Source organism: Microbulbifer sp. S227A (assembly GCF_049800935.1).
In genome coordinates this window covers 230,686-338,694 of the sequence record NZ_JBNAFZ010000007.1, presented here as the reverse complement: position 1 = coordinate 338,694, position 108,009 = coordinate 230,686, and the positions used below count along the sequence as shown (strand labels likewise).

91 protein-coding genes and 2 tRNA genes are annotated in these 108,009 nt (G+C 58.5%); 27 read left to right on the top strand and 66 right to left on the bottom strand.

The window, feature by feature from the left end; translation table 11 throughout:
- Positions 1-67 precede the first annotated feature (67 nt).
- The 9 genes from dnaB to rnr all read right to left on the bottom strand — a co-directional run bounded on the left by dnaB (position 68) and on the right by rnr (position 10,369).
- Positions 68-1,510 (bottom strand): replicative DNA helicase, encoded by a 1,443-nt coding sequence (gene dnaB, locus ACP15R_RS18005; RefSeq protein WP_224867658.1) that lies wholly within the window; start codon positions 1,508-1,510, stop codon positions 68-70.
- Between the two features lie 254 nt (positions 1,511-1,764).
- Entirely contained in the window at positions 1,765-2,211 is a 447-nt protein-coding gene (gene rplI / locus ACP15R_RS18000; RefSeq protein ID WP_222246106.1) for a 50S ribosomal protein L9, read from the bottom strand.
- Between the two features lie 34 nt (positions 2,212-2,245).
- A complete protein-coding gene (locus ACP15R_RS17995) occupies positions 2,246-3,094 on the bottom strand; it encodes a hypothetical protein (RefSeq protein ID WP_224867660.1) in 849 nt (282 codons plus the stop codon).
- A 43-nt stretch (positions 3,095-3,137) separates the two neighbouring features.
- The gene (gene rpsR / locus ACP15R_RS17990) at positions 3,138-3,368 is read right to left on the bottom strand and encodes a 30S ribosomal protein S18 (protein WP_010133305.1); all 231 of its coding nucleotides are present in this window, start codon (positions 3,366-3,368) and stop codon (positions 3,138-3,140) included.
- Positions 3,369-3,380: 12 nt separating this feature from the next.
- Positions 3,381-3,830 carry a 30S ribosomal protein S6 gene (gene rpsF, locus ACP15R_RS17985; protein ID WP_224867662.1) on the bottom strand — a complete coding sequence of 150 codons (450 nt, stop codon included), beginning with the start codon at positions 3,828-3,830 and terminating at the stop codon, positions 3,381-3,383.
- A gap of 551 nt (positions 3,831-4,381) precedes the next feature.
- Positions 4,382-5,695: a tetratricopeptide repeat protein gene (locus ACP15R_RS17980; protein WP_224867663.1), complete on the bottom strand. Its 1,314-nt coding sequence runs from the start codon at positions 5,693-5,695 to the stop codon at positions 4,382-4,384.
- Between the two features lie 47 nt (positions 5,696-5,742).
- A complete protein-coding gene (locus ACP15R_RS17975; RefSeq protein ID WP_224867665.1) occupies positions 5,743-6,435 on the bottom strand; it encodes a hypothetical protein in 693 nt (230 codons plus the stop codon).
- A 247-nt stretch (positions 6,436-6,682) separates the two neighbouring features.
- The gene (rlmB, locus tag ACP15R_RS17970) at positions 6,683-7,441 is read right to left on the bottom strand and encodes a 23S rRNA (guanosine(2251)-2'-O)-methyltransferase RlmB (protein WP_224867667.1); all 759 of its coding nucleotides are present in this window, start codon (positions 7,439-7,441) and stop codon (positions 6,683-6,685) included.
- Between the two features lie 3 nt (positions 7,442-7,444).
- The gene (gene rnr / locus ACP15R_RS17965) at positions 7,445-10,369 is read right to left on the bottom strand and encodes a ribonuclease R (RefSeq protein WP_224867669.1); all 2,925 of its coding nucleotides are present in this window, start codon (positions 10,367-10,369) and stop codon (positions 7,445-7,447) included.
- Positions 10,370-10,762: 393 nt separating this feature from the next.
- Between rnr and ACP15R_RS17960 the strand changes: the two genes are divergently transcribed.
- Positions 10,763-10,849, top strand: a tRNA-Leu gene (locus ACP15R_RS17960).
- A 131-nt stretch (positions 10,850-10,980) separates the two neighbouring features.
- Here the strand turns inward: ACP15R_RS17960 and ppc are convergent.
- Positions 10,981-13,638 (bottom strand): phosphoenolpyruvate carboxylase, encoded by a 2,658-nt coding sequence (gene ppc / locus ACP15R_RS17955; RefSeq protein WP_224867672.1) that lies wholly within the window; start codon positions 13,636-13,638, stop codon positions 10,981-10,983.
- Positions 13,639-13,858: 220 nt separating this feature from the next.
- On the opposite strand from ppc, the gene ACP15R_RS17950 reads away from it, so the two are divergent.
- A tRNA-Leu gene (locus ACP15R_RS17950) sits at positions 13,859-13,945 on the top strand.
- A gap of 131 nt (positions 13,946-14,076) precedes the next feature.
- Here ACP15R_RS17950 and ACP15R_RS17945 read toward each other — a convergent pair.
- The 19 genes from ACP15R_RS17945 to ACP15R_RS17855 all read right to left on the bottom strand — a co-directional run bounded on the left by ACP15R_RS17945 (position 14,077) and on the right by ACP15R_RS17855 (position 35,004).
- Positions 14,077-14,574, bottom strand: a complete 498-nt coding sequence (locus ACP15R_RS17945) for an HNH endonuclease (protein ID WP_224867674.1) — start codon at positions 14,572-14,574, stop codon at positions 14,077-14,079.
- A 328-nt stretch (positions 14,575-14,902) separates the two neighbouring features.
- The gene (locus tag ACP15R_RS17940) at positions 14,903-15,271 is read right to left on the bottom strand and encodes an NUDIX domain-containing protein (RefSeq protein ID WP_224868653.1); all 369 of its coding nucleotides are present in this window, start codon (positions 15,269-15,271) and stop codon (positions 14,903-14,905) included.
- A gap of 208 nt (positions 15,272-15,479) precedes the next feature.
- Entirely contained in the window at positions 15,480-16,676 is a 1,197-nt protein-coding gene (locus ACP15R_RS17935) for a multidrug effflux MFS transporter (protein ID WP_224867676.1), read from the bottom strand.
- A gap of 238 nt (positions 16,677-16,914) precedes the next feature.
- Positions 16,915-18,162 (bottom strand): lytic murein transglycosylase, encoded by a 1,248-nt coding sequence (locus ACP15R_RS17930; RefSeq protein WP_224867678.1) that lies wholly within the window; start codon positions 18,160-18,162, stop codon positions 16,915-16,917.
- Positions 18,163-18,315: 153 nt separating this feature from the next.
- Positions 18,316-18,975, bottom strand: a complete 660-nt coding sequence (gene trhA, locus ACP15R_RS17925; protein WP_224867680.1) for a PAQR family membrane homeostasis protein TrhA — start codon at positions 18,973-18,975, stop codon at positions 18,316-18,318.
- Between the two features lie 167 nt (positions 18,976-19,142).
- Complete coding sequence (locus ACP15R_RS17920) at positions 19,143-19,796, bottom strand: hypothetical protein (protein WP_224867682.1); 654 nt, start codon at positions 19,794-19,796, stop codon at positions 19,143-19,145.
- Positions 19,797-19,812: 16 nt separating this feature from the next.
- Positions 19,813-21,213, bottom strand: a complete 1,401-nt coding sequence (locus ACP15R_RS17915) for a selenium-binding family protein (protein ID WP_224867684.1) — start codon at positions 21,211-21,213, stop codon at positions 19,813-19,815.
- A 219-nt stretch (positions 21,214-21,432) separates the two neighbouring features.
- Complete coding sequence (locus tag ACP15R_RS17910; RefSeq protein ID WP_224867686.1) at positions 21,433-22,755, bottom strand: adenylosuccinate synthase; 1,323 nt, start codon at positions 22,753-22,755, stop codon at positions 21,433-21,435.
- A 119-nt stretch (positions 22,756-22,874) separates the two neighbouring features.
- Complete coding sequence (locus ACP15R_RS17905) at positions 22,875-24,065, bottom strand: ATP phosphoribosyltransferase regulatory subunit (RefSeq protein ID WP_224867688.1); 1,191 nt, start codon at positions 24,063-24,065, stop codon at positions 22,875-22,877.
- Positions 24,066-24,128: 63 nt separating this feature from the next.
- Positions 24,129-24,314 carry a DUF2065 domain-containing protein gene (locus ACP15R_RS17900; protein WP_222229372.1) on the bottom strand — a complete coding sequence of 62 codons (186 nt, stop codon included), beginning with the start codon at positions 24,312-24,314 and terminating at the stop codon, positions 24,129-24,131.
- Between the two features lie 163 nt (positions 24,315-24,477).
- On the bottom strand, positions 24,478-25,353 hold the full coding sequence (gene hflC / locus ACP15R_RS17895) for a protease modulator HflC (protein WP_224867692.1): 876 nt from the start codon (positions 25,351-25,353) through the stop codon (positions 24,478-24,480).
- Between the two features lie 11 nt (positions 25,354-25,364).
- Positions 25,365-26,519 (bottom strand): FtsH protease activity modulator HflK, encoded by a 1,155-nt coding sequence (gene hflK, locus ACP15R_RS17890; RefSeq protein ID WP_224867694.1) that lies wholly within the window; start codon positions 26,517-26,519, stop codon positions 25,365-25,367.
- Between the two features lie 90 nt (positions 26,520-26,609).
- Entirely contained in the window at positions 26,610-27,947 is a 1,338-nt protein-coding gene (hflX, locus tag ACP15R_RS17885) for a ribosome rescue GTPase HflX (protein WP_224867696.1), read from the bottom strand.
- A 176-nt stretch (positions 27,948-28,123) separates the two neighbouring features.
- On the bottom strand, positions 28,124-28,411 hold the full coding sequence (gene hfq, locus ACP15R_RS17880) for an RNA chaperone Hfq (protein WP_010132407.1): 288 nt from the start codon (positions 28,409-28,411) through the stop codon (positions 28,124-28,126).
- Positions 28,412-28,592: 181 nt separating this feature from the next.
- Positions 28,593-29,516: a tRNA (adenosine(37)-N6)-dimethylallyltransferase MiaA gene (miaA, locus tag ACP15R_RS17875; RefSeq protein ID WP_224868655.1), complete on the bottom strand. Its 924-nt coding sequence runs from the start codon at positions 29,514-29,516 to the stop codon at positions 28,593-28,595.
- A gap of 43 nt (positions 29,517-29,559) precedes the next feature.
- Positions 29,560-31,464: a DNA mismatch repair endonuclease MutL gene (mutL, locus tag ACP15R_RS17870; protein WP_224867698.1), complete on the bottom strand. Its 1,905-nt coding sequence runs from the start codon at positions 31,462-31,464 to the stop codon at positions 29,560-29,562.
- 98 nt (positions 31,465-31,562) lie between these two features.
- Positions 31,563-32,894, bottom strand: a complete 1,332-nt coding sequence (locus ACP15R_RS17865) for an N-acetylmuramoyl-L-alanine amidase (RefSeq protein ID WP_263600889.1) — start codon at positions 32,892-32,894, stop codon at positions 31,563-31,565.
- A 53-nt stretch (positions 32,895-32,947) separates the two neighbouring features.
- A complete protein-coding gene (tsaE, locus tag ACP15R_RS17860) occupies positions 32,948-33,445 on the bottom strand; it encodes a tRNA (adenosine(37)-N6)-threonylcarbamoyltransferase complex ATPase subunit type 1 TsaE (RefSeq protein WP_263600890.1) in 498 nt (165 codons plus the stop codon).
- Positions 33,446-33,480: 35 nt separating this feature from the next.
- Positions 33,481-35,004: an NAD(P)H-hydrate dehydratase gene (locus tag ACP15R_RS17855; protein WP_224868659.1), complete on the bottom strand. Its 1,524-nt coding sequence runs from the start codon at positions 35,002-35,004 to the stop codon at positions 33,481-33,483.
- Between the two features lie 121 nt (positions 35,005-35,125).
- Here ACP15R_RS17855 and queG point away from each other — a divergent pair, with 121 nt between their 5' ends.
- Positions 35,126-36,238, top strand: a complete 1,113-nt coding sequence (gene queG, locus ACP15R_RS17850; protein ID WP_224867702.1) for a tRNA epoxyqueuosine(34) reductase QueG — start codon at positions 35,126-35,128, stop codon at positions 36,236-36,238.
- A gap of 13 nt (positions 36,239-36,251) precedes the next feature.
- Here the strand turns inward: queG and orn are convergent, their stop codons facing one another.
- Positions 36,252-36,794 (bottom strand): oligoribonuclease, encoded by a 543-nt coding sequence (gene orn / locus ACP15R_RS17845; RefSeq protein ID WP_224867703.1) that lies wholly within the window; start codon positions 36,792-36,794, stop codon positions 36,252-36,254.
- Positions 36,795-36,918: 124 nt separating this feature from the next.
- On the opposite strand from orn, the gene rsgA reads away from it, so the two are divergent.
- The 4 genes from rsgA to ACP15R_RS17825 all read left to right on the top strand — a co-directional run bounded on the left by rsgA (position 36,919) and on the right by ACP15R_RS17825 (position 41,006).
- Positions 36,919-37,950, top strand: coding sequence for a small ribosomal subunit biogenesis GTPase RsgA (gene rsgA, locus ACP15R_RS17840; protein WP_224867705.1), 1,032 nt, complete (start codon positions 36,919-36,921; stop codon positions 37,948-37,950).
- A gap of 59 nt (positions 37,951-38,009) precedes the next feature.
- A complete protein-coding gene (locus ACP15R_RS17835; RefSeq protein WP_224867707.1) occupies positions 38,010-38,816 on the top strand; it encodes a sulfurtransferase in 807 nt (268 codons plus the stop codon).
- Between the two features lie 101 nt (positions 38,817-38,917).
- Positions 38,918-39,769 (top strand): archaetidylserine decarboxylase, encoded by an 852-nt coding sequence (gene asd, locus ACP15R_RS17830; RefSeq protein ID WP_224867709.1) that lies wholly within the window; start codon positions 38,918-38,920, stop codon positions 39,767-39,769.
- A 22-nt stretch (positions 39,770-39,791) separates the two neighbouring features.
- The gene (locus ACP15R_RS17825) at positions 39,792-41,006 is read left to right on the top strand and encodes an MFS transporter (RefSeq protein WP_224867711.1); all 1,215 of its coding nucleotides are present in this window, start codon (positions 39,792-39,794) and stop codon (positions 41,004-41,006) included.
- Between the two features lie 36 nt (positions 41,007-41,042).
- Here the strand turns inward: ACP15R_RS17825 and ACP15R_RS17820 are convergent, their stop codons facing one another.
- The 11 genes from ACP15R_RS17820 to ACP15R_RS17770 form a co-directional block, all read right to left on the bottom strand.
- A complete protein-coding gene (locus ACP15R_RS17820) occupies positions 41,043-42,419 on the bottom strand; it encodes an HD-GYP domain-containing protein (protein WP_224867713.1) in 1,377 nt (458 codons plus the stop codon).
- 292 nt (positions 42,420-42,711) lie between these two features.
- A complete protein-coding gene (gene hemE, locus ACP15R_RS17815) occupies positions 42,712-43,791 on the bottom strand; it encodes a uroporphyrinogen decarboxylase (RefSeq protein ID WP_224867715.1) in 1,080 nt (359 codons plus the stop codon).
- Positions 43,792-43,955: 164 nt separating this feature from the next.
- Complete coding sequence (locus ACP15R_RS17810) at positions 43,956-45,374, bottom strand: FAD-dependent oxidoreductase (protein WP_224867717.1); 1,419 nt, start codon at positions 45,372-45,374, stop codon at positions 43,956-43,958.
- Between the two features lie 15 nt (positions 45,375-45,389).
- Positions 45,390-49,841 carry a glutamate synthase large subunit gene (gene gltB, locus ACP15R_RS17805; RefSeq protein ID WP_224867719.1) on the bottom strand — a complete coding sequence of 1,484 codons (4,452 nt, stop codon included), beginning with the start codon at positions 49,839-49,841 and terminating at the stop codon, positions 45,390-45,392.
- Positions 49,842-50,239: 398 nt separating this feature from the next.
- Positions 50,240-51,325, bottom strand: a complete 1,086-nt coding sequence (gene aroB / locus ACP15R_RS17800) for a 3-dehydroquinate synthase (RefSeq protein WP_224867720.1) — start codon at positions 51,323-51,325, stop codon at positions 50,240-50,242.
- A 69-nt stretch (positions 51,326-51,394) separates the two neighbouring features.
- A complete protein-coding gene (locus tag ACP15R_RS17795) occupies positions 51,395-51,919 on the bottom strand; it encodes a shikimate kinase (protein ID WP_404804085.1) in 525 nt (174 codons plus the stop codon).
- Positions 51,916-54,144, bottom strand: coding sequence for a type IV pilus secretin PilQ family protein (gene pilQ / locus ACP15R_RS17790; protein WP_224867722.1), 2,229 nt, complete (start codon positions 54,142-54,144; stop codon positions 51,916-51,918). Before pilQ ends, ACP15R_RS17795 begins: the two co-directional genes overlap by 4 nt.
- A 2-nt stretch (positions 54,145-54,146) precedes the next feature.
- Entirely contained in the window at positions 54,147-54,674 is a 528-nt protein-coding gene (locus tag ACP15R_RS17785) for a pilus assembly protein PilP (RefSeq protein WP_222229334.1), read from the bottom strand.
- Positions 54,671-55,291 (bottom strand): type 4a pilus biogenesis protein PilO, encoded by a 621-nt coding sequence (locus tag ACP15R_RS17780; protein WP_222229332.1) that lies wholly within the window; start codon positions 55,289-55,291, stop codon positions 54,671-54,673. Before ACP15R_RS17780 ends, ACP15R_RS17785 begins: the two co-directional genes overlap by 4 nt.
- 2 nt (positions 55,292-55,293) lie before the next feature.
- Entirely contained in the window at positions 55,294-55,878 is a 585-nt protein-coding gene (locus tag ACP15R_RS17775) for a PilN domain-containing protein (protein ID WP_224867723.1), read from the bottom strand.
- 3 nt (positions 55,879-55,881) lie between these two features.
- Entirely contained in the window at positions 55,882-56,958 is a 1,077-nt protein-coding gene (locus ACP15R_RS17770; protein ID WP_224867725.1) for a pilus assembly protein PilM, read from the bottom strand.
- Positions 56,959-57,113: 155 nt separating this feature from the next.
- On the opposite strand from ACP15R_RS17770, the gene ACP15R_RS17765 reads away from it, so the two are divergent.
- Positions 57,114-59,804, top strand: a complete 2,691-nt coding sequence (locus ACP15R_RS17765; RefSeq protein WP_424987595.1) for a penicillin-binding protein 1A — start codon at positions 57,114-57,116, stop codon at positions 59,802-59,804.
- A gap of 132 nt (positions 59,805-59,936) precedes the next feature.
- On the opposite strand, the gene ACP15R_RS17760 is transcribed toward ACP15R_RS17765, so the two are convergent.
- The 6 genes from ACP15R_RS17760 to pilG form a co-directional block, all read right to left on the bottom strand.
- The gene (locus ACP15R_RS17760) at positions 59,937-60,428 is read right to left on the bottom strand and encodes a chemotaxis protein CheW (RefSeq protein WP_224867729.1); all 492 of its coding nucleotides are present in this window, start codon (positions 60,426-60,428) and stop codon (positions 59,937-59,939) included.
- 55 nt (positions 60,429-60,483) lie between these two features.
- Positions 60,484-67,098 (bottom strand): Hpt domain-containing protein, encoded by a 6,615-nt coding sequence (locus ACP15R_RS17755; RefSeq protein WP_224867731.1) that lies wholly within the window; start codon positions 67,096-67,098, stop codon positions 60,484-60,486.
- 133 nt (positions 67,099-67,231) lie between these two features.
- The gene (locus ACP15R_RS17750) at positions 67,232-69,409 is read right to left on the bottom strand and encodes a methyl-accepting chemotaxis protein (RefSeq protein WP_224867734.1); all 2,178 of its coding nucleotides are present in this window, start codon (positions 69,407-69,409) and stop codon (positions 67,232-67,234) included.
- Between the two features lie 269 nt (positions 69,410-69,678).
- The gene (locus tag ACP15R_RS17745) at positions 69,679-70,221 is read right to left on the bottom strand and encodes a chemotaxis protein CheW (protein WP_224867736.1); all 543 of its coding nucleotides are present in this window, start codon (positions 70,219-70,221) and stop codon (positions 69,679-69,681) included.
- Positions 70,222-70,239: 18 nt separating this feature from the next.
- Complete coding sequence (gene pilH / locus ACP15R_RS17740) at positions 70,240-70,602, bottom strand: twitching motility response regulator PilH (protein WP_077399693.1); 363 nt, start codon at positions 70,600-70,602, stop codon at positions 70,240-70,242.
- A 240-nt stretch (positions 70,603-70,842) separates the two neighbouring features.
- Entirely contained in the window at positions 70,843-71,238 is a 396-nt protein-coding gene (gene pilG / locus ACP15R_RS17735) for a twitching motility response regulator PilG (protein WP_010132439.1), read from the bottom strand.
- Positions 71,239-71,614: 376 nt separating this feature from the next.
- Here pilG and gshB point away from each other — a divergent pair, with 376 nt between their 5' ends.
- The 8 genes from gshB to ACP15R_RS17695 all read left to right on the top strand — a co-directional run bounded on the left by gshB (position 71,615) and on the right by ACP15R_RS17695 (position 79,469).
- Positions 71,615-72,571, top strand: a complete 957-nt coding sequence (gene gshB / locus ACP15R_RS17730; protein ID WP_224867738.1) for a glutathione synthase — start codon at positions 71,615-71,617, stop codon at positions 72,569-72,571.
- A 106-nt stretch (positions 72,572-72,677) separates the two neighbouring features.
- Positions 72,678-73,613 (top strand): energy transducer TonB, encoded by a 936-nt coding sequence (locus ACP15R_RS17725; protein WP_224867740.1) that lies wholly within the window; start codon positions 72,678-72,680, stop codon positions 73,611-73,613.
- 19 nt (positions 73,614-73,632) lie between these two features.
- Entirely contained in the window at positions 73,633-74,226 is a 594-nt protein-coding gene (locus ACP15R_RS17720) for a YqgE/AlgH family protein (protein ID WP_224867742.1), read from the top strand.
- A gap of 16 nt (positions 74,227-74,242) precedes the next feature.
- Positions 74,243-74,668, top strand: a complete 426-nt coding sequence (ruvX, locus tag ACP15R_RS17715; RefSeq protein WP_222229311.1) for a Holliday junction resolvase RuvX — start codon at positions 74,243-74,245, stop codon at positions 74,666-74,668.
- 71 nt (positions 74,669-74,739) lie between these two features.
- Positions 74,740-75,693 (top strand): hydroxymethylbilane synthase, encoded by a 954-nt coding sequence (gene hemC / locus ACP15R_RS17710; RefSeq protein ID WP_224867745.1) that lies wholly within the window; start codon positions 74,740-74,742, stop codon positions 75,691-75,693.
- Positions 75,694-75,717: 24 nt separating this feature from the next.
- Entirely contained in the window at positions 75,718-76,506 is a 789-nt protein-coding gene (locus ACP15R_RS17705) for a uroporphyrinogen-III synthase (RefSeq protein WP_224867747.1), read from the top strand.
- A 174-nt stretch (positions 76,507-76,680) separates the two neighbouring features.
- On the top strand, positions 76,681-78,219 hold the full coding sequence (locus ACP15R_RS17700; protein ID WP_224867749.1) for a uroporphyrinogen-III C-methyltransferase: 1,539 nt from the start codon (positions 76,681-76,683) through the stop codon (positions 78,217-78,219).
- Positions 78,216-79,469 carry a heme biosynthesis HemY N-terminal domain-containing protein gene (locus ACP15R_RS17695; protein ID WP_224867751.1) on the top strand — a complete coding sequence of 418 codons (1,254 nt, stop codon included), beginning with the start codon at positions 78,216-78,218 and terminating at the stop codon, positions 79,467-79,469. Before ACP15R_RS17700 ends, ACP15R_RS17695 begins: the two co-directional genes overlap by 4 nt.
- A gap of 191 nt (positions 79,470-79,660) precedes the next feature.
- On the opposite strand, the gene ACP15R_RS17690 is transcribed toward ACP15R_RS17695, so the two are convergent.
- The 16 genes from ACP15R_RS17690 to ACP15R_RS17615 form a co-directional block, all read right to left on the bottom strand.
- Positions 79,661-80,098, bottom strand: coding sequence for a DUF1294 domain-containing protein (locus ACP15R_RS17690; RefSeq protein WP_224867753.1), 438 nt, complete (start codon positions 80,096-80,098; stop codon positions 79,661-79,663).
- A 102-nt stretch (positions 80,099-80,200) separates the two neighbouring features.
- Entirely contained in the window at positions 80,201-80,638 is a 438-nt protein-coding gene (locus tag ACP15R_RS17685; RefSeq protein ID WP_224867754.1) for a YtoQ family protein, read from the bottom strand.
- Between the two features lie 136 nt (positions 80,639-80,774).
- Positions 80,775-81,152 (bottom strand): GFA family protein, encoded by a 378-nt coding sequence (locus ACP15R_RS17680; protein ID WP_424987597.1) that lies wholly within the window; start codon positions 81,150-81,152, stop codon positions 80,775-80,777.
- A gap of 104 nt (positions 81,153-81,256) precedes the next feature.
- Positions 81,257-82,720 carry a 4-hydroxy-3-polyprenylbenzoate decarboxylase gene (ubiD, locus tag ACP15R_RS17675; protein WP_224867758.1) on the bottom strand — a complete coding sequence of 488 codons (1,464 nt, stop codon included), beginning with the start codon at positions 82,718-82,720 and terminating at the stop codon, positions 81,257-81,259.
- Between the two features lie 154 nt (positions 82,721-82,874).
- Positions 82,875-83,144 (bottom strand): RNA recognition motif domain-containing protein, encoded by a 270-nt coding sequence (locus tag ACP15R_RS17670; RefSeq protein WP_010133764.1) that lies wholly within the window; start codon positions 83,142-83,144, stop codon positions 82,875-82,877.
- A gap of 296 nt (positions 83,145-83,440) precedes the next feature.
- Positions 83,441-84,700 carry a transcription termination factor Rho gene (gene rho, locus ACP15R_RS17665; protein ID WP_010133763.1) on the bottom strand — a complete coding sequence of 420 codons (1,260 nt, stop codon included), beginning with the start codon at positions 84,698-84,700 and terminating at the stop codon, positions 83,441-83,443.
- Positions 84,701-85,209: 509 nt separating this feature from the next.
- Positions 85,210-85,536, bottom strand: a complete 327-nt coding sequence (trxA, locus tag ACP15R_RS17660) for a thioredoxin TrxA (RefSeq protein WP_077399614.1) — start codon at positions 85,534-85,536, stop codon at positions 85,210-85,212.
- A 170-nt stretch (positions 85,537-85,706) separates the two neighbouring features.
- On the bottom strand, positions 85,707-86,948 hold the full coding sequence (gene hemW, locus ACP15R_RS17655; RefSeq protein WP_224867760.1) for a radical SAM family heme chaperone HemW: 1,242 nt from the start codon (positions 86,946-86,948) through the stop codon (positions 85,707-85,709).
- Complete coding sequence (gene rdgB, locus ACP15R_RS17650) at positions 86,949-87,593, bottom strand: RdgB/HAM1 family non-canonical purine NTP pyrophosphatase (protein WP_224867762.1); 645 nt, start codon at positions 87,591-87,593, stop codon at positions 86,949-86,951. It abuts the gene before it with no gap.
- An 81-nt stretch (positions 87,594-87,674) separates the two neighbouring features.
- On the bottom strand, positions 87,675-88,124 hold the full coding sequence (locus ACP15R_RS17645) for a DUF4426 domain-containing protein (protein WP_224867763.1): 450 nt from the start codon (positions 88,122-88,124) through the stop codon (positions 87,675-87,677).
- A gap of 86 nt (positions 88,125-88,210) precedes the next feature.
- Complete coding sequence (gene metW, locus ACP15R_RS17640) at positions 88,211-88,801, bottom strand: methionine biosynthesis protein MetW (protein WP_224868662.1); 591 nt, start codon at positions 88,799-88,801, stop codon at positions 88,211-88,213.
- A complete protein-coding gene (metX, locus tag ACP15R_RS17635) occupies positions 88,801-90,024 on the bottom strand; it encodes a homoserine O-succinyltransferase MetX (RefSeq protein WP_224867764.1) in 1,224 nt (407 codons plus the stop codon). The genes metW and metX overlap by 1 nt, the downstream gene beginning before the upstream one ends.
- Before the next feature lie 123 nt (positions 90,025-90,147).
- A complete protein-coding gene (locus tag ACP15R_RS17630; protein ID WP_224867765.1) occupies positions 90,148-92,124 on the bottom strand; it encodes a dynamin family protein in 1,977 nt (658 codons plus the stop codon).
- Between the two features lie 245 nt (positions 92,125-92,369).
- Entirely contained in the window at positions 92,370-92,975 is a 606-nt protein-coding gene (locus ACP15R_RS17625; RefSeq protein ID WP_224867766.1) for a YggT family protein, read from the bottom strand.
- A gap of 12 nt (positions 92,976-92,987) precedes the next feature.
- Positions 92,988-93,800, bottom strand: coding sequence for a pyrroline-5-carboxylate reductase (gene proC, locus ACP15R_RS17620; RefSeq protein WP_077399593.1), 813 nt, complete (start codon positions 93,798-93,800; stop codon positions 92,988-92,990).
- A gap of 62 nt (positions 93,801-93,862) precedes the next feature.
- Positions 93,863-94,558: a YggS family pyridoxal phosphate-dependent enzyme gene (locus tag ACP15R_RS17615; RefSeq protein WP_224867768.1), complete on the bottom strand. Its 696-nt coding sequence runs from the start codon at positions 94,556-94,558 to the stop codon at positions 93,863-93,865.
- 98 nt (positions 94,559-94,656) lie between these two features.
- On the opposite strand from ACP15R_RS17615, the gene ACP15R_RS17610 reads away from it, so the two are divergent.
- The 6 genes from ACP15R_RS17610 to ACP15R_RS17585 all read left to right on the top strand — a co-directional run bounded on the left by ACP15R_RS17610 (position 94,657) and on the right by ACP15R_RS17585 (position 100,486).
- Entirely contained in the window at positions 94,657-95,691 is a 1,035-nt protein-coding gene (locus tag ACP15R_RS17610) for a type IV pilus twitching motility protein PilT (RefSeq protein ID WP_224867770.1), read from the top strand.
- 229 nt (positions 95,692-95,920) lie between these two features.
- The gene (locus ACP15R_RS17605) at positions 95,921-97,069 is read left to right on the top strand and encodes a PilT/PilU family type 4a pilus ATPase (protein WP_224867772.1); all 1,149 of its coding nucleotides are present in this window, start codon (positions 95,921-95,923) and stop codon (positions 97,067-97,069) included.
- 65 nt (positions 97,070-97,134) lie between these two features.
- Positions 97,135-97,389, top strand: a complete 255-nt coding sequence (locus ACP15R_RS17600; RefSeq protein ID WP_224867773.1) for a hypothetical protein — start codon at positions 97,135-97,137, stop codon at positions 97,387-97,389.
- Positions 97,386-98,132: an SDR family oxidoreductase gene (locus tag ACP15R_RS17595; RefSeq protein WP_224867775.1), complete on the top strand. Its 747-nt coding sequence runs from the start codon at positions 97,386-97,388 to the stop codon at positions 98,130-98,132. The genes ACP15R_RS17600 and ACP15R_RS17595 overlap by 4 nt, the downstream gene beginning before the upstream one ends.
- A 15-nt stretch (positions 98,133-98,147) precedes the next feature.
- Positions 98,148-98,765, top strand: a complete 618-nt coding sequence (locus ACP15R_RS17590) for a LysE family translocator (protein WP_224867777.1) — start codon at positions 98,148-98,150, stop codon at positions 98,763-98,765.
- Between the two features lie 32 nt (positions 98,766-98,797).
- The gene (locus ACP15R_RS17585; RefSeq protein ID WP_224867779.1) at positions 98,798-100,486 is read left to right on the top strand and encodes an amidohydrolase; all 1,689 of its coding nucleotides are present in this window, start codon (positions 98,798-98,800) and stop codon (positions 100,484-100,486) included.
- Between the two features lie 53 nt (positions 100,487-100,539).
- On the opposite strand, the gene ACP15R_RS17580 is transcribed toward ACP15R_RS17585, so the two are convergent.
- Positions 100,540-101,298: a LytR/AlgR family response regulator transcription factor gene (locus ACP15R_RS17580; protein ID WP_224867781.1), complete on the bottom strand. Its 759-nt coding sequence runs from the start codon at positions 101,296-101,298 to the stop codon at positions 100,540-100,542.
- Positions 101,295-102,566, bottom strand: a complete 1,272-nt coding sequence (locus ACP15R_RS17575) for a sensor histidine kinase (RefSeq protein WP_224867783.1) — start codon at positions 102,564-102,566, stop codon at positions 101,295-101,297. The genes ACP15R_RS17580 and ACP15R_RS17575 overlap by 4 nt, the downstream gene beginning before the upstream one ends.
- A 100-nt stretch (positions 102,567-102,666) precedes the next feature.
- On the opposite strand from ACP15R_RS17575, the gene argH reads away from it, so the two are divergent.
- Complete coding sequence (gene argH / locus ACP15R_RS17570; protein ID WP_424987592.1) at positions 102,667-104,079, top strand: argininosuccinate lyase; 1,413 nt, start codon at positions 102,667-102,669, stop codon at positions 104,077-104,079.
- Between the two features lie 59 nt (positions 104,080-104,138).
- Here argH and cyaY read toward each other — a convergent pair whose 3' ends face one another.
- Complete coding sequence (cyaY, locus tag ACP15R_RS17565; RefSeq protein ID WP_224867785.1) at positions 104,139-104,471, bottom strand: iron donor protein CyaY; 333 nt, start codon at positions 104,469-104,471, stop codon at positions 104,139-104,141.
- Between the two features lie 101 nt (positions 104,472-104,572).
- Here cyaY and lptM point away from each other — a divergent pair, with 101 nt between their 5' ends.
- Genes lptM through ACP15R_RS17545 form a run of 4 tightly spaced genes read left to right on the top strand, consistent with a single transcriptional unit; the run spans position 104,573 to position 107,796 of the window.
- The gene (lptM, locus tag ACP15R_RS17560) at positions 104,573-104,842 is read left to right on the top strand and encodes an LPS translocon maturation chaperone LptM (protein WP_224867786.1); all 270 of its coding nucleotides are present in this window, start codon (positions 104,573-104,575) and stop codon (positions 104,840-104,842) included.
- Complete coding sequence (gene lysA / locus ACP15R_RS17555) at positions 104,839-106,098, top strand: diaminopimelate decarboxylase (protein WP_224867787.1); 1,260 nt, start codon at positions 104,839-104,841, stop codon at positions 106,096-106,098. The genes lptM and lysA overlap by 4 nt, the downstream gene beginning before the upstream one ends.
- 46 nt (positions 106,099-106,144) lie before the next feature.
- Positions 106,145-106,975 (top strand): diaminopimelate epimerase, encoded by an 831-nt coding sequence (gene dapF, locus ACP15R_RS17550; RefSeq protein WP_224867788.1) that lies wholly within the window; start codon positions 106,145-106,147, stop codon positions 106,973-106,975.
- Positions 106,976-107,034: 59 nt separating this feature from the next.
- Positions 107,035-107,796, top strand: coding sequence for a DUF484 family protein (locus ACP15R_RS17545; RefSeq protein WP_224867789.1), 762 nt, complete (start codon positions 107,035-107,037; stop codon positions 107,794-107,796).
- The last annotated feature ends 213 nt before the right edge of the window (positions 107,797-108,009 follow it).

Genomic DNA, 108,009 nt, shown 5'->3' with positions numbered 1-108,009 from the left:
CTCACAAACCTTTACCTGGCATCGTCACCTTATCTCTAAGCTTCTCAACCCGGTTCAACATCGGGGGCTAGTGCTCTTCCTGATAGTACTCAGGCGCCAGATCATCAAAGCGGGTGAATTTACCCACAAACGCCGCGCGGCAGGTACCGATCTCACCGTTACGCTGCTTACCGATAATCAACTCCGCCAGCCCCTTATCCGGGCTGTCTTCGTTGTAATACTCGTCCCGGTAGATAAACAGGATCACATCCGCATCCTGCTCGATCGCACCGGATTCCCGCAGGTCCGAGTTCATCGGGCGCTTGTTCGGGCGCTGTTCCACCCCCCGGTTTAACTGCGACAAAGCAATCACCGGGCATTCGTATTCTTTGGCCAGCGCCTTCAAGGAGCGGGAGATTTCCGAGATCTCCTGGGTACGCCCTTCGGTGCTGCCCTTCACCTGCATCAGCTGCAGGTAATCCACCATCACCATCGCCGGCAGCGCACGCTGTTCCGCATCTTCGCGGCTCAGTCTGGGGTCCGCCTGCATCAGCTTGTTGGTGTGATCGCGCACCGTGCGCTTCACACGCGCACGCACCTCTGACGGTGACAGGCCCGGGGTATCGTCGATATAGAGCCCCTTGCCCTTCATCTTCTGCACAGCACTGGAGAGCTTGGGCCAATCCTCCTCCTGCAACTTACCGTTACGGATACGCCCCTGGTCGATCTTGCCAATGGAAGACAGCATACGCATGACCAGGCTGTCCGACGGCATCTCCATACTGAAGACCAGAGTCGGCTTCTCCTGGCTGAGCATGGCGGCTTCGACGAAGTTCAGCGCCAGTGCGGTCTTACCCATGGAAGGACGGGCAGCGAGGATAATGAGTTCACCGGGCTGCCAGCCGGAAGTGCGCTCATCGAGCTCGGTGAGGCCGGTGCTGAGGCCGGTGAGGTCGCCCTCGGATTTGAACAGTTCGTCAATGCGCTCGACGGTTTTCTTCAGCAGCGAGTCGACACCGACAAAGCCGCCCTCTTTGGCGCGACCTTCGGCAATCTCTGCCACGCGGCGCTCGGCCATCTGCAGCAAGTCGACGGAGCCGAGCCCGCCGGGGTTGAAACTGGTACGGCTGATTTCGCCGGCGGCGGCGATCAACTGGCGCAACATGGAGCGCTCGCGCACGATTTTCGCGTAGGCGACGATGTTGGCGGCAGACGGGGTGTTTTCCGCGAGTTCAGCCAGGTACGCCGGGCCGCCAATATCAGCCAGCAGGTCGCGACTGGCGAGGCCTTCCGCGAGGGTAACGATATCCAGCGGCTGCTCGCCGCCGGACAACTCGAGCATGACGCCGAAAATAATCCGGTGATTGGCGACGAAGAAATCTTCTGCGCTCAACTGCTCTGCCACCGCATCCAGGCGGCTGGCGTCGAGCATCAGACCACCCAGCACCGACTGCTCGGCCTCGACCGAGTGCGGCAGCGGGGAGCTGGCGGTGGCTTCCTGAGCCTCTTCTTGCGGAGCGTATTCGTTCATGTTCGCTGCTATGTGTTACTACCGGTCGTTGCGGTCATTGGTTCCAGGCCTACCCCGCCGCTGACTCACAGGCCAGGTGCACCGGGGGCGGGAACCATTTGCCTGGCTCACAAACAAGTCAGGCGCTGCACCCTCCGACACCGGTAGAAAACCGGCAGGGAGAATCCAGCGCCTGATTGTAGCGCGGCTAGACGGAGAACGGGCAATTCCATTCTCCACAGGCCTCGCTGTGGCGATTCGGTAACTGCAGAAGCTTATTCGGCTTCTACAACAACCTTCACGCTGCTGATTACGTCGGCGTGCAGCTGTACGTCTACGTCGTACTCGCCCAGTTCACGCAGAGCGCCTTCCGGCAGCTTCACTTCAGCTTTGCTTACTGCAACACCGGCAGCGGTGATCGCTTCCGCGATATCGCGAGTGCCGATGGAGCCGAACAGCTTGCCTTCGTCGCCAGCGTTAGCAGCGATGGTAACAACCAATTCAACCAGCTGGGCAGCGCGGCCTTCAGCTTCGCTTACTTTTGCAGCGGCAGCTGCTTCCAGCTCAGCGCGCTTGGCTTCGAACTCAGCAACGTTTGCTGCGTTGGCCAGTACGGCTTTACCGGTAGGCAGCAGGAAGTTGCGGCCGTAACCGGCTTTTACTTCAACGCGGTCGCCCACGTTGCCCAGTTTGCCTACTTTGTCGAGCAGAATAACTTCCATCTCGGAACCCTCAGTTTCAGTTCTTGTGCGCCGCTCAGCGTTTGTCGCTGGCGCGTGCGCGAATATCAATCCAGCTATCGATCAGTGCCAGTCCGCACAGGAAACCAGCCAGCGGCAGTGCCGCAATTACCAGCATCACATACAGGGCAACCAGCGGACCGCGTCCCCAGCCCCTCTGGGCTACCAGCCAGTGGATCAGGCAGATACCTGCCACCATGATCGGGAAAGCGGCAACCGCACCCCAGAACACAAAGTGTTCACTGACCAGGCAGTAAATCCACAACAGCATGCCGGCAGCTGCGAGCGGCAACGGCATACGCAGGTTGTGCATTTCCTGCTGCAAACCACCGGGGTTGTACAACAGGGCCTGCCACCAGCGCCCCAGCAACAGTGCCAACATGGCGCTGATTACCGAGACCCAGGCCAGGTAACCGGTAGCCTGCGCTTCGCTGGTAAATGCCTTACCCAGCTGCTGCGCTTCCGGTGTGCTGGCACCGCCCGCGGCCTCATTGACCGCCTCGAGCAGGTTGCCCAGTACACCGCCAGTCACCTGCGAGGTCACTAGGATGCCCGCGGCGGTCACTGCGGTCAGCGTCACCAGTGTCCAACTCCAGGCGCGGGTTTCGCGCAGGACCAGGGCACTCGCCAACACCGCCACAAAGTGCGTGATCGCCATGCCAGCCATCAGCGGGGACATATAGCCCGCGCCGGCTGCGGCAACAATTGGCAGTAGACCCCAGACCAGCACAAACAGGCCGTCGCCACTGCCGCGGCGTAACCCCACCAGTGCAAGCACTGCGGGGCTGATCAGCGGGATTCCCACCATGGTGAGGATCACCGCGCGCACGCGCGATCGCATGGCAAATTCAGCGATAGCGCGCACTAGATAGCTTCTCTATAACAATCAATACGAAGCAAAGCGATGCTTAGGCTTCGTGGCTGTCCGTGTACGGCAGCAGCGCAATGTAACGCGCGCGCTTGACCGCGGTGGCCAGCTGACGCTGATACTTGGCTTTGGTGCCAGTGATACGGCTCGGTACGATTTTGCCAGTTTCAGAAACGTAGGCTTTCAGGGTATCGAGATCTTTGTAGTCGATACGCTTTACGCCTTCAGCGGTGAAACGGCAGAACTTACGACGACGGAAAAAACGTGCCATCTGACTATCCCCTTACTCTTCGTCTTCAGTGGTGTCGGAAGACTTAGCTTCCTCGGCGCCTTCGGAAGAAGATTCTTCACGTTCGGCGCGTTCGCGACGCTCAGAGCGTTCTGCGCGCGCAGCTTTGCGCTCGCGGGACTCTTTCTCAGCCTTCATGATCGGGCTTTCTTCGGTGATCGCTTCATCTTCGCGGATCACCAGGTTGCGCAGCACGGCGTCGTTGTACTTGAAGTTGGTGGTCAGTTCGGCCAGCGCTTCTTCAGTACACTCAACATTCATCAGAATGTAGTGAGCCTTGTGGATCTTGTTGATCGGGTAAGCCAGACGGCGGCGGCCCCAGTCTTCCAGACGGTGAACGTCGCCACCGCTTTCTTTGATGGTCGCAGTGTAACGCTCGACCATGCCGGCGACCTGCTCGCTCTGGTCCGGGTGAACCAGGAATACAATTTCGTAATGACGCATTTTCGCTCCTTACGGGTTAACACAGCCTCCCGGCTTGCCGCTGCCCTGTCTAATAAGTAGAAAGTGCAGCAACCGCCCAGTGAGGCAAGGAGTACGCAACAGCTCCCGGGATGGGGCTATTGCGGGCGGCGTATTCTATGCCTCTGTCGGAGTGGTTGCAAGTTGAACAATGGGTTGACCGCCGCAAATAGAAACACACCAGTCTGTAAGCACCCACTTACGCCGTGACGTGTATCTTATGCGCGCTGCCGCCAACCAGTGCACGGGCTCAGAGAGCCGCCTACATCCAGCAGCTCGTCCGGGCAGTCACATCCATAGCGGCAGCCGACCCTGAGCGAGATCAAGAGCCCAAGGCCGATTGCAGAAATAATTGAACAAAATAATTAAACGAGGGATTGAGGGGGTTGGCGCGCCAGACGTCATACAGGCATAGGTCGCGAAAATAATTCTAAACAATAACAATAACGTGCAAGGACCGAAGAATAACAAGCGGGATAACACCGTAGGGGGGCACTTGTGCCCCTTCATTTTTTACCCCTTATTGCTCCCCCTCAGAACACGTAACTAACGCCAAAGCTTAGCTCCGTCTTGTCGTAATCGTAGATTTCGCGGTTCTCCCGATTATCAATGTGCAGAAGCTTGCCATCGAGAGTCAAGCGCGGCGTCAGCCGGTAGCGGGTCGACACCCAGGATTTCACCCGATCCGACTCGCGCTCATATTCGAGCGACTCACCGCTGCTGTCACTGACCCGATTGGTTCCGTTGTACACACTGTAGCGATACTCCAGCCCACCACGCAGCTCCCAGCGGCTGAGAAAGCGCCAGCGCGCATCGCTGCCGAAAGCATGGCGCGCGGGTGAGTAGCTATAATAATCTCCCGCGGCCTGCTGCAAATCCTCGCGATCATTGGTGTCATACAGGTAGTAGATACCGAGGTCCGCGCCGAACGTATTGCGGCGCGCACGCGCCGAGAAGCGCTGCCGCCAGCCATCGAGATAGCGGTAACTCTCGCCACCCGAGTAGTAGGCGGGGATATAAGACAGCTGCACCCGTACTGCGCCGAACGCTCGCGCGGCCCGCGCGGTCAGCTGCAACTGCCGGCTCACCTGCTCACCGCCGAGGGAAACCTGCTCGGCACCTCCCCCGGTCTCCAGTTGCCACCCTCGCCAGCGTCTGTCGCGAATCAGCGAAGCGCTGAGACTTCCCAGGCTCAAACTGTCCAGCTCACTGTAGCGCCGGGTAAAACCGTAGCCCTGCAGTCGCCAGCCGTCGATGTCGCTGCCGGCAAGGCGGTACTGCCCCCAGGCAAACAGCTCGAGAAAATTGTCATCCCCGACCGCATCTTCACCCAGCAATTCGGCCTTCACCGCGTACGGGTTGTTGTCGAAGCCGCCGTTAACACTGGCCATGGCAAGCCAGGGACGCGGCGCTGATGCACGCTCCACGCCAGCTCCCAACTGCAGCGCAGCAAGACGTTGCAGCTTGGGCGAATCCGCGTGTTCACTCACCCGGCGAAAGTAGCGCGCAGCAAGCGCTGGATCGCCCTGCCTGCCCGCCAGCAGGCCAAGGTTATATTCCGCCAGATCACGCCACTTTGGCTCAGAGATCAATAACCAAAAATATTCGGAGGCCTCAGCGTAGCGCCCCAATTTGTAGAGGGTGACACCGAGATTGAACTTCAGCCGTGCACTTTTATCGCCGGCCTGCTCCATTTGCTGGAACAGGGCCAGCGCACGAGGATAATCACCACGTTTAAACGCGCCTGCAGCACTGGATAACTCCGCCGCGGCCAGCCGCGCGGGACCAAACACCGACACCAGCACCAACATGGTGATCAGCACAAACAACTTAATAAACTCGCGCATTCCTTGCCTCGTGAGCCTGCGGGGTTTTGTTCGAAGGAATAAGAGGCTCAGCTGCCGGTAGCGTCGCTCACATCAACCGGCTCAGTCGCCACATCCCCGCGCAAGGATTCCAGCAGTGCATCCACTTCACTCATGTCTACACCCGCGCCGGCGGGCAGACTGCCGAGAATGTCCTGCACCATCTGCTCGATCATGCCCTGCATCTCATCGCTGGTGAGGCCATTTTTCAATGCTTCCTCGACCGCCTCACGGGCTGACTCCACCGCCTGCTGCGCCTGTTCATTTGCGGCGAGCGCGGCATTCTGCGCGTTTGCCATCATCTCACCGCGTCGTTCGGCCATCTCGGCCAGCATGGCTTCCCTGCGCTCGGCAACGTCACTGGGCATCTCGTCCGAACTGGATGGAGACGCCTCACGCGCAGCCTTGAGCGCTGCAAGCGCCGCAGCGAGCCGCTGCTCCGCGAGCTCTCGCACCTCCTCTGGCAATTCAATGCTGTTGAGCAGGTCTTCGACGCTTTGCGCATCTTCGACCACCTGCAGGGTCACATCCGGGTCGACCACGTCAGTCTGCGCATCGAGTGCCGGACCGTCATCCGGCACAGCCACCTCTTGCTGGGCAACGGCAAAATTAGGCACAGACAGAGCGGCTATAGCCAAGCCAGCCAAACCGGCAGAAACGACATGACGTGTAAATACAGAAGGGATGTATTGAAAAAAACGGCGTGCTTGTTTTGCTGACATAATCCTTTACCTCGCGTCATCAAAAGCAATCAATGGAGCGGAAATACAAGGAAATTAAAGCAGGCTATTGGCGAAAGGAGTGGAAAAACTGCGCAAAGCAGGTCTCAAAACCTCAGGACGAAGCGCGAAGAAGCGACAGGTTACTGCCCGCAGGCGCGAGAGTACGCATCAGAAGTGATCAGAAGCAGGGAATAGCGAGGAGACCAAAGCAATAACCTCCCCGCCAATGAAAACGTCGGTGACAACCTTAATTGGCCCGACGCTGCCGAACGGCCTCAAACAGGCAAACACCTGTGGCAACGGAAACGTTCAGGCTGCTGACCTCACCCGCCATGGGGATTTTGATCAGGTGATCGCAGTTTTCCCGCGTCAAACGACGCAAACCTGGGCCTTCAGCACCCATCACCAGCGCCAGCGGCCCAGTCAGGGAAGACTGGTATACGTCCTGCTCCGCCTCACCGGCGGCGCCGTAGATCCACACTCCCGCCTGCTGCAGCATTTGCAGGGTGCGTGCCAGGTTGGTCACAGTAATAAACGGCAATACCTCGGCGGCACCACAGGCCACCTTGCGCGCAGTTGGCGTGAGTCCCGCAGCTTTATCCTTGGGCGCAATCACTGCGTGCACGCCGGCCGCATCCGCGGAGCGCAGGCAGGCGCCCAGGTTGTGCGGGTCGGTAACCCCATCGAGTATCAACAGGAAAGGCGCTTCGCCATTGGTGTCCAGGTCTTTCAGCAGAGACTTCAGGAACTGCTCATCGTAAATCTTGGTATCACCCACACAGATGGCCACCGCGCCCTGGTGATTACCTTCATCGGCAACTTTTTCATCCAGCGCACGGCGATCCACGAAGCGAATTACGATTTCGTTCTGTTCCGCCTGGCGAATGATTTTCTGCAGTTTTTGATCGCGGCGACCGCGCAACAGCAGTAGCTCCTGCACCTGCTGGGGCGAGCTTTTTAACAGGGCCTGCACCGCGTGCAGGCCATAAACCAATTGCTGAGCCACGATTTATTTCTTCCCGCCTGATTTCTTCGCCAGTTTTTTCTTCAGTTTCTTTTTCGCTGCTTTCTTGGCTGCACGCTGTGCTGACTCGGCCTTTTCCGCCTTCTGCGCAGCTTTGCGCGCGGCTACCGCCGGACGCTTGCCACCTTTACGAGGTGGCGTTTTCTTCGGGCGACGCTTCTTCGGTGCAGCCTCTTCACTGGTATCCGTTTCGGAAACGATTTCTTTTGATGGCGGCACCACCTCGGCGTCATCGCTGCCAACCTTGCGCTTGCGAATCGGGCGCGGCTCATCCTCAACGCTTTCGGTACGCTTGGATTTCAGCCCACCGCCCCAGGGGCTCGCCTTTTCCGCCTCTTTGCTAAAGTCGTGTTTGCCACGACGTTGGCGCTCGGCCTGAAACTCAACGGCCATTTCCATCGCGCGGCCACTGACCTGGGTGGACTCCTCTCCGGAACGGGACTTTTTCACCGCTTTCTTCGCCTTGCTTTTCGCATCTGGCGCCGATGTCGGCTCATCGGTAACACTGTACTTCACGGACTGCTTATCAACCTTACTGTCATCTTGCTTGCGGGATTTTTTGTCGGACTTTTTGTCCGCCTTCTTATCGGCCTTTTTATCGGCTTTAGGCTTGCGATACTTGGGCGTCTGGTAGCTGGGACGCGGATGCAATTCGACAAATGTGAAATCGACCTTGCGTTCCTCAAGATCCACCCGCGCCACCTGCACCGTGACCCCGTCACCCAGGTGGAAACGGGTACCGCTGCGCTCACCGACAAGGCGCTGTTGCGCTTGTTCGAAGTGGTAGTAGTCCTTTGGCAGTGCGGTGACATGGATCAGACCTTCCACATACAGGTCTTCCAGCTCCACAAACAAGCCAAAGCCGGTTACCGCGCTGATTACGCCGCGATACACCTCACCCACATGATCCTGTAAATATTCACACTTGAGCCAGCTGACCACGTCGCGGGTTGCGTCGTCGGCGCGGCGTTCGGTCATCGAGCAGTGCTCACCCAACTCCACCATGGCCACGGCGGTGTACGGCAAAATCTGGGCGCGCTCCATTACCTGGGCGCCCGGTGCCTGGCGCACCTTCTTGGCCACTGCCGCCGGATTGGCGCTGCCATTGCGAATCAGCCAGCGCAGCCCGCGGTGCAGCAGCAAATCCGGGTAACGACGAATCGGCGAGGTGAAATGTGCGTAAGCGCGATAATCGAGCCCGAAGTGACCGCGATTCTCTGGCTGATAAACCGCCTGGTTCATCGAGCGCAGCAACATGGTCTGGATAATGTGGAAATCCGGGCGACCATCTGCCTGGGAAAGCAGTTCCTGATAGTGGCTGGGCTGGGGTTCGCTCCCTCCTTCAAGACGCAAGCCCAGCTCGCCCAGGTACTCGCGCAGGTTTTCCAGCCGCTCCTGTTTGGGAATGTCGTGCACGCGGTACAGCGCTGGCAACTCCGCCAGCTCCATCAGCTCAGCGGCACACACATTGGCGGCAAGCATGCACTCTTCGATCATCTTGTGCGCGTCGTTGCGCTGCACCGGCACGATGCGCTCAATCTTGCGCGCTGCGTCGAACATGATCCGCGTTTCTGTGGTTTCGAAATCGATGGCACCACGGCGATCGCGTGCACCGCGCAGCGCACCGTAAAGGTCGTGCAGGTTGTCGATGTGTGGCGTGAGTGCGGCAAACTGCTTGCGAATACCACTGTCGCGGTTATCCCGCTCCTCAACCATTTCCCCAACCTGGGTATAGGTAAAGCGCGCGTGGCTGCGCATCAGGCCTTCGAAGAACTGGAAGTTGAGGATGTTGCCGGACGGATCGATGTGCATTTCACACACCATACACAGGCGATCGACATGCGGGTTCAGCGAGCACAAACCGTTGGAGAGCTTCTCCGGCAGCATCGGCACAACAAAGTCGGGGAAATACACCGAGTTGCCGCGCTGATGGGCTTCCTGATCCAGCGCAGTATTTACCTGCACATAATGGGAAACATCGGCGATGGCGACCAGCAGTTTCCAATTACCATCTGGCAGCACTTCACAGTAGACCGCATCGTCAAAATCCCGCGCGTCTTCACCGTCGATGGTGACCAGCGGCAGCTGGCGCAGATCGATACGCGCCGCCTTGTCTTCTTCCAGCACCTCGTCGGCGATGGTGTCGGTTTGCGTCAGCACCGCGGCGGGCCAGCTATGGGGAATACCGTAGTTACGGATGGCGACGTCGATTTCCATCCCCGGGGCAAGGTGGTCGCCAAGGATTTCAGCAACCTCACCCTGCGGCAAATTATTGCGGCCCGGCTGGGTGGTGATATTCACCACCACATACTGGCCACTTTGTGCATCGGCACACTTGCCTTCTGCCACCAGCACGTCGAGGGTCATGCGCGGGTTATCCGGGCGCACAAAGCAAACGCCGTCTTCGCGGTACAGGCGCCCGGCCAGCTGCTGGGTGTTGTGCTTGATTACCCGCACCACCGCGCCTTCGCGCTTGCCACGGAAACCTCCGGGGGTTTCCCGCGCCAGGACTTCGTCGCCATCAAATACCTTGCGCATCTGGCGATGGGACAGGAACAGGTCGTCGCTGCCGTCGCCCGCAGAGACAAAGCCGAAGCCGTCGCGGTGACCGATTACGCGACCGCGCACCAGGCTCATTTTATCGAGCACACCGAAGTCCCCAGCGCGGTTGCTGGCGATCTGTCCGTCGCGGCTCATGGCGATCAAACGGCGGCGCACACCCTCGCGGCGATCTTCATCGTCGATCGAGAGCAGGTCCGCGACCGTTTCCCAGGCTACCGGGCCCGGCTGCTGCTCCAGCACATCGAGCAGAAACTCGCGGCTGGGAACGGGTTTTTCGTATTTCTCCGCCTCGCGCTCGGCATGAGGATCATCCGAGATGGCAGAGGGGTTGGTTTTGTCTTGATTCAAATCTGCTTCCAATGTTCTGCGTTTAAGCACGCGCTCTGCGCGGCCCCGGAATCGTCCGGCGCAGGAAGGTAAGTGGGTGCAACTGCCAGGTCTCGGTGGAGGCCTGCCGGGGATTTACTCCCAGGCATGAGGTTCACGGGCAAGAATCCAAGGTGAGCATTTGGAGTGGCGAATGCCGAAAGCGGCACAGGGCCACTGAAATCGTTGCACATTGCCGCGATTATAAGCGATTTGCGAACCAATTCCCCCGTTGATTTGGAATATCCATCCGGATGTGTGTCCAGAGAGAGACTGAGTGGACAAAAAAGGGCACAAACCGCGCCGCAAAAAGCGTTGACACCCCCAGGGCAAATCACTATAGTGCGCGTCCTCAACGGAGCACACCGTTGAATTGCCCAGGTGGCGGAATTGGTAGACGCGCTAGCTTCAGGTGCTAGTGACCGCAAGGTCGTGGAAGTTCAAGTCTTCTCCTGGGCACCATCTTTAAAAAAGGGGCCAACTCGCAAGAGTTGGCCCCTTTTTGTTTTCCACCACTTCGAAATCACATCACTGTCGACTCGAAGACCAGTGGAGTTGCCGCTAGCGGCAGCAACTCCACAACAGCCACACAATTAACCGGTATTACGCATACCTGCCGCAATACCCGCAATCGTCACCATCAGTGCGCTTTCCAACACCGGGTCTTCCTCACGGGTGCGCAGACGCGCCATCAATTCTGCCTGCAGCAGGTGCAGCGGGTCGGTATAAGGGTCGCGCACGCGGATGGACCAGCGCATCACCGGGTTGTTATCCAGCAGACTTTCGCGACCAGTTAATTCACTCAGAGCCACGACGGTGCGCGCCAGACGGCTGCGCAGCTCGACGCCGAGACGCTGCAGCTCCGGGTCGTCGGTTAGGCGCTCTTCGTACCACAGGGCCACGCGGGTGTCGGACTTGGCCAGTACCATTTCCAGCATATCCACCACGGTCTGGAAGAAGGGCCACTGCTCGCTCATGGTACGCAAGGTATCCGGCGCATTTTCCAGGCCGGTTTCCAGTGCCGCGCCAGTACCCAGCCAGGCCGGCAGCATCAGGCGCATCTGAGTCCAGGCAAATACCCACGGAATTGCGCGCAGGGTCTCCACCCCACCCCCGGGCTTGCGGCGCGCCGGGCGACTGCCCAGCGCCAGGCGGCTGAGCTCGGTTTCTGGAGTGACGGTGCGCAGATAAGACACCAGTGCCGGATCGTCGCGCACCACCTCGCGATACGCCCCCACCGAGGCCTGAGTCAATCGATCCATCTCCGCACGCCATTCCGGGCGCGGCTCTGCCGGCGGCAGCAGCGTCGCCTCCAAAGTTGCCGCGATATATTGCTCCAGGTTGTAGGCGGCAACCGATGGGCGCCCGTATTTGAAGCGAATCATTTCCCCCTGCTCGGTCACGCGAATGCGCCCGGCAACAGAGCCCGGCGGCTGCGACATCAGCGCCATGCGGGTCGGAGAGCCACCGCGGGAGATGGAGCCGCCGCGACCGTGGAACAGGGTCAGTGGAATCCCGTGCTCCCTGAATATACGGGTGAGTGCTTCCTGCGCGCGGAACTGCGCCCAGGCCGCACCGAGGAAGCCCGCATCCTTGGCGGAATCGGAATAGCCGATCATCACTTCCTGGCCCGCCTTAACCCGCTCGCGGTAGAAAGGGATTTCCAACAGCGCATGCATGGTGTCGAACGCATTGTTCAAGTCGTCCAGCGTCTCGAACAGCGGCACCACACGCATGGGCGCACGCACGCCGGCTATTTTTTGCAACAGCATAACCGCGAGCACATCGGATGAGGTGCGAGCCATGGAAATGACGTAGGCACCGAGGCCCTCCGAACCCTGCTCCGCAATTACCTTGCAGGTATCGAGCACCTCGCGCACTTCGTCGGTACAGAACTCGCTCTGGTAGAAGGCGCCGTTGATCAGCGGGCGGCGACTCTCCAATTCCTCCAGCAGGAACTTCTGCTTTACCTTCTCGCCCCACTCGGCATAACTGCCGAGATCAAGGAAGCGGGTAATGGCATCAATCGCCATGGCGTGACGGGTGGACTCCTGGCGAATATCCAGCTTCAACAGGGTGATGCCAAAACCGTTGAGGCGACGCAGCGTATCTTTCAGCTGCCCATCGGCGATGGCCGCCAGCCCCACTTCACGCAGCGAGCGATCGATCAGGCTTAAAGGCTCATACAGCTCGCTGCTTGAGGTATACACCTCGCCCTGCGGCTCCGCCGCGTCGTTCACCCGCGCCTCCATCAATTCACGGGTATTGCGCAGGCGATCTCGCACCGCACGCAACAACAGCCGGTAAGGCTCGTGGCTCGGTCCGGTGTGCGCCAGCAGCTCTTCACTGGCGCGGTGCATGGAGAGGTCTGCGAGCAGGTTTTCCACATCGCGCAGGTACAAATCAGCCGCCATCCAGCGTGCCAGGTTCAAGACCCGGCGGGTAACCTTGGCGGTGACATTAGGGTTACCGTCTCGGTCACCCCCCATCCAGGATGCAAAGCGAATGGGAACCCAATCTGCGGGCAGTGGCTCGATACCGGCGAGCGCCAGCTCGTCTTCAATTTCGCGCATCCCCTGGGGGACTGCCTGCCACAGGGACTGCTCGATGGTGGCAAAGCCCCACTTGGCCTCATCGACCGGCGTCGGGCGCTCACGGCGGATTTCATCGGTGCACCAGGCAGACAACATCTGCTCGCGCAACAGGCGACGCAGGCGCTCGGCCTCTTCCGGCGTGCAATCCGGGCGGTCGAGGCCGGTCAACAGATCGGCCATCTGGTCGTATTTGCGAATCAGGGTGCGGCGCGTCACCTCGGTGGGGTGTGCGGTCAGCACCAGCTCCACAGACAGGTCAGACAGCACCTGGCGCACCTGCTCGGGGGCGACATTCGACTTCTTCAGTTCCTCCAACACCTGACGCAGGCCGCGGTCGGTATCCGGATCACCGGGGAAGCGCTCGTGCTGGCGACGCAGGCGTTCGCGGTGGCGCAACTCGGCAATATTGGCGAGGTTCAGGAACTGGCTAAAGGCGCGAGCCACTTCCAGCAGGGTCTCATCATCCAATGGATCCAGCAGCTCTCGTAATTTACCTACAGGCATCTCCCCATGGCTGCGGCTCTCCACCGCGACCTGGCGAATGGTCTCCACGGTATCGAACAATGCTTCGCCAGCCTGGCCGCGCAATACGGTTCCCAGCTCTTCGCCGAGAAGGCGAACATCTTCCCGCAACGGTGCATTTTGATCTTGATCCATGGAATATCTCCCCCTGACGGATTACTTTCTGGAATGCATTCTCCCATACTTCTCCCCAGATTTTGATGCCGCAGACCAAATTCTTGTAATTTAACTACAAGAAAATACAACAAACTCTGCCGTCAGGTAGACATCACAGGATTCACCGGTCACACCTGACAATTGACACGCCGCCAAAAACGGCTATAGTGCGCAGCCTCAACGGCGCATAGCGCTGTTTGCCCAGGTGGCGGAATTGGTAGACGCGCTAGCTTCAGGTGCTAGTGACCGCAAGGTCGTGGAAGTTCAAGTCTTCTCCTGGGCACCATCTTTCAAAAAGGGGCCGACTCGCAAGAGTCGGCCCCTTTTTACTTCCAGCAGCTACCATTTCGCAAACCATCGCTTGCCGCGCTCGTCTAGGACACCACTTTTCACCAATACCAACCAGGAAGGTTTGAGCTACGCTGGCGACAGACTCTCTTCCTTCTCAGAAATAATCTTTTTTAACCGGCTATTGACCTCACTGCCTGAAATACCAGCATGAATATTCCTATGGCAGGTCGGGCAGATTGCGGCGACGCCCTCCGGCGTATCCGCGCCCCCATCAGATACTCGATTAAGATGATGCACCTCTAAATATGGCTCATGCTTCTTAGTAAAAAAAGGAGCAGGAGAGTCGCAACATTCACAAATACCTTGCGCCCGTCTCAGCGCATATCTTCTTACAGCTTCGCTACGATAATACTGGCGAGCCTTTATGGTTCTAGTAGGCCGCGTACTAGTTCCACCAGAAACAGCTAGCTCACGAAGCTGTTCGATACTTAATGATTTAGGAAGTGTAGCCAAAGAATCATCTTCGAACCGCGTGGACAGTAACTGTCGCGCTACTCCAAGCGGCTCGAAAGCAAGCTCAAATAATATAGCCTTTCGATCATTTCCCTCTCGATCGCGTCTCACAACTATTTGATGATCTATAGAAACTGACAGAACCCCTTCCTCGTTTGCATAAAAAGTAGAACATGTCGTTCGTCTTTTATGTGATCTCTAAGCGCAAGGTTCCCTCTGGTAAAAGTCATATCGCCGACTTGTCCCTCACCCGAATACAAGAATTTACCATCCTCGGTGAAGCCATCAGTATAACCATGCTGCTCTCCGCTATCTCCTGTGAAAAGGAACATAACTGGGTGATCCGCACACTTACACATTCCGCCCTGTCTATTCCCTCCAAACTTGTCATGAAGATCCCCGCGACGGTTATACTCTTCACCTACTACGTAAGGTACGATCACTGACTGACCTCCAAATGTAAAACGAATTCATGATCTACCGGAGCAAGAGGTAAATCTTTCAAGGTAGACAAAGAGCAAAAACTATAGTCTTCATGCTCGTTAAGCACTGGTTTTCCGCTAACCGACACTCCAATAAAGTTAATACGAAATCTCGATCCAACTTCGCTGGAAGAAAAAATAGTTTTACCAATCGATACCACTTCTAATTCCAACTCTTCTCTCAACTCTCGCTCGAGAGCTTCCGAAAAACTTTCTCCAAACTCAACTTTCCCACCAGGAAACTCCCAAAGCCCCCCATGATGCTTATTCATGGGCCTCTTACAAACTAAGTAACGGCCAGAAATTTCCACAACGGCCGCGACCACATCAATAAGTCTATTTTCAATACTCACATTCAAATAACCGAAGTTTTATATCTTCGAGACTATCATTTTCTTAAAAAGAAATTTAGTGATTTGACCAATACTAATTAATACTATTGAGCAGATGTAGGTCAATCTACATTAGCAACACCAACAGAACCCAATAAAGAATAAAAAATATCTTATTGTAAAAGCGGGAAATTCAGACCGATTAGGAACCGAGGGAAGGCTCGGGCCGATGTAGAGTCAACCAAAATAGAATCACTGAAAAAATACCGCATACGGCAATGGATGCCACCAACGTGAACGGTGATCCGTCAAATACCGCACTGACAATAACAATGGCAATTGCTCCCAATACCATCTGCAGAGTTCCGCCCAGAGCCGCTGCGGTGCCGGCGATTGGCCCATGCTCATCCAGAGACAGCACCATGGTTGTTGGCACAATCAAGCCGAGAAAGGCATTCGATAAGAGCAACAATGCCACCAGGACGACAAAATTGTCCACACCGGCGATATTCAGCAGGAGATGGACAATGGAGGCGAGTGCGAACCCATTTACCGCCCACTTCACCACGGCGATGCCACCGAAGCGCTCGCCGAGGCTTGCTGCGAACTGACTTGAGGTAAAAAATCCAAGGGCATTCAAGGCAAAGGCCAGACTGAATTGTGTAGGGGTAAGACCGTAGTACTCCGTATAGAGAAAGGCGGCAATCGCGAGGAATGAGAAAAAGCTGGCGGTGCCCATGCCGCCAATCAGCGTCATTCCCATAAAGATCGGATCGCGGAACAAAACTTTGAACGCAGCGAACATCGCAGAAATTTTCACAGGTACCCGCTCCGCTACCGGCAGAGTTTCGGGTAAGGCAAAGCGGATCAACAGAAGACTCACCACGGTTGCCGCGGCCACCGCATAGAAAACAATCGGCCACCCAAATGGATTCATCAGCAAGCTGCCCACAAGCGGCGCCAGCATCGGTGAGATTGATATCACCAGCATCACCAAGGCCATCAAACGTGTAGCGTCGGTACCGGTATAACGGTCGCGGATAATCGCACGTGGAATCGACATCACCGACGCCGCGCCGACGCCCTGGATAAAGCGCATGGCGATCAGCCATTCGATTGTGGGGGACAGCGCACAGCCAACGGATGCGAGAAGAAATATCGCCAGACCGAAGTACAGTGGGGGTTTGCGGCCAAACATATCCGCCGCGGGGCCGTAGAAGAGCTGGCATACACCAAAAGCGATAAAAAAGGACACCAGCGTGTACTGGGACTTGGTCGCGGAGACACCAAAGTCTTCCGCCATCGCCGGCATGGCAGGGAGATACATATCAATGGCGAAAGGGCCCACACAGCTGAGCAGGCCCAAGATCAGCGCCATTTTTACAAAATCGGATTTCATCAAGCTCGGACTTATTTTCGGAAGCGCTTCCGGTACAACCACCGGACCACGGTGCGTCCGAACCTTTGCTGAGTCTATCAGCCCTTGCGGCAAGTCCAAAGCAAGCCAAACGCTATGGGGTAGGTTTCACTTTGAGGGCCGCTTGGCGCCCCGCAGTTATTGACGCACAAATAAAAAAACGGTGCCATGTCAGTCAATAGCTGACTACTTGGGCACCGTTTGTTCGTAAAAGCAGGTGTCAGTTCTTACGGATCAGCTCCAGAACCTCTTTACTGGGGAAGCCCTGCAGATCAACGCCGGCACTCTCTTCAAACTTGAGAATGGCTTTGCGCGTACCGCCGCCGGCCTTGCCATCGATCTCGCCCTCGTAGAAGCCTTTTTCCTTGAGCTTAGTTTGCAGCTCAATGATTTCATCGCGATCCAGCTTGGTGAAAGGACGCTTCCAGTCTTTGCTGAGCGGGGGGGCGCCGCCGATCTGGTCGGCGAGGATACCCACCGCCGCGGCATAGCGGTCGGAGTTGTTGTAGCGTTTGATGACGAAGAAATTTTTCAGCATCAGGAATGCCGGACCTTTGCGGCCAGCGGGAAGCTTCAGCTCGGCGACGTCATTCGGGCGGGGGAACGCCTTGCCGCGTACACGTTTTACGCCGAGTTTCTCCCACTCGGAAATCTTCAGCTTACCTGCGGGTAACTTGCGATCCGGGATAGTGACCTCGTAGCCCCAGGTTTGCCCAGATACCCAGCCATTCTTTTTCAGTAGATTGGCTGCGGTTGCCAGCGCATCGGGCACGGAATTCCAGATGTCTTTTTTGCCATCGCCATCCATATCTACCGCATAGGCCTGGTAACTGGTAGGAATGAACTGGGTATGCCCCATGGCGCCGGCCCAGGATCCAGTGAGATTGCTCTCGTCTATTTTGCCACTCTGCAAGATCTGCAGTGCCGCCAGCAGCTGACTGGTACCAAACTTTTTGCGCTTGGGGTCGGCATAGGCAAGCGTGGCCAGTGAGCGAACCACACTGCGCATGACGGTTTTGTTATCCAGGATGGCGCCAAAGCTGGACTCCATGGACCAGATCGCCAGCAGGATATTCGGGTCTACGCCAGACTGCTTCTCAATCTTGTCGAGCCAGGGCTTCAGTTCCTTTTTCTTGGCTTTGCCGCGCTGCACCGCGTACTTGGTTACACGGTTATCAAAGTACTGCCACACCGGTGCTTTGAACTCTGGCTGGAAGCTCGCCTTATCCAACACCCACTGGTCTGGCGAGTCGATGCCCTTGAAGGCGCGGTCGAAGGTTTCTGGCGTAATGCCCTCTTTCAGGGCCTGTTTGCGAAATTCCTTTTTCCACTTTTCAAATCCCGGATCGGCGGCAGCGGCCGCCACTTGCGGCCCCACAATCAACAGGGCACAAAGGGATAAAAGTGCGAACAGGAAGAAATAGTGGCTACCGGTGCGACGCGCCGGTAAAGAGGCAACCTGGCCCATAACAGCTCCTTGGCAATAACAGCTCGCACAAGGGTAGAACGGAAGGCTGGCGACGGAAAGGGAGGATTGACGCCAGTCATTCAGGGTGTGACTGGAACGACACTTTTTTCCACATGCTCGACCCGCGATACGCAAGTCGTGGGGCCAAATAAATCAGGCCGCCGGCGGAATCACATAAAACAGCACGGCGAAGAAGTGCAGCACACCACCGGCCAGCACAAACAAGTGCCAGATGGCATGGTGGAAGCGGAGGCTACGCCACAGGTAAAACGCAATGCCACCGGTGTAGCACAAGCCACCCAGCACCAGTAGCAACAGGCCGCCCGGCGCCAGGTTGTCCATCAGTGGTTTTACCGCAGCGACGATCACCCAGCCCATCAGCGCACTCAGGGTAATCGACAGGGCGCGGATCTTCTTCAGCGGCGAGAACTGGATAATCAGGCCCAGCAGGGCGAGCCCCCAGATAACACCAAATATCGTCCAGCCCCAGGGGCCACGCAGGGTTACTAGGGTAAATGGCGTATAGGTGCCGGCGATCAACAGGAAGATGGCCGAGTGGTCCAGGGTGCGCAAAATTTGCTTGGCTCCGGCGTGGGTAACACTGTGATAAAGCGTCGAAGCAGAGAAGCACAAAATCAGGGTAGCGGCATAAATGCTGCTGCTGACGATATGCCAGGCATCCCCGCGCAGGGCGGCAAAGGCACACAGAACACCGAGACCGGCAATGGCCAGCAAGGCGCCGACACCGTGGGTGACGCTATTGGCGATCTCCTCGGCGAAGGTGTAGCGGCTCGCGTTAAGGGTGGTGGACATGAAAACTGGACCTCCGGGGCGACCGAACGTGGTCCCACGCAATATCGCAAAAAAATGACTATTCAACAAAATCCAGTCTAATCTTCAACAGGAAGCGGCGGCAGTGCAAGCGAATTCTGAGACCATCCATTCAGGTTACGGCGCCTCTCACCCGCGCCCCCAAACGTTCACAGGGCCATAAGCACCGCAACGGCGGCAGCAATCAGCAGGGCAATGGCCCAGATGAGGTCGAAGTTGATCCAGTGCCGGCGCAGGATGGCCAGTCCGAACTTGCGATACACGATCCACGCGGTGGCCCCCATCACCAGCAACATGGCACCGGTGTGCAGGCTTATGGCCAGCAACATATTCAACCCACTCGCCCCGAGATGTGACGCGTGCTCGCCGTGTCCGGCATGCCCGGCATCGCCACCGGCAACTTCGATCAATGCCGGCACCACCATCAGTCCGGCGCCGTGGGCCGTCGCCATCAGGAAGGACCAAAGAAACAGATCCCCCATCCCAACCTTCATCCCGACCCAGCGGGGGTGACGGTAATAATTGAACAACTTGTACAGGCCAAAGGCGAGCAGCACCCCGGCCGTCAGCCACTGTAGCGTGGGCACAGAAATGACTTTCGTCCCGAACAGAACGAGCAGCGCGGCCAGTGCGATCGCCAGCGCGTGACCGGCTGCGATGGGTAACAGAGACAGCCAGATCACCCGCTCGCGTTGCTGCTGTAACCCCAGGGACAGGGCGAACAGCCAGCCCATACCGGGGTTGAGACCATGAAAGGCGCCGAACCCCAGCATGGCCAGCCAGGGGGCGATAGAAACAATCACATCCTGATCCACAGGGTCATGACGGGTAACAGAAGGAATCGGTGGAGGAGTCGCCCCCTTCGAGGCGAATCTGATGCACCCGGGTTTCACCAAAATCGACAAAAAAGTCCGAGTCCAACGCCATGCCGCCGTCAGGCTGAACGTTCACCTTCACCATCCAGCCCCCCATCTTGTCTGGATAGAACTGGTCGTCCCAGGTGCTGTAGAGCGAGTTGGTGAAATACACGCGCTTGCCATCGCGGCTGATCTCCACCATCTGCGGCCCGCCAAGCAGTGCCCCATCCGATTTGGGATGAGGCGCTTTGTTGACGATGCCACCGATGGCCACTTTGCCGGCAAGTTTCGGCTTGAGGGGGTCGGATACATCGTATTGCAGCAGTTCACCGGTCCCCCAGCAGGAAACGTAGAGAAAGCGATCATCCAGGGAGAGGTCGATGTCACTGACCAAAGGTGGCACCGCGCCAAAAGGTTTCAGGGCCGGGGGCAGCGCACTTTCCTCCGCCGGTACCGCGGGAATGGTAATGACCTTTTCCATTGCCCACTGGCCGTCTTTGTCGCTGCGCTGCCACAGCCAGATGGACGCAGAGAGATCCGCAGTACTGATGACGACACCCGCGAATCCATAGGTCTTGCGTGGGTCATGGGCCGGGCGCAATTCGAGCACCATCTGGTGTTCAGCGCCCAGGTCGATTGTCTGAATCCGCTTGCGCTTGCGCAGATCCCAGAAATGCAGGCGGTGACCGTACTTATTGGCCAACAGATCTTCAGGCACCAGTCCATTTTCAAACTGATGCGGCTTGGCCCACTCGCTGCTGACTAATACATCTTCGGCCAGGTGCCACCAGAAGTCGTAGGCCAACTCCTGATCCCCGCGATCGATTTCCCACGGCCCCTTCACCTCGAAGCTGAAGTGGTCGAGCATAAATATGCCGCCGGAACCGTCTTCCTCCGCAGAGCCCATGGCACTGACATAAATCGCATCCGGCCCGCAATGCACCGTATGCGGACGACTGTAGCCGGATTTTTCGATGACCTCCTCGGGCTCGATAATTTTTGCGATGTGCGGCTTGGTGGGATCGGGTTTGGTGTCGACAATGTAGAGACGGGAACTGCGAATGCCCGGAACCACCAGATAGCGACGCTCGAGGTGCGGGTGTGGCGCAAACGGGCACAGGGCAGAGCTGCAGGCATTCCAGCCAAAGTGGTGCAACTCGTCACCCACATTGGGTAGTTCCAGCGTATTCAGAACGGTGCCATAGCTGGCGGAATCTGGATCAAGATCCACCACACAGATCCCGTCCGGCTGATCATTACGCCCGTAGTTCAGTGCTGCCACATAGGCGTGGCGCTCGGGCGGCGCCTGCATTGCCATTTTTGCAGACGGATAGAAAGATGGATCCGGCTTCCAGAGGCCCATGCGCCCCTCCTCGATTTATCATTTGTCGTGGGTAACGGAAATGGATCGAGTATAGAAACAGTACGGGAGAACCATTCAACAGGGAGGGGAATTGGGCGCGACGATCACCGGGTACTTGGGGGGTATTTGGGGGAACCTTGCGCAACAGGCGGCAGGGCCCGAAGCGGGAACCGACCGCTGGGCGGCGGTTCCCGAAGGCAAAGTATCAACAGGAGCGCGTCAGACACTCGCGTTGTGGATACCCATCTCGCACAGGGCGGAGGATTCGCGCACGATGGTCTGTACACGGTCCGGACCGGTGGAGATGATATCGATGGGCGCGCCCACTAGCTCTTCGATGCGGGCGATATAATCGCGCGCGGCCTGCGGCAGTTCCTTTTCGCGTTGTATACCGTAGGTGGTCTCGCTCCAGCCCGGCATGGATTCGTAGACCGGCTCCACGCCTTCCCAACCAGCGGCATCGAACGGTACCGGCACTTCTTCGCCGGCGGCATTGCGGTAGCCCACACAGATTTTCACTTCTTTCAGGCCGTCGAGTACGTCCAGCTTGGTCAGGCACAGGCCGGAGATGCTGTTGATGCGGATCGCATGGCGCACGGCAACGGCATCGAACCAGCCAGTACGGCGCTGTCGGCCGGTGGTAGCGCCAAACTCGTGGCCCTTTTCGCCCAGGTGACGACCCACGTCACAATCCAGCTCGGTGGGGAAAGGACCGCCGCCCACGCGAGTGGTGTACGCCTTGGTGATACCCAGTACGTAATCCAGGTACAGCGGGCCAAAACCGGAGCCGGTGGCGGTGCCACCTGCAGTGGTATTGGAAGAAGTTACAAACGGGTAGGTGCCGTGGTCGATATCCAGCAGGGAGCCCTGGGCACCCTCAAACAGGATGTGCTCGCCGTTCTCGCGTGCCTTGTGCAGCATATCCGCCACATCGGCAATCATCGGCACCAGCTCTTCGCGCCAGGTTTCCGCCAGCTTGAGGGTTTCCTCGTAGCTGACCGGCTCTGCCTTGTAGTACTGGGTCAGGGCGAAGTTGTGGTATTCGAGCAACTCTTTCAGCTGGGCACAAAAGTTGTCCCAGTTGCACAGGTCGCCGAGGCGCAGACCGCGACGGGCAACCTTGTCTTCGTAGGCCGGGCCAATGCCGCGACCGGTGGTACCAATCGCCTTGGCGCCGCGGGCTTTTTCACGGGCCTGGTCCAGGGCCACGTGTACCGGCAGGATCAGCGGACAGGCGGGGGACAGACGCAGGCGCTGGCGCACCGGTACGCCGGCAGACTCGAGGCCGCCCATTTCTTTGAGCAGGGCTTCCGGAGACAGCACCACGCCATTGCCGATCAGGCAGGTAACATCGGTGCGCAGAATACCGGAGGGAATCAGGTGCAGAACGGTTTTCTCACCGTTGATCACCAAGGTGTGGCCGGCGTTGTGACCGCCCTGAAAGCGGACTACCAGTGCGACTTTTTCAGTCAGCAAATCGACGATCTTGCCTTTGCCTTCGTCGCCCCACTGGGTGCCCAGCACCACTACATTCTTGCCCATGTGTGTATATCTCGTGTCGTCAGTTCAACGTTAGACGGGCGGAAAATAACTGTCGGCCGCGCCCGTCTTGCGGCCAGAAAGTGCAATAAAAAGTTCGACTCAATCGAATAGCTTAGGCTTCAGCCCCGTGGTTTCACCACCCAGTCGTCGCCTTCGCGCACCAGTTCGCGGTCACAGCGGGCCAGGGTTTCGGTGTCGCCACTGCCTTCGCCAGGCATGGTGCTGATGACAATCTCGCCGTCGGCGCGCAGAGCACCGATGGTTTGCCACAACTGCGCGCAGTCGTTGGCAGGGGCGAGAATCGCAGCGGCTTCGGCTCCGCCGTTCTGCCCCAGGGTATTGATGGCCACCAGGTCAGTACTGAAACCGGTGGCTGCACGGTCGCGACCAAACACAGCACCGATACCGTTGTAGCGGCCACCGTTAGCCAGCGCCTGCCCGTGCCCCGGGGAGTAGGCGGCAAATACCAGGCCGGTCTCGTAGTCGTAGCCGCGCATTTCACCCAGGTCAAAAAACAGCTCTACCTGTGGATAACGACGCGCCACCGCGTCCGCGACCTGCTGCAATTCGTCCAGTGCATTGCGCAGGGCCTCGGGGCCATCGGCAAAAAGTTCACTGGCGCGCGCCAGACACTCACTGCCGCCGGCAAGGCGAGGCAGGTTACGCAGCCACTTCGCTGCCTGCGCACTGGCAATATTCTCTTCCACCCAGCGCTCGATATCCGCCACCGCCTTGCTCTGCAGCAGTGCGGTCAGTGCGCTCTGTTGGGCTTCATCCAGTTGTGCGGCCTCCGCAAGGCTGCGGAAAATCGCCACGTGGCCCAGATCCAGATGGATCTCGCGGATACCCGCGGTGCGCAGGGTCTCTACCATCAGGCTGATGACTTCGATGTCGCCCTGCAGGCTCTCGACGCCATACAACTCGGCACCAATCTGAATCGGCGCACGCGGGCCCATCGGCGAACGCGGGCGGGTGTACAACACCTGACCGGCGTAACACAGGCGGTTGGCGCCACTCCTGGGGAAACTGTGGGAATCGATGCGCGCGGCCTGCGGCGTGATATCCGCGCGGATACCCAGGCTGCGACCGGACAACTGGTCGGTCACCCGGAAGGTACTCAGGTCCACATCGCGCCCCATACCGATCAGCAGTGAATCGGTAAATTCCACCATCGGCGGAATGATCATTTCGTATCCCCAGCGATGATAGAGATCCAACAGGTCTCTGCGCAGGGTTTCCACCCGCTTGGCGTCCGCGGGCAAAATCTCGGCGATGCCATCCGGTAGCATCCAGCGTTCGGCTTGGGTCATGATGTGGGCGTTCGATAATTAGCGGTGCGGCCTTTTCGGCCGGGAGAATCTCGGTCCTGAAGCTCAGTCAAACAGCATCAGCAGGGCCGTGCCGGCGAGCATACAAACGAGCCCCGCCGTGCGCAGGCTGCGATTATCCACAGATGCCAACTGCTGTACCAGTGCGCGCCAGCGTCTGGGGTAGAGAAAAGGCAAAATGCCCTCGATGATCAGCACCAGGCCGATGGCCCGGACCAGCTCGTCCCACACGTTGGTCATTCCTCAGGAGTATTCCGCAAAGAGGTACAGCAAGAGATTCGTCAAACGGGCCGGCACAAAAAAACCGGGCGCCGGCCCGGTTTTGGGGATTTTACCACTAAAATGTGGAGGTGTGGCCACTGAAGTGGCCACGAAATAGTCGAAACTGTCTTCGTTATTGTCCGGACGGATCCTTCAGGTAACGGAAGAACTGACTGTCTGGCTCCATGAGCAGCATATCGCTCTTGCTCTTGAAGGACTCTTTATAGGCCGTCAAGCTGCGCGAGAAGCGATAGAACTCCGGGTTCTTACTGAAAGCCTCAGCGTAAATCTGAGCGGCCTCGGCATCAGCCTCACCGCGCACCTCTTCCGCCTTGCGATACGCTTCGGACTCAATAACCACCTTTTGTCGATCGGCGCTGGCGCGGATACGCTCACTGGCTTCCTGACCCTTTGCGCGGTGGTCACGGGCTTCCAGCTCACGGCCGGCACGCATACGCTGGAACACCGATTCAGATACTTCCGGTGGCAGGTCGATACGCTTCACGCGCACATCCACGATCTCAACCCCGAGATCCGTCTGCGCGGTCTCGTTCAGGTTCTTGGTGATTTCCGCCATCAGCTCATCGCGCTGGCCACTCACCACTTCGTGCAGGTCGCGCACACCAAACTGGTTACGCAGGCGGTTATTGATCTGTTCTGCCAGCAGGCGCACGGCGTTGCGCTCATCGCCGCGGGTCGCTACATAGAAGCGGCCCACATCGAAGATGCGGAACTTCGCGTAGGAGTCCACCATCATGAACTTGTTTTCGCTGTTCAGCATCCGCACCGGCTGGGAATCCACGGTCTGGATGCGGGCATCGAATTTGCGCAGCTCATGTACCAGCGGAATTTTGAAGTACAGACCCGGTGTGTAGTCGGTGCGCACCACTTCACCGAAACGCAGCAGTACCGCTTTTTCAGTTTCTTTCACCACAAAGGCACTGCTGGATACCGCGAGTAGCGCAAGCAAAACCAGGGCGATGACAAAAAGAGATTTGTTACTGTTCATTGCTTCTCTCCTTATCGCACGTCGCGACTGCGGCGGCTGTTGGCCACTTCGGTACGCAACTGGTTGATGACGCGCTGAGAAATCTCATCGACTACCTGAGGTGAGATCTGCGGGCGCTGGCTTGCGCTGCTCGCACTATTTTCGGCCAGTTTATCCAGCGGCAGGTACATGATGTTATTGCCGCCTTCCACGTCGACCATCACCTTGGAAGTGTTTTGCATCACTTCCTGTACCGCATCCAGATACAGACGCTCGCGGGTTACTTCCGGCGCGCGGGTGTATTCGGTCAGCAGCTTCTCAAAACGCACCGCTTCACCACGGGCGCTCTCGACAATGCGTGACTTGTAGCCTTCTGCTTCTTCGATCATCCGCTGCGCCTGACCACGGGCCACCGGGATCACCTGGTTGGCGTAGGCCTGGGCTTCGTTCTGCAGACGCACCTCGTCCTCACGCGCACGTACCACGTCATCGAACGCGTCCTGTACTTCGCGCGGCGCCTTGGCGTCGGTGAGGTTGACCACGTCGACACGGATGCCGGTCAGGTAGAGGTCAAGATATTCCTGCAGGCGCTCCTGGGTATCCGCGGCAACCTGGGTACGATTCTGGGAGATAACACCATTCAGGGTCTGGGAACCAACCACGTGGCGCAGGGCACTGTCGGTGGCTTCCTGCAGACTCTTCAGCGGGTCGGCCACGCGCAGCACGAAAGACTCCGCATCGTCGATGTGCCACTGCACCTGCAGAACCACGTCCACGATACTCGCGTCTTCGGTGAGCATCTGACCGGTGGTGCGCTCGGTACGTACCTCGGTCATGTTCACCTTGGTGACATGATCGATCAGCGGTGGATTCCAGTGCAGACCGGCGGTCTCGGTGCTGTGGTATTTGCCGAGGCGCAGGACCACGGCGGATTCGTTCGCATCCACCTGGTAAAAGCCCCACAGGCCGTAAACCACGGCGAGCACGATCAATACCAACGACCAAGGGAAGCTGGCATTGCCACCGGGGCGACCGTCGTCACCGCCGGAAGGTTTACCACCAAACAGGCCATTCAGTTTCTGCTGCATTTTGCGCAGCACTTCATCTAGATCCGGTGGGCCATCGTTGTTGCGATTGCCGCCACCCCATGGGTCTTTGTTATTACCACCCGGTTCGTTCCAGGCCATTTATTCACTCCAACTGTGCAACTTATTAATCATTAGCTGACGCAAATTCTAGCATTGAATGCCTGGGCTGCGCCTTGCCTCGGGTAACCGTTAATCGATTTCCCAGTCTTCAGGACGGGGTTCTTCTTCCGGCTTCTCCGGCAACCACTGCGGTGGGTTACCAACTTCGCGGAAGGGTGCCATCAGGCGCTGCAATTCAGCGCGCGGCAACAAAACCTGTAGTTCTACGTCGCCATTGTCGCGATAACTTTCATTCTGTACCGCGTTTCCCGCAAACAACTGGGCACGCAAACGCGCGTGCTGCGGGGGAATAACCAAGGTACCGCTCACCATTTGCTCACCGATGCGCTCGGCGATTGCCTCCACCAGCAGGTCGCAACCGGCGCCAGTGACCGCCGACAACCATACCGCACGGGGCACCCCCTGATCGTCGCGGTCGATGCGCGGTGCCGCATCGGCCAGCAGGTCCAGTTTGTTGTACACGAGCAACTGGGGCAAATCCGCCGCGCCAATTTCCTCGAGTACCGTCTGAACCTCTTCAATTAGGTGCAGACGATTCTCCGCTGCAGCGTCCACCACATGCAGCAACAGGGAGGCATTAGCCGCCTCTTCCAGGGTGGCGCGAAACGCCTCCACCAGGCGGTGCGGCAGGTGGGATACAAAGCCCACGGTGTCGGCCAGGACCATCGCGCCGACATTGGGCAACTCTACCCGGCGCATGGTGGGATCGAGTGTCGCGAACAACTGATCCTGCACATATACGTCAGAACTGGTAATTCGGTTGAACAGCGTCGACTTACCGGCGTTGGTGTACCCCACTAGGGAAACCGTCGCGACTTCAGCGCGTGAGCGCCCGCGCCGGCCCTGCTCGCGCTGGCGACGAACCTTGTCCAGACGCTTTTCAATGGAATCGATACGTGCACGCAGCAAGCGGCGGTCGGTTTCCAACTGGGTCTCACCGGGTCCGCGCAGGCCAATACCGCCCTTCTGGCGCTCCAGGTGGGTCCAGCCTCGCACCAGACGCGTAGACATATGACGCAGCTGCGCCAGCTCCACCTGCAGCTTGCCCTCGTGAGTACGCGCGCGCTGCGCAAAAATATCCAGAATCAATCCTGTGCGATCGAGCACCCGGCATTTCAGCTCGCGCTCAATATTGCGCTCCTGACTCGGGGAAAGGGTGTGATCAAAAATCACCAGCTCCGCGCCGTGCTTGGTGACGGTTTCCTGAATTTCCTCCAGCTTACCGCGGCCGACAAAGGTCTTGGGGTCTGGAGTGGCGCGCTGGCCAAAGATAAAAGCCACCGGGTCGGCACCGGCTGAGAGCGCCAGCTCCTCAAATTCCCTAGGGTCATCGGGGCTGTCGATGGCGGAAAGTTCCAGGTGGACCAAGACGGCAAGCTCACCGGATTCCGGACGATCAAAAAACAAGGATTATTCTCTTGAACTCAATAGTTGCGCCGCACACTGTCTGATTCAATGCACTGACGCCGAACAACAGACGCCCCGGACGGGCCGGGGCGCTGAATACAACTTTCTGGGGCCGGTGCTGAACAAAAACGGGTTAACCCCAGCATTAACTCAGCACCTTAGACACCCGCTCCGGCTTAGCCGCCGAAGCTATCGCGCTCACCGCCTTCCGGTGCGCCGCCTTCACCACCCGGGCCAGCCGGATTCATCAGCGGTACGCGCACGGCGCGGGACGGCACTACGGTGGAAATCGCGTGCTTATAAACCATCTGGCTAACGGTGTTTTTCAACAGCACGACAAACTGGTCGAAAGATTCAATCTGGCCCTGCAATTTAATGCCGTTTACCAGATAGATAGAAACAGGGATACGCTCTTTACGCAAAACGTTCAGGTAAGGGTCTTGTAAGCTGTGCCCTTTTGACATCATTGTTCTCCTTGCCAAAAGATAGGTCGCCAGATGACGCACGATCGCGCCCGCGAATTCCGCGGACTAAAAAACGGCCATGGTGATGCGGCGTATAAAAAAGAGCCAAAAAATAGACAGGGCTCTGTGAATAACTGACTGATTTGGGACGGACACACCGGCCCACTCACGTTATGGCTGCTCAACCGAGAAATTTCAAGGCCTCTGGCAACATTTCCTCGATTTTGCGGACTTTCCCGCCAGGCTCTTGTGCGCCGATTCGAATAAGGTCGGGCCAACGCCGCAGCCAGGTGAGTTGGCGCTTGGCCAGTTGGCGGGTGGCAGCGATTCCGGCTGCCACCATCTGTTCGTAATCGGTATCGCCATCCAGGTACTCCCATACCTGGCGGTATCCCACCGCTCGAATTGCCGGCAGGTCCTTGTGCAAATCACCGCGCGCGCGCAGCGCCTGCACCTCTTCAATGAAGCCGTTTTGCAGCATCCGCTCAAAACGCTCGGCAATCCGGCGATGCAAAATACTGCGGTCTTCGGGCACGATCGCCAGCTGCTGCACTGCGTAGTGCGCCAGTGGCGACTCCCGTTCCTGCTCAGCACGCAACTGGGTCATGGTCTTGCCGGAGAGGTGGAACACCTCCAGTGCACGCTCGATGCGCACCGAGTGATTCGGGTGCAACTCTGCCGCCAGCTCCGGATCGATCTTCTGCAGCTCCTGATGCAGCGCCGGCCAACCTTCCTTTTCGGCCCGCGCCTCTATCTGCGCACGGAATTCGGGATCCGCCTCAGGCATCTCTGCCATTCCCTGTAATAGAGCCTTGAAATAGAGCATGGTTCCGCCAACCAACAGCGGAATCTTGCCACGCCCGCTGATCTCTTCCATCGCCGCCAGCGCATCGCTGCGAAAACGCCCGGCGGAATAGCTCTCCGCCGGATCGCAGATATCGATCAGTCGATGCGGGTAGCGCGCCAGCTCCTCCGGCGTCGGCTTAGCAGAGCCGATATCCAGCCCGCGATACACCAGCGCAGAATCCACGCTGATTAACTCCACCGGCAGGTGGTCACTGATGGCCATGGCCAAATCGGTTTTACCCGAAGCCGTGGGGCCCATCAGGAAAATGGCACGGGGACGGCCTTCAGCCGAAGCGTTCAACTTACTGACCTCGCATAAACCATTTATCCATGTCCGAGAGTTTTACTTGAGTCCATGTAGGCCTTCCGTGATTACACTGGCCGCTGCGCTCGGTGCGCTCCATGTCCCGCAACAGGCCATTCATTTCGGGAATGGTTAACTTGCGGTTGGCGCGCACGGAACCGTGACAGGCCATGGTGGAGAGGATTTCGTTGATCTGATTGCCGATGCGATCACTGCTGCCCTCGGCCAGCAGATCGCTCAGCACATCACGCACCAGCTGCTCTACCGGGGCACTGTGCAACATAGTGGGCACCTGCCGCACCATTAAGGTCTCCGGGCCCGCGCGCTGCAACACAAAGCCGAGCGCAGTGAATACTTCCTCACGCTCTTCAAAACAGTCTGCCTCGCGCTCACTCACCGCCAGGCTCACCGGCACCAGCAGGGGCTGGGCCTGAATACCGCCGGCGGCATGGGCAGCTTTCATCTGCTCGTAAACAATACGCTCGTGCGCCGCATGCATATCCACCACCACCATACCGTGCTCGTTCTGGGACAAAATATAGATGCCGTGGAGCTGGGCGATGGCAAAGCCAAGGGGTGGCGCCTCACCTTCGGCCTCGGCAGGTACTTGCTGCGACCAGGCGGCGGTCGATGCCGGGCCTGCCGTTACGGCCGGCACTTCCTGCACACCAGAATCCAGCGGCTTGTGCAGCTCGCCGTAGCTGTGCATTTGCTGCTGAATTCTGTCCGCTGATGGCTGAGCACCGAGGCCACCCATAGCGCCAAACGCGGGAGTGGCCGCTTGCGCCGGTGCGGAAGACAGCGCCATGCGCTCCTGGCCGGAAAACTCGCCGGCAGCAACACCGGAAACCTGAGGCGCAGAGGATTGCAACTCATCATCCTCTTCTCGCGCCCCCGGGCGTACATCTGCCAATGCCCGATGCAAAGAGCCAAAGAGGAAGTCGTGCACCAGACGGCTGTCGCGGAAGCGCACTTCGTGCTTGGTGGGGTGCACGTTGACGTCTACCGCCGCGGGGTCCAGCTCAAGGTACAGCACAAACGCGGGATGGCGACCGTGGTACAACACGTCGGCAAAGGCCCTGCGCACCGCGTGACTCACCACCCGGTCGCGAATAGCTCGGCCATTCACGTAGAAAAACTGTAAGTCAGCCTGGGAGCGCGAAAACGCGGGCTCGGCCACCCACCCCCACAGACGCAGGCCACTGCGTTCCATTTCGATATGCAGAGCATTTTGCATAAATGCCGGGCCGCACAACTGCGCCACCCGCCGTTCCATCTCCGCCCTTGAGGTGCCACCGCGAAGGTTGTGCACACCTTTCCCGTTATGACGCAGGCTGAAAGACACATCGAAACGGGCGAGTGCGAGGCGCTTGATGGTTTCGTCGACGCGGTTAAATTCGGTTTTTTCCGTGCGCAAAAATTTTCGCCGCGCGGGGGTATTGAAAAACAGATCCCGCACTTCGACGGTGGTACCGCGCGGATGTGCCGCCGGTGCCAGCTGGGTTTCCATTTCACGCCCTTCCGCGGTCACCATCCAGCCCTTGCCGGATTCATCGCGGCTGCTGGTCATGGTCAGGCGGGCAACGGAGGAAATACTGGCAAGCGCTTCGCCGCGAAAACCGAGCGTAGCCACCGCTTCCAGGTCCTCCAGCGCATGGATTTTCGAGGTGGCGTGACGGGCCAGCGCCAAATGCAGATCTTCTTTCTCGATCCCCTTGCCATTGTCGCGCACCATGATGCGCTTCACGCCCCCCGCATCCAGGTCGATTTCCAGTCGGGTAGCGCCGGCATCGAGACTGTTTTCCAGCAACTCTTTGATCACGGAAGCCGGGCGCTCGACCACCTCACCGGCGGCGATCTGGTTGGCAAGTCTGGGGGAGAGTAGTTGGATATTTTCTGGCATGGAGGTTTGAAAGCTGTGTGTCGTCTGTGCCGCCCCCACTAAGGGGCTCTGTGTACCGGGCGGGCCCGAAGCATCCGCAGCGCTTCGGGCTTTAAGAATTAGCCGGATGGGATCGTCAGTGTCTGCCCCACCCGAATCATGGAGTTGCGCATTCCATTCGCCTTTTTCAGGGCCGCCACGGAAATGTTATAGCGCGCAGCGATCGCCGACAGCGTATCTCCCCGGCTAATCGTGTGCTTGCGATCAACGCGACTGGCATTTGCCGCAAGCCAGGTTCCCGCGGGTGGGCGGGAACTGAAGTGGGCCACTATACCTTCACTGAGTTTTTCTGCCATTCGCCTCTGGAACGATGGGTCACGTAAGCGGCGCGCCTCCTGGGGGTTGGTAATAAAACCGGTCTCCACCAGAATCGAAGGCACATCCGGATTGCGCAGCACCGAGAAGTTAGCCTGCTCCACCTTCTTTTTGTGCAAGTGAGTAAAGCTGCCGAGAGAGCTCAGCACACTGCTACCAATGTCCAGGCTAGCATTCATGGTGGCGGTCATCGCCAGATCCAGTAACACGCCGGCAAGGGTGTCGTCCTTGTCACTCAGACTGAGATCACCGGCACCCCCAATCAAGTCGGACTCGTTCTCCCGCTGCGCAAGAAAACGCGCGGTCTCACTGGTGGCACCGCGAGAGGACACCGCATAGACCCCAGCGCCGCGGGCGTCTTTACGGGTAAAGGCATCGGCGTGAATGGATACGAACAGGTCTGCGCGCAACTGGCGGCCCTTCTTCACCCGGTCACGCAGGGGAATATAGTAATCCCCGGTGCGCACGAGCTTTGCGGAGAAGCCGCGTTTTTTGTCCAGGGATTTTTTCAGGTAGCGGGAGATTGCCAGCACCACGTCTTTTTCCCGCAGCCCGCCCGGGCCGAGCGCACCGGGGTCTTCACCACCATGACCTGCGTCGATGGCAATAACAATGTCTTTCTGGCCGCTGACCTGCACCTGCTGGATGGTTTTTTCTTCGACCTTGCCACGGTCGTGCAAATCGATCACCAGGCGATCGGGAAGCTGTTCGTGGCGGCGCAGGGCAAAACTGCGTGGATTGACCGGTTGCTTGAGGTCCAGCACCACGCGCAAATCCCGCTGGTTCTGGGTCGCATGACGCACGCCGGCAATGGGGGTATCTGCAAGCGGCAGGTCGTCGATTGCCGCGGTAAGTTTCGCCCCGCTTACGTCGATCACCACACGGTCAGGATTCTTCAGGGTAAACAGCTTGTGGTCCGCAGGGCCATCGAGATCGAATACCAGGCGTGTGTGGTCCGGCGCACGCCACAAGCGCACCCCCTCCACATCCGCACTGGATACGGGTAACGCAACCAGTGTTGCGAGGAGAAAAACAATGCTCGTTAGAAATCGCACCGGCAACCCTGCTCCAATCATTATTATTGCCCTGTTTATCGTCCGCCTGCTCGCGCTATACGCATCACGCCTGATCAGCCAGGGTCGAAAAGCGCCCTGCCCAGCACCTCATTACCAGCGTCACTGACTGCGGTTAATTTTAGACTGCGCCCTTCTCCCTGCAGCTGCAATTCAATCTGCAGATCCGGAGTCGGCAAAATGCCAGCGCCCCGCTCGGACCACTCCACCAGGCTCAGGCTACCGGGGCCAAAATAGTCCCGCACCCCCATATACTCCAACTCCTCCGCATCGCCGAGACGATACAGGTCGAAGTGGTATACCCGTTCTGAGGAGAACTCATAGGGCTCCACCAGAGTGTATGTGGGGCTTTTTACCGCACCGCGATGTCCAAATGCACGCAACACGCCGCGGCTGAATGTGGTTTTGCCGGCACCCAACTGACCGCCGAGAAAAAACACCAGCCCCCCGCTCATACCGGAGACGCGGCACGCTTCACCGAGCGTCTCGCCGGCCGCCACGGTGGCAGACTCATCCGGCAAATACAGCACTTTTTCCACAGGCTTACCGTCCAAGATTACTAGCCCCTATTAACGCTGCAACGCAGGCTTCAGTCCACAAGTGCGCGGATATGCGGCAACAGGTCCGTCGCCAACAGGCCGCGCTGGCCATCGGCGACCGCGCGATTACCCGCTTCGCCGTGCAACCACACCCCGAGACGCGCCGCCGCCGGCAGCGCCATGCCCTGCCCGATAAGGGACGCAATCACCCCGGTAAGCAGGTCACCCATACCCCCGGAAGCCATACCCGGGTTACCGGTATTGATCACATCGGCGCCGTCGCGGTGGGCAATCACGGTGCCTGCACCCTTTAATACCACCACGCCACTGAATTTTTCCTGAATCGCGCGCGCCGCAGCCACCGGGTCTGCGGTTACCTCCGCGTTGGAAATCTGCAACAGGCGTGCGGCTTCCCCAATGTGGGGTGTCAGCACCCAGTCATCGCGCTTGATGCCGGCGAGAACTCGACCACCGGCCAAGATGTTCAGCGCATCCGCGTCCACCACCAGCGCCGCTTGTGCGCGGCCCGCGCGGGCCAGTAGTTGTTCACTCCACGGCGACCGGCCCAGTCCCGGCCCAACCGCAATAACATTGGGCACCTCCAGCAAAGGCTCCAGCTCCTGCCCGGAGACCACCGGGTGTGCCATCACTTCCGGGCGACGGGTCAGTGACGCCACCACATGCTCCGGACGGGTGGCAAGTGCGATCAGGCCACTCCCGGTGCGCGCCGCGGCCTCCGCGGCCATCATGGCAGCGCCACCAAACCCGTGGTCACCGCCGACGATCATCACATGGCCGAATTGATTCTTGTAACTGTCTGCCGTGCGCGCCGGCAGTCGCTCCAGGCTCTCCGCAGTATGACGCAGCAACATACCCTGCACCTGTGGATAAATCTCGGCAACGGCACCCAAATCGTCGAAAATAACATCGCCGCTGAGCGCGGGGCCGCGCCCCAGATACAGGCCCGCCTTGCGTCCGATAAACGTCACCGTCACGTCCGCAGAGACCGCCTGCTCGGCGAATCCGCTATCGGCATTCAGGCCAGATGGCAGGTCTACAGCCAATACCGGAACACCCGCGTCATTGATATGTGACACCGCTGCATCCACTGGGCTGCGCAGTGCGCCGCTGAATCCAGTACCCAGCAAGGCATCCACCAGCACGGTGTTTTTCCCCGCCGCCGGCATGGCGTCAATGGCGGACACCAGCTTCGCACCCTCACGCTCGGCAAAGCCGTATGCCTCCAGCGCTTCACCCTTCAGCTTCTCGACCGGCACACCCACAAACACCGTCACCGGGATCTGGCGCTGGGCGGCGAGGGCGGCAATCACATAGCCATCACCGCCGTTGTTGCCACCGCCACAGAAAACCTGAATTTCGTTCACCTCTGGCCAGCGACGGCGCAGGCAGTCAAATGCCGCGCGCCCGGCACGCTTCATCAGCGCAAGTCCGGGGATTTTCTGCTGGTTAATCACCAGTTGGTCGAGCTGGCGCACGGCCGCAGCGCTGTAGAGTATTTGCGGCTCAGCAGCGGGGATTTGGGCAAAATTCTGACGTTCCATGGTGTCCGACATAAGCGAGTACTGCATTCCTGCTGTGGTCAATTTTTAAACTGTGGCAAAATACCGGCAATTATACCGCCTCAACCAGCGAACCGCCGCACGCGGCCAGTGCCAATTTCCCCAATAGCGACGAATGAGCAATACCCCCGACCCTCAGACCATGGCAGAACTCGCCACACAGATTCGCGTGTGGGGGCGGGAGCTGGGCTTCCAGCAGGTGGGGATTACCGATTGCCAGCTGGAAAAACACGGCGAGCGCCTGCAGCACTGGCTGGATGCGGGTTACAACGGCGATATGGAGTGGATGGGCGCCCATGGCGACAAGCGCTGGCGGCCGGACTTGCTCGAAGAGGGCACGCTACGGGTGATCAGCGTGCGCCTGGACTATTTGCCTCCGGATACCCAGCCGGTGCAGGTGCTGAAAGACCCCGGCAAGGCCTATGTTTCCCGCTACGCCAACGGCCGCGATTACCACAAGCTCATCCGCAAGCGACTGGCGCAACTGGCGCAACAGATCGACCGGTATTGTGAAGAGCGCGGTATCCCTACCCGGGGGCGCGCCTTTACCGACAGCGCGCCGGTAATGGAGCGGGCACTGGCGGAGAAAGCCGGGCTCGGCTGGATCGGTAAAAACTGCATGGTGATCAACAGCCAGGCCGGCAGCTGGTTTTTTCTCGGCGAGATTTACACCAATCTGCCACTACCGGTGGATGTAAGTGACGAGCCCAATCAATGCGGCGAGTGCACCGCCTGCCTCAAGGTGTGCCCCACCGATGCGTTTATCGATGCCTACACCCTGGACGCACGCCGCTGCATTTCCTATCTCACCATTGAAAACAAAGGCCCGATCCCCGAGGAATTGCGTGAACCCATGGGCAACCGGGTATTTGGTTGCGACGACTGCCAGATCATCTGCCCCTGGAACAAGTTCGCCAAACCCACCGCGGAACAGGACTTTCACCCGCGCCACGGCCTCGACAGTGGCGAACTGACAGACCTGTTTCGCTGGACGGAACAAGAATTCCTGAAAAAGACCGAGGGATCGGCGATTCGCCGCATTGGATTTGAACGCTGGCAGCGCAACCTGGCGGTAGCGCTGGGAAATGCCGATGCCACCCCGGAAGTGATCACCGTACTCGAAGAGCAACTCGACTCAGCGACGCCGCTGGTGGCCGAGCACATCCAGTGGGCACTAGCGCGCTTGCGCAGTGGACGGCGCAGGAAGCGTAAAATTAAACGCAGCTGAATCTGCGGCTGCATCAACTCATGCGAAAAAAGTGCTCGCGATAGTGCTTCAACTCGTTGATGGAGTCGTGGATATCGTCCATGGCCAGGTGCGACGAGGTCTTCTTCACCCCATCCAGCACATCCGGGCGCCAGCGTCGCGCCAGCTCCTTCACCGAACTCACGTCCAGATTCCGGTAGTGGAAGTACTGCTCCAGTAGCGGCATATACTTCACTAGAAAGCGTCGATCCTGGCCGATGGAATTGCCACACATGGGCGAGGCACCCTCGGGTACCCAGTGACGGAGGAATTCGATGGTTTCCCGCTCCGCCTGGTGTTCACTGATACTGGAATCCTTGACCCGGGCCACCAGCCCGGAACCGCCGTGCTGCTCGGTATTCCAGTCGTCCATGGCCGCCAGCAGCGCATCGCTCTGGTGAATCGCCATGGCCGGCCCTTCTGCCAGCACGTTCAGGCGCGAATCCGTCACCACGGTGGCGATTTCAATGATGCGCTCTTTCTCCGGATCCAGGCCGGTCATTTCCAGATCGATCCAGATCAGATTATTCTGATCCACAATAGTCTCCTTAACTGCCGCGTCCCGCGGCCAGTTGCCATTAAATTGGACGATAGCGAGGAAGGTACCGCAACCACCTAGCGATGCAAGTTATAATCCGCCGCTTTCCACAACCCGAGTCCTCATGAGCAAACGCAAACTCAACCGCCGCCAGCAGTGGCGCATCGCCAAGATCCAGCAGGAGCGGGAGGCCCGCGCGCGCAAACGCGAGGAAAACCTGGATCAGGCGGCGGAAGAAGGCGACCTGGGCCCAGAGCAGACCGGAATGGTCATCGCCAACTATGGCTCGCAAGTATTGGTGGAGAGCGCAACCAACAGCCAGCTGCGACAGCGTTGCCATGTGCGCGCCAATATCGACACCCTTGTCACCGGTGACAAGGTCGCCTGGAACCCGGCTACCGGTGATGCCACCGGCGGCCTCGGCGTGGTCGGCGCACGCCTGCCGCGCCACTCGGAATTACAGCGCCCGGACCGCTACGGCGACATGAAAACCGTGGCGGCCAATATTGACCGCATCCTGATCGTCATCGCGCCCTATCCGGAACCTTTTGCCAACGCCATCGATCGCTATCTGGTAGCGGCCGAGACCACCGGTATTCAGCCTCTATTGCTGCTCAACAAGATAGACCTGATCGACGACAGCAACCGGGAACACCTAGAAGACCTGCTCCAGCCCTATCCAGACCTGGGCTATCCGGTACTGAAACTCTCTACCAAAACCGGCGAGGGACTCGACAAGCTACTGGAAACACTGGTCGAGGGCACCAGCGTGTTCGTCGGCCAATCCGGGGTGGGCAAATCCTCACTAATCAATGGCCTGCTCCCCAGCGCCGATGCCCGCACCGGCGCCCTCTCAGAAGCCACCGGCAAGGGCACCCACACCACTACCGCCGCGGAACTGTTTCACCTGCCCACCGGTGGCGATCTGATAGACTCCCCCGGCATTAGAGAGTTCGGCATCTGGCACATGAGCGAACAAGCGCTGCTGGAAGGTTACGTGGAATTTCGCCCGTTTATCGGCCACTGCCGCTTCCGTGATTGCCGCCACCAGAGCGAACCCGGCTGCGCCATTCAGGAAGCGCTCGAGCGTGGCGACATCAGCCAGCGCCGCATGGACAGCTTCCTGCACCTGCGCAACAGCTTGGAAAATGACTGAAACTAACTGGCCGTCGACAACCTACTGCCCACAACAAGGAAAGCAACAAGGAACCCTGCGTGAGTGACATCCCACTGATTCTGGAACCGGAACAACTGGCTTCGCTGCTCGAGCACGAAGAGATCCGCGTGATCGATCTGAGTAGTCCGCAAAACTACCTCGCCGGCCACATTCCCGGCGCACTCGGTCTGCCGTTTCAGGCCCTGATGGCCGGCACCCCCCCGGCACCGGGCAAGCTGCCGTCAATCGAGCGCCTCACCCAGGTTATGCAGGCCATCGGCCTCACGCCGGATACCCACATCGTTGCCTGCGATGACGAAGGCGGCGGCTGGGCGGGTCGACTGCTGTGGACACTCGAAGTCATCGGACACACAAAATACAGTTATTTAAATGGCGGCATGACCGCATGGAAAAATGCCGGCCTGCCACTGACAACGGAAGATGTCGCTGTCACCCCCAGCAGAATCGATGTCAGTATCGCCGACGACGCCCCCATGCTTGACGCGGAACAAATCCAGCAGCGTCTCGGTCAACACGACCTGCAAATCTGGGACGCCCGCTCCCCTCTGGAATACAGCGGCGAGCGTATGGTGGCCATGCGCGGTGGCCACATTCCCGGCGCAATCAATTGCGAATGGACACAACTGATGGATCCGCAGCGCGACCTGCGTATTCGCGAAGACGCCAAAGAATTTCTCGCGGCGCTGGGTATCGATGGCAGCAAAGAAATTGCCACCCACTGCCAGAGCCATCACCGTTCAGCGTTTACCTGGCTGGTAGGAAAATCCCTTGGATTGCCGATCAAAGCCTACCCCGGCTCGTGGAGTGAGTGGGGCAACCTGTCGGATACGCCGATAGACACGTGAGCTAAGGCTCTAAAGCCCTAATTAAAAAAACCAACGATCAGAAGCGAAGGCCCGGCACCCGGACGCCACAGAATCACAACCAACGGGATCAAAAAATCCAAATGCACCCGAAATTATTCATCTTCCTGCAGTACATCACTCCCCAGCACCTGCTCTCGAGAGCCGCCGGCTGGCTGGCAGAAACCCGCATCGGCGGTATTAAAAACCCGTTCACCAAGTGGTTCGTGGAAAAGTACAAAGTCGATATGAGCGAGGCACTGGAAGAAGATTACACGGCGTACACCTGTTTCAACGACTTCTTCACCCGCGCCCTGAAAGAAGGCGCACGCCCCATCGCAGAGGGTGAGAAAACCATCGTCGGCTGTGCCGATGGCGCCATCAGCCAATTGGGTGAAATCCACAACGGCAGAATTTTCCAGGCCAAAGGTCAGGACTACAGCCTGCTCGAACTGGTCGGTGGCGACCCCGAGGTTGCCGCACAATTTACCGGCGGAAAATTCGCGACCGTATACCTCTCCCCCAAGGATTATCACCGCGTTCATATGCCCCTGGACGGCGTACTGCAGCGCATGATCTACGTGCCCGGCGAACTGTTCTCGGTAAACACCACCACTGCCGAAAACGTTCCGCGCCTGTTCGCGCGCAATGAGCGCCTGGTCTGCATCTTTGAAACCGCCGCCGGCCCCATGGCCATGGTCCTTGTAGGCGCCATGATTGTCGCCGCCATCGAAACTGTCTGGGCAGGCCAGGTCGCCCCTATTAAGCGTCAGGTCCGCACCACCCGTTACGATGAACAAAAGCCGATCGCGCTGAAAAAAGGTGAGGAAATGGGCCGATTCAAACTCGGCTCAACCGTGATTCTGCTGTTTGGCGCGGACAAGGTGAACTGGCTCGAAAGCCTCGCAGCGGAGACCCCGGTAAAAATGGGCGAGCATTTCGGAGACCTGATTTAATACCGCAACCAACATACCCTCTGTGCCCGAGTTTATCCGCAGCAACCCCAAGCTCGCTTTTTTTGCGCTGGTGGCGGTGGCGGCCTCTGGCTTCGGGCAGACATTTTTTATCGCCATTTTTGGCGGTGCCCTGCGCGCTGAGTTCAACCTGAGCAACGGTTTGTACGGCGCAGGCTACAGCGCCGCCACCCTCCTCGCCGCGTTGGTACTACTGGGCGCCGGCACCCTGATTGATCACTGGCCACTGAGACGCGTGGCCATACTCGGCACCCTGCTCTTGACCGCTGGATGCCTGGTGATGGGATTTGCACACAGCGCCTGGATGCTGTTACTGGGATTTTTCCTGCTGCGGTTTGCCGGCCAAGGGTTTATGACCCATATGGGAATGACTACCGCCGGCCGCTACTTCACCGAAAACCGGGGAAAAGTGATTGCGCTGGCCGCGCTGGGCTTCCCAATCGCCGAAGCACTGCTCCCCACCACGGGTTCACTGATTATCGAGCAGCAAGGATGGCGCAGCGTCTGGCGGCTCTCCGCTGGCGTGTTAATACTTGGCGTTTTGCCGGCCTTGTACTGGTTGGCGGGGCATGCCGGTAAACAAGATGCACAGTTGACCGAGGCAAATCATCACAACAATAACCACTATACGCGTGCGCAAGTGCTTCGTGATCGCGGGTTCTACTGCCTGCTTCCCGCGGCGGTAATGACCCCGTTTGTAGTAACCGCGATACTTTTTCATCAAGGTGCCATCGCCGACGAACGCGGATGGTCTCTTTCGGTATTGGCAGGCGCTTTTGCGGGCTATGCCGGTGGGCACCTGCTCGCATTGTTTTTTGCGGGCAGTATCGTGGACCGGATCGGTGCGCAGCGAAGTCTGCCAATCGCCCTGCTACCCATGTTCACGGCATTGCTGCTACTCGCATTTAGCAATGCATGGTGGGTACCTTACGTTTACTTAACCTTGATTGGTATCGGCCAGGCTGGAACGGGTACTGCAAGCAGTGCGCTATGGCCGGAGCGATACGGCACCACGCATCTCGGCGCCATACGCTCCGTTTCTCAGGCAAGCATGGTGCTTTCCACCGCGGTATCACCACTGCTGATAGGGCTTCTGCTGGATCAGGGAGTGAGCGTCACGGGTATTTCGCTGCTACTTGGAGCTGTCGTGTTGTTTGCGAGCCTACTGACACTGACAGCTTCGCTCACACCACAACAAACAACCGCACAGGGCGGCTAAATACCGCAATACTCTGCTTAAGGAGAAACAGCGGGATTAACGGTTGAGCAGGAAGAGAGAGAGGAAGCCCGGTAAGCGCGGCTGACTCAGATACTGATCACGAACCTTTGCCACATTGATCCCCGGATGCCGGCTTGGGTCCATATCCTGGGTGATGGTGATCAGGCCAGCGTCGGTGAGAGACTTCTTGCCTCGTTTGATCAGGGCTTGCTTGCGGTCATCGTCGACCGCCATATCGAAAACACGGGGTTTTTCCAGCAGCCGCCGCTTGGTATCGGTAACCAGCATGACCTTGGGCTTCAGGCGGCGCTGATGATTTTGCTCCACGACAACCGCCAACTCACCAGTGGAGAGCTCTACCTGGGTACCCGTGGGATACAGGCCAATGGACTGAATAAACTCCACCACCAGCTGCTCCTGGAAGGCCGCATTGCGCAACTCATACAGCTGCGCCACTGCATTTGAGGGTGGCACCGGGAATTCTGCACCGCGTGGATTAGTGGCCTCATCGTAAAAAGTGACGATGCCACACATGCGGGCCAGTACCGGAATCTGGCCACCGCGCAGTCCCTTCGGGTATCCACTCCCGTCAAACTGCTCCCGATGACAGCGGACAATATTCAGCACCTGGGGGTCCACATTCGGGTCACTGGACAATAACCGCACGCTGTAATCGACAAACTTGCGATATTCCAGCTCCTCGCGCGGGCTGCGCTTTTCCGCGGACACTATCTGTTGCGAGAGGTATAGCTTACCGACATCTTTCAACAGGGTGGCGACACCGAGGTGTACCAAGTCATGTCGGCGCAGGCCGATGTGACGGCCGAATACCACCGCCCAGATACTGGCGCGCACGGAATGACTATAGGAATGCTCATCTTTTGCCCGTACGCGCGCCAGCCAGGAGAAGGCGTCGGGGCTGCGCAGCACGCTATCGACCATCTGGGAAATAGTCTGGGTCACCTGCGTGGTGGGCAGGGGCTGGCCGGACTCAAGCTGCACCATCACCTGGTACATGCCCTGGACCATTCGCTGGTGCAACTTGCGCGCCTTGCCCGCTTCTTTTCGCGCGGGCTCAGGCGTAGGGTAACTGTTGTGTGTAACCTGGACCGGCTTGCAATTGATGGCCACAGGAATACGCCGGCTAGCCGACTTGCCGCGCTTCTCTCTGGCGGCACTTTCGGCCGCAGTGCGGGTAAGCTTGCGCAGCTTTACGCCCACATCGCCGACGGTTTTTGCAACATCCACGTAAACGAAGCGGCAAAACTTCTGCAGCTGGCGGATTTCGTCCAGATCGCGGATATAAAACCCTTGCAAGGCAAACGGTGTGCGCGTCCACGGGCGATCCAGGCGAGACACAAACATGCCCCGCTGCAAGTCCTCAACGAATACTTTCGCCTGTTGAATTTCCACTAGATAACTGCCGCGTTAACCGTTTTGGTGTAATTGTTCGTTCTATTATTTTTATGCACAACCGGCGCCCAATCAGGCCTGATCTTGGGGGAACAGGCCAAGCAAACAGATTGTCACATAGGCCCACCCACAGGCAGCCCTCTAATTTGTGATAAATATCACAAAATTGACCATGAACGCCAGTCCTGAGGGATCCAGTTAATCAAAAAGCCGCCATGTTGGCGCTTTTTTCTCGTTGGAACCCAAAAACTAGGCTCGCGGCCAAATTAACGCCACTTGGCCGCGATACACGTCAATCGTGATACTGCGGGGAAAGCTCCACCACCGCATCAAACATTGCCCCGGCATGCGCCGGGTCCACCTTGGGCGTTACGCCATGGCCAAGGTTGAAAATATGCCCGCTGCCACGACCATAACTAGCCAGGATGGACGCGACCTCTTCGCGAATACGCTCAGGTTTGGCCAGCAGGATAGACGGGTCCATATTGCCCTGCAGAGCCACCTTGCCACCCACACGCGCCCTGGCTTGGGCAATATCGGTGGTCCAGTCCAACCCAAGTGCATCGGCGCCGGTATCGGCCATTGCCTCCAGCCACTGGCCACCACCTTTGGTGAACAAAATCACTGGCACCTGACGACCATCCGCCTCCTTGATCAATCCCTGCACAATTCGCGCCATATAAGCGAGGGAGAACTCCCGATAGGCACTGTGGCTGAGCGCGCCGCCCCAGGTGTCAAAGATCTGTACCGCCTGGGCGCCCGCGCGAATCTGCGCATTCAGGTAATCAATCACGGAATCCGCCAGCACCGTCAGTAGCTGGTGCATATCCTCCGGGCGGTTGTAGAGCATCTCTTTGGCGCGGGCAAAATCGCGGCTGGAACCACCTTCAATCATGTAGGTAGCCAGGGTCCAGGGGCTGCCGGAAAAGCCAATCAGCGGCACGCGGCCGTTCAGCTCGCGGCGGATGGTGGTCACCGCGTTGGTCACGTAATCCAGGTCCTTCGCCGTGTTTACCACGTCGAGCGCCGCGATATCCGCACTGCTGCGGACAGGCTTCTTGAATTTAGGCCCTTCACCCTCTTCAAAATACAAGCCCAGCCCCATGGCGTCGGGAATGGTGAGAATATCGGAAAACAGAATCGCCGCATCCAGTGGGTAGCGCTCCAGCGGCTGCAAGGTCACTTCACAGGCCAGTTCGGTATTGCGGCACAGATCCATAAAGGTGCCAGCTTGGGCACGGGTGGCGCGGTATTCTGGTAAATAACGACCGGCCTGGCGCATCATCCACATGGGTGTGCGGTCTACAGGCTGGCGCAGAAGGGCACGGAGGAAGCGATCGTTTTGAAGGGGGGCGAACTGATTGTCAGACATGAGGGCAACGGCTGAATAAATGGGCGGCCATTGTACTCTCGGGGTGAGATTTAGGACAGGGAGTCCAATGACGGAGCAAAGAGTTTATGCAGAAGTAGCGCCGAGAAGCGGTGCCGCCAGATTTCTATCTGGCGGCACCCTGTACAGGCATCACAGATACGCGATCAGACTTCGAGGAAGTCCAGGATACCCTCGGCAGCCTGGCGGCCTTCCCAGATAGCGGTTACCACCAGGTCGGAGCCGCGTACCATATCGCCACCGGCAAACACCTTCTCATTGGAAGTCTGGAATTTGTATTCCTGCTTCTCCGGGGCAACCACGCCACCCCAGTCGGCCACTTCGATATTGTGATCACCAAACCACTCGGCCGGGCTTGGACGGAAGCCGAAGGCAACCAGCACGATGTCCGCCGGAATAATTTCCTCGGAACCGGGCACCACTTCCGGGCGGCGACGTCCGTTTTCATCGGGCTCGCCCAACTGGGTGGTGACAACTTTGACACCCTCAACCTTGCCATCACCGACAATACCCACGGGCTGGCGATTGAACAGGAAGTTAACCCCCTCTTCTTTCGCGTTGGCCACTTCGCGGCGGGAGCCCGGCATATTCTCTTCATCACGGCGGTAGGCACAGGTCACCCGCTGGGCGCCCTGACGAATTGAGGTGCGGTTACAGTCCATGGCGGTATCACCACCACCGAGCACCACCACGCGCTGACCTTCCACGGAAATATAGTCCTCCGCGTTCTTCTCCCAGCCCATGTTGCGATTCACGTTGGAAATCAGAAACGGCAGCGCGTCGTACACGCCAGGCAGGTCTTCACCAGGGAAGCCACCCTTCATGTAGTTGTAGGTACCCATGCCCAGGAATACGGCGTCGTAATCCGACATCAACTGGTCAAAGGTAATGTCCTTACCGATTTCAGTTTCCAGGCAGAATTCCACACCCATCTCGGTAAAGATGGCGCGACGCTGCTGCATCACGGACTTTTCCAGCTTGAATTCGGGGATACCGAAAGTCAGCAGGCCACCGATTTCCGGGTGCTTGTCGAATACCACTGGCTGTACACCATTGCGCACTAACACGTCGGCGCAGGCGAGGCCCGCGGGGCCAGCACCGACGATCGCCACACGCTTGTCGGTTTTCTTCACCGCACTCATGTTCGGGCGCCAGCCCAGTGCAAACGCGGTATCGGTAATGTATTTTTCCGCATTGCCGATAGTGACCGCTCCAAAGCCATCGTTCAGGGTGCAAGCCCCTTCACACAGGCGGTCCTGTGGGCACACGCGACCACACACTTCCGGCAGGGAGTTGGTCTGGTGACTCAACTCCGCCGCTTCCATAATGTTGCCTTCACTGATCAGACGCAGCCAGTTCGGAATATAGTTGTGCACCGGGCACTTCCACTCACAGTAGGGGTTACCGCAATCCAGGCAGCGGTGCGCCTGGTTGGCTACCTGCTTCTCGGTGAAAGGCTGGTAGATTTCCACAAACTGGTTGGTGCGGGTGATGATGTCTTTCTTGGCGGGGTCCACTCGGCCCACGTCGATAAACTGAAAATCGTTGTTTAGACGCTCTGACATAAGTAAATCTCCCCCTTATTCGCCGCGCTTGCGCACATCGGACAGCAGTCCGGCGAGGCTGGCCGCCTTCGGCTTCACCAACCAGAATTTGTTGAGGTAATCGTCGAAGTTGTCCAGCAACTCCTCACCCCAGGCACTGCCGGTCTCGGCCACGAACTCTTCGATCACTTCGCGCAGGTGACTCTGGTATTCCTCCAGTGCCTCACTGCTAATACGGCGCAGCTCAATCAACTCGTGGTTGCACTTGTCGAAGAAATCGCGATCCATATCCAGTACATAGGCAAAACCACCGGTCATACCTGCACCGAAGTTCACCCCGGTTTTCCCCAGCACCGCAACCATACCGCCGGTCATATACTCACAGCAGTGATCGCCGGCACCTTCGACCACGGCGTAGGCACCGGAGTTACGCACACCGAAGCGCTCACCGGCGCAACCGGACGCGAACAGCTTGCCGCCCGTGGCGCCGTACAGGCAGGTGTTACCAACAATGCTGGTTTCCTGCGAGGCGAATTCACTGCCTTGCGGCGGACGGATAACCAGCTTACCGCCGGCCATACCTTTACCAACATAATCGTTGGCGTCGCCTTCGAGATACATCTCCAGGCCACCGGCATTCCACACACCGAAGGACTGACCGGCAACGCCGGTAAGACGCAACTTGATGGGCGCATCCGCCATGCCTTGGTTGCCGTGACGCTTGGCAATTTCCCCGGACAGGCGCGCACCAATGGAGCGGTCGCAGTTGGTAAGCTCAAAACTGAACTCACCCCCGGCGAGGTTCTCAATCGCCGGCAAGGTCTCTTTCACCATGCGCTCCGCCAGCAGGCCCTTGTCCCAAGGCTCATTCTTGGCCAGCTGACAGGTCTGCGGCTTGCTGTCGAGCAGCTCGTCGGTGTGCAACAGTGGCGACAGGTCCAGGGTCTTCTGCTTGCTGGTTTCGCCATCCAGGGTTTCCAGCAGGTCCACGCGGCCTACCAGTTCATCCATGCTGCGCACACCCAGGCTCGCCATCCACTCGCGAGTTTCCTCGGCCACGAACTTGAAGAAGTTCATCGCCATGTCCACGGTGCCGATGTAGTGCTCGTCACGCAGCTCTTTGTTCTGAGTGGCGACACCAGTGGCACAGTTGTTCAGGTGGCAGATACGCAGGTACTTACAGCCCAGCGCGACCATCGGCGCGGTACCAAAGCCAAAGCTCTCGGCACCCAGAATCGCCGCCTTGATCACATCGAGACCGGATTTCAGGCCACCGTCGGTTTGTACACGCACGTTGCCGCGCAGGTCATTGGCACGCAGGGTCTGGTGTGTTTCTGCCAGGCCCAGCTCCCACGGGGAACCGGCGTAACGAATGGAGGTAATCGGGCTCGCCGCGGTACCGCCGTCGTAGCCGGAAATGGTAATCAGATCCGCATAGGCTTTGGCCACACCGGCGGCAATGGTGCCGACGCCGGGGCGCGATACCAGTTTCACCGACACCAGCGCATCCGGGTTGACCTGCTTGAGGTCGTAAATCAGCTGCGCCAGATCCTCAATCGAATAGATATCGTGGTGCGGCGGCGGCGAAATGAGAGTCACACCAGGCACCGAGTAGCGCAAACGCGCGATCAACTGGTTCACCTTGCCGCCAGGCAGCTGGCCACCCTCACCGGGCTTGGCGCCCTGGGCCACCTTGATCTGCAGTACTTCGGCATTCACCAGATAGTGCGGGGTGACCCCGAAACGACCGGAGGCAATCTGCTTGATCTTGGATACCTTGTCGGTACCGAAACGCGCCGGGTCCTCACCACCCTCACCACTGTTGGAGCGGCCACCCAGGCGGTTCATCGCCTGCGCCAGAGCTTCGTGCGCCTCAGGAGACAGCGCGCCGAGGGACATGGCTGCGGAATCGAAACGGCGCAGAATGCTTTCCGCAGGCTCTACCTCTTCCAGTGGAACCGGCTGCACATCTTTTTTCAGACCCAGCAGGTCACGCAGGGTGGCAACCGGGCGCTGGTTGATCAGCGTGGCGTAATCACGCCAGGCGCCGTAATCGCCAGTGCGCACTGCTTGCTGCAACGCCTGCACCACGTCCGGGTTAAACGCGTGGTATTCCTCACCGTAGACAAATTTGTGCAGGCCACCGGGAGAAACCTTCTTGCGCGGCTTCCACGCCAGCTGGGCACGGGCGTGCATGTCATCTTCCAGCTCGGCAAAGCCTGCACCCAGTACCCGTGCCGGGGCTTCCGGGAAGCACAGGTCGATCACTTCCTGGGACAAACCCACCAGCTCGTACAGCAGGGCGCCGCGATAAGAGGCAATGGTGGAGATACCCATCTTCGACAGGATCTTCAGCAGGCCTTTGCAGATACCGGTACGGTAATGCTTCTGCGCGGTAGCCGCGTCCAGCAGCAGCTCACCGGTTTCGATCAGGTGATTGATGATGCTGTAAGAGAAGTACGGGTGCACCGCGGTCGCGCCAACGCCAATCAGGCACGCCAGCTGGTGCGAATCGCGCGCAGTGGCAGTATCGACAACGATATTGGAGTCACAGCGCAGGCCGGCGTGCACCAGATGGTGATGCACGGCACCGGTGGCCATCAGTGCATCGATCGGCAGCTTGCCTTCTTCGATGTCGCGATCAGACAGCACCACAATTACGGTACCGTCTTCGCGCACGGAGTCTGCCACTTCGCGACACAGTTTTTCGATCGCACTCTTCAGATCCAACTGCGCGGGATCGTAATTCAGGTCGAACACCTTTGCGGTGAACTCTTCGCGCCCCAGATCCAGCAGCGCGGTGTACTTCATGTGCGAAAGCACTGGCGAGGACAGGATCACGCGGTCCGCGTGTTCGATGGTTTCCTCGAACACGGATTTTTCACGGCCCAGGCAGGTTTCCAGGGACATGACGATGGTTTCCCGCAGCGGATCGATCGGCGGGTTAGTGACCTGCGCAAACTGCTGTCGGAAATAATCGTACAGGCAGCGGTTACCCTCGGACAGCACCGCCATGGGCGTATCGTCACCCATGGAACCGACCGCTTCCTGACCGGATTCCGCCAGCGGACGGATCACCTGATCGCGCTCTTCCAACGATGAACTGAACAGCTTCTGGTAAACCTTGAACTGATCCAGGGAGAAATTGTTATCCACCGGCGCCGTCACCAGGGTGGAGCGGATGCGACGGGCTTTTTCCTTCAGCCACTTCTTGTACGGGTGCGCTTTTTTCAGCTCACCATCCACCTCACCGGTGTGGCGCAGCTCACCCTTCAAGGTATCCACAGACAGAATCTGGCCAGGTCCGAGGCGCCCCTTGGCCACCACGTCGGCAGGATCGTACTGGTAAGTACCCACTTCCGAGGCAACGGTGATGAAGTCGTCCTTGGTGATCACCCAGCGTGACGGGCGCAAGCCATTGCGGTCCAGGGTACATACCGCGTAGCGGCCGTCAGTCAGCACCAGGCCGGCCGGGCCGTCCCAGGGCTCCATATGCATGGAGTTGTATTCGTAGAAAGCGCGCAGATCAGAATCCATGGTGTCGACGTTCTGCCACGCTGGTGGCACCAGCATGCGAATTGCGCGATGCATATCGATGCCGCCCACGGTCAACAGTTCCAGCATATTGTCGAGGCTGGAGGAGTCGGAGCCAACGCGGTTTACCAGCGGTGTCAGCTCGGACAGCTCCGGCACCAGCTCAGTGATGAACTTGTTGGTGCGTGCCACTGACCAGTTACGGTTGCCGGTAATGGTGTTGATTTCACCGTTGTGCGCGAGCATGCGGAACGGCTGCGCCAGCGGCCAACGCGGCATGGTGTTGGTGGAAAAGCGCTGATGGAATACGCAAATCGCGGTTTCCAGTTGGGGATCGGCCAAATCCGGGAAGAATTTGGGCAGATCCGCGGGCATCATCAGCCCCTTGTATGAGAGCACCGCGGTGGACAGGCTACCTATATAGGTATCCTGGGTAAGTTGCTGCTCAGCCTTGCGGCGGGCGACAAACAGTCGCGCATTGAACTGCTGCTGTTCCAACGCTTCTTCCGCGTTGTTGATCAACAGGTGCTCGAAGCGCGGCAGGGATTCGCGGGCAATGGGCCCCAGGCATTCTTCATCGGTCGGCACTACACGCCAGCCCGCCACCTGCAAACCTTGCTCTTGCAGGGCGCGCTCGAGAATTTGACGCGCACTGGCGGCCTCAGCCTCATCAAGGGGCAACATGATGGAGCCGACCGCGTACAGGTCAGTCAGGTCCTGACCAAGCTCCGCGTTGGCCACGGCGCGCAAAAAGCTGTCTGGCTTCTGCAGCAACAGACCACAGCCATCGCCGGTTTTGCCATCGGCGGCAATGCCTCCGCGGTGAGTCATACAGGTCAGCGACTCAATCGCTGTCTGCAATAACTTGTGGCTGGTTTGGCCCCTCAGGTGGGCGATCAGTCCAAAGCCACAGTTATCTTTGAACTCATCCAATCGATACAGACCGCTACCCATAGAATTCCTCAAAGTGTTATCGCTACCCCGTGGGTGGTGAACGCACTGCATCGGCGCAGTGACAATCAGGTCACAGTCGGAGACCGGTCCCGGGGGTATATTTATCTACTCTCGAGCCAAAGGTGCCGCAGAATCCACTGAATTTTCGAAACCCCAGTGACAAAAAAAGCCCACATAAAGGGCTTGGTGTTGCTCGCTCGCTGCGAGCCTGCGTTTATTGTTATCGGCTCTTTTCCCCGGGTTTCATCGGGGGGGCGCGCAATATTACTCGTGCGCCCCTGCAATTGCAAGATTTGGCAGTTTTTTCCGCTGTTAGCGGGCAGTTCGACCGATTTATCTTCTTTTTAGCGCAAGTTCAAACAAAGAATCCTCAGTTTGGTAAAAAAACTACAGATTCATCACTGTGCGCCGCAGGCGCGCAAAACCTCAACCAGCTGATCTTTTGGCGTATCGCTGATTATTTGTGCATCACCGAGCGCATGCAAAAGGACCAGGCGCAATTTGCCGTCCTGCACCTTTTTATCCACGGACATTGCCTCGAGATAGTCGTTAACCGTCATCGCTTCTGGTGATTGTTGCGGCAAGTTGGCCTTCGTTAGCAGTGCGCGCAAGCGCGCGACTTCGGCTTTATCAATCCATCCGCGCAGACAGGACAACTCTGCCGCCATTACCATGCCAGCGGCCACCGCCTCACCGTGCAACCACTTGCCGTACCCCTGCACCGCCTCGATTGCGTGACCAAACGTATGACCAAAGTTCAGAATGGCGCGCCGGCCAGACTCCCTTTCATCCTCCGCAACCACCGCGGCCTTGTCCGCGCAGCTGCGCTCCACAGCGTAGGCTAACGCCTGCGGATCCCGCGCCAGCAACAAATCCATATTTTCTTCCAGCCAACCGAAGAAGCCTGGATCACAGATCATTCCGTACTTGATGACCTCGGCGATACCTGCAGAGAGTTCACGGTCGGGAAGCGTGTTGAGAGTATCGATATCGATGAGCACCAGCTGCGGCTGGTAAAAGGCGCCAATCATGTTTTTTCCGAGCGGGTGATTCACGCCAGTCTTACCCCCGACGGAAGAGTCCACCTGAGACAGCAAGGTGGTTGGCACCTGCACAAAATCGACGCCTCGCTGATAACAGGCGGCGGCAAAGCCACTCATATCGCCGATAACGCCACCACCCAAGGCAACGATGGTGGTGCCACGATCATGCCGATTTTCCAACAGAGAATCGAATATACGGTTAACGGTATCCAGGGTTTTGAAAGCCTCACCATCGGGCAACTCGACAACATCGACCTTGGAAAAGGCTTTCAAACCGTCGAGCACGGTCTTCAGGTACAGCGGTGCAATGGTCTCATTGGTAACCACAAGCACCTGCTTGCCACGGATATACTGCTCAAACTGCGAGGAATCAGTTAACAACCCCGAGCCAATCAGGATCGGGTAACTACGCTCACCCAAATCGACGTCAAGACGGTGCATGGTTACTCCCTAACGCGCACAAATTGGATATAAAAAAGAGATAGGACAGAAAGGGGCTACGGAAAGTACTTACGTGGTGGACCGCTCGGCGAGACGATCGGCGACAAGCTGTGCAGCCTGTTTTGGCGTACAGTGGTCGGTATCACAGACCAGATCCGCTACCTCCGCGTAATAGGCTTCGCGCTGCTCGAGAATCTCCGCCAGCTTCGCTCGCGGGTCGTCCACCTGCAACAAGGGGCGATTGCTGTTTTTCGAAGTGCGCTCCACCAACTGCTCAAGGCTCGCTCGCAGGTAAACAATAAAACCTCCTTGCTTGAGAAGCTCGCGGTTTTCTGGCATTAGGACGATGCCGCCGCCAGTCGCGATCACCTGTGCCACACCGTTACACAGATCCCGCAACACCTCACTTTCCCGACGACGGAAGCCAGCCTCCCCCTCTACATCAAAGATCCAGGGAATGTCGGCACCGGTGCGGTCTTCCAATACCTTGTCAGAATCGGCAAATGGCAGCCCCAGTTGGGCTGCCAGTAATTTGCCGATAGTGGACTTGCCGGCCCCCATGGGACCGACAAGAAAGATAGGCTCGGAGATCACTTGCTAAAGGACAGGAACTCGTCCTGCATGATGCGGGGCGTAATGAAGATCAACAGTTCGCGCTTATCTTCTTCGCGACTGGTGCGCTTGAACAGGTGGCCGAGGAAGGGGATATCACCCAGGAACGGCACCTTGCTTTCACCTTCAATAGTCTGAGCCTCGAAGATTCCGCCCAGCACAATGGTTTCACCGTTAGCAACCAGCACTTTGGTCTGCAGTGAGTTCACATTGATCGCCGGGATCTGAGCGCCGGTAATCACGTTGGTGAACAGCTCACCGACACTGTTCTGGTCGATATTCAGGCTCATGATGATGTTGTTATCCGGAGTAATCTGCGGGATAACATTCAGCAACAGCACCGCTTCCTTAAAGGTTACCGACGCTGCACCAGACGAGGTAGCCTCGAGATAGGGAATCTCCACACCGGAACGGATACTGGCTTCCTGCTTATCACCGGTCACCACTTTCGGCTGGGAAACAATTTCCGCCTGACCCACATCTTCAAGTGCAGACAACTCCAGACCAAGCAGGAAATCTTCTTTCAGAATAGCGTACGCCACACTGCCAGCAGGATTGGACACACCCAGGTCAATCAGCATCGGGTCGTGTAGAGTCTGCGGGGAAGTCAGATCAGGACCGCTTCCGTCGCCATCAGCAATCAGTCCGACTTGCCGTCCAGAGCCAATACCGAGACCGTCGTCTCCGACATTGTGGTCTTCCATATAGCTCCAACGGACGCCGATATCGCGCAAGAAACCGGTATTCGCAGTCACAATACGCGCTTCGATCATCACCTGACGAATCGGGATATCGATCGCATTGATCAGATCACGGAACTGGGAAATCTTCTCTTCGGTGTCAGTCAGGATGATGGTGTTGGTGCGCTCATCAACAATCGCACTACCACGAGTGGACAGGATGCTACGCCCTTCCTGATCTTCACTGCCGCCAGCGAAATTGCCCTGATTTAATCCACCCGCTCCCGATTGCCCCATACGATCACCTACGAAGAGGGTGAAAATCTCACGGGCATCCGCGTAGCGAATCTGAATATATTCAGTGCGCAGCGGGGCGAGCTCTTCCAGCTGCTTGCGGGTTTCGAGTTCACGACGTTCACGTTCGGCGATCTCAGCAGCCGGCGCCACCATGATCACGTTTCCTTCCTGACGCTTATCCAACCCCTTGGCTTTGAGAATCAGCTCGAGCGCCTGATCCCAGGGCACACCGTCCAGACGCAAGGTGATACGCCCTTGCACGGTATCACTTGCCACCAGGTTCAGGTCGGTAAAGTCGGCAATCAGCTGCAGCACGGAGCGCACTTCAATATCCTGGAAGTTCAGCGACAGCTTCTCACCGGTAAACGCAAACTCTTGCTGCTTCTCGCGTACTTGCGCCACGGTCAGCGGTTTAACGCTGAGCACGTACTCATTGTCTGCCTGATAGGCCAGGTAATCGTAATCGCCGTCATGGGGATCAACAGTAATTACCGTGTTGCGGCCGTCATAATCGACGCTGATAGCATTTACCGGCGTCGCAAAGTCGGTCACGTCCAGGCGCTGGCGCAGGGATGGCGGCAGTTCCGCGCCCAGGAAAGTGAGCACGATTTTGCCGCGGGTACGCTCCACATCGATATTTACAGCGGGATCACTCAGACTGACAATTACCTTGCCCTCACCGCCCTCGCCGCGGCGGAAATCCACATTGTTAATACCGACGTTACTCGCGGCCTTGAACTGCGGGCTACCGCCGACATTGGTGGTACTGCGCACCGGTGCAGCAGCTACGGCTGCAGTGGTAGCACTGTCGGCACCGACTTCCAGTACAACCTGATTACCCACACGCTCACTGGTGTATATCGGCAGCTTATCTAGGTTCAGAATCAGACGTGTGCGGTCTTCACCAGACACGATAACGGCGCTGCGGGCAGCGCCGATATCCATGTTGTATTTTTTCTGCGGCAGCACGCTTTCCACACCGGCAAAATCCATCACGATACGTGCGGGTTGCTCAATGGTGTAGCCCGTGGGCTCCGGCGGTACATCACTAAAGGTGAGCCGCAACTGCAGGCGACTGCCCGGCAGCTCGGAGAACTGAATATCGTTCAACTGGCTGGCCATAGTTGGCATTGCCAATGGCAGAATCAGCAGGCCCAGCAGCAACGCTTTTGCGCGCGACAGCTTATTGGCGCCCCAGGCCAATACTCGGGCGAGTTGCTTGATGATCATTTTTAATTGTCCTTATCTTCCAAAGTCAGTGCCCGTGGCCGCTCAATCCAGCCACCGGTGCCATCCGGCACAATTTCGAGTACATCAAGTTGTGACGACGAGGCGTTGACCACCCGCCCGTGGTTTTTACCCATGTAATTGCCGATGGTGATGCGATGGATCCCGCCGTCACCATCATTCACAAGCGCCCAAAGCTGCCCAGCCCTTGAGAGCGTGCCCACCATGGACAGGGCATCAAACGGATAGCGCTCCAGCAGCTCTTTCTGTCGGTTCAGGTCCGGAGCCACATCCAGCTTGCGCCCTACCAGGCGCTGATCCGCTTCCAGCATCGGACGAATAAACGGACTGCGCATTGCGGCCGCGCTGTACACGTACGGGCTGTAGGGTGTAAAAGTAGGGATCGGCTCAATTTGGCCTTTGGGCTTGTGCTTGACCGCCGCCATCTTCTGCCGCAGGTCACTGTGATTACCGTCGAGGCTGCAACCGGCAAGCGCCAGAATTGCCGCGGTCAGAGCGAAGTATTTTTTCATCCCTCTTCTCCCTGATCCTTGTAACGATAAGTCTTAGCACGCACCACCATATTCAGCAGCGCTGAACTGTCTTTGCTGGTACCAATCTCAAAGTCATGCAGGGTAACAATCCGTGGCATACCGGCGATACCAGAAATAAAAGCACCAAACTCGTGGTAACCGCCCTGCACCTCGATGCGGATCGGCAGCTCAACATAGAACTCGCCAACCTGCTCACCCTCGAGCGCAATCTTTTGAATGGTCAAACCGCTGCCGCGGCCAAACTCGTCGATATCTTCGAGCAGGCCCGGCACTTCAGTGTCCTTTGGCAACTGCTTCAATAGCGCGCCGAAGGTTTCTTCCATCTCTGCCAGCTGCTCGCGATATGCGTCAAGGTTCGCAGCCTCGAAAGACTTGCGCTCAAACTGGGTAAACAGCTCGCGCTCTTTGTTCTCAGCAAACTCCAGCTGACTGTAGCGATCTTTGATCATGAAAAAGTAACCGCCACCGATCAGCACCGCGGAAATCACGATCAACAACGCCACACGCCCAGCGAGGGGCCAGACACCGACGCGGGAAAAGTCGATATCGTTAATATCCAGCTCATTGAGCTGCTTTAAAGTATCTTCAAGCGCCACGATTACGCTCCACTGTTGGCGCCGTCATCGGCGCCCTCTTCTTTTTTGCGGCCGCTAACATTGACCGTCATTTCAAACGCGCTCGCCTGCTCACCAAACTCAGGCTTGGCGGTAACATCCGTCAGGTTTGGCGACTGGAACCACTCAGACTGATCCAGACTGCGCATAAATGAGGAAACCCGGTTGTTGGATTCAGCCATGCCGGATATTTGGAGGGTCTTGCCCGTGCGTTTGAGCTCGGTCAACCACAGGCCTTCCGGGGCGGCGCGCACCATTTCATCAAAGTAGCGCACGGCCAGAGGACGGTTACCCTGCAGCTCCTGAATAACGCGCATACGGTCAATCAGCTCCTGACGACGCTTCTTCAGCTCCTTGATTTCGCGCACCTGTTTGTTCAGCGCTGCAATCTCGGTATTCAGCAACTGATTGCGCCCATTCTGATTGGCAATCTGCGCATCCACAGTTTTCATCCACATCACAACCGAGACCACGGCAGCAAGCACCACCACAACCGCAACCTGCTGAAACTCTTTCTGCTTCTGCGCCCGGTATTCCTGACGCCACGGGAGTAAGTTAATTTTTGCCATTGATCAGAACTCCCGTTCGCGCATAGCGAGGCCAGCGGCGATCATCAGGGACGGCGCCTCGCTCACCAGAGCCTGGCGATTGACCCGAGACGCGACACTCATATCCCGAAACGGGTTGGCCACGAGCGTAGGCTTGTTAAGTTTTTCACCCACCAGCTCGGCGAGTCCTTCCATGGCGGCGACGCCGCCGCCCAGCAGGATGTAGTCGACATCGCTATAGGAAGTTGAGGAATAGAAGAACTGCAGGGAGCGCATGACTTGCTGAACCACCGCATCGCGGAAAGGCTCGAGCACTTCCGGGTAGTAGTCGTCGGGCAAGCCGCTGCCGCCCTGACGCTTGGCCAGAGTAGCCTCCTCGACAGACAGGCCATAGCGACGCTGGATTTCATCGGTCAACTGGCGACCACCAAACAGCTGCTCGCGGGTGTACACGGTGCGACCGTCAACCATGACCGACAACGCACTCATGGTCGCGCCGATATCAATCACCGCGACCACCAGCTGCTCCTGCGCCGGGAACTGGTTATCCAACAGGGTATAAGCGCGCTCGATGGCGTAGGCCTCTACATCCACCACACCCGGCTGCAGCTCGGCTTCGCTGAGGGCGGATACCCGCTGCTCCACATTCTCGCTGCGACATGCGGCCAACAGAACCTCAACCTGCCCCTCCCCCTTATCGGAGGGCCCCTGGACCTCAAAGTCGAGATTCACCTCATCCAGCGGGTAGGGAATGTACTGATCCGCTTCCAACGCGATCTGGGCTTCCAGCGCATCGTCAGAGAGATCGGCAGGCATATCCAGGGTCTTGGTGATGACCGCAGAGCCGGAAACAGCCACAGCCGCCTGGCGCAGGCGGGTCTTAGACCGGCGCACGACCTTGCGGATAGCCTCAGCAATGGCGCCGACGTCATTGATATTCTTATCCACTACCGCATTCGGAGGCAGAGGCTCGGCCGCATAGCTTTCCACTCGATATTTGTCGCCACTGCGACTCAGTTCGAGCAACTTGACCGAGGTGGAGCTAATATCGAGCCCAAGCATGGCTTTCGGGCCCTTATTGAGAAAAGGGAGCATCCCCATTTTTCTTATCTTTTCCGTGGGTTATGGAGGTTTGATGTTATAGCACTTTAAATTACCGCCGCAACCGCCTTTTGCATAGGTATCAGTGCACATTATTCGTATAATTGTCGAACAGTGCCGATATAATTGATTAAGACGTATACAGAAGCATTTCAATGACCGAAAAAGCCCGCAACCGCCTGTTGTCACTGCTGTGGCTGGCTCTAGCCGGCGCCGCAGCCGGCGCCATGGCGTTTTCCAGTATTTATCTGTACCTGAAACCGGGCTTACCATCCGTGGAGAGCCTGCGCGATATCCGGCTGCAGACCCCGCTACGCATCTATTCCCGGGATATGAAGCTGATTGGCGAATTCGGCGAGAAACGCCGCAGCCCGATCACCATCGACCAGACCCCGGAAATGTTCATCAACGCCATTCTGGCCGCAGAAGACGATGGCTTCTACTCCCACAGCGGCGTTTCTATCAAGGGCCTGATGCGGGCCGTGCGCCAGCTCATTGCCAGTGGCTCCATCCAGTCTGGCGGTAGTACGCTGACGATGCAGGTGGCGCGGAACTTCTTTTTGAGCCGGGAACAGCGCTTTATCCGCAAGTTCAACGAGATCCTGCTCTCCCTGCAAATCGAGCAGGAATTGAGCAAAGATGAGATCCTGGCGCTCTATATCAATAAGATCTTCCTCGGCAACCGCGCCTACGGTTTCCAGGCGGCGGCACAGGTCTACTACGGTAAAGACATTAATGACCTGAGCTTGGCCCAGTGGGCCATGATGGCAGGCTTACCCAAAGCACCGTCAACCTACAACCCCATTGCCAACCCCTCACGAGCACTGGTGCGCCGCAACTGGATCCTCAAACGCATGCTCGACCTGGGCCATATTGACCAGGACGAGTACAAGAACTCGATTACTGCGCCGGTCACCGCGCGCTTCCACGGTCGCGATCTGGATATGAGCGCCCCCTATGTGGCCGAAATGGCTCGCAAAGAAGCGGTAGACTTGTTTGGCGACGCCGCTTACACGGATGGTTACCAGATCATTACCACCGTCGACAGCGGACTCCAAGACGCAGCGCGCAAAGCCTTGCAGCACGGGCTGGAGACCTACGATGGTCGTCACGGCTACCGCGGGCCGGAACAACGCCTGGATGTAGAGCTTCTGGTGGACAATGACCAGCTCGTGGATCTGCTTAAGGAAATCCCAGTGCTCGGAGGCCTTGAGCCGGCGGTAGTAACTGCGGTCAATCCCCAGAGCCTGATGGTACAGCTGCGCGACCGCCGGGTCGTTGAAATTGCCTGGGAAAACGGCCTCAGCAGTATTCGTCCATATATTTCTGAGGACGCGCGCGGCGCACGGCTGACCTCCGCAGAAGAACTGTTCGCACCTGGTGATGTGGTACGCCTGCGGCGTATTGTAATCAGTGCAGAGCAGGTTGCAGCGGAGCACAAAGCGGCTCAGGAAGCGGCACTGGCATCGGCAGCTGAAGCACTCGCCGATACCAATATCACCGAAGACCCCTTCTCTACACCAGAAGGACTGGAGCGCGAAGAGCCCGCTGAGGCACCAGAAGCCCGCGAAGAGTGGCACCTGACCCAGGTACCAGCGGCGCAGGGCGCTCTGGTATCGCTGGAACCGGAAGACGGTGCGATTCGCGCCTTGGTCGGCGGATACGATTTCCGCCAGAGCCACTTCAACCGGGTGACCCAGGCCGCACGCCAGCCGGGATCCAGTTTCAAACCCTTTATCTATGCGGCGGCGGTTGAAAATGGCTATACCGCGGCCAGCATCATCAACGACGCCCCCATCATCTTCGAGCAAACCAATCTCGAAGATGTATGGCGCCCGGAGAACGATGGAGGGACCTTCCTCGGTCCGACCCGCTTGCGCAAAGCCCTGTATATGTCGCGCAATATGGTATCCATACGCCTGTTACAGGCGCTGGGACTGGACCGCGCGCTGACCTACACCGAAGGGTTTGGTTTCGACCGTTCCAAGCTGGATCGTAACCTCTCCATCGCGCTCGGCACTTCTGCGCTCACCCCACTAGAAATGGTGCGTGGCTATGCAGCTTTCGCCAATGGAGGCTTTCGCGTAGAGCCCTACCTGTTAGATCAGGTACTCGACGTGCACGGCGACACCGTCTATCAGGCGTTGCCACTGACTGTCTGTCGCGACTGCCCGCTGCCAGGCGAAGTACCCACCGCGGAGGCGGAGCCCATCGATCTGCAGTCGGTACAACACGAAGCGGCCGCCGCCGCCAATGAAGAAGAGCCTCTAGAGCTTCGCACGCTGCCGGTCGCACCACTGAGCGCCGATGAACAAGCACGCCCCCGCGCGCCGCGCGCCATGGCGGCAGAAACTGCGTTTATCATGGACTCCATGCTGAAAGATGTCGTCAAACTGGGTACGGGTCGCAAGGCACTGGCAATGAAGCGCGGCGACATCGCCGGCAAGACCGGAACCACCAATGGTCCCCGCGATGCCTGGTTCTCTGGCTACAGCCCTTATCTGGCCACCAGCACCTGGGTAGGCTTCGACGACAATACGCCCATTGGTCGCAATGAGTACGGCGGCTCGGCCGCACTTCCCATCTGGATCGATTTTATGGCGGCTGCCCTCGATGGTCTGCCAGAGCGCCACCTGCCACAACCGGAAGACATCGTAACCACGCGTATCAATCCGCGTACCGGTATGCGCACCTCACGCGGCGGTATTTTCGAGATATTTCGCGCCAACCGGGTACCCGGCCGCGAGACCTACAGCAACTACCCGTCAATTTATTCGGATGGGCCGAGCAACCCATCCAACAGTGACAGCCAGTCGCAGGATTCCGTGCCGGAAGAGCTGTTCTAACAGTACGGGTTACACCAGACCAATAAAAAAGCCGCCCCGAGGGGCGGCTTTTTTATTGGTCTGGTGTTTATTGGTTACAACGTCGGAACTAATACCTGGCAGTTCTGCAGTCCCGGACCCAGCCTGGACGGCCTAGCGCGAACTGCGATATTCGAGGCAGGCCTCTTCCAGCGTACCCAGATCCGGGATCACCGCCGCTTCGCCGGTGACCGAGACATGCATCAACTCACCCATGGCGCAGTCACCCTCGCGACCGGCCAGGTCTGCGGGCGTCACACGTACCAGACGTGGAGTCCCCTGCAGGACCACGGCAAAAAACGGCAAATCCCCGTCCGGGTTGCCGCTGCTGAGCACCGCGATACGGCAGTTACTACGCAACACCGGCATGGGGTTACCGCGCATTACCTCAAACGAAATCAGCGGCAAGCGCAACTCACGCCAGTGCAACTCGCCCATATACCAGTCCGGCGCATCAAATGCCGATACCGGGCTCTGCAGGGCGATAATTTCGGAAAGTGTATCCACCGGCACCAACAACTGACCATCCGCCAGCGGCAACAACAGACTGCTGACCTCGGTCGGCACCTCGGTGTTAGGCAGGGTATCTACGCCATTTCCACTCATGCTATGTACGCTCCACCACCTGATGTGGCATCAAAATTCTCTTGGCCGGCCGTCATTAGGAATCTGCCTTTGCCTCGGTAAAGTCACGAATGGCTTCCAGCAGGATCTCTTCCTGATACGGCTTACCCAGGTAGTGGTTTACCCCGAGGGATAAGGCGTGATCGCGGTGTTTCTTACCGGTACGAGAGGTGATCATGATGATCGGAATATCCCGCAGACGGCTGCTGGAGCGGATATTGCGCGCCACTTCAAAGCCGTCCATACGCGGCATTTCAATATCCAGCAGCATCACATCGGGAATCACATCCTGCAGCTGGATAATTGCATCCTGTCCGTCTTTCGCGGTAATCACCTGGAAACCCTCCCGCTCCAGGAAGCGCGTGGTCACCTTGCGTACGGTTACCGAGTCATCCACCACCATGACCAGCTTCTGGGTCTCCGGTTCCTCCCGCCCACTTTCCGCGGATATTTCTTCCAGCAGCGGCGTTTCCGGGCGCGCCATTTGCGCGGAGTGTTTGCGCAGCAGTGCGTGCGCATCGAGGATCACCACCACGGTACCGTCACCGGTAACCGTCGCACCGGATACCCCCTGCACCCCCGCAAACTGCGGGCCGAGGCTCTTCACCACGATCTCGCGGCTGCCCAGGATTGCATCTACCTGCAGCGCCATCGCGGTATTGTCAGAGCGTACCAGCAGCACTGGCATCTGCATGTCCTCTACCGCCAGACGCGGCTGCGCCGACGACTGCAGCAGGCTGCCGAAATAATTCACCTGATAGGGCTCGCCGGCATACTCAAAACGGGCTTCCGGCGTGCGGTAGTAGTGCTCCAGCTCGAACGGGCTCAGGCGCACAATACCCTCGATGGTATTCAGTGGCATGGCGAACAGATCGTCCCCCACTTTCACCATCAGTGCACGGTTTACCGATACGGTAAACGGGAGGCGCACCACAAACTCGGTTCCCTGGCCGGCCTGCGAGCCGATCGTTACCGAGCCGCCGATCTGCTTGATCTCGGCAGATACCACGTCCATGCCGACACCGCGTCCGGATATCTGCGTGACCTGATCCGCAGTACTGAAACCAGCCTGCAGAATAAACTGCATGATTTCATTGTTGGACAACTCGGCGTCCGGGCGCATCAGGCCACTTTCAATCGCTTTTTCACGCACCCGCATCAGGTTGATACCGGAACCATCGTCACTGATGGTCAGCACCACCTCACTGCCCTCACGGGCGACAGCAACGGCGATACGGCCGCGCTCTGGTTTGCCAGAGTCGCGACGTGCTTGTGGAGATTCAATACCGTGGTCGACCGCGTTACGCAGCATATGTTCGAGCGGCGCTACCATGCGCTCCAGCATGGAACGATCCAATTCGCCTTCCACGTTGGAGAACACCAGATCCACCTGCTTACCCAGCTCCGCACTCACCTGACGCACAATACGGCGCAGGCGCGGCACCAACCGCGAGAAAGGCACCATGCGGCTGCGCATCAGGCCTTCCTGCAACTCGGTATTTACGCGCGACTGCTGCAACAACAGGGTCTCAGTATCCCGTGCCTTGTTGCCCAGAGTCTGGCGCAAATCCAGCAAGTCTGAGGTGGACTCAAGCAAGGAGCGCGACAATTGCTGGAAGGACGAGTAGCGGTCCATTTCCAGCGGGTCAAAATCTACATCCTGTTCCTGACGGAACTGAATCTGTGCTTCGGTTTCTTTATCCAGGCGACGCAGCTGCTCGTTCAGGCGCAACAGGGTCACGTCCATTTCGTCGAGCGCGAGACCGAACTCACTGACCTGCTCTTCGAGGCGGCCACGGGAAATAGAGGTCTCACCGGCGAGGTTTACCAGTTCTTCCAGCAGCTCGGATGCGACCCGCACCATTTCCTGGGGCTGGTTGCGCGGCTGGCCGCCATCGCGCTCACCCACATTTTTCGATTTGCGCACAAAAGGCAGCACGTTGCTGCTTGCCGCAGGTGCCGGCTCAACTTGTGTCGGCTCAACAACGGCTGGCGGAGCTTCTACGGTCGGGGCGGCCGGCGCGTCTACAATGTGCGCCTGCTCTATTTCAACCGCCGAGGTGTCTACAACGATACTCTCTTGGCTAACTTGGCTCTCTTGGCCCGCTTCGTCGGCGGCTGTCGGCGCTGTATCCTGAACCGCCTCACTGGGTACGGCGTGCGCATCGGCCCACTGGGTTTCCAACAGCGCGCAGAATGCGGGTAACTCTTCACCGCCCATCCACGCCTGCACGGTTTCAACACCAGCAGCGAGACGGTCGTAAATTCCATGAGCGTCGGCAAAGAAATTCGCAGATGGAACGCTGCCGCTCTGCATGTTCTCGATCACGGTCTCGAAGCGGTGGGCGACTTCACCAAGTCCCATCAGAGCCGCCATGCGCGCACCACCTTTGAAGGTGTGCAGCACACGCTTGAGCGCTTCTGGCATGGCATTGTCGTCGGGAGCCTGCTCCCAGTTCTGGACCAGCTCTTCCAGCTCATCCATCAGGTCGGAGGCCTCCTCAAGGAAAACCTCTACAACATCAGGATCGATTTCCGCCAGTAGCGCACGTTGCGCATCGGTAACTTCACCGGATGACGCTTGCGGAGCTGAAACCGCAGCGGTCGGCGCAGGGGGTGCGGCCTCTACCGGAGCCGCGGCTGGCTCAGCCATCAGGCGCTCAACGACGTCACGTTCGGGCGCGGAAAATTTTGCTTCCTGCGCAGGTTCGTGGGTCACAGGCTCAGAGACTATCGGTTCTGCAACGTCTTGCTCAGGGGACTGCAGTTCCACGATTTCGGACTCAATCGCCGGGATTGCATCGCTCAGGAGAGTATCCGAGGAGGGTTCGCCCGGCGCACCGGCAGACAACTCGGCCTCCAACCATTCGACGGTCAGTTCCCGCTCATCTTCCACTACGCCAGCTGCATCAATGACAACATCATCAACAAGCTCGAGCTCTGCAGGTTCATCTTCGACAATGCCCTCGACTACCTTGTCGTCGGCCACCTGCTGCTCTGCAACCAGGTCATCGAAGCCCAATTCACCGAGATCATCTGCGGCGATTGCAGAAACCGCATCGATCTCCGCTGCGGGCGGCACCTCTTGCTGGACAGCCTCCTCATCGAACGCGAATTCGCTGGCATCGATGCCAAACTCGGAGAGGTCGATATCTTCCTCTTCGCCGCTGTCATCCCCTTGCGCCAGTGTGCGCAGGGCCTCACCCACCGCATCACTGACCTGCGGCAAATCGGTTGACGCGGCAACCGCATCGACCAGATCCAGCAGTTCATTGTGGCCCTGTTCAAGGGATGCCCACAGTGCGGGCTCCTCTTCCAGGTGACCATCGATCACCTGGCGATACACGGCCAACAAAAGGTTGGCCAGTTCCTGCAGTGTTGGTAACTGCGCCTGGCCTGCGGCCTGCTGCAGAACATCAAGCTCTTCCGCAACCGGCAAAATAATGGATCGATCACCAGGCGCAGCGCGCCAGCGGTTGAGCATCTCGTCCGCGTCCAGCAGCACCTTCATGCCGTCGGCCATGATCACCGCCAGCAGCTGGGGATCCACGGCCTTCGGTTCGTTGGCTTCGCGTTCGCGAATCAGGTGGCCAACGGCACGCTCCTGCAATTCCGCCACGCGCGCGAGGAACTGCTCGCTGCGCTCCACATGCAGTGGCTCACGACGGTAAATCTGCTGCAGCACCTCTCGTACATAGCTGGCGCCGTCACTGATTAGATCGTAAGTATCGCTATCAATCGCGACCTGATAGGTACGCAGCTCTTTGGCAAAGCGCTCCAACGGTGCCATCAGTTCCGCTACCTGGGTGACCTCTGCCATATGGGCAGAGCCTTTCAGGGTGTGCAGGGCGCGGTGGAAAGGATCAGACGGAATGTCATATACCGGAGCCTGGCGCTGCATGTCAGCGAGGTATTCCGCCACCGTCGCCAGGTGGGTTTCGGCCTCCTGGGCGAAGATTTCCCACAACTGGGCATTTTCATCCGCTTCAAGCTGCGCTTCGTCGGTAACGGCTGGTGCAGCAGCGGCAGCCTCGGTGGTGCCGGCAGTATCAGACTGCAGCAGTGCATCGGGCACCTGGCCCTGGGAAAGCTGTTTCGCCCACCCCTCCAGCTCCGCCGTGCGGGCCGGATCCGGGTCACCGGTACGGGTGCGGAAGCCATCCACCATGGACGGTAGCTTGGCAAGCACCGTCTCGATCAATGTGACATGGGCGCGGGCCGGGGCGATCGTCTCGTCGAGCACCCGGTTGAGCATGTTTTCCACAGCCCACGACAGTTCACCGACTTCCAGCGCTTCCACCATGCGGCCGGAGCCCTTCAGGGTGTGGAAACCACGGCGGAATTCCACCAGCGACTCGCGATCGCCAAAATTGGCTGCCCACAACGGGAAGTAGTGGTTGATGGTCTCGAGAACCTCACCGGCCTCCTCGAGGAAAATCTCGACGATTTCATCGTCGATGATGCTGGTATCGTCGTCATCGTCCAGCGGAGGCAGGACGGCAGCAGGCGGCTCCGTAACTTGCTCCACGACTTGCTGCGCGACGAGCTCCGAGGAGTGTTCCGCGGCTGCGGTCTCGGTCGCAGTAACAGTCTCAACGGGCGCCGGGTCGCCAGCACTCTCTTCCGCAAACCAGCTTTCTTCAACCTGTGAAGGCGCTTCCTGCTCGGCAAGCGGTGCATCTTCAATAACAATCGATGGCTCGGAGTCGTCGATATCCGAGGGCTCCTCGACCAGACTGTCCGCAAGTGCGGCCAGCGGATCCGCCTCAGCCGTCGGCTTGGCAGCGGGCACTTCCTCTTCCAGCTCGAGAGAAAGCGCAAACCCATCGAGTGCCTGTGCTTCCTCGTCGGACGCCGGTGCTGCGACGACCGGCCCAGCAGAATCTTTGACGGTCTCTTCGGGCAGTTCGAGACCGCTCAGGGCACCGGCGGCGGCGCCATCGGTTGCCCCAGGGAACACATCACCGTCGGCGACCGCGTAACCCAGCGTTGCCACGCTTTCTTCCGCCAGTGCCAGCAACATGTCGGCATCTTCGATGCCATCGGAACGGCGCTCGAGATAGTACTCGACGCTGGTAACCGCATCCGCAAGGGTATCCAGCAGCTTCCAGTCCGGCTGATCACCGGCATTGATCAAACGCTCTTCGATATAACCGCGACAGGCACCCACAATTTCCGCAGCGCGGCCGTAGCCCACCATTTCCAGGCCACCGCAGACTTCCTGCAGACGCTTGGGAACCTGGGCGAGATGCCCGGCGTCCCAGTGGCTGGCGATGTACTCCACCACTGCCTCTTTCACGGTTTCCAGACCGATGCGAGCTTCGCGGAGTACCTGCTCGGTCGCCTCGCCCATCAGTGGCGATTCGCTATCGACCTTGCGATCCCGCTCCGCAGCGGCGGCGAGACCGGAATCGAGCTGCACCAACTCGGATGCGGCCTGCATTAACAGGTCATCGGGTACAGCAACGCGCGATGCGTCCCGGAGATACTCGTAAATACTGCGGGCGCGGGTACGCTGATTCTCCAGCCCCAATACACCCAGGGTATCGGCAATACGCTTGGCAACAATCGCGGTGTCGGAAAGCGGCGCGCGCTCGGCGGTGCTGATACTCGGATCCAGCGCTTCCCGCACGCTGGCGAGCTCTTCACGCAGTGCGGCCACCGCGGTACCCATTGCCTCTGGCCCCATGGCCAGGGCGTCTTCGTTATCCGGGCGCGGCGTGCCGGGCACCGCGCGATCCAGTGCGAATTTCTGATACAGCGCGGAGGTACGCGGGCCATTCGGACCGCTCAGGTAAACGTAAAACAGCAGATTGCGGATGAGATCCCGGTCCGGACGCGCATCAAGAACGCGCGCACCCTGCCCCGCAAGCAAGCGAAATTCGATATCGATGCGGCGCAGCAGCTGGCGCAGAGCGGGCAAGACATTAACCCGGTGGTCAGCAATACCCTCGAGCAGACCCAGGACAATTTCCCACAGATGCTGACGTTGGCTGCCGCTATACAGCAGTGCCATTTTTTCACTGACCTTGCCCAGATAGGCAAGGCTTTCAGCACTGTTTACATCGCGGATCAGGCTGGCGGCCGCCACGTGATACATCTTGCGCAGCTTGGTAACTAGTTCCTGCAGTTTTGCCTTGTCACCCAGCAATGGCTGGCGCTGGCCAGTTACTTGCTCCAGGGCAGACAGATCCGGGGAGAACAGTGCACCTTCAGTGATCAGACGTTCGCGGCGCACCGCACGCAAGTCATTCAGCAGCGGCAGCAGCAGCACCGCATTGTCGCGACGCTGGAAGGCAATCTTTTCCAGGTAGAGGGGTAATTCCAGCAGCGCGCGCATAAGGAATTCACGCGTTTCATCGCTGTTTTCGACTTCACCGCTGGCAAGTGCCTGTACCAGCTGCTCCATCTCTTCAGCGAGCATGGCGGCGCCGGTAAGCTCCGCCATATGCAAGCTGCCGTGGACCTGGTGAATCAGGCTAAGGCAATTCTTTAGCAGGCTATCTGCGGAATCAGAGACATCACTGGAGTTATCGGAAGCGACGGAATCCGAGGCAAAAGTTTCCAACTGCTGGCGCGCCTGTGCCAGCGTCTCGTTGATTTCGCCTATCAGCCAATCCAGGGCCACAAAATTGGGATTGTCGTGACTCACGCCAAGTCCTCGGTAATTCAATTTGCCCGCCCGGCAACGGGATTCAAAAAGTCCCCCGTCGCGGGCTGCTTTACACCCTCACAGAATCGACAGTGAGGGCGTCCGCTTTGTCGTTATCAGAATGTGCGGTAAATCAGGCCAGAGCCCGGTCTTCACGCTCTTCTTGAGATAGTGCGGCGAGGCCATCTTCTTCCGCCATCGCACCCTCAAGGGTTTCGTCATCCAGCATCGGGAACTCTTCGGACAACTGTGCCAGATCGCTATCGTACAGATCGCCTTCACCGTCCACGTCGTCCGCTTGCGGCAGCTTGAAGCCGGCAACGGAGTCGCGCAGGCTGGATGCGGTCTGGGCCAGGTTACCAATGGACTGTGCGGTGGCCTGGGTACCGGCAGAAGTCTGTGAGGTAATTTCCTGAATCACGTTCATCGTGTTGGAGATGTGACCCGCGGATGAGGCCTGCTGGCGTGCCGCGTTGGAGATGTTCTGGATCAAGGATGCGAGGTTGGTGGATACCGTTTCGATCTCCTCCAGGGCAACACCCGCGTCCTGAGCCAGGCGAGCACCGCGCACCACCTCGGTGGTAGTGGATTCCATCGAAACTACCGCTTCGTTGGTATCCGACTGAATCGCTTTTACCAGACCCTCAATCTGCTTGGTTGCCGCAGCGGAACGTTCCGCGAGGCGCTGTACCTCGTCCGCAACCACCGCGAAGCCTCGACCCGCGTCACCGGCCATAGAGGCCTGGATCGCGGCGTTCAGTGCGAGGATGTTGGTCTGGTCCGCAATGTCGTTAATCAGACTTACGATGTCACCAATCTCCTGGGAAGATTCACCCAGTCGCTTGATTCGCTTGGAGGTGTCCTGAATCTGTTCACGGATCGTATCCATGCCCTTGATGGTGTTCTGTACCACCTTGGCACCGTTACTTGCGATCTGTACCGAGCGTTCTGCTACCTGGGCAGATTCCGCGGCGTTCGCAGATACCTGGTCAATGGTCACCGCCATTTCGTTCACCGCCGCAGATGCACCGGCAATTTCCTGCGCCTGGTGCTCAGAGGCCTCGGCGAGGTGCAGGGCGGTCTGCTGGGTTTCCTGCGACAGGGACGATACTTCCTGCGCAGTGCCGTTGATTCGGGATACCAGTACCCGCAGCTGGTCAATGGTGTAGTTGATGGAGTCCGCGATCGCACCGGTGAAGGCCTCGGTTACCGTTGCGGAGGTGGTCAGGTCACCGTCTGCAAGGTCGGCCAGTTCGTCCAGCAGCTGCATAATCGCCTGCTGGTTACGCTCGTTGGTTTCGGACTCTTCCTTCAGGCTTCGACGTGCGCCGGAGAACGCGGTGACCATCATGCCGAAGATCAGCAGCACGAAAACACCGGCAATAATGGCAATGGTCTGGTTGTTCGGCTGACGCTCACTGGACAGACTAACAATCCGGTCGTTCAGCGTGGACAGGGCTTCCAGCAGCTGCGGGGAAGAGGTTGCAATACCGTCAGCGGCCTGACGGGTCGCAAACAGTGCCGGCGTTGCTTCGAAGATTTCGCGCACGGAAGAACTTACGAATTCGAACAGTTCGGTAATTTCTTCCAGAGACTCACGGGCCTCGCTGTCGGTAACGCGGGAGATTCCCATCACCACGTCACCGCCCTTCATGCCGTCTACCACCTTACCAAACAGGCTGGCATCGGTGTTGAACTGGTCGGCCGCGGCTTCCGCGTCGTCGCCACCCTGCAGCATCTTATCGATGTTTCGACCGATACGCTCCGCACGCCATACCTGCAGCTGCGCCTGCTCTACCTGGTTGGCCGGAGCATTGTTGGCCAGCAGGATTTCCACAATATTGTTGTGCTCTGCCTGCAGTTCCGGCAGCGAGTCGTTCAGGGTGCTCGCCACGTCGTTCAGGAAGATAATGGAATCTTTGTTACCAATAATGGTGTCGGCCTGCTCGCGCATCTGGCGCCAGACCTGACCGTAGGCACCCAGCTCAGCCTCCAGCGCGCGGCGGCTGCCCTGATCCATGCCCTGCAAACCACTCCAGGTCGCTGCCATCTGGTTCACAACCTGCTCCAGATCCGCGAACGCCTGCTCGTCACCTGCGGTAGCAGCCGGTGCGTAGGACACCAACTGGTAAGAAAGAGCGCGCATTTCCGCAACGTCTTCCAGGTACGTCTGATCCCGGTCAGCGTGGCTCTGCACCAAATAGATGCTGACGATCAGCCCCGCCAGTGTGGCGAGTACCAAGAAAAACATAAACAGCGCGGCAGGGTTACTGCGCAACGCGGAAAATGAATTCTGGGAGCCTGTTTTCATAATTTACTCCTGGCGGACCTGTGCCTCAGGCCAATTCTTGTTTTCACCACTTATTGAGACCCTCTGGCCTCACAACCCCAACTGCCCGCAATGCGGACATCCCCAATACCGGCCACGGCCGACTACGGTTCGTGACCAGCACCCTCTGCCGCAGCAGTTTCGAGGCCGAACACTAATATGACGTACGGAAACTACCGCACCTCATTGACCCGCCAGTGCGAGCCGGCACAAACACGAATGCCTACGCCTGTAACGCAGAATGCCGCGGCTTAGTGAGCCGCGGCATCCGCAAATTGAAAATCGTTCATCAGCGCCTGAAAATCGAACACCAACCAGCGCCCCTGCTGCAACACAAACTGGCCGCTCACCATAGGCGCGAAGGGTTCGGCAAGGTCTGCCGGTGGCATCTGCCCATATTCGAGCGCCAAGTGTTGCATACCATGCAGCTCGTCCACGATTAGCCCGGCGTAGAGTTTTTCATGCTCAAGCACCAGTACGCGGCGACTCTGGCGAGAATTTGCGAGATGGCCACCAAAGAAAGCAGCCAGATCAAACAGCGGCAGCAGGCGACCACGTACATTGGCCACACCGCGCACCCAGGGCTGGACCCCAGGTATGAAGGTGTACTGAGGAACCTCAAGCAGTTCCACCACGTCTTCCATGGCGGCAACAAAGCGCTGCCCCAGCATAGAAAATCCGATGCCCGTCCAGTAGGGTTTGATTTCCTGACGGGCGGGCAGCCCCTTCGCCTGCGCCTTGGCGCGGTTGGCAATATCGACGAGCGCGAGATAGGGGGTAAGCGTTGATTGCACGGAGACTCAACGTCGGCCTCAGGCCAACACCTCCGCGATAGTACCGAGCAACTTACCCTCGTCGACCGGCTTGGTCAGGTAGGCACTAGCCCCCTGGCGCATACCCCAGACACGGTCGGTATCCTGATCCTTGGTGGTCACAATCACGACTGGAATGCCAGCGGTCTCGCCGCCCTTGCTCAGCTGACGAGTGGCCTGGAAACCATTCAGGCCCGGCATCACGATATCCATCAGGATAACGTCGGGGCGCTGTTCACGCGCCACGTCCACACCGCTCTCGCCATTGGTGGCGGTAAGCACGGCGTGACCGTTCTTTTCAAGAATGGTGGTCAGTTTGTGAGTTTCGGTTGGCGAGTCATCGACGATTAGCACTCTGGCCATCTTGTCCCCCGAGATAGTGTTGTCCACTCCGGCCATCGCAATTTTACCGGGCGGATGTTGTTGGCACTGGCCACCCCCATGAACGGAGTGTGACCACACGCTTTGTTATTTATTGCAAACGACACTGACGTTCATGACTTTCGATCACTTTTAAGATCGTTGACCGGCACCAGTGTGGCTGGATGCAGTAGTCTACGCCATTTCTGCCAAGGGTTTCACGCCCTGAATGAGAAGTCATTCTCAGGCAGCGTGATGCGGTTTGGCATGGGCGGAAATTGCGCCCAGAAGTTCGCTTTTACTGAACGGTTTGGTCAGGTACTGATCGCAGCCAACCACGCGCCCCTTCGCCTTGTCGAACAGGCCATCCTTACTGGACAGCATTACGACAGGTGTGCTGCGGAATTCGCTGTTGTTTTTGATCAGCGCACAGGTCTGATAACCGTCCAGGCGCGGCATCATGATGTCCACAAAGATAATGTCCGGACGCGAATCGGCGATCTTCGCCAGCGCATCGAAACCATCGGTGGCGGTAACGACCGCGCAACCGGCTTTTTGCAGCAACGTTTCCGCTGTGCGACGAATGGTTTTACTGTCGTCAATCACCATCACGGTGAGACTTTCCCAGTTGAGCTCCATAGTGTGTTCCCAAATCCCCTTCTACTTATTTTCAGGCGTCTCGGGTTTAAGCGCCGGGCCTGTCTTTACAACCTCATTACGGGGTCCGATCGTTGCTGCGAACAGCCACCTGGGGCGGGCTTGCGCACTTTCGCAAACCCAGTGACCGGCGGACGCAGATCAGATGCAAACTTGTATCACAGATGACCTGGTGAATCTAGCGACGTCCGAGTGTGGCAGCGCACAATGATCATTTTGTGAGCGGTGCCGCACTTTACTCACCAGCGCTTCTACACAGGCAGCTTGCAGAGTGAGGACACTACTCTTACCTTACCCGTTGCGCGGCCACCCACTCTTGGCGCGCCCCACCCAGCAAGTTCAGTTTGACGGACATTCTATGAGCCAGACTCTCGGCGTGGTCATGGACCCCATTGCCAATATCAACTTCAAAAAAGACACCTCCCTCGCCCTCCTGTTGGCGGCCGAGCGCGCAGGATTTGAGTTGTACTATTTCGAACAGGCAGACCTGTATCTCGACGGCGCCAAGCCGATGGGCAACGGTGCGCCGCTGCAGGTGTTCGAAGACCCGCAAAACTGGTTCAAACTCGGTGAGCGCAAGCCGGTGCACCTGGGCGACCTCGACGTGCTGCTGATGCGCGTGGACCCGCCGTTCGATAACGAATACATCTACGCGACCTACATTCTCGAAGCCGCCGAGCGCGCCGGCACCCTGGTTGCCAACAAGCCGCAGTCCCTGCGCGACTGCAACGAAAAGATTTTCGCCACCCACTTTGCCGACTGCATCCCGCCACTGATCGTGAGCCGCGACATGCAGCAACTGCGCGCTTTCCACAGCGAACACCAGGATGTGATTTTCAAACCCCTCGATGGCATGGGTGGCACCGGCATCTTTCACGTCAAGCCGGATGGCAGCAATATCGGCGCGATTCTCGAGACCCTTACCGAAGACGGCCAGCGCCAAATTATGGGGCAACGCTACATTCCCGAGATCAAAGACGGCGACAAGCGCATTTTGGTTGTAGACGGTGAGCCGGTACCTTATAGCCTCGCGCGCATCCCACAAGCCGGGGAAACCCGCGGCAACCTGGCGGCAGGCGGGCGCGGAGAGGCGCGCCCGCTCACTGAACGCGACCTGGAAATTGCTCACCGCGTCGGCCCCACGCTTAAAGAAAAGGGATTACTGTTTGTCGGCCTGGACGTAATCGGCGACTATCTCACCGAAGTCAACGTGACCAGCCCCACCTGTGTACGGGAAATTGACGCAGCCTTCGGTACCGATATCGGCGGTATGCTGATGCGCGCGATCACAGACCGATTGGCAAAAAAGGGATAAACTGCCTAGCGAATGGTCCAGTACCCGGCCCGCAACATTCAATCGGGCCGATGGGTGCTGAAATCGAGCAGAAGTAACCGCAACCGCAGTAACAACAATAACCAAAATGACCGCAGCTCCCAGCCAGCCCAAGCGCCAGACTCCGCCACACGCCCCGGCCAACCAACCATCCCAGGGTGATCGGTTTACCTTTGCCCTGTTTCTGGCCTGTGCCCTGCATGCTCTGTTGATATTCGGCGTTGCGTTTACCGCACCGGAGGCCCGTGAGGCACCGCCGACACTGGAAGTCACCCTGGCTCAACACCGCTCCATGGATGCACCGGAAGACGCCGACTATCTGGCACAGCACAACCAGCAAGCCAGCGGCACCGCGGAAACGCCCAAGGAACTGTCTGCCGACCGCTACGCGGAGATTGCCGACACCAGTATTCGACAGGTCAATCCGCTGCCCCAACAACAAGCAGCGCGCCCGGCAGACCAGCTGCGCCAGCTGATCACCACCATCGGCGATAGCCCCACTCAGGCACCAGAGCTTCCCGCCGAGGACAAACGATCGGAAGAAAGGCGCGGTGACGCGCCGTCAGACCTGCCTCCCACCAATCCGGAAATCGCCAGCCTGCAGGCACGCCTCGACAAGATTCGCCAGACCATTGCCCAGCGCCCACGGGTACGCCGCCTCACCTCAGTCGCCACCAAGGCCTCCCCTGATGCGGCCTACCTGCACGACTGGCGCCAGAAGGTAGAAGCAGTTGGCAACGACAACTTCCCCGAAGAAGCCCTCGCCCGGCAGATCACCGGCGACCTGCGTATGATGGTGCGCCTCTTGCCCACCGGCGCGGTCGAAGAAGTGGTCATCCTGGAGTCCTCCGGCGAACCCATCCTCGACGATGCCGCGCAGCAGATTGTGCGCCTGGCGGCGCCGTTCGCGCCTTTCCCCGCCGAAATTCGCCAGCAAGCCGACCGGCTGGAAATCATCCGCACCTGGCGCTTCGAAATGACCGGTTTCTCCACCGCCGCCGGTAAAACTCCCAGCCGCGGCTGACAGCCTCTAAACTAGCACCATGCAACCCACAAATACCGATAAGCTCGACAGCGATCTCACCAGCAACAGCCTGCGCGGGCAATTGCTTCTGGCCATGCCCGGCATGCAGGATCCGCGCTTCGTGCATGCGGTCGCATTTGTTTGCGAGCACAGCGCCGACGGCACCATGGGCGTGGTCATCAATGCGCCGAGTAAAGTGACCTGGAAAGAAGTGTTTTCCCAACTCGAACTCGACGACGTCAGTCTGCGCGGTGATGAACCGGTACTGGTGGGTGGCCCGGTGGCCCAGGAGCAGGGGTTTGTGCTGCACGGCCGCGGCATGCAGTTCGCCTCGACCGCCGAGGTCTCTGAAGACATCAGCCTGACTGCATCCAAGGACATTATCGAATCCCTCGCCGCCGGCCGCGGCCCCGACGACGTGCTACTGGCACTCGGTTACGCCGGCTGGGGACCCGGGCAACTGGAACAGGAAATTGCCGAAAATGCCTGGCTGACACTGCCGGCCTCCGCCGAAATCCTGTTTGCTACCCCGTGGGAAAAACGCTGGCAGGCCGCCGCCGCACGCCACGGGATTGACCTGAGCGGGATCGGCACCCAGTCCGGTCACGCTTAGGATTACGTTTTACGCAATGAAAGCCATCACCGCCCTCGCCTTCGACTTCGGCACCAGCTCCATTGGCCTGGCCTACGGCCAAAGCCTCACCGGCAGTGCCCGTGAACTGGATCCACTTCCGGCCAAAGACGGCAAGCCGGACTGGAACCGGGTACAAAGTATCGTCGACGAATGGAAACCCAAGGTGCTGGTGGTTGGGCTGCCACTGAACATGGACGGCAGTGAAAGCGAGTTTGGCGCCCGCGCGCGCAAATTTGGCCAGCGCCTGCACGGCCGCCTGGGCCTGCCGGTGGAATATGCCGATGAGCGCCTTAGCACCCGCGCCGCCAAAGACGAAGCGCGCGACCGTGGGCATCGCGGCAATTACGCCGACCAGCCGGTAGACTCCATCGCCGCACGCATCTTTCTCGAGGACTGGCTGCGCAACGTCGCCACCACCTGAGTCACTGGCCGGTAATCCGGCGCACAAGCTGGTAAACTTGCGCGCAACATCAGTCCAGCCAGTTTTCGCGCATGCCCGAATCAAACAACACCACCAGTTCCCCGATTTCCACTGTCCGCATCGCTACCCGCGAGAGCGCGCTGGCCCTGTGGCAGGCCCACTTCGTCAAAGGTGAACTGGAACGGCACCATCCGAATCTCACCGTGGAACTGCTGCCCATGACCAGCCGCGGCGACCAGCTGCTCAGCATCCCGCTGAACAAGGTGGGAGGCAAAGGGCTGTTTGTGAAAGAGCTGGAAAAAGCCATGCTGGAAGGCCGCGCCGATATCGCCGTGCACTCGATGAAGGACGTGCCGATGGAATTCCCTGAAGGCCTGCACCTGCCGGTGATCTGTGAGCGCGAAGACCCGCGCGATGCCTTTGTGAGCAATCACTACGCCTCTTTCGCAGATCTCCCGCAGGGCGCGGTAGTTGGCACCTCCAGCCTGCGCCGCCAGTGTCAGCTGCTGGCGGTGCGCCCGGATCTCGAGGTCAAATTCCTGCGTGGCAACGTGAATACCCGCCTGGCCAAACTGGACGCCGGCGAGTACGACGCTATCATCCTCGCCGCCGCCGGCCTGCTGCGCCTGGAAATGCGTGAGCGTATCGCCGCCTACATCGAGCCGGAAGTATTGCTGCCTGCGGGCGGCCAGGGCGCCGTGGGCATCGAGTGCCGCCGTGACCCGGCGCTGGAGGCCTTGCTGGCACCACTGCAGCACGATGAAACCCGCTTCCGTCTCGACGCCGAACGCGCCATGGTGCGCCGTTTGAATGGTGGCTGCCAGGTACCGATTGGCTGCTATGCAATTTTCAGTGACGAAAGTAAAACCCAGCTGTACCTGCGTGGCCTGGTGGGCAGCCCCGACGGCGCAACCATGCTGCGCGGCGAAGTCCACGGTTCTATCGAAGAAGCGAAATCCCTCGGCATTCGCCTGGCCGAACAACTGCTGCAGGCCGGCGCCGACGAGATCCTCGCGGCCATTTAATTCGACCACCGCAACCGCATAGCAATGACCCAACCCCTCGCCGGCCAGCGCATTCTGATCACTCGCCCCACGCACCAGAGCGACCGCTGGCAGGCACTGCTGCAAGCGCAGGGAGCGATAGTGGATAGCATTCCAATGCTGGCTATCGAACCGGTAACCGATGTGGACGCGGTACAGGCAGTAAAAAGCCTGATTATGGATTTTGACCAGTTCGACCACGCCATCTTTGTCTCGCAGAATGCGGTGCAATGCGGCTTTGACTGGCTGGATGATTACTGGCCGCAACTGCCGCAGGGGCCGCGGTACTACGCCATCGGCGCGGCAACGGCCAAAGCGATTCGCAACCGCGGCGCCGAGCCGGAGTCTTGCGACAGTGCTGCGATGGATTCTGAAGCGCTACTGGGCCTAGCGCCACTGCAAAACCCCGATGGCGAGCGTGTCATCCTCTTTCGCGGCCAGGGTGGGCGCCCACTGATCGGCCAGACACTGGCAGAGCGCGGCGCGCGCATCGACTACTGTGAGCTTTACCAGCGCCTGCTGCCGAGTGCAGCCTGCGAGCAACTGCGTGCCTACGCGCACACCCCCGATGCCATTACCCTGCACAGTGGGGAAACCCTGGAAAACTTGCAGCGCGCGCTGGAAGAGACCGGCAAACGCGCAGCGCTGAATAACTGCCCCCTGATCCTGCCGAGCCAGCGAGTTGCCGAACAGGCCCGGGCCCTCGGCTTCAGCAAGGTTTTTGCCGCCAAGAACGCTGGCGACGCGGCCATGCTGGACGCATTGAGCGAAGTAGTTTCCTCCCATCATTGCTGAAATTCCGCCGATCACGGTAAAAAATTTTATTTCCGCGCCAGACTTCCTATAAAGAACCGCTGCAGTCGCTATAATTTGGCGACAAATTTTCTAGCGGCCTCCGTGCAGTCCACCGCCCTGACAACCGCCAGAACGACCGGTGCCCCCACGCATCCACCCTGAGCAAGCGAGCCCATGAGCGATAAAAAAGCCCCAGCTTCCGCCACGCCGGACGACAAAAAAACCAATAACCAGAAAGACGTGCCTACGGTGACAGACAAGGCGGAGCCGAAGAGCAACTTCGCCAAGGCCGCAGAAGGTCGCGACACAAACGGCAAAAAGGGTGACAAGGCCGCAGTAAAAACTGGCGGCTCAAAGACCGGAGCAAATACAAAAGCCCCAACCAAGCCCCGCGCCGCAAAGAAGGGCAGCGGTTGGACCTGGTTCTGGTTGCTACTACTGGCACTCATTGCCCTCGCGGTCGCCGCCTGGTACTTCATTCCCAGTGTGCGCACCCAAGCCAACAGCCACCTGCAGAACTTGCCACTGGTGGGGCGGCATTTCGCTGCCGACACACAGACCATTTCGCAGAGTGGCCGCACCACGGCCACCCGAGACAATGTATCGACAGCGGGCGGCCAGTCGAAAGGCGCCGACAGCGTATCCTCTACACCCTCCGCCACGGGTAACAACAATGCCACCGACGCAGGGTCGACAAATAACCAGAGCGCAGCAGCCGACAGCGCGCAGCCACCAGTACCCGAGCAACCCATACTGCAGCCCAGCGAATCCCAGCCCACGCCGCCGACGGCAACTTCACCCACGCCGCCAGTAAACCAGAACCTTGAGTTGATCAAAGGCCTGCGCCAGCAACTGGAACAGCAAAATCAGGTGATCGAACAGCTGCAGCAACAGCTGGCTGGTGTACAGCGCAATGTCACCGCGCAGGGCAATCGCCTGAGCCAGCTGGGCAACGCCAGCCGCGAGGACTGGCAACTGGCCGAAGCGGATTACCTGCTGCGCCTGGCCAACCAGCGTCTGATGCTGGAGCAAGACAGCCGCTCCGCCCTCGGTCTGCTGCAGGAAGTCGACAAAATTATCCGCGACGTAGACATGCCGGATTTATACGGTGTGCGCCAGCAGCTGTCCCGCGATATCACCGCGCTCAAGCTGGTGGAAAACGTGGACCGCGAAGGCCTCTACCTGCGTTTGCGCGCGCTGGAGGAGCAGATGGTGAAATTGAACATCCAGCCCCAGTTCGACCTGGCCAAGCGCGATGCGGCCGCCATCCAGCAGCAGAACGACAACCCCGAGATCGGCGAGGCACACTTCCGCTCCAGCTGGGATAACTTCCTCAACTTCCTCAAAGGCTCCGTGCGCATTCGCGATGGCGAGGTGGACCCGGTACTGCTGTCGCCACAGAGTGAAACCCGATTCCGCCAGAGCCTGCGCCTGAATATGGAACAGGCCGAGTTGGCGGTACTGCGCGCGGACGACACCGTATTCAAGGATTCGATGAATCACGCGCGTCAACTGCTACTGGACTATGGCGTGGACAACCCGCAGCGCCAGGTAATCCTGCGTGAGCTGGAAGAACTCGCGCAGGAAAAAGTCAAAGTCGAGCTGCCCAACCTGAGCGCGTCGCAGACCGCACTGCGCAATTACATCGACAAAATGCACAAGGTTTCCTCCGGGCAAACCCCTGACAACGACAACGGAGGTAGCGACTGGTGAAACGCTTTCTCCTATTTACCCTGCTGTTGCTGCTCGGCGGCGCCTTCCTCGCCGAGGCCATGCGCTCCTACCCAGGCTACCTGCTATTAATGATCGGCGGCGATGGCGGGAAACGTATTGAAATGAACCTGTGGGTCGCCATCGGCGGCCTGGCCCTGGGCGTACTCGCGCTGTTCCTGTTTATCTGGTTGCTGCGCAGCATTGCGCGGGCGATTGGCGGCAGCGTCAGCCGCATCCGCTTCGGCCGCAGCCGTATTGCACGCCGCCGGCTTACCAACGGCCTGGTGGAGTTTATGGAAGGCAACTGGGCACGCGCGCGGCGATTACTGCTGAAAAGCGCCGCGCGCTCCGATGCGCCCATCATCAATTACCTGGCGGCCGCACGCAGTGCATTCGAACTCGGATACCGGGACGAAGCCAACGAGCTTCTGGCCAAGGCCGAAGCCACCGGCGACGACACCCAACTCGCCGTAGCCATCAGCCAGGCGCGCATGCAATTGCTCGACAAGCACTACGAGCAATGTATCGCCAGCCTGCAGCGCGCCATGCAGCAGGAGCCCAATCATCCGGCACTGCTACAACTGCTACGCCACGCCTATTACAACATCGGCGAATGGCACGGACTGCGCGAGCTGTTACCGAGACTGGAAAAACACGGCAGCATGCCCGAGTCGCAGTTCCAGCAGCTGGAGCTCGAGGTCTACCAGAACCTGCTGCGCGACGCCGCCAATCGCGACGATAAAGAAAAGTTGCGCGAAACCTGGCACAGCCTCAGCGGGCGCTGGCAGCGCAATATTGAGCTGCGCAATCTCTATGGGGAAATGCTGCACAAGGTGGGCGACGACGTTGAAGCGGAAAAACACCTGCGCTGGATTTTGAACCGGGAGTGGCGCGCGGACACCGTGCGTTTATACGGGCACCTGACCGGCGCCGACGCCAGTCAGCAGGTCACCATCGCCGAAGGCTGGCAGAAGGAATACGGGGAAAACGCCGATCTTCTCACCTGCCTGGGCCGTCTGTATCTGCGCAATCAAATCTGGGGCAAGGCGCGGCAGTACTTTGAAAAGAGCCTGCTGCTGCGCTCGGATCCGGAGACCTCCGCCGAGCTGGCGCGACTGCTGTATGCCCTCGGCGAAAAAGACAAAGCCGCGCAGCTGTATGAGCAAGGGCTGCTGCAGGCGGTCTCCACCCTGCCCCAGCTACCGCTACCCGACCAGCAAGCGCATATGCTCAGCACGCGGGCATCCTGATCACAGGAGTCCGCGCAACGCCTCCGGGGCCAGTCCCCAGCCGTATTTTTCGTTGTCCGCCAGCGCAACGGCTTCCGACGGTTCCAGGAAGGCCAGCTCATGGTTGGTCGACAATCCGATACTTTTCACATACTTCGGAATCTTCTAAAGCGATAAAAGCTTCCCAAGTAACAACAGAGCCCAGAAACGTCTTAACGCACAATGACAGAAGTTTCGTACAGCGCCTGTTTTATCATCCCAATCTGCTTATGCAGGAAATGTTCACCACTACCAGTGAAAGTCCACGCAATAGATACCAAATTAGAAAGTACGCAAATCCAGAATATTTGGCGAAAAGGTTGTTTCGATGTCTTGTGATTGAACAGTGCCTGCCCCAACAGGGCTCCCGGCCAACCACCAATGAACGACAGCAAATGCAGGGTATTTTCGCTGGTACGCCAGCGCCCCGTTAGTGCAGCCAACTTATCCCACCCATAGACCAAGATGGTCAAAATCGAGAGCATACCAATGAGATAGAGCATCTCAATTGGGTAACGGTTGATTGAAATCGCAAAAGCTATACCGGCTAAAAAACCGGCCACAATGGAGAACTGGAAAAATATGAACCACGCTTTTTTACTGCGTTTCATAGTTCAAACCACGACTGGCTATCATCCGCGGGCACCATCCGGCTGCATAGCGTCCCAACGCAGAATAGAAATGGGTTGCGTCCATCAAACTGGTGGCCGCTCCTATTGATCGCTAACCAGGTAATTCAGTATATCGACGACCTGTTGTGGGGTAGTTGCCCATGCATATGCCGCAGCGTCCACTTCTTTTAGGGGGTGGACGATATCTTCAGCATGCAAGGTAATGTATGGCTTACCCAGAGCGGCGCAATAGCCCGCATCAAACGCTGCATTCCATTGCTTATACTTATCACCAAACCGAATGATCGCAACATCACATTGTTCGATGAGCGTCTTTGTGCGTATTGCGTTTACTTTTGCCGACTTGTGATCGCGCCAAAAACCGGATTCTTCAGTGCCAAGCACATCACCTGCCGCATCACTGGCAGCGTGATCGGTGACTGCAGATGAAAAAACAAAATCACTCCCGGCACAACCATCGATAATTTGTTTGCGCCAGTCTGTGTGGATTTCACCGGAAAGATAGATGTTTAGCCCCATAATTGTATTCCTTAAACCTAAAATATACTTATATAAAAACTTCATTCTTTAAGCAGCATAAAGCAACCCGCTAACTTCTGCCGTTTGATAATGGCCGAGGGGAGCAAGCCGGTGTCCAATATACTTCCTAACGTCTTTACTTACTTTTATGGACTAACTTATGCGCATGCTGCTCCCAATCCTGGCCGTCAAATTCAGTGATGTTAATTGATACTGGTACGGTATCCAGGCAATTCACATTAATGTCGATACCATCTGGGTTTGACCTGGGCGTATAAAACGGCTTGATGCCGCACGCCTTACAAAAGGTATGCTTTGCAACGCCAGTGCCGAAGGTGTAGGTAGAAATCGAATCGGCCCCGGATAGCAAGCGAAATTTATTGAGCGGAACGATCAAATGTAGGAACCCGGACTTCGAACAGATTGAGCAGTTACAGCGATCGACCTCAAGTACTTCTGGGGCCTCCACCTCAAAAGTGATGGCTTCGCAGTGACAGCTACCCTGATAGAGCATCATATAATCTCACGTAAAGCCAACCTCACTGGGCCAGGCATTAAAATCCTCGCCAACCGTTTTTATCATATCCATACGCCCTCCCTGGCGCTGTGGTGGCTTATTTAAAGTCCGAGCTCACCCCAGATCTCGTCGACTTTCTGCGTTACTTCCGGGTCTTTCACAATTGGGCGCCCCCACTCGCGGGTGGTTTCGCCTTCCCACTTGTTGGTGGCGTCAAAACCGATTTTGGAACCCAGGCCGGATACCGGTGAGGCGAAGTCCAGGTAGTCGATGGGTGTGTTTTCGACCATGACGGTGTCCCGCGCGGGATCCATTCGGGTGGTCATGGCCCAGATCACATCCTTCCAGTCGCGGGCGTTCACGTCGTCGTCGGCAACGATGACGAACTTGGTATACATAAACTGCCGCAGGAAGGACCAGACGCCCATCATCACGCGCTTGGCGTGGCCGGGGTACTGCTTCTTCATGGTGACCACCGCCAAGCGATAGGAGCAGCCTTCCGGGGGCAGGTAGAAATCGACGATTTCCGGGAACTGCTTGCGCAGGATGGGCACGAAGACTTCGTTCAGCGCTTCGCCGAGTACCGCCGGTTCATCGGGTGGACGGCCGGTGTAGGTACTGTGGTAAATAGGGTCTTTGCGATGGGTAATTTTCTCGACGGTGAAGACCGGGAAGCTGTCCACCTCGTTGTAGTAGCCGGTGTGGTCCCCATAGGGGCCCTCATCCGCCATATCTTCTGGGTAGATATAGCCCTCGAGCACGTATTCGGCGCTTGCCGGCACCTGCAGGTTACTGAGTTTGGCCTCGGCCACTTCGGTCTTGCTTCCGCGCAACAGGCCGGCAAATGCGTATTCCGACAGGGTATCGGGTACGGGGGTGACGGCGCCGAGGATGGTGGCGGGATCGGCACCGAGCGCGACGGCTACCGGAAAGGGCTCACCGGGGAATTCCTGCTGCCACTCGCGGAAGTCCAGGGCACCGCCGCGATGGGAGAGCCAGCGCATGATCAGGCGGTTCTTGCCGATCAGCTGCATGCGGTAGATGCCGAGGTTCTGGCGCTTCTTTTCCGGTCCGCGGGTAATCACCAGCGGCCAGGTGACTAGCGGCGCGGCGTCGCCGGGCCAGCAGGTCTGTATCGGCAGTTTGGTGAGGTCGATGTCGCCAGTTTCGATTTCGATCTGCTGAGAGTCGGCCTTACTCACGACTTTCGGCCCCATATTCATGACTTGTTTGAATATGGGGAGCTTTTGCCAAGCGTCCTTGAAACCCTCTGGCGGCTGCGGCTCCTTGAGGAACGCCAGCAGCTCACCAACCTGGCGCAGCTCGGAGATGGACTCTTTACCCATACCAAGGGCGACGCGCTCGGGCGTACCAAATAGGTTGGCGAGCACCGGGGTATCGTAGCCGGTGGGGTTTTCAAACAGCAACGCCGGGCCACCGGCACGCAGGACGCGGTCGGCGATTTCTGTCATTTCCAGGTAGGGGCTTACCGGGTGGGTAATACGCTTCAGCAGGCCGCGCTTTTCCAGCAGCTTGATAAAGTCGCGCAGATCTTTGTATTTCATGCTTTATGGGTCGACGGGAAATTCACCGGCCAGTGTAAAACAGTCAGCACAAAATAGGGAACGAACGCTGTCAATTCGACAGAGTTGGGGAGATTTAGGGAGGGGAGAACAACCCGCAGTACAGGACTGCGGGCTGCCGAACTTCTAAGAAATCTTAGAAGCGGGGACGACGCGGACGGTCTTCGCGCGGCTTGGCTTCGTTAACACGGATGTTACGGCCAGACAGCGGCTGATCATTCATTTCTTCGATTGCCTTACGCGCTTCGTCGTCGTTCGGCATTTCTACGAAACCAAAACCTTTAGAACGGCCAGTTTCCCGGTCAGTGATTACAGTAGCCCGGGAGATTTCACCGAACGCACCAAAAGCTTCGTGCAGTTCGTCAGAGGTTACGCCGTAGGCCAGATTTCCAATATAGATATTCACAAAAAAGTCTCACATGAGTAAGTGGGCTGTCGTGCATTCACAAACGGATAACCAGCACCACCACGTTATCCACTTGAGTTTGGTCCGGAGTCAGACAACTTCCCAGCTATCTGGAACCAATTCGGTAAGTGTTGAAAAACCGCACAACACATTGGTGGAAGCCTTTATATGCCTAACACCGAGGGTTTTCAACTGAATTCGACGTAATTTCACGCCTCATTCAACGTATTGCAAATTTCATCTGCATTACACGAAAAAGGCCGGCATTTAATGCCGGCCTTCATACTAAAAGAGAATTATTTCCGTTTCATGGACAGGAAGAATTCATCATTCGTCTTAAAGTCTTTGAGCTTATCGATAAGGAATTCGGTGGCGGCCAAATCTTCCATATCATGAAGCAGCTTGCGCAGGATCCAAACGCGCTGCAGCTCACCTTCCGGCATTAGCAGTTCTTCGCGGCGAGTACCGGAGCGGCGCACGTTAATTGCGGGATATACGCGTTTTTCAGCGATCTTGCGATCCAGCTGCAGTTCCATGTTGCCGGTACCTTTGAATTCCTCAAAGATCACTTCGTCCATTTTGGAGCCGGTATCCACAAGTGCGGTGGCGATAATCGACAGGCTACCGCCTTCTTCGATGTTACGCGCTGCACCAAAGAAGCGCTTCGGGCGCTCCAGTGCGTGCGCGTCCACACCACCGGTGAGCACCTTACCGGAGCTGGGCACAGTGGTGTTGTACGCACGTGCCAGACGGGTAATGGAGTCCAGCAGGATCACCACATCTTTTTTGTGCTCTACCAGACGCTTGGCTTTTTCAATCACCATCTCTGCAACCTGCACGTGACGCGCAGGCGGCTCGTCAAAGGTCGAGGCAACCACTTCACCGCGCACCGAGCGCTGCATTTCAGTGACTTCTTCCGGGCGCTCGTCGATCAGCAGAACAATCAGGTGACATTCCGGGTTATTGCGGGTAATCGCCTGTGCCATGTTCTGCAGCATAATGGTTTTACCGGCCTTGGGCGGTGCCACGATCAAGCCACGCTGACCTTTACCGATTGGGGCTACCAGATCGATGATCCGGCCGATCAGGTCTTCAGAGGAACCATTACCGCACTCCAGTCCCAGCCGGTCATTCGGGAACAGCGGCGTGAGGTTTTCAAACAGAATCTTGTTGCGCGCGTTTTCCGGCTTATCGAAGTTGATGTCGCTGACTTTCAGCAGGGCGAAGTAGCGTTCACCTTCTTTAGGGGGGCGAATTTTGCCGGAGATGGAATCGCCGGTACGCAGGTTGAAGCGGCGAATCTGACTCGGGGAAACATAGATGTCGTCCGGGCCCGCGAGGTATGAGGAGTCTGCGGAGCGCAGGAAGCCAAAACCATCCTGGAGGATTTCCAATACACCTTCGCCGTAGATGTCTTCACCGCTTTTGGCGTGGCGCTTCAGGATATTGAAAATAATGTCCTGTTTGCGCGAGCGGGCGAGGTTTTCGAGCCCCATGCCCTTGGCAATTTCAATCAGCTCTTCAATGGGTTTGGTTTTTAATTCAGAAAGGTTCATACCAATTGCTTTATTACGGTTTCTTCTGTCGGTTCGCGCGGACGCGCTGGACGTTTCTGCGGAGGGAGTTGAAGTTTCGATGGTGATAATGCCTAGTTCGACATGCTGGCTGGATTACTAACCGAAGCAACACTCATTCAAGTTATTCACGTTTTCTCTCGAACCCTAATCGATAACAACGACCCGGGTAAAACGGATCCCTATTTACCACGACACTAGTGCCTGATTGCCAATATGGCTGCGACAGATATGCCAGTGGGGGATGTTCAACTTGAGGAGTTTGCGCCGGAGAGGCCGCGTCAGCAGCGGGGTTGGCGACTTGGCTCAGGTTTAGACTGAACAGTTAATTTGATTACTAGCCAGTATAACCGCAGTTCGGCATCCTGCAAGGGCTATTTCGCAAGCCTGGGGCGCCATTACCCGGGGCTTCGCCCCTCTTATCTCCTGTCGCGCATGAGGCCCAATGCCCCAAAACGACACAGGGCGCCAATGGCGCCCTGCGGGATCGATCAGATCTGGCTGTCGATAAACTCGGTCAGCTGAGCTCGGGACAGAGCGCCGACCTTGGTGCCTTCCACGTTGCCGCCTTTAAACAGCAGCAGGGTCGGGATGCCGCGCACGTTGTACTTGGCCGCGGCCTCTTTGTTCGCATCTACGTCCACTTTGACGATTTTCAGCTTCTCGCCGTAGTGACCGGAAAGATCTTCCAGAACCGGAGCGATCATCTTGCAGGGGCCACACCACTGTGCCCAGAAGTCTACCAATACCGGGCCTTCGGCCTTCAGTACTTCGGCTTCAAACTCTGCATCGGTTACGTTTACGATGTTCGCGCTCATAATGCTTTCCTGTGGTTCTGTTTCTTCAGGCCGGTGCCCGGACTGGCAGACATAATAAGTAGGGTCCGCAGCCCCCGCAAGGCAATTACTTTCACCATTCATGGCGTTTTGCCCTATATGCGGTCCGATTTGGGGTTTTCAAGGGTAACGCTGTGGAATACCGCAGCGGCTCAGCTTTCCACCAGATAACGCTGCAATATCTCGTCTATATAGTCATAGCCAAATCGGGTGGTGCCAATGGTGGGCCCCAGTGGGCGCACCAGCTCCATCGCCTCGAGGCGCCGCCATTCCCGGCGCAAGGTATCGAGCGGCAGCCCGGTATATTGCTCAAAACTCTGCGCGGGCACCCCGGCTTCGAGCCGCAAGGCATTCATCAGGAACTCCAGCGGGCGATCCTCCCCCGCCACCTCCTGCAGCTTGGGCAGTGGAAACTCCACGCCGCCGGCACCGGTTCCACAACCCAGTGCCAGGTAGTGCTTCGGCGCGCGGGTTCGCTGGGTGCGCAAAATTCGCCCGGTTTGCGGCAAGGTCACCTTGCCGTGGGCACCGGCACCAATACCGAGGTAGTCGGCAAAGGACCAGTAATTGAGGTTGTGCCGGGAGGCGAGCCCCGCACGGCCATAGGCCGACACCTCATAGCGGCCATAGCCCTGCTCTGCCAAATACGCCCGGCCGACCTTTTGGATCGCCGCAATCTGCTCGGACCCGGGAGTAACCGGGGGTGCCGAGTAAAAGGCGGTATTGGGTTCGATGGTGAGCTGGTACCAGGAAATATGCTCGGCACCCAGGGCAACCGCCTGCGCCAGGTCCTGCAGCGCTTCAGTCTCGCCCTGCCCCGGCAGGCCGTGCATCAGGTCGATATTGATATTATCGAAACCCGCCGTGCGCGCCTGGGTCGCCGCGGTCAGCGCCTCGGGGCCAGAGTGGATGCGCCCGAGGTTCTGCAGCTGCAGCGGGTCGAAGCTCTGCACTCCGATCGACAGGCGATTGACGCCGGCGTGGCGATAGCCGGCAAACTTGGCCTGCTCAAAGGTACCCGGGTTCGCTTCCAGGGTGATCTCGATGTCGTCGGCAAAGCCCACCAGCGACTCGGCGAGATCGAGAATGCGGCCGATGGCCAGCGGCGAAAACAGGCTGGGCGTACCGCCGCCAAAGAAAATGGAGCCAAACTTGCGCCCCTGAACCCAGGGCAACTGGCTGCGCAGATCGCGCTCCAGCTGATCCACATAGTCTGCCTCTGGCAGATGACGCTCACCGGCTGGACTGCCCTGCGCATGCTCCAGGGTGCCGGCAACAAATTCATGGGAGTTGAAATCGCAATACGGACACTTGCGCACACACCAGGGGATATGCACGTAGAGGCTGAGCGGTGGCAACGCCAACAGCGAGCGGCCGGTACCCTGAGCGGTCATCTAGAAAAACTTCGTGCCGGTTACGCTATGGGCCTGCTGTTCCGGCACCACCATTTCCTCATGCCACAGCTGCTCGAACTTTTTCACCGCATGCGCCCGGTGGCTGAGACGGTTTTTCACTTCTCGCGGCAACTGTGCCGAGGTGAGCTGTTCCGAGGGAACGTAAAACAGCGGATCGTAGCCAAAACCCTGATCGCCGGCGGGTGCAGTCAGGATTACCCCGCTCCAGCGCGCGGTACATACCAGCGGGACGGGGTCATCCGCGGCGCGCACAAAGGCCAGTGCGCAGTGAAAACTGGCACCGCGTTTTTCTGCGGGCACACCTTCCAGCGCTTGCAGCAGTTTCTGGTTGTTCTCAGCGTCGCTGGCGCCGGCACCGGCGTAACGCGCAGAATAAATACCCGGTGCGCCGCCGAGTGCGTCCACCGCCAGTCCCGAGTCATCCGCCAGCGCGGGCAAACCACTGGCGCGGCTCGCATGGCGCGCCTTGATCAGGGCATTTTCAATAAAACTGAGACCGGTTTCTTCCGCCTCATCCTGCAAAAATTCGGACTGAGGCAACACCGCAATCTGCCAGCCAGAAAACAATTGGGAAAACTCTTTCAGCTTGCCCGCATTGCCACTGGCGAGGACGATTTTTTCCATAGGAAGCGAGTTCCGTTCAACGCAAAACAGCGAACGCGCTGCGCTCGCTGTTATTCAAGTAAAAGGGTGACGGTTTGCGATTCAGTTCTTGTGCAACTGGCGACGGAAGGTCAGCTGCTGCTTGCTGCCGTCGGGCATTACCAGATCGATTTTGAAAGTCAGGCTTTCTTCGTTCTCAAAGCGGAACGGCGCCAGGTAATACACCGCGTCGCCATCGCGCACTTCCTGAAACACCAGGGGGCGCGACTGCTGGATCAGGTTCATCGCGTTGCCGGAAACGCCAGCACTCTCACCCTTGGTACCGTCTTTTTTACCGACGGAAATATTCACAAAGGCCCGGTCACGGGCACGCACCAGATTGTACTCACGCGCAATTTCCGGAGGGATAAAGTCGCTGTTAAACACCGAATAGCTCACCCGGTAATCGCCGAAGTCCTGATGGTTCTCGATGATCTTGGCTTGTTGCGCCGCGGCCGCTGCAGCCCACAGCAATAAGGCCACAGAAATAAATGCAGCAAAATAACGTTTCACGGCGTCCTCCTGTCTGGTTTCCATGCGCACTCAGGCTTCTTGCAGCCTGAACACATGGCGGATAAAACGACCCACTACAAATAATATTAGCGAGTCAGATGGTAAATCGCTGTCTCGCCGAATAAATTCGGCAAAAAGTCCTTCAACACGCCGGAAACCGGGGACTCCGATACCGCCTGGCGGTGCAGAATCTTCCAGTTGTGCTCCCGACACAGCACTTCAAAGTCTTTGAAAGTACAAAAGTGAATATTGGGCGTGTCGTACCATTCGTAAGGTAATAAATCCGACACTGGCATGCGACCCGAAAAGGCCAGGTGCCAGCGCGCCTTCCACTGCCCGAAATTGGGGAAAGTTATAATGCATTCGCGCCCGACCCGCAGCATTTCCTCTACCACCAGGTGCGGAAAACGCAGGGTTTGCAGGGCCTGGGTCATTAGCACCGTATCGAAACTGTGATCGGCGAAATTTTTCAGGCCGTTATCCAGGTTCTGCTCCACCACGTTGACACCGCGCTCGACGCATTTTTGGATTTCTTCCGGATCGATTTCAACGCCGTAGCCACTGACCTGCTTCTCGCTGGCCAGACGTGCAAGCAGCGCACCATCACCACAACCCAGGTCGAGCACCCGCGATTGCGCCGGCACCCAGTTGTGGATGATATCGAGATCCTTACGCATCATTGGACCACCTCGGCGCGTGCGCTGTCCGCCAGTTCGCGGGCAACATTATTCATATACGCAGCGAAAATATTTTCGTAGCGCGCGTTCGGCAACAGGAAGGCGTCGTGGCCCATGGGCGACTCCACCTCCGCGTAGGTGACCGGTACATTGGCGTGCATCAGAGCGTCGGCAATTTCCCGGGAGCGTTCCGGCGCAAAGCGCCAGTCGGAGGTGAACGACACCAACAGGAATTTACTGCGCGCATGGGAGAATGCCGCCACCGGGTCGTCATCGTATTCCCGCGCGAGATCGAAATAATCCAGGGCACGGGTCATCAGGATATAGGTATTCGGGTCAAAGCTGCCAGAGAAGGAGTCGCCCTGATAGCGCAGATAGCTCTGCACCTGGAACTCCACCAGCTCTTCCACACCCTGTTCAAAGGTGCCGGAGCGCAATTCACGGCCGAATTTCTTGCCCAGCCCATCGTCCGACAGGTAGGTGATGTGTCCGATCATGCGCGCAACCGCGAGGCCATGGCGCGGCAAAGTATCTTCTTCCAGATAGCGACCATCCCGAAAATCCGGGTCCGAGGTGATGGCCTGGCGGGCGGTTTCGTTAAACGCAATATTTTGCGCAGACAATTTCATCGCCGAGGCGATCACCACGCAATGGCGCAAACGCTCCGGGTATTCCAGTGACCAGCGCATGGCCTGCATGCCACCCAGACTGCCACCGACCACCGCAGCCCACTGCTGGATACCCAGTAAGTCGGCCAGTTGGGCCTGGCTGTGTACCCAGTCGCGCGCGCGCAGCGGCGGGAAGTCTGCACCCCAGGGTTTGCCGGTTTCCGGGTTGATGGAGGTTGGCCCGGTGGAGCCGTGGCAACCACCGAGATTGTTCAGGGCAACCACGAAAAACCTGTTGGTGTCGATGGGTTTGCCGGGGCCGATATAGTGATCCCACCAGCCCGGACGCTTGTCGCTGGCACTGTGGTAACCGGCGGCGTGGTGGTGGCCGGACAGCGCATGGCAGATGAGTACGCCGTTGCTTTTGTCGGCGTTAAGTTTCCCGTAGGTTTCGTAGACCAGGGTGTATTCGTCCAGCACGCGGCCACAGGCCAGTTTGAACGGGCCTGGGAATGTGTGGCTTTTTGGCTCGACAATACCGACGGAGTTGGCGGGCAGCCCTGCCGGTTTTCCTGAGTGGTGAGATTGCGCTTCCGTGGTCAAAGTTTTTCGCATTTACTTACTGGGCGGGGCGCCAAGTTTACGAAAGCTGGGGACTGTAGTACACCTGTTAGCTTGCTGTGGTCACGCGCCGCCGTGCCCCCGAGGGCACAGCTAACCGCAAAAATTGCCCACAAGCTAGGAAGTGGCGGGCGCCTTCAGTGGGGTGACATTATCCGCAACCGCCGCTACCGGCGCCGGTGCAATCGGCTGTGGCGCCGCCTGGGTGTGCTTGAGCAGATCTTCCAGCGCACCCAGCGCGCTGTGGTTGCGCACCAGTTCTTCTTCCAGCGTACGCAGGTCGGTGCGCTTGCCCTGGGTTTTCTGCTTGAGCTCGGTAAGCTTGATCATGTGGCGGTTCAACAGGTGCTTCTGGTACTGCACATGCTGTTTCAGTGGCTCGAGCACCTGTTCCAGCCAGCCATCCACGGAGGAGATCATCTGGCTGTACATGCGGCCCACCTCGTTGGCGAGGGTTGCCACGAAGCGTTCGGTCAGGCGATTACGTCGCGCCAGCAGCAGCTGTGGTGAACGGCGCAATTGCGCCGCCTGGCGGTGCAGGCCGCGCAGAGCCGCCCGGAAGCCGCCAATATCAAAGTGCTGCTCGTTGGAAACGATGTTGTTCAGGGTCGAGCGATCGTAAATCGCATCTACCAGACGGTTGGTCTGATCCACTTCCCGCTCGAGATTGGACAGCTGATATTCCACGCCCCCCATAAAACCATCAATGGCGCGGGCCAGTCCCAGCGGCGACCAGCGCTCGTTCAATGCCGTGCGGGTTTCGTCGATCAGCTGCTGTAGCTGCTGGCTGGACACCGGTGCCAGCAGGGAGGCGCGCTGGCGGGCCAGCATGCGCTGGCTGGATTTCAGGGTCAGCAGCTCCTGGTGACAGTACTTGTGCTGCTCCTTGGCGGTGGCGTGCAGCTGCTTCAGTTCTTCAAACTGCTCCGGGCTGGCGGAGCCGCGGCGCTTCAGGTGGTCCAGCGTTGCACGGCCACTGTTGAGACGATTCTTGAGCAGGTCGCGGGTGTCTGCCATCAGGGTCAGGGCCTGATGCAGCGAGCGGTGATTGGCCACCTTGTCGCGGTGCTCCATCAAACGCTGCACCAGCAGCTTTTCGAACTCGCCAAAGCAGCTTTGTTGCAGCAGCATCGGGTCGCGCTCGGCGCGCGCCAGCAGGGCTTTTTTCGCGGACACGCCGACCACGTTTTCCTGTGGCAGCGACAGCAGCTTGCTCACCTCACCGCGCATCTTGCGCAGCATCTGGTCCGGGTCTTCGTCCGGGTCGTCCCACAGTACGTCGATCTTATTCAACAGCGCCATTACTGCGGTGCCGCGATGCTCCTTGAGCGGCACCAGATGGGTTTCCCACATATTGAGGTCGGTGCCGCTGACACCGGCATCGGCGGAGAGCAGGAAGGCCACCGCCTGTGCACTCGGCAGGGTGGATAGGGTCAATTCCGGCTCGTTCCCCAGGGCATTGAGCCCGGGGGTATCAATAATGCGCAGGCCCTGGGCCAGCAGCGGATGCGGCAGGGAAATCAGTGCGTAGCGCCACGCCGGGATCTGCACCAAATTGCCATTACCATCCAGGTGGCGACGGTCAAAACCGTAGCGCGCAGCTTCTTCCGGCATCACCGCCTTGGTGGCAGCCACCTTCATCAGCGCTTCGCGAGTGGCGCCCGCATCTTCCGGGTCAAAATCAAAGTTGACCCACTTCTGCGGAATACGGCGGAAGCTTTCCAGGCTGGTATTGGTGGCCAGGGTCTCGATGGGCAGCAGGCGGACAGACGCCTGTTCAGTGCCATCACTGTAAATTTCGGTGGGGCACATGGTGGTGCGGCCGGGGCGCGAGGGCAGCAGCCGCTTGCCATAAGTGTGTGACAAGAGCGCGTTGATCAGCTCGGTCTTGCCGCGGGAGAACTCACCTACCAAGGCGACGGTAAACTGGTCATCCACCAGTAACTGGCGCGCCTGCTGCACCACCTGGCGGGCACCGGCAGAGTTGGGAAAGTGCTCTTCCAGCCAGTGACTAAACCGGTGGAACTGCGTATCCAACCCCTTCTTCCAGAGATCGTAGTCGGCTATGTGCTGGCGCAAGGTCACATCTTCCATGTTTGGGAGTTCTTATTCTTACTACTTGGACGAATTTACAATTTCACCGGGCATTCTCCAGCATGCGCGCCCGGAGTTAAACCCTGGCACAGGGATTTCGCGAACTGGATAGCGTAAGGAAAGTGAAATGCGGAGAGAGAAAACGAGAGCTGACAGTTATGACAGCTCTAATAGACCGGGAGGGGCGCTTGAAAACGTAGCGAGCGGGGCCTCGACAGCCCCGCGCAACAGTTTTCTAACGGCCCTCAGAAAGGGATATGCCAGAACAGGTTGTACACCAACTGCGGCATGCTGGCGCTCTGCGCAAGACCCACCAGCAGTTTGTCCGCCACCGTCAGCAGGATGAACACGAAGATCGGGCTAATATCGATCACCCCCAGCGGTGGAATCACCTTGCGCACCGGCGCATATACGGGCTCCAGCAACTGGCGCAGCAGCATCAGCGCTGGATGTGAGCTTTGCGGTGCAATCCAGCTGACCACGATGGAGATCAACATGCCCACAAACAGGATGGCGATCAGCGTCATCAGAACACCCAGCAGGGACCACAGCAGTGCGCTCAGCGGGTTGAGCATGCCGGCGCCAGCGAGAAACCCGGCACCCATAATCATCACCCAACCCACCAGTAGTGCGAGCACCAGGGAGGCCATATCGATGCCAAACATTCCAGGCACAATTTTGCGCAGCGGGCGCAGCAGCGGGTTGGTCACCTTGACGATGCCCTGCGAGATCGGATTGTAAAAGTCCGCCCGCGCCAGCTGCAGCATAAAGCGCAGCAGCACCGCAAACAGAAACAGAACCCCGATGGTGGCGAGAATGAATACGCCGATATTGCTAAAGGTGTTGGCCATTAAGCTTCCTTTTTACTTATCCAGTTCTTGCGCCATTTCCGCCGCGCGCGCCGCGCAGTCTGTCATCGCCTGCTCTACCAATTGCGGCAGGCCGCCTTCCTGAAAACGCTTGATCGCCCGCTCGGTGGTGCCATTGGGCGACATCACATTGCGCTTCAGTTGCGCCACATCCACATCCGCGGCCACCGCAAGTTTCGCCGCGCCCAGAGCGGTTTGCAAGGTGAGGCGCTCTGCGTCTGCGCGATCCATACCCGCCTTCTCGGCCGCGTCGATCATGGATTCCATAAATTGAAAGTAGTATGCGGGGCCGGAACCGGATACCGCGATGATTTCATCTATGCCGGATTCCTCCGCCACCCACTGGGCAATCCCCACCGCCTGCGCCATCTGCGTGGCAACGGATTTGTGCTCATCGGTGACACCTTCGCCCGCATAAAGGCCGGTAACCCCGGTGCCCACCAGTGCCGGCGTATTGGGCATGGCGCGCACAATGGGCACACCGGCACCGAGCCAACGCTGGTATGCGGACAGGGGAATACCGGCAGCGAGCGTAATCACCAGCGGTTTGTTGGCACTTACTTCCGGGGCAATGGTTTCGCACAGTGCCTGCATGACCTGCGGCTTCACCGAGAGCACCACCACATCAGCCTCTTTCACTGCCGCCAGATTATCGGTACGCCCGTGCACACCGGTACGATCACAAAATGCCTTGAGTTTCTGCTCGTCGCGCCCGGTCGCAACGATCTTATCCGCCGGGTAACCGTTGGCCACCATGCCACCAATTACCGCGCCCGCCATATTGCCGGCTCCGCCGATAAACACCATGTTGTGTTCAGACATTCCTTCCTCAACTCTCTCAATAATTGATCACAGCCATAAGCCGAGTGTTAGTTTCTGGCTCCGAAGATATCCGTGCCGATGCGCACGATGGTCGCGCCGCTGAATATCGCCGCCTCCATATCCCCCGACATCCCCATCGACAGCGTGTCCAGCGGCTGATCCGGCAGCTGGGACTTGAGCGCATCCAGCAATGTCGCCAGTTGAATAAACGGCGTGCGCTGGTCTTCCGATGCCCCGCGCGGTGCCGGGATCGCCATCAGGCCACGCAACTGCAGGTTGGGCAGCGCTGCCACCGCCGCGGCCAATTCCGGCAGATCCTCCGCACTCACCCCAGACTTGCTATCCTCTCCATCGATATTGACCTGCAGGCACACATTCAGTGGCGGCATATCCGCCGAGCGCTGTTCCGACAGGCGGCGCGCAATTTTTAACCGCTCAACCGTGTGCATCCAGTGGAAATGCCCCGCCACATCGCGGGTCTTGTTCGACTGCAGCGGGCCAATGAAGTGCCAAGTGATGTCGCAATCGGCCAGCTCGGCCTGCTTGTCCAGGGCCTCCTGCAGGTAATTCTCGCCAAAATGGCGCTGACCCGCCTCATAGGCCACCCGCAGGTCTGCCGCCGGGCGGGTTTTGGACACCGCCAGCAGCGTGACATCGTCGGCTTGCCGGTCACAACTGCGGCAAGCTGTGACGATTCGCTCAGCGACGGAATTCAGGTTTTCGGGGATCGACCCTTTGCGCATATACTGGGACCCAACTTTTGCTCGGTGGGCATTCTATGTGCTTGTGGCCCCCGCGTCATATCGACCAGTGAATGTAAGAGAAGAATAAAGGTAGCAGTATGGACATTACAGAACTCCTCGCCTTCAGCGCCAAGCAGAATGCCTCGGATTTGCACCTCTCCGCCGGCCTGCCCCCCATGATCCGGGTAGATGGCGATGTGCGCCGTATCAACCTGCCGCCCATGGAGCACAAACAGGTGCACGGTCTGATCTACGAGATCATGAACGACAAGCAGCGCAAGGACTACGAAGAGTTCCTGGAAACCGACTTCTCCTTCGAAGTCCCCGGTGTGGCCCGCTTCCGTGTGAACGCATTCAACCACAACCGCGGCGCCGGCGCCGTATTCCGGACCATTCCCTCCAAGGTACTCACCATGGAAGACCTGGGGATGGGCCAGGTGTTCAAGCAGATCTCCGACACCCCGCGCGGCCTGGTGCTGGTGACCGGCCCTACCGGTTCCGGTAAGTCCACTTCGCTGGCGGCGATGATCGACTACATCAATGACAACAAATACGAGCACATCCTCACCGTAGAGGACCCGATCGAATTCGTGCACGAATCCAAGAAGTGCCTGGTCAACCAGCGGGAAGTCCACCGCGACACCCACGGCTTCGCCGAAGCACTGCGCTCCGCACTGCGTGAAGACCCGGACATCATCCTGGTTGGTGAGATGCGAGACCTGGAAACCATCCGCCTGGCACTGACCGCCGCGGAAACCGGCCACCTGGTATTCGGCACCCTGCACACCACCTCCGCCGCCAAGACCATCGACCGTGTCGTCGACGTATTCCCGGCGGAAGAGAAAGCCATGGTGCGCTCGATGCTCTCGGAATCGTTGCAGGCAGTAATCTCCCAGACCCTGCTCAAGCGCAACGGCGGCGGCCGAGTGGCGGCCCACGAAATCATGCGCGGCACCCCGGCGATCCGGAACCTGATCCGCGAAGACAAGATTGCGCAGATGTACTCCGCCATCCAGACCGGTGCCAACGTGGGCATGCAGACCATGGACCAGTGCCTGCAGGACCTGCTTGAAAAACGCATCATCACCCGCGAAGTTGCGCGTGAAAAAGCGAAGATGCCAGAAAATTTCTAAATAGCGCCTGCGTTACTGATTAAGCGAGCGCTTACGAAGCACAACACAACGAATTGAAGGCAAAGTGCCGGGGATTCGTTTTCGAAAGCGTCGGCGACATGGACGTCGCCGACGCAGCGTACAGGGATGTATTTACAGCGGTTTCGAAAACGAATCCCCGGTGCTTTGCCGCCACCGGACTGTAAAAGAACAAGCCCGGATCCGAATAAACCGACAGCGGTAAATAAAAATGGAAATCGAACGACTCTTACAACTGGTGAGTGAAAAAGGCGCATCCGACCTATTCATCACCGCCGGCGTACCCGCCTCCATCAAACTGCACGGCAAAATCGTTCCCGTCACCACCTCACCGCTGTCTCCGGAAAAAGCCCGGGAAATGGTTGTCGGCATCATGAACGACCGGCAGAAAAAAGAGTTCATCGAAAACAAAGAACTCAACTTCGCCATCTCCCTGCGCAACGTCGGCCGCTTCCGGGTATCCGCCTTCTTCCAGCGCAACCTCGTCGGCATGGTGCTGCGTCGAATCGAAACCAAGATTCCCACCATCGACGGACTCGGCCTGCCCGAGCAGCTCAAAGAGCTGGCCATGACCAAACGCGGCCTGATCATCTTTGTAGGTGCAACCGGTACCGGTAAATCCACCTCGCTGGCCTCCATGATCGGCCACCGTAACGAAAACTCGAAGGGTCACATCATCTCCATCGAAGACCCCATCGAATTTATCCACCAGCACCGCGGCTGTATCGTCACCCAGCGGGAAGTTGGCCTCGATACCGACTCCTTCGAGACCGCCCTGAAGAACACCCTGCGTCAGGCCCCCGACGTCATCCTCATTGGTGAGGTGCGGTCGCGGGAAACCATGGACCACGCCATCGCCTTCGCCGAAACCGGCCACCTGTGTCTGTGTACCCTGCACGCCAACAACGCCAACCAGGCGCTGGACCGGATCATTCACTTCTTCCCGGCGGACCGCCACGAACAGCTGTGGATGGACCTGTCGCTGAACCTGCGCGCCATGGTCGCCCAGCAGCTGGTGCCGACGCCGGACGGCGACGGTCGCCGCGCCTGCCTCGAAATCATGATCAACACCCCGCTGATGTCGGACCTGATCCGCAAGGGCGAGGTGCACAAAATGAAGGAGCTGATGAAACGCTCCATCGAACAGGGAATGCAGACCTTCGACCAGGCCCTGTACGAACTGTACGACCGCGGCGAAATCACCTACGAAGACGCCCTCGCCCACGCCGACTCCGCGAACGACCTGCGCCTGATGATCAAGCTCAAGTCCGAATCCGACGCCGAGTACCTCAATAGCGCCGCCGACGAACTGAGCCTGGCCGGCGACAACGACAACAACAGCGGCCCGCAGCTGTATTGATTCAATGCCCGGCGGGAGCCATTCAATAGGCTCCCGTCCCTCCTCCATCTCACGAGAAGTTCACAGTGAAATTCCTGGAACTGGACGTCCGCACCGCTCTCGTCGTACATGGCTACGATGAGAATAATCAGGAAATTATCGAGCAGGTTAATGAAGCCAGCTTTATGACCAAACTGATCGCTATCGAGCGGATTCAATCTATCAGCGAGCAGTACATCCTGGTGACCGGCTCCCATGGCCGCATCATGTATTGGGAATACCGCGACGCCATGGAACAGTTGCGTGGCCGCCTCGCTGAAGCCGGACTGGTAATTCCATGAAGCCCATCGCCCTGGTCACCGGTGGCAGCCGTGGTATCGGTGCCGCCACCGCCACTCTACTTGCTGGGCAGGGCTATGACCTCTGCATCAGCTACCGCACCCGCAAAGCGGACGCGCATCGCATCGTTGAAAAATGCCAGGCACTGGGTGCAAATGCGATTGCAGTTCAGGCCGATATCGCCGTAGAGACCGACGTTGAACGGCTATTCCGCGAAGTGGACCAACAACTGGGCCGGCTGAGCGCACTGGTGAACAATGCCGGCATGCTGCTGACCCAGTCGCGATTGGAAGATATGACCGCAGCGCGTATCAATCAGATACTGCAAACCAATGTAACCGGCACCCTGCTTTGCTGCCGCGAGGCGGTGCGTCGTATGTCCACGTTGCTCGGCGGCACCGGCGGCGCCATCGTCAATGTTTCCTCCGGTGCCGCACGCAGCGGCTCACCCAATGAATATATCGACTACGCAGCCAGCAAAGGTGCCGTGGACACCCTCACCATTGGCCTGAGCAAAGAGGTGGCCAAAGAGGGCATTCGGGTAAACGGTGTACGTCCGGGTTTTATCCACACCGAAATGCATGCGGACGGTGGCGAGCCGGAGCGTATTGCGCGCCTTGCACCACAAATTCCCCTCGGGCGCGGTGGCAAAGATACAGAAGTCGCCGCAGCCATCGCCTGGCTACTCAGCCAACAGGCGGCTTACAGCACCGGTACCTTTATTGACGTGACCGGCGGCTGCTGAACAGGAACAGCATTTATGACATTCGTTAACACCCTCGCCCTGTTCGGCGCCATGATCGTGCTGGCGGCGATTCCTGGTCCGGGTACCTTCGCGGTCATGGCGCGCTCGGCCAGTGGCGGCATGCTGCATGGCCTGGTAACCACCATTGGTATTGTGTTCGGGGACTATGTCTTTATCGCCCTGTGCTTGTCTGGCCTCGCCTATATTGCCGATGTGATGGGCAATGCCTTTGTGATCCTGAAATATGTGGGCGCGGCCTATCTAATCTGGCTTGGCCTCAGCCTGTTGCGCGCACGTGGCACTGCGGAAGTAAACACGACGCCGAAGCAAAGTTCGCTCGCGTCCAGCTGGTTGCTGGGACTGACGACGACGCTGGGCAACCCCAAGGCGATTCTGTTCTATCTGAGTTTTTTCCCCGCGTTCCTGCCCATCAAGGAAATTACCGTGATGGATACCATTATTATTTTCGTCGTGGTTACCCTGGCGGTGGGCGGTGTTATGTTGACCTACGCTTGGGCCACGGTGCGCGCGCAGGCGATATTAAAAAATCGCACGCAAAGTCGACTATTTAATTATGTCGGCGGTGCCACATTGATCGGCAGTGGCATCTGGATGGCCGCCCGCGGTAACTGAGTTAAGCGAAAGCAGTAACAATAAGAATAAAAATGTATTACACCAATCTTCTACGCTTTCTGCTTATTGTTTCAGGCATATTGATTTGCGCCTGTTCAAGTTCCGATAAAGCCGACCGCATTTTCGTCAACGGCACCGTCATCACGCTGGACGGGAACAACACTATCGCCGAGGCAATTGCGGTCAGGAAAGATCGAATCCTCGCCGTCGGCAGCAACCGCGAAATCCAGGCGCTGGCCGGCACCGATACCGAAACCGTCGATCTCGCAGGCAAGACAGTACTTCCCGGCTTTGTTGCCGCCCACGAGCACCCTGCCATCAGCGCCGTGTTCCGCAACTTCCTCGATATGAGCGGCTTTACCCATGCCTCGGCAGCGGATGCCTGGCAAGCCCTGAAGGATGAAATCGCTAACACCCCGCGCGGCGAGTGGGTGTATGCCATGGGGCTGGATCCAATTCTGCTTGCGGACCTGCAAACACCTGACCGCGCACAGCTGGACGCGCTGGCACCCCACAACCCGGTATTTATTCTCGCAGCAAACCTGCACACCGCTTGGGTAAATTCCGCCGCGCTAGCCGCCGCCGGAATCGATGAAAGCACACCGGCGCCCGGCGATGGCTCCTATTTCGGGCGGGACGAAGACGGGCGCTTGAATGGCATGCTGGTGGAAAAGGAAGCCATGGAGCCGTTTACCGCGGTGCACAAAAAACCACTCAGAGTGGCGGCGGCATACCAGGCGCGCCTGGATGACCTGCGCGCGGCGGGTTTCACCAGCGTGGCTTCCCTCGGCTTCAATGTACCCGCGTGGCTGGCTCGCTGGGCCGCCAGCGAAAACTTCGCGCCGCGTATTCGCCAGTTCTTTTACTATCGCGGTGAGAACCTGACCAAGCTGGACGGAAAACCGGATTTCGACAGCGATTTCTTCCGCGTTCTCGGCGCCAAATTCTGGTACGACGGCTCGCCCTACAGCGGCACCATGATGGTAGAGCAGCCCTATCGCGATAGCGCGCTCAGCGAGCAGCTGGGTATCGGCCACGACAGTCACGGTGAGGCGGTGATTACCGCAGAGTCCTTCCGCGCGCAGCTGCGCGATAAAAATACACGCGGCTGGCAAACCGCCACCCATGTGCAGGGCGACCGCGCCGCGCAAGAATTTATCGAACTGCTGCAGCAAGAATACGACGCGCTGGACGCGCGCGAACGCGCAGCATTTATTGGCAGGCGCCACCGGCTTGAGCACGGCCTGCTGGTCGACCGTACAACGCTGAGCCCAATGGCCAAGCTGGGCATTACCCCCAGCTTCCATATCAACCATCTCTACTATTACGGCAATGCGCTGAAAGAGAGTTTGCTGGGCCCCGCGCGCACCGAACAAATTCTGCCGGTAAAAACCGCGTTTGATCTCGGCATGTACCCAACCCTGCACGCGGACAGCCCGATGTTCCCCGCCGAACCGTTTAGCCTGATGCAGACTGCCATCACCCGACTATCCCGCAGCGGCACACTGATCGGCGGCCATGAAGCAATCAGCCCGCTACAGGCACTGCAGGCCATGACCATCAACGGCGCCTGGCAGCTGGGGATGGAACAGGAAATTGGTTCGCTGGAAGTGGGTAAGTATGCGGACCTGGCGATTGTGGATAAAAATCCACTGCAGACGCCTGCGCAAAAATGGCGGGATATTCAGGTACTGGAGACTTGGATTGCCGGCAGGCGCTAAGCCTTTCCGGGCGTATCATACTCAAATCGGCTCACATTCAGGCCACCGCAGAGTCAGGCCATTTCCGTAAGCAGCGCCTTGATACCGGCGAGCAAGCGGCGCGAAACCACCGGGAAATGTGCACAACCCGCCAGGGTTACCCGGTAGCCGTCACCCTCTTTTTGCAGACCGGTGATATGCATCTTCGCCACAATGGTATTGCGATGCACCCGCACAAAGCGCTGGCCAAATTCCGCTTCCAGTTCCTTCAGCGATTCATCGAGCAATGTCTCGCCGGCACTGTGGTGGGCAATCACATATTTATCTTCCGCGACAAAACAGCGGATATCTTCGATATTGAGCAGCTGTACACCGCGGCGACTCACCGCCTTGATCTGGCGACGGCCACCCGTTGCTTGCGCGGGTTCCGCGGTGCGCTCCAGCAGTTGCGGCTTGCTCAGTCTTCGCGCCTGGGCAATCGCCTGTGCAAGTTGCTCCACATTGACGGGCTTGAGCAGGTAACCCGATGCAGCAACCGCAAAGGCAGGGAGCGCAAATTCGTCGTGGGCAGTGCAGAATATGATCGCGGGTGGATTGGGACGGTTGGAGATTTGGTTGGCGAGTTGCAGCCCGTTTTCTCCGGGCATTTCGATATCCAGTAACAGCAGGTCCGGGTCGAGTGAATCCAGCTGTTGTAACGCGCTTTCCCCATCGGCAGCTTCTCCCAGCAGTTGGCAACCATCAATACTCTGCAACTGTCGGGCCAGTCTGGCCCGTGCCAGAGGCTCGTCATCGACGATCAGCACTCCCAGAGGGCGTTCGGCGACATTCACAACGCCACCTCGTCTCGAGCGCTCGCTTGGGCTCGCTCGCTCCGGGCCGGTGCATGCACTGGCTGAGTTGATCTGGTTGCCACTTCCGCGTTCATCGGCAGGTGTAATGCTACTTGGTAGACGCCACCTTTCTGCTCCGCGCTAAAGCGGAAGCGATTGCCGTAAAACGCACTGAGACGCTGGCGAATATTTTCCATCGCCATACCGTTGCCATCGTGCGTGTCTAGATGGGCATTGCGGTTGCGAGCACTCTCAGTGTTAGCTTCTGCAACAGGATTATGAATCGACAATAGCAGCTCGCGCACTTCACTGCCAATGACATTTTGACCACCGCTGTGTTGCTCGCGCACCGCGACTTTTATCGCACCGCCACCGCGCAAGCGCGCCACACCGTGCAGCACTGCGTTCTCCAGCAACGGCTGCAACAACATCGACGGCACCTGTAGGCCATCGCTCACAACATCGATCTGCCACTGCTGTTGTAACCGATCCCCGAGGCGGAGAGACTCAATTTCCAGATAGCGTTTTGCCAGCGCAATTTCCTGCTCCAGCGGTACCATTTTCGAGTCCGCCAGTGACGCGCGAAACAGCGCAGACAAATCTTCCACCAGTTTTTCCGCGCGCTCCGCGTCCACCGCAATCAGGCTGGCGAGGCTGTTCATGCTGTTAAACAAAAAGTGCGGGCGAATGCGCGATTGTAACGCCTCGATGCGTGCACCGAGCTCCGCCTGTTGCTGGTTGTGCAGTTGCTGTTGCACGTAGGCGTAGCGGAGTACCACGCCCGCGCAGATTGCGCCCACCAGGAAATTCGCCAGCAGCGACATCCAACCGATACCTGCCCCGGCCATATCCGCCGCCCACCAGTGCTGGCCAAGCAGCACCAGCAACAGCACAGCAAGCACCGCGCAGTAACTGAGCGCAGCGGCGAGCCTGTGGGTAAGTTTTGCCAGGAATGGACGCAGGCGGCACAGAATGGCGGCGGCAGGCAGGGTCACCCACTGCACCGTAAGCGACACAAGCCCCAGGCGTTGCCAGTTAAACGGGTGGATACCATCGGTGGCGAGCACCAGCACCAAAGCCAACAGCTCGCCCATCAGAACTAGGGCAGTTACGCCGGTCACGCTGCACAGGTCAGGGAGGAAGTGGGGGTATTGGGGGCTATCCGAATTGCCGGGGTCCAGACGCGCAGAATCTTTGCCTTTGGGGGCAATTTTACGAATTTGCTGCGCTATAATGCCCGCCGCTTGCGCGGGCCGGGAAGATGTCATACCACGTTATCTTTATTCTGGAGCCGTTCTAGAGAGTAAAGAAGATACCGCCATCCCGGATCGACTTCCATATTCCAACGCACATTCGAGCAGAGGCAGCATGAGTAACGACAACGCATCCACAAACAATCCCGCAGCCAAGCTCTGGGGCGGCCGCTTCAGTGAAGCCACCGATGCTTTCGTGGAGCGCTTCACCGCCTCGGTGATGTTTGATCAGCGCATGGCACTGGAAGACATTCAGGGCTCCCTGGCCCACGCGCAGATGCTGTCGGAAGTAGGCGTGCTCACCGCCGACGAATTCCAGCAGATCGCCGGCGGCCTCCAGGATATCGCCGAGGAGATCAAATCCGGCGACTTCCCCTGGTCGGTCGAACTGGAAGATGTGCACATGAACATCGAAGCCCGCCTGACCGACCGCATCGGCGCCACCGGCAAGAAGCTGCACACCGGCCGCTCGCGCAACGACCAGGTGGCCACGGATATCCGCCTGTGGCTGCGCAACCGCATCGACCAGATCGCAGCCGAACTGACCCGCCTGCAGACCGGCCTGGTGAACCTGGCCGAGCAGCAAGCCGCTACCATTATGCCCGGCTTCACCCACCTGCAATCCGCGCAGCCGGTAACCTTCGGCCACCACCTGCTGGCCTGGAACGAAATGCTGACCCGCGACTTCGAGCGCCTGATGGACTGCCGCAAGCGCGTCAACCGCTCGCCGCTGGGTGCCGCCGCACTGGCCGGTACCAGCTACCCGATCAACCGCGCGCGCACCGCCGAGCTGCTGGGCTTTGATGCGCCCACCGAAAACTCGCTCGATTCCGTGAGTGACCGCGATTTCGCCATCGAATTCTGTGCCTTCTCCGCGCTGCTGCTGACCCACCTGTCCCGCGCCAGTGAAGAGCTGGTGCTGTGGACTTCCAGCCAGTTCGACTTTATCGACCTGCCGGACCGCTTCTGCACCGGTTCTTCAATCATGCCGCAGAAGAAAAACCCGGATGTGCCGGAGCTGGTGCGCGGCAAGACCGGCCGCGTAAACGGTCACCTGATCGCCCTGCTGACCCTGATGAAGAGCCAGCCACTGGCCTACAACAAGGACAACCAGGAAGACAAAGAACCGCTGTTCGACGCCGCCGACACCGCCCTCGACTGCCTGCGTGCTTTTGCCGATATGGCGCCGGCGCTGAAACCGAAGAAAGAAAACATGCTGGCCGCAGCCGGCAAGGGCTTCTCCACCGCCACCGACCTCGCCGATTACTTGGTGCGTAAGGGCGTGGCCTTCCGCGATGCCCACGAAATTGTCGGCCAGTCCGTGGCCTTCGCCATCGACAAAGACTGCGACCTCGCCGACCTCAGCCTGGCCGAACTGCAAAAATTCTCAGACGTGATTGGCGACGATGTATTCGACGCACTCACCCTGGAAGGCTCCGTCGCCGCCCGCGACCATATCGGTGGCACCGCGCCGAATCAGGTGCGCGCTGCCTGTGAACGCGCCCGTGCACTGATCGCCGCGCGATAAGCAGGCAATAAAAAAGCGGGCTTTTTGCCCGCTTTTTTATTGTTGTGGCACTGCCGCAATTAAAGACCGAGGGCGACCGCACTCCCCTGCTGCTCGGTCAATACCCGGTCCAGCAGAGTCGGCAGGTCTTCACCGGTGGTGGTGCACTGCCACCCGGGGTTTTGAAAACTCAGGTGGTAACCGCCGGAGCGCGCCGCCACCCACAACTCCTGCACCGCACTCTGGCGCGACAGAATCACCTGGGTGCCGTTGTCTTCAAGCACAATGGTGAGCACCGCATCCGCGCGCTCGTAATCCATGTCCACATCGCAGTTATCCAGCGCATCTTCGATCGCAATCAGGGTTTCTTCGATGGCGGCGTTGTAGCTGGCTTGGGAGGCGGCCTGGGTCATAATTCGGTTACTTTTGTTACTGTGTTGCATTAGAGCGAGGGTCGCTATACTAGCAGGCTTTTCTGGTCTTCTCGTCCCGCATCAGGCGGCAGGTATACCCAATGCGCACACAGCTGATTTCACTGACCGCCATCATCGCGCTTTCCGCGACACTTGGCGCCTGCGGCCAGAAGGGCCCGCTCTACCTGCCGCAAGATCCGGCTGCGCCCGGTGCAACTGGTGCTCCGCGGGCACCCGGGATGACCACCGGCGCTCACAGCCACGGGCAGCCCGCGACCAGCAGTGAGGACAAGCGGCACAAAACCGGTTCTGCACAACAAGAACAAGATACCCACCAGCAACACACGGAAGCGGAAGCAGTATCCAAATGAGTGATTTTCACTATCAGCAGGGAAGTCTGTGGGCCGAGGGCGTCAGCCTCGAGCAGATTGCCGAACAGTTTGGCACCCCCACCTATGTGTACAGCCGCGCCCACTACGAGCTCCAGTATCAGGCCTACGCCGACGCGCTGGGCGACCACCCGGGGCTGATCTGCTACGCCATCAAGGCCAACAGCAACCTGGGTATCCTGTCGGTACTGGCGCGACTGGGTGCCGGCTTTGACATCGTGTCTGCCGGTGAGCTGGAGCGCGTACTGATGGCGGGCGGCGACCCGGCCAAAGTAGTTTTCTCCGGCGTCGGCAAGACCGCCGACGAAATGCGCCGCGCGCTGACGGTGGGTGTGCACTGCTTTAACGTGGAGTCGGAATCCGAGCTGGACCGCCTGGAAGCGGTCGCCGCCGAAATGGGCGTGGCCGCACCGGTGTCCCTGCGGGTGAACCCGGACGTGGATGCGAATACCCACCCCTACATTTCGACCGGCCTGAAAGAAAACAAATTCGGCATCGCCATCGAGCGCGCACGTGCGGTTTACGCGCGTATTGCGGACTCACAAAGCCTCAATGCGGTGGGCGTGGATTGCCATATCGGCTCCCAGCTGACCGAGCTTGCCCCCTTCCTCGACGCCCTCGACCGCCTGCTGGTACTGATCGACGAACTCGCCGAAGACGGTACCAAGCTGAAGCACCTGGACCTGGGCGGCGGCCTCGGCGTGCGCTACCGTGGCGAAGAGCCGCCGCAAGTGAGCGATTACCTCGGCGCGGTGAAACAGCGTCTCGCCGGCCGCGACCTGGAACTGGTACTGGAGCCCGGCCGCTCCATTGCTGCCAACGGCGGCGCACTGCTGACCAAAGTGGAATTCCTCAAGCGCACCGAAGATCACAATTTTGCTATCGTCGATGCCGCCATGAACGACAACCTACGCCCGGCGCTGTACCAGGCGTGGCAGGATATCGTTGCGGTCACCCCGTCCAACGGCAAAACCGAGAGCTGGGACATTGTCGGCCCGGTGTGCGAAACCGGCGACTTTCTCGGCAAGCACCGCCCACTCGCGCTCGAAGAGGGCCAGCTGCTGGCCATGCTGTCGGCCGGCGCGTACGGCTTTACCATGAGCTCCAACTACAACTCGCGCACCCGCGCCGCGGAAGTGCTGGTAGACGGCGACAAGACCTACCTGGTGCGCGCGCGCGAAACTCTGGCGGACCTGGTGCGCGGGGAATCCACCGTGCCGGCCAAAGACGACCAGTAAGCGAACGTACAGAGCAGACGGAATAGACGGACAGGAAACACAGTAGATGCGGCTCAAATTCACCAAAATGCACGGACTCGGCAATGACTTTGTCATGGTCGACGGCATCACCCAGCGGGTGAAACTGTCGCCGGAAAAAGTCCGTCAGATCGCCGACAGGCACACCGGTATCGGCTGCGATCAGCTGTTGCTGGTGGAAGCGCCGCGCAATCCGGATGTGGATTTTCGCTATCGCATCTACAACGCCGACGGCAGCGAAGTGGAAAACTGTGGCAACGGAGCCCGCTGCTTTGCCCGCTTCGTGCGCGACCGCCGCCTCACCAGCAAGGAACACATCCTGGTAGAAACCGCCGCGGGTATCCTCGAACTCAAGGTGCAGGAAAAGGACCAGGTGAGCGTCGACATGGGCGCGCCGGTGCTGGAACCCTCCGACGTACCCTTTCAGGCGGACATTCAGGCAGAGTCCTACCCGCTGGAAGTCAACGGCGAAACCTATAACGTCGGCGCCGTTTCCATGGGCAACCCACACGCGGTGCTGCTGGTGGACGACGTCACCAAGGCACCGGTCGACAGCCTCGGTGCGGCCATCGAAAGCCACCCGCGCTTCCCGGCGCGCGTTAACGTGGGCTTTCTGCAGATTGAGGAGCGCGGCAAAGCGCGCCTGCGGGTATTTGAACGGGGCGTCGGCGAGACTCGCGCCTGCGGAACCGGCGCCTGCGCCGCGATGGTGTCCGCACGACTGCGCGGACTGGTGGATGAAGAGGTGCTGATCACCCTGCCAGGCGGCACCCTGACGATTCACTGGCCGGGGCCCGGCGAGCCGGTTACCATGACCGGACCTACTGCCTCCGTATACCACGGCCAGATTGTTCTCTGAGCCTGTTTACGCTTTGCACGCAGTGACTGCGATTTCGACAATACATAACGAACCCGAACATGACCGATCACAGCGACGCCCCCCTGCTCGATAGCGAAGTCGAAGCCAACCTGGACAAACTGGAAGCGGCCGACAGCGAAAACCAGCGCAACAAAAAGCTGCTGTCGCGACAGGTGGCCCGCTACCTGATCCAGAACCCCACGTTTTTCGCCGAGAATATGGAATTGCTGGAGACCATCCAGCTGCCGAAAGAATCCGGCAAGACCGTGTCGCTGATGACGCACCAGACCAACCTGCTGCGCGAGCGCAATATCGAAATGCGCCAGCGTCTCGACCAGCTGCTGCAGGCCGCACGGGACAATGACCAGCTGTTTATGCACAGCCGCCAACTGGTGCTGGCGCTGCTGGAAGCGCGCAGCGTGGGCGAAGCGGGCGATGCACTGCTGCGCAGCTTCGCCGATGACTTCAAGGTAGAAATCACCTCACTGACCGTATTTGGTCCCCTGCCCGGTTCCGGTAAACACCTCGGTCAGGTTCGCACCAGCAGTCGCGTCAGCGCGGAAAGTGCCATCGGCTCTATTCTGCGCAACGGTCGCACCGTGTGCGGCACCCTGCGCCCCACTGAAACCGCCTACCTGTTCGGCGACGCCGCCGACAAGGTGGCATCGGCGGCGGTGGTGCCTCTCGCGGGCCAATTGGGCATCCTCGCGGTGGGCTCCAGCGACCCCAATCACTACCGCTCCAGCCTGGGCACCCTGTTTCTGTCGTATATCGGTGAAGTTCTCGAGCGCCTGTTGCCCGACCTGCTGGCCCGCAGCTAATCCCGCAGCATGCTCTCACCTCACACCGCGCGCTTTGCCATCCACACACCACTTAGCCGCAGGGTTGCCTGCAGGGCTGCGTAACTAGTGGGTGAAGGGAAACGAGAAGCGGAGGAGAACTGGACCCCGGCACGGGCCGGGGTGACGCATTCAATCGGCGGGTGAGCCCCTTCAATCTGTCGTCTTGCCGGCCAAACCGGCACCCAGTATTTC

What these genes read in the sequence shown, in the direction of transcription:
- dnaB (WP_224867658.1), bottom strand. Translation starts at nt 1,510, where the DNA reads ATGAACGAATACGCTCCGCAAGAAGAGGCTCAGGAAGCCACCGCCAGC.
- rplI (WP_222246106.1), bottom strand. Translation starts at nt 2,211, where the DNA reads ATGGAAGTTATTCTGCTCGACAAAGTAGGCAAACTGGGCAACGTGGGC.
- rpsR (WP_010133305.1), bottom strand. Translation starts at nt 3,368, where the DNA reads ATGGCACGTTTTTTCCGTCGTCGTAAGTTCTGCCGTTTCACCGCTGAA.
- rpsF (WP_224867662.1), bottom strand. Translation starts at nt 3,830, where the DNA reads ATGCGTCATTACGAAATTGTATTCCTGGTTCACCCGGACCAGAGCGAG.
- ACP15R_RS17980 (WP_224867663.1), bottom strand. Translation starts at nt 5,695, where the DNA reads ATGCGCGAGTTTATTAAGTTGTTTGTGCTGATCACCATGTTGGTGCTG.
- ACP15R_RS17975 (WP_224867665.1), bottom strand. Translation starts at nt 6,435, where the DNA reads ATGTCAGCAAAACAAGCACGCCGTTTTTTTCAATACATCCCTTCTGTA.
- ppc (WP_224867672.1), bottom strand. Translation starts at nt 13,638, where the DNA reads ATGGATCAAGATCAAAATGCACCGTTGCGGGAAGATGTTCGCCTTCTC.
- ACP15R_RS17935 (WP_224867676.1), bottom strand. Translation starts at nt 16,676, where the DNA reads ATGAAATCCGATTTTGTAAAAATGGCGCTGATCTTGGGCCTGCTCAGC.
- ACP15R_RS17930 (WP_224867678.1), bottom strand. Translation starts at nt 18,162, where the DNA reads ATGGGCCAGGTTGCCTCTTTACCGGCGCGTCGCACCGGTAGCCACTAT.
- trhA (WP_224867680.1), bottom strand. Translation starts at nt 18,975, where the DNA reads ATGTCCACCACCCTTAACGCGAGCCGCTACACCTTCGCCGAGGAGATC.
- ACP15R_RS17915 (WP_224867684.1), bottom strand. Translation starts at nt 21,213, where the DNA reads ATGGGCCTCTGGAAGCCGGATCCATCTTTCTATCCGTCTGCAAAAATG.
- ACP15R_RS17910 (WP_224867686.1), bottom strand. Translation starts at nt 22,755, where the DNA reads ATGGGCAAGAATGTAGTGGTGCTGGGCACCCAGTGGGGCGACGAAGGC.
- ACP15R_RS17905 (WP_224867688.1), bottom strand. Translation starts at nt 24,065, where the DNA reads ATGACCCAAGCCGAACGCTGGATGCTACCGGATGGCATCGCCGAGATT.
- hflC (WP_224867692.1), bottom strand. Translation starts at nt 25,353, where the DNA reads ATGAACAGTAACAAATCTCTTTTTGTCATCGCCCTGGTTTTGCTTGCG.
- hflK (WP_224867694.1), bottom strand. Translation starts at nt 26,519, where the DNA reads ATGGCCTGGAACGAACCGGGTGGTAATAACAAAGACCCATGGGGTGGC.
- hfq (WP_010132407.1), bottom strand. Translation starts at nt 28,411, where the DNA reads ATGTCAAAAGGGCACAGCTTACAAGACCCTTACCTGAACGTTTTGCGT.
- miaA (WP_224868655.1), bottom strand. Translation starts at nt 29,516, where the DNA reads ATGGGCCCCACGGCTTCGGGTAAAACCGATTTGGCCATGGCCATCAGT.
- mutL (WP_224867698.1), bottom strand. Translation starts at nt 31,464, where the DNA reads ATGCCAGAAAATATCCAACTACTCTCCCCCAGACTTGCCAACCAGATC.
- ACP15R_RS17865 (WP_263600889.1), bottom strand. Translation starts at nt 32,894, where the DNA reads ATGATTGGAGCAGGGTTGCCGGTGCGATTTCTAACGAGCATTGTTTTT.
- ACP15R_RS17855 (WP_224868659.1), bottom strand. Translation starts at nt 35,004, where the DNA reads ATGTCGGACACCATGGAACGTCAGAATTTTGCCCAAATCCCCGCTGCT.
- queG (WP_224867702.1), top strand. Translation starts at nt 35,126, where the DNA reads ATGAGCAATACCCCCGACCCTCAGACCATGGCAGAACTCGCCACACAG.
- rsgA (WP_224867705.1), top strand. Translation starts at nt 36,919, where the DNA reads ATGAGCAAACGCAAACTCAACCGCCGCCAGCAGTGGCGCATCGCCAAG.
- asd (WP_224867709.1), top strand. Translation starts at nt 38,918, where the DNA reads ATGCACCCGAAATTATTCATCTTCCTGCAGTACATCACTCCCCAGCAC.
- hemE (WP_224867715.1), bottom strand. Translation starts at nt 43,791, where the DNA reads ATGTCTGACAATCAGTTCGCCCCCCTTCAAAACGATCGCTTCCTCCGT.
- ACP15R_RS17810 (WP_224867717.1), bottom strand. Translation starts at nt 45,374, where the DNA reads ATGTCAGAGCGTCTAAACAACGATTTTCAGTTTATCGACGTGGGCCGA.
- gltB (WP_224867719.1), bottom strand. Translation starts at nt 49,841, where the DNA reads ATGGGTAGCGGTCTGTATCGATTGGATGAGTTCAAAGATAACTGTGGC.
- aroB (WP_224867720.1), bottom strand. Translation starts at nt 51,325, where the DNA reads ATGCACCGTCTTGACGTCGATTTGGGTGAGCGTAGTTACCCGATCCTG.
- pilQ (WP_224867722.1), bottom strand. Translation starts at nt 54,144, where the DNA reads ATGATCATCAAGCAACTCGCCCGAGTATTGGCCTGGGGCGCCAATAAG.
- ACP15R_RS17785 (WP_222229334.1), bottom strand. Translation starts at nt 54,674, where the DNA reads ATGAAAAAATACTTCGCTCTGACCGCGGCAATTCTGGCGCTTGCCGGT.
- ACP15R_RS17775 (WP_224867723.1), bottom strand. Translation starts at nt 55,878, where the DNA reads ATGGCAAAAATTAACTTACTCCCGTGGCGTCAGGAATACCGGGCGCAG.
- ACP15R_RS17770 (WP_224867725.1), bottom strand. Translation starts at nt 56,958, where the DNA reads ATGGGGATGCTCCCTTTTCTCAATAAGGGCCCGAAAGCCATGCTTGGG.
- ACP15R_RS17765 (WP_424987595.1), top strand. Translation starts at nt 57,114, where the DNA reads ATGACCGAAAAAGCCCGCAACCGCCTGTTGTCACTGCTGTGGCTGGCT.
- ACP15R_RS17760 (WP_224867729.1), bottom strand. Translation starts at nt 60,428, where the DNA reads ATGAGTGGAAATGGCGTAGATACCCTGCCTAACACCGAGGTGCCGACC.
- ACP15R_RS17750 (WP_224867734.1), bottom strand. Translation starts at nt 69,409, where the DNA reads ATGAAAACAGGCTCCCAGAATTCATTTTCCGCGTTGCGCAGTAACCCT.
- pilH (WP_077399693.1), bottom strand. Translation starts at nt 70,602, where the DNA reads ATGGCCAGAGTGCTAATCGTCGATGACTCGCCAACCGAAACTCACAAA.
- pilG (WP_010132439.1), bottom strand. Translation starts at nt 71,238, where the DNA reads ATGGAGCTCAACTGGGAAAGTCTCACCGTGATGGTGATTGACGACAGT.
- gshB (WP_224867738.1), top strand. Translation starts at nt 71,615, where the DNA reads ATGAGCCAGACTCTCGGCGTGGTCATGGACCCCATTGCCAATATCAAC.
- ACP15R_RS17725 (WP_224867740.1), top strand. Translation starts at nt 72,678, where the DNA reads ATGACCGCAGCTCCCAGCCAGCCCAAGCGCCAGACTCCGCCACACGCC.
- ACP15R_RS17720 (WP_224867742.1), top strand. Translation starts at nt 73,633, where the DNA reads ATGCAACCCACAAATACCGATAAGCTCGACAGCGATCTCACCAGCAAC.
- ruvX (WP_222229311.1), top strand. Translation starts at nt 74,243, where the DNA reads ATGAAAGCCATCACCGCCCTCGCCTTCGACTTCGGCACCAGCTCCATT.
- hemC (WP_224867745.1), top strand. Translation starts at nt 74,740, where the DNA reads ATGCCCGAATCAAACAACACCACCAGTTCCCCGATTTCCACTGTCCGC.
- ACP15R_RS17705 (WP_224867747.1), top strand. Translation starts at nt 75,718, where the DNA reads ATGACCCAACCCCTCGCCGGCCAGCGCATTCTGATCACTCGCCCCACG.
- ACP15R_RS17700 (WP_224867749.1), top strand. Translation starts at nt 76,681, where the DNA reads ATGAGCGATAAAAAAGCCCCAGCTTCCGCCACGCCGGACGACAAAAAA.
- ACP15R_RS17690 (WP_224867753.1), bottom strand. Translation starts at nt 80,098, where the DNA reads ATGAAACGCAGTAAAAAAGCGTGGTTCATATTTTTCCAGTTCTCCATT.
- ACP15R_RS17685 (WP_224867754.1), bottom strand. Translation starts at nt 80,638, where the DNA reads ATGGGGCTAAACATCTATCTTTCCGGTGAAATCCACACAGACTGGCGC.
- ACP15R_RS17680 (WP_424987597.1), bottom strand. Translation starts at nt 81,152, where the DNA reads ATGCTCTATCAGGGTAGCTGTCACTGCGAAGCCATCACTTTTGAGGTG.
- ubiD (WP_224867758.1), bottom strand. Translation starts at nt 82,720, where the DNA reads ATGAAATACAAAGATCTGCGCGACTTTATCAAGCTGCTGGAAAAGCGC.
- rho (WP_010133763.1), bottom strand. Translation starts at nt 84,700, where the DNA reads ATGAACCTTTCTGAATTAAAAACCAAACCCATTGAAGAGCTGATTGAA.
- trxA (WP_077399614.1), bottom strand. Translation starts at nt 85,536, where the DNA reads ATGAGCGCGAACATCGTAAACGTAACCGATGCAGAGTTTGAAGCCGAA.
- hemW (WP_224867760.1), bottom strand. Translation starts at nt 86,948, where the DNA reads ATGACCGCTCAGGGTACCGGCCGCTCGCTGTTGGCGTTGCCACCGCTC.
- rdgB (WP_224867762.1), bottom strand. Translation starts at nt 87,593, where the DNA reads ATGGAAAAAATCGTCCTCGCCAGTGGCAATGCGGGCAAGCTGAAAGAG.
- metW (WP_224868662.1), bottom strand. Translation starts at nt 88,801, where the DNA reads ATGCGTAAGGATCTCGATATCATCCACAACTGGGTGCCGGCGCAATCG.
- metX (WP_224867764.1), bottom strand. Translation starts at nt 90,024, where the DNA reads ATGCGAAAAACTTTGACCACGGAAGCGCAATCTCACCACTCAGGAAAA.
- ACP15R_RS17630 (WP_224867765.1), bottom strand. Translation starts at nt 92,124, where the DNA reads ATGGAAGATGTGACCTTGCGCCAGCACATAGCCGACTACGATCTCTGG.
- ACP15R_RS17625 (WP_224867766.1), bottom strand. Translation starts at nt 92,975, where the DNA reads ATGGCCAACACCTTTAGCAATATCGGCGTATTCATTCTCGCCACCATC.
- proC (WP_077399593.1), bottom strand. Translation starts at nt 93,800, where the DNA reads ATGGTGTTTATCGGCGGAGCCGGCAATATGGCGGGCGCGGTAATTGGT.
- ACP15R_RS17615 (WP_224867768.1), bottom strand. Translation starts at nt 94,558, where the DNA reads ATGCGCAAAGGGTCGATCCCCGAAAACCTGAATTCCGTCGCTGAGCGA.
- ACP15R_RS17610 (WP_224867770.1), top strand. Translation starts at nt 94,657, where the DNA reads ATGGACATTACAGAACTCCTCGCCTTCAGCGCCAAGCAGAATGCCTCG.
- ACP15R_RS17605 (WP_224867772.1), top strand. Translation starts at nt 95,921, where the DNA reads ATGGAAATCGAACGACTCTTACAACTGGTGAGTGAAAAAGGCGCATCC.
- ACP15R_RS17595 (WP_224867775.1), top strand. Translation starts at nt 97,386, where the DNA reads ATGAAGCCCATCGCCCTGGTCACCGGTGGCAGCCGTGGTATCGGTGCC.
- ACP15R_RS17590 (WP_224867777.1), top strand. Translation starts at nt 98,148, where the DNA reads ATGACATTCGTTAACACCCTCGCCCTGTTCGGCGCCATGATCGTGCTG.
- ACP15R_RS17585 (WP_224867779.1), top strand. Translation starts at nt 98,798, where the DNA reads ATGTATTACACCAATCTTCTACGCTTTCTGCTTATTGTTTCAGGCATA.
- ACP15R_RS17575 (WP_224867783.1), bottom strand. Translation starts at nt 102,566, where the DNA reads ATGACATCTTCCCGGCCCGCGCAAGCGGCGGGCATTATAGCGCAGCAA.
- argH (WP_424987592.1), top strand. Translation starts at nt 102,667, where the DNA reads ATGAGTAACGACAACGCATCCACAAACAATCCCGCAGCCAAGCTCTGG.
- cyaY (WP_224867785.1), bottom strand. Translation starts at nt 104,471, where the DNA reads ATGACCCAGGCCGCCTCCCAAGCCAGCTACAACGCCGCCATCGAAGAA.
- lptM (WP_224867786.1), top strand. Translation starts at nt 104,573, where the DNA reads ATGCGCACACAGCTGATTTCACTGACCGCCATCATCGCGCTTTCCGCG.
- lysA (WP_224867787.1), top strand. Translation starts at nt 104,839, where the DNA reads ATGAGTGATTTTCACTATCAGCAGGGAAGTCTGTGGGCCGAGGGCGTC.
- dapF (WP_224867788.1), top strand. Translation starts at nt 106,145, where the DNA reads ATGCGGCTCAAATTCACCAAAATGCACGGACTCGGCAATGACTTTGTC.
- ACP15R_RS17545 (WP_224867789.1), top strand. Translation starts at nt 107,035, where the DNA reads ATGACCGATCACAGCGACGCCCCCCTGCTCGATAGCGAAGTCGAAGCC.